Origin of the sequence: Aeromonas sp. SG16, assembly GCF_024436135.1 — a bacterium.
In the GTDB taxonomy this organism is placed as follows: domain Bacteria; phylum Pseudomonadota; class Gammaproteobacteria; order Enterobacterales; family Aeromonadaceae; genus Aeromonas; species Aeromonas jandaei.
In genome coordinates this window covers 1-115,343 of record NZ_JANFNW010000010.1, presented here as the reverse complement: position 1 = coordinate 115,343, position 115,343 = coordinate 1, and the positions used below count along the sequence as shown (strand labels likewise).

Annotated in this window: 102 protein-coding genes and 1 tRNA gene (1 of these 103 running past the window's edge); 48 read left to right on the top strand and 55 right to left on the bottom strand. The window is 59.9% G+C overall.

The window, feature by feature from the left end:
- The 3 genes from NOM67_RS18810 to NOM67_RS18800 all read right to left on the bottom strand — a co-directional run.
- A protein-coding gene (locus NOM67_RS18810) for a malic enzyme-like NAD(P)-binding protein (RefSeq protein ID WP_255939269.1) crosses the window boundary here: on the bottom strand, positions 1–687 show its 5' portion. 555 nt of this gene lie to the left of the window's left edge; the window shows 687 of its 1,242 coding nt (coding positions 1–687); its start codon is at positions 685–687; its stop codon lies off the left edge, out of view.
- 239 nt (positions 688–926) lie between these two features.
- Positions 927–2,153 (bottom strand): aromatic amino acid transporter, encoded by a 1,227-nt coding sequence (locus NOM67_RS18805; RefSeq protein ID WP_201913789.1) that lies wholly within the window; start codon positions 2,151–2,153, stop codon positions 927–929.
- Positions 2,154–2,302: 149 nt separating this feature from the next.
- Complete coding sequence (locus NOM67_RS18800; RefSeq protein WP_201931150.1) at positions 2,303–3,736, bottom strand: DUF2867 domain-containing protein; 1,434 nt, start codon at positions 3,734–3,736, stop codon at positions 2,303–2,305.
- 158 nt (positions 3,737–3,894) lie between these two features.
- Between NOM67_RS18800 and NOM67_RS18795 the strand changes: the two genes are divergently transcribed.
- A complete protein-coding gene (locus tag NOM67_RS18795; RefSeq protein WP_255939264.1) occupies positions 3,895–5,001 on the top strand; it encodes a hypothetical protein in 1,107 nt (368 codons plus the stop codon).
- 61 nt (positions 5,002–5,062) lie between these two features.
- Here NOM67_RS18795 and priA read toward each other — a convergent pair whose 3' ends face one another.
- Positions 5,063–7,270 (bottom strand): primosomal protein N', encoded by a 2,208-nt coding sequence (gene priA / locus NOM67_RS18790; RefSeq protein WP_255939262.1) that lies wholly within the window; start codon positions 7,268–7,270, stop codon positions 5,063–5,065.
- 148 nt (positions 7,271–7,418) lie between these two features.
- Between priA and rpmE the strand changes: the two genes are divergently transcribed.
- Positions 7,419–7,634, top strand: a complete 216-nt coding sequence (gene rpmE, locus NOM67_RS18785; protein WP_033115620.1) for a 50S ribosomal protein L31 — start codon at positions 7,419–7,421, stop codon at positions 7,632–7,634.
- 93 nt (positions 7,635–7,727) lie between these two features.
- Here the strand turns inward: rpmE and NOM67_RS18780 are convergent, their stop codons facing one another.
- Together NOM67_RS18780 and NOM67_RS18775 are read right to left on the bottom strand one after the other, a co-directional pair.
- On the bottom strand, positions 7,728–8,372 hold the full coding sequence (locus NOM67_RS18780) for a chromophore lyase CpcT/CpeT (RefSeq protein WP_041209735.1): 645 nt from the start codon (positions 8,370–8,372) through the stop codon (positions 7,728–7,730).
- Positions 8,373–8,494: 122 nt separating this feature from the next.
- Entirely contained in the window at positions 8,495–10,348 is a 1,854-nt protein-coding gene (locus NOM67_RS18775; RefSeq protein WP_255939250.1) for a methyl-accepting chemotaxis protein, read from the bottom strand.
- A 144-nt stretch (positions 10,349–10,492) separates the two neighbouring features.
- On the opposite strand from NOM67_RS18775, the gene rraA reads away from it, so the two are divergent.
- Entirely contained in the window at positions 10,493–10,978 is a 486-nt protein-coding gene (rraA, locus tag NOM67_RS18770; protein WP_021138460.1) for a ribonuclease E activity regulator RraA, read from the top strand.
- A 267-nt stretch (positions 10,979–11,245) separates the two neighbouring features.
- Here the strand turns inward: rraA and NOM67_RS18765 are convergent, their stop codons facing one another.
- The 3 genes from NOM67_RS18765 to NOM67_RS18755 all read right to left on the bottom strand — a co-directional run bounded on the left by NOM67_RS18765 (position 11,246) and on the right by NOM67_RS18755 (position 13,740).
- Positions 11,246–11,920, bottom strand: coding sequence for a 7-cyano-7-deazaguanine/7-aminomethyl-7-deazaguanine transporter (locus NOM67_RS18765; protein ID WP_071913989.1), 675 nt, complete (start codon positions 11,918–11,920; stop codon positions 11,246–11,248).
- Positions 11,921–12,014: 94 nt separating this feature from the next.
- Complete coding sequence (locus NOM67_RS18760) at positions 12,015–12,302, bottom strand: DUF3630 family protein (protein WP_255939243.1); 288 nt, start codon at positions 12,300–12,302, stop codon at positions 12,015–12,017.
- 10 nt (positions 12,303–12,312) lie between these two features.
- Positions 12,313–13,740: a YdiU family protein gene (locus NOM67_RS18755; RefSeq protein WP_255939241.1), complete on the bottom strand. Its 1,428-nt coding sequence runs from the start codon at positions 13,738–13,740 to the stop codon at positions 12,313–12,315.
- A gap of 106 nt (positions 13,741–13,846) precedes the next feature.
- Between NOM67_RS18755 and NOM67_RS18750 the strand changes: the two genes are divergently transcribed.
- A complete protein-coding gene (locus tag NOM67_RS18750) occupies positions 13,847–14,149 on the top strand; it encodes a cytochrome c (RefSeq protein ID WP_255939239.1) in 303 nt (100 codons plus the stop codon).
- A gap of 72 nt (positions 14,150–14,221) precedes the next feature.
- Here NOM67_RS18750 and recQ read toward each other — a convergent pair whose 3' ends face one another.
- Positions 14,222–16,057: an ATP-dependent DNA helicase RecQ gene (gene recQ, locus NOM67_RS18745; protein ID WP_041209739.1), complete on the bottom strand. Its 1,836-nt coding sequence runs from the start codon at positions 16,055–16,057 to the stop codon at positions 14,222–14,224.
- 133 nt (positions 16,058–16,190) lie between these two features.
- Here recQ and NOM67_RS18740 point away from each other — a divergent pair, with 133 nt between their 5' ends.
- Positions 16,191–16,655, top strand: a complete 465-nt coding sequence (locus NOM67_RS18740; protein ID WP_182926811.1) for a thioesterase family protein — start codon at positions 16,191–16,193, stop codon at positions 16,653–16,655.
- Between the two features lie 124 nt (positions 16,656–16,779).
- Positions 16,780–17,307 (top strand): hypothetical protein, encoded by a 528-nt coding sequence (locus NOM67_RS18735; RefSeq protein WP_033115627.1) that lies wholly within the window; start codon positions 16,780–16,782, stop codon positions 17,305–17,307.
- Between the two features lie 323 nt (positions 17,308–17,630).
- Here the strand turns inward: NOM67_RS18735 and NOM67_RS18730 are convergent.
- The 9 genes from NOM67_RS18730 to NOM67_RS18690 form a co-directional block, all read right to left on the bottom strand.
- A tRNA-Pro gene (locus NOM67_RS18730) sits at positions 17,631–17,707 on the bottom strand.
- Between the two features lie 156 nt (positions 17,708–17,863).
- Complete coding sequence (locus NOM67_RS18725; protein WP_255939235.1) at positions 17,864–18,568, bottom strand: MOSC domain-containing protein; 705 nt, start codon at positions 18,566–18,568, stop codon at positions 17,864–17,866.
- Between the two features lie 45 nt (positions 18,569–18,613).
- A complete protein-coding gene (locus tag NOM67_RS18720; protein WP_370689175.1) occupies positions 18,614–19,459 on the bottom strand; it encodes an ABC transporter permease subunit in 846 nt (281 codons plus the stop codon).
- Positions 19,456–20,361, bottom strand: coding sequence for an ABC transporter permease subunit (locus tag NOM67_RS18715; protein WP_042029512.1), 906 nt, complete (start codon positions 20,359–20,361; stop codon positions 19,456–19,458). The genes NOM67_RS18720 and NOM67_RS18715 overlap by 4 nt, the downstream gene beginning before the upstream one ends.
- Positions 20,358–21,512, bottom strand: coding sequence for a polyamine ABC transporter ATP-binding protein (gene potA, locus NOM67_RS18710; RefSeq protein WP_042029514.1), 1,155 nt, complete (start codon positions 21,510–21,512; stop codon positions 20,358–20,360). Before potA ends, NOM67_RS18715 begins: the two co-directional genes overlap by 4 nt.
- 78 nt (positions 21,513–21,590) lie before the next feature.
- Positions 21,591–22,676 (bottom strand): polyamine ABC transporter substrate-binding protein, encoded by a 1,086-nt coding sequence (locus NOM67_RS18705; protein WP_042029516.1) that lies wholly within the window; start codon positions 22,674–22,676, stop codon positions 21,591–21,593.
- A 120-nt stretch (positions 22,677–22,796) separates the two neighbouring features.
- Positions 22,797–23,894: a polyamine ABC transporter substrate-binding protein gene (locus NOM67_RS18700; protein ID WP_305121694.1), complete on the bottom strand. Its 1,098-nt coding sequence runs from the start codon at positions 23,892–23,894 to the stop codon at positions 22,797–22,799.
- Positions 23,895–23,948: 54 nt separating this feature from the next.
- On the bottom strand, positions 23,949–25,310 hold the full coding sequence (locus NOM67_RS18695; RefSeq protein WP_108571359.1) for an aspartate aminotransferase family protein: 1,362 nt from the start codon (positions 25,308–25,310) through the stop codon (positions 23,949–23,951).
- A gap of 299 nt (positions 25,311–25,609) precedes the next feature.
- Entirely contained in the window at positions 25,610–26,941 is a 1,332-nt protein-coding gene (locus NOM67_RS18690) for a glutamine synthetase family protein (protein WP_041209747.1), read from the bottom strand.
- Positions 26,942–27,408: 467 nt separating this feature from the next.
- Here NOM67_RS18690 and NOM67_RS18685 point away from each other — a divergent pair, with 467 nt between their 5' ends.
- The 9 genes from NOM67_RS18685 (at position 27,409) to malZ (ending at position 36,053) form a co-directional block, all read left to right on the top strand.
- Positions 27,409–27,795, top strand: a complete 387-nt coding sequence (locus NOM67_RS18685) for a TraR/DksA C4-type zinc finger protein (protein WP_033115635.1) — start codon at positions 27,409–27,411, stop codon at positions 27,793–27,795.
- Positions 27,796–27,945: 150 nt separating this feature from the next.
- A complete protein-coding gene (locus NOM67_RS18680) occupies positions 27,946–28,803 on the top strand; it encodes a hypothetical protein (protein WP_071913972.1) in 858 nt (285 codons plus the stop codon).
- A 431-nt stretch (positions 28,804–29,234) separates the two neighbouring features.
- Positions 29,235–29,681, top strand: coding sequence for a DUF962 domain-containing protein (locus tag NOM67_RS18675; RefSeq protein ID WP_203974279.1), 447 nt, complete (start codon positions 29,235–29,237; stop codon positions 29,679–29,681).
- A gap of 26 nt (positions 29,682–29,707) precedes the next feature.
- Positions 29,708–30,202, top strand: coding sequence for a CreA family protein (locus NOM67_RS18670; RefSeq protein ID WP_041209750.1), 495 nt, complete (start codon positions 29,708–29,710; stop codon positions 30,200–30,202).
- A gap of 74 nt (positions 30,203–30,276) precedes the next feature.
- Positions 30,277–31,266, top strand: a complete 990-nt coding sequence (locus tag NOM67_RS18665) for a 2-hydroxyacid dehydrogenase (protein ID WP_255939221.1) — start codon at positions 30,277–30,279, stop codon at positions 31,264–31,266.
- A 102-nt stretch (positions 31,267–31,368) separates the two neighbouring features.
- Positions 31,369–32,736 (top strand): molecular chaperone, encoded by a 1,368-nt coding sequence (gene yegD, locus NOM67_RS18660; RefSeq protein ID WP_255939219.1) that lies wholly within the window; start codon positions 31,369–31,371, stop codon positions 32,734–32,736.
- A 146-nt stretch (positions 32,737–32,882) separates the two neighbouring features.
- On the top strand, positions 32,883–33,299 hold the full coding sequence (locus tag NOM67_RS18655; protein WP_255939217.1) for an META domain-containing protein: 417 nt from the start codon (positions 32,883–32,885) through the stop codon (positions 33,297–33,299).
- Positions 33,300–33,369: 70 nt separating this feature from the next.
- Entirely contained in the window at positions 33,370–34,218 is an 849-nt protein-coding gene (locus NOM67_RS18650; protein WP_033115641.1) for an HDOD domain-containing protein, read from the top strand.
- Between the two features lie 5 nt (positions 34,219–34,223).
- Positions 34,224–36,053, top strand: coding sequence for a maltodextrin glucosidase (gene malZ, locus NOM67_RS18645; RefSeq protein ID WP_201909389.1), 1,830 nt, complete (start codon positions 34,224–34,226; stop codon positions 36,051–36,053).
- A 110-nt stretch (positions 36,054–36,163) separates the two neighbouring features.
- Here the strand turns inward: malZ and NOM67_RS18640 are convergent, their stop codons facing one another.
- Positions 36,164–36,697 carry an ATP--cob(I)alamin adenosyltransferase gene (locus tag NOM67_RS18640; RefSeq protein ID WP_255939212.1) on the bottom strand — a complete coding sequence of 178 codons (534 nt, stop codon included), beginning with the start codon at positions 36,695–36,697 and terminating at the stop codon, positions 36,164–36,166.
- A 94-nt stretch (positions 36,698–36,791) separates the two neighbouring features.
- The gene (locus NOM67_RS18635) at positions 36,792–37,940 is read right to left on the bottom strand and encodes a DUF5610 domain-containing protein (RefSeq protein WP_255939210.1); all 1,149 of its coding nucleotides are present in this window, start codon (positions 37,938–37,940) and stop codon (positions 36,792–36,794) included.
- A 170-nt stretch (positions 37,941–38,110) separates the two neighbouring features.
- Here NOM67_RS18635 and trmA point away from each other — a divergent pair, with 170 nt between their 5' ends.
- Positions 38,111–39,244, top strand: coding sequence for a tRNA (uridine(54)-C5)-methyltransferase TrmA (gene trmA, locus NOM67_RS18630; protein ID WP_185227949.1), 1,134 nt, complete (start codon positions 38,111–38,113; stop codon positions 39,242–39,244).
- 57 nt (positions 39,245–39,301) lie between these two features.
- Here the strand turns inward: trmA and NOM67_RS18625 are convergent, their stop codons facing one another.
- The 6 genes from NOM67_RS18625 to NOM67_RS18600 all read right to left on the bottom strand — a co-directional run bounded on the left by NOM67_RS18625 (position 39,302) and on the right by NOM67_RS18600 (position 49,168).
- Complete coding sequence (locus tag NOM67_RS18625) at positions 39,302–41,035, bottom strand: methyl-accepting chemotaxis protein (protein WP_156854350.1); 1,734 nt, start codon at positions 41,033–41,035, stop codon at positions 39,302–39,304.
- A 51-nt stretch (positions 41,036–41,086) separates the two neighbouring features.
- The gene (mglC, locus tag NOM67_RS18620; RefSeq protein ID WP_040069707.1) at positions 41,087–42,097 is read right to left on the bottom strand and encodes a galactose/methyl galactoside ABC transporter permease MglC; all 1,011 of its coding nucleotides are present in this window, start codon (positions 42,095–42,097) and stop codon (positions 41,087–41,089) included.
- 16 nt (positions 42,098–42,113) lie between these two features.
- Complete coding sequence (gene mglA, locus NOM67_RS18615) at positions 42,114–43,634, bottom strand: galactose/methyl galactoside ABC transporter ATP-binding protein MglA (protein ID WP_041209757.1); 1,521 nt, start codon at positions 43,632–43,634, stop codon at positions 42,114–42,116.
- Between the two features lie 53 nt (positions 43,635–43,687).
- Positions 43,688–44,677, bottom strand: coding sequence for a galactose/glucose ABC transporter substrate-binding protein MglB (gene mglB, locus NOM67_RS18610; RefSeq protein ID WP_041209758.1), 990 nt, complete (start codon positions 44,675–44,677; stop codon positions 43,688–43,690).
- A gap of 244 nt (positions 44,678–44,921) precedes the next feature.
- Complete coding sequence (locus NOM67_RS18605) at positions 44,922–47,981, bottom strand: beta-galactosidase (protein ID WP_255939199.1); 3,060 nt, start codon at positions 47,979–47,981, stop codon at positions 44,922–44,924.
- Positions 47,982–48,160: 179 nt separating this feature from the next.
- On the bottom strand, positions 48,161–49,168 hold the full coding sequence (locus NOM67_RS18600; RefSeq protein WP_255939196.1) for a substrate-binding domain-containing protein: 1,008 nt from the start codon (positions 49,166–49,168) through the stop codon (positions 48,161–48,163).
- Between the two features lie 203 nt (positions 49,169–49,371).
- Between NOM67_RS18600 and galE the strand changes: the two genes are divergently transcribed.
- From galE to bacA, 5 genes are all read left to right on the top strand, one after another.
- Positions 49,372–50,385: a UDP-glucose 4-epimerase GalE gene (galE, locus tag NOM67_RS18595; protein ID WP_255939193.1), complete on the top strand. Its 1,014-nt coding sequence runs from the start codon at positions 49,372–49,374 to the stop codon at positions 50,383–50,385.
- Between the two features lie 60 nt (positions 50,386–50,445).
- Positions 50,446–51,504, top strand: coding sequence for a UDP-glucose--hexose-1-phosphate uridylyltransferase (locus NOM67_RS18590; protein ID WP_255939190.1), 1,059 nt, complete (start codon positions 50,446–50,448; stop codon positions 51,502–51,504).
- Positions 51,501–52,649, top strand: a complete 1,149-nt coding sequence (galK, locus tag NOM67_RS18585) for a galactokinase (RefSeq protein WP_182926792.1) — start codon at positions 51,501–51,503, stop codon at positions 52,647–52,649. The genes NOM67_RS18590 and galK overlap by 4 nt, the downstream gene beginning before the upstream one ends.
- The gene (gene galM / locus NOM67_RS18580) at positions 52,646–53,635 is read left to right on the top strand and encodes a galactose-1-epimerase (RefSeq protein ID WP_255939187.1); all 990 of its coding nucleotides are present in this window, start codon (positions 52,646–52,648) and stop codon (positions 53,633–53,635) included. The genes galK and galM overlap by 4 nt, the downstream gene beginning before the upstream one ends.
- A gap of 112 nt (positions 53,636–53,747) precedes the next feature.
- The gene (gene bacA / locus NOM67_RS18575; protein WP_071913937.1) at positions 53,748–54,563 is read left to right on the top strand and encodes an undecaprenyl-diphosphate phosphatase; all 816 of its coding nucleotides are present in this window, start codon (positions 53,748–53,750) and stop codon (positions 54,561–54,563) included.
- 63 nt (positions 54,564–54,626) lie between these two features.
- Here bacA and NOM67_RS18570 read toward each other — a convergent pair whose 3' ends face one another.
- The 3 genes from NOM67_RS18570 to NOM67_RS18560 all read right to left on the bottom strand — a co-directional run bounded on the left by NOM67_RS18570 (position 54,627) and on the right by NOM67_RS18560 (position 56,586).
- A complete protein-coding gene (locus tag NOM67_RS18570; protein WP_255939184.1) occupies positions 54,627–55,316 on the bottom strand; it encodes a ChrR family anti-sigma-E factor in 690 nt (229 codons plus the stop codon).
- Positions 55,309–55,878 carry a sigma-70 family RNA polymerase sigma factor gene (locus tag NOM67_RS18565; RefSeq protein WP_041209767.1) on the bottom strand — a complete coding sequence of 190 codons (570 nt, stop codon included), beginning with the start codon at positions 55,876–55,878 and terminating at the stop codon, positions 55,309–55,311. Before NOM67_RS18565 ends, NOM67_RS18570 begins: the two co-directional genes overlap by 8 nt.
- A gap of 141 nt (positions 55,879–56,019) precedes the next feature.
- Positions 56,020–56,586: an LON peptidase substrate-binding domain-containing protein gene (locus NOM67_RS18560; protein ID WP_156854366.1), complete on the bottom strand. Its 567-nt coding sequence runs from the start codon at positions 56,584–56,586 to the stop codon at positions 56,020–56,022.
- A gap of 299 nt (positions 56,587–56,885) precedes the next feature.
- Between NOM67_RS18560 and argS the strand changes: the two genes are divergently transcribed.
- The 16 genes from argS to mgtE all read left to right on the top strand — a co-directional run bounded on the left by argS (position 56,886) and on the right by mgtE (position 76,193).
- On the top strand, positions 56,886–58,631 hold the full coding sequence (gene argS, locus NOM67_RS18555; protein ID WP_042029550.1) for an arginine--tRNA ligase: 1,746 nt from the start codon (positions 56,886–56,888) through the stop codon (positions 58,629–58,631).
- A gap of 3 nt (positions 58,632–58,634) precedes the next feature.
- Positions 58,635–59,483 (top strand): SPOR domain-containing protein, encoded by an 849-nt coding sequence (locus NOM67_RS18550; RefSeq protein WP_156854368.1) that lies wholly within the window; start codon positions 58,635–58,637, stop codon positions 59,481–59,483.
- 186 nt (positions 59,484–59,669) lie between these two features.
- A complete protein-coding gene (hslV, locus tag NOM67_RS18545; RefSeq protein WP_043850608.1) occupies positions 59,670–60,203 on the top strand; it encodes an ATP-dependent protease subunit HslV in 534 nt (177 codons plus the stop codon).
- Positions 60,204–60,271: 68 nt separating this feature from the next.
- Positions 60,272–61,600, top strand: coding sequence for an HslU--HslV peptidase ATPase subunit (gene hslU, locus NOM67_RS18540; protein ID WP_033115662.1), 1,329 nt, complete (start codon positions 60,272–60,274; stop codon positions 61,598–61,600).
- A 279-nt stretch (positions 61,601–61,879) separates the two neighbouring features.
- Positions 61,880–62,521: a TetR/AcrR family transcriptional regulator gene (locus NOM67_RS18535; protein WP_041209771.1), complete on the top strand. Its 642-nt coding sequence runs from the start codon at positions 61,880–61,882 to the stop codon at positions 62,519–62,521.
- Positions 62,518–63,486 carry a secretion protein HlyD gene (gene hlyD / locus NOM67_RS18530; RefSeq protein WP_255939177.1) on the top strand — a complete coding sequence of 323 codons (969 nt, stop codon included), beginning with the start codon at positions 62,518–62,520 and terminating at the stop codon, positions 63,484–63,486. The genes NOM67_RS18535 and hlyD overlap by 4 nt, the downstream gene beginning before the upstream one ends.
- Positions 63,483–65,252 (top strand): ATP-binding cassette domain-containing protein, encoded by a 1,770-nt coding sequence (locus NOM67_RS18525; protein WP_255939175.1) that lies wholly within the window; start codon positions 63,483–63,485, stop codon positions 65,250–65,252. The genes hlyD and NOM67_RS18525 overlap by 4 nt, the downstream gene beginning before the upstream one ends.
- Positions 65,249–66,358: an ABC transporter permease gene (locus NOM67_RS18520; RefSeq protein WP_255939173.1), complete on the top strand. Its 1,110-nt coding sequence runs from the start codon at positions 65,249–65,251 to the stop codon at positions 66,356–66,358. The genes NOM67_RS18525 and NOM67_RS18520 overlap by 4 nt, the downstream gene beginning before the upstream one ends.
- A 3-nt stretch (positions 66,359–66,361) precedes the next feature.
- A complete protein-coding gene (locus NOM67_RS18515; protein ID WP_255939170.1) occupies positions 66,362–67,450 on the top strand; it encodes an ABC transporter permease in 1,089 nt (362 codons plus the stop codon).
- Between the two features lie 296 nt (positions 67,451–67,746).
- Positions 67,747–70,293: a nitrite reductase large subunit NirB gene (gene nirB / locus NOM67_RS18510; RefSeq protein WP_255939168.1), complete on the top strand. Its 2,547-nt coding sequence runs from the start codon at positions 67,747–67,749 to the stop codon at positions 70,291–70,293.
- Entirely contained in the window at positions 70,293–70,610 is a 318-nt protein-coding gene (gene nirD / locus NOM67_RS18505; RefSeq protein ID WP_041202829.1) for a nitrite reductase small subunit NirD, read from the top strand. The genes nirB and nirD overlap by 1 nt, the downstream gene beginning before the upstream one ends.
- 57 nt (positions 70,611–70,667) lie before the next feature.
- Entirely contained in the window at positions 70,668–71,480 is an 813-nt protein-coding gene (gene nirC, locus NOM67_RS18500; protein WP_255939166.1) for a nitrite transporter NirC, read from the top strand.
- A gap of 12 nt (positions 71,481–71,492) precedes the next feature.
- Positions 71,493–72,893: a siroheme synthase CysG gene (cysG, locus tag NOM67_RS18495; protein WP_255939164.1), complete on the top strand. Its 1,401-nt coding sequence runs from the start codon at positions 71,493–71,495 to the stop codon at positions 72,891–72,893.
- 166 nt (positions 72,894–73,059) lie between these two features.
- Positions 73,060–74,022 carry a YopT-type cysteine protease domain-containing protein gene (locus tag NOM67_RS18490; RefSeq protein ID WP_041209796.1) on the top strand — a complete coding sequence of 321 codons (963 nt, stop codon included), beginning with the start codon at positions 73,060–73,062 and terminating at the stop codon, positions 74,020–74,022.
- The gene (locus NOM67_RS18485) at positions 74,019–74,414 is read left to right on the top strand and encodes a CesT family type III secretion system chaperone (RefSeq protein ID WP_041209779.1); all 396 of its coding nucleotides are present in this window, start codon (positions 74,019–74,021) and stop codon (positions 74,412–74,414) included. Before NOM67_RS18490 ends, NOM67_RS18485 begins: the two co-directional genes overlap by 4 nt.
- Positions 74,415–74,768: 354 nt before the next feature.
- Complete coding sequence (gene mgtE, locus NOM67_RS18480) at positions 74,769–76,193, top strand: magnesium transporter (protein WP_255939161.1); 1,425 nt, start codon at positions 74,769–74,771, stop codon at positions 76,191–76,193.
- Between the two features lie 420 nt (positions 76,194–76,613).
- Here the strand turns inward: mgtE and NOM67_RS18475 are convergent, their stop codons facing one another.
- From NOM67_RS18475 to NOM67_RS18460, 4 genes are all read right to left on the bottom strand, one after another.
- Entirely contained in the window at positions 76,614–77,579 is a 966-nt protein-coding gene (locus tag NOM67_RS18475; protein ID WP_203132434.1) for an ABC transporter permease, read from the bottom strand.
- A gap of 2 nt (positions 77,580–77,581) precedes the next feature.
- Positions 77,582–78,697 carry an ABC transporter permease gene (locus tag NOM67_RS18470; RefSeq protein WP_041209784.1) on the bottom strand — a complete coding sequence of 372 codons (1,116 nt, stop codon included), beginning with the start codon at positions 78,695–78,697 and terminating at the stop codon, positions 77,582–77,584.
- On the bottom strand, positions 78,697–80,262 hold the full coding sequence (locus NOM67_RS18465) for an ABC transporter ATP-binding protein (protein ID WP_071913910.1): 1,566 nt from the start codon (positions 80,260–80,262) through the stop codon (positions 78,697–78,699). The genes NOM67_RS18470 and NOM67_RS18465 overlap by 1 nt, the downstream gene beginning before the upstream one ends.
- A 91-nt stretch (positions 80,263–80,353) precedes the next feature.
- Positions 80,354–81,352 carry a BMP family protein gene (locus NOM67_RS18460; protein ID WP_033115676.1) on the bottom strand — a complete coding sequence of 333 codons (999 nt, stop codon included), beginning with the start codon at positions 81,350–81,352 and terminating at the stop codon, positions 80,354–80,356.
- A 508-nt stretch (positions 81,353–81,860) separates the two neighbouring features.
- Between NOM67_RS18460 and uvrD the strand changes: the two genes are divergently transcribed.
- On the top strand, positions 81,861–84,032 hold the full coding sequence (uvrD, locus tag NOM67_RS18455) for a DNA helicase II (RefSeq protein ID WP_255939153.1): 2,172 nt from the start codon (positions 81,861–81,863) through the stop codon (positions 84,030–84,032).
- Between the two features lie 102 nt (positions 84,033–84,134).
- Here uvrD and NOM67_RS18450 read toward each other — a convergent pair whose 3' ends face one another.
- The 4 genes from NOM67_RS18450 to ydfZ all read right to left on the bottom strand — a co-directional run bounded on the left by NOM67_RS18450 (position 84,135) and on the right by ydfZ (position 87,738).
- The gene (locus NOM67_RS18450) at positions 84,135–84,935 is read right to left on the bottom strand and encodes a hypothetical protein (RefSeq protein ID WP_255939150.1); all 801 of its coding nucleotides are present in this window, start codon (positions 84,933–84,935) and stop codon (positions 84,135–84,137) included.
- Positions 84,922–86,355: a deoxyguanosinetriphosphate triphosphohydrolase family protein gene (locus tag NOM67_RS18445; protein ID WP_255939147.1), complete on the bottom strand. Its 1,434-nt coding sequence runs from the start codon at positions 86,353–86,355 to the stop codon at positions 84,922–84,924. The genes NOM67_RS18450 and NOM67_RS18445 overlap by 14 nt, the downstream gene beginning before the upstream one ends.
- Before the next feature lie 153 nt (positions 86,356–86,508).
- On the bottom strand, positions 86,509–86,946 hold the full coding sequence (locus NOM67_RS18440) for a DUF2846 domain-containing protein (protein WP_370689174.1): 438 nt from the start codon (positions 86,944–86,946) through the stop codon (positions 86,509–86,511).
- A gap of 594 nt (positions 86,947–87,540) precedes the next feature.
- The gene (ydfZ, locus tag NOM67_RS18435; protein WP_005357022.1) at positions 87,541–87,738 is read right to left on the bottom strand and encodes a putative selenium delivery protein YdfZ; all 198 of its coding nucleotides are present in this window, start codon (positions 87,736–87,738) and stop codon (positions 87,541–87,543) included.
- Between the two features lie 249 nt (positions 87,739–87,987).
- Here ydfZ and NOM67_RS18430 point away from each other — a divergent pair, with 249 nt between their 5' ends.
- Positions 87,988–88,209, top strand: coding sequence for a hypothetical protein (locus tag NOM67_RS18430; RefSeq protein ID WP_043850594.1), 222 nt, complete (start codon positions 87,988–87,990; stop codon positions 88,207–88,209).
- A 157-nt stretch (positions 88,210–88,366) separates the two neighbouring features.
- Complete coding sequence (locus NOM67_RS18425; RefSeq protein ID WP_255939126.1) at positions 88,367–88,867, top strand: DUF1993 domain-containing protein; 501 nt, start codon at positions 88,367–88,369, stop codon at positions 88,865–88,867.
- Positions 88,868–88,966: 99 nt separating this feature from the next.
- On the opposite strand, the gene NOM67_RS18420 is transcribed toward NOM67_RS18425, so the two are convergent.
- The 7 genes from NOM67_RS18420 to NOM67_RS18390 form a co-directional block, all read right to left on the bottom strand.
- Positions 88,967–89,413 (bottom strand): SRPBCC family protein, encoded by a 447-nt coding sequence (locus NOM67_RS18420; protein WP_043850592.1) that lies wholly within the window; start codon positions 89,411–89,413, stop codon positions 88,967–88,969.
- Between the two features lie 79 nt (positions 89,414–89,492).
- The gene (locus NOM67_RS18415; protein ID WP_043850591.1) at positions 89,493–90,005 is read right to left on the bottom strand and encodes a cupin domain-containing protein; all 513 of its coding nucleotides are present in this window, start codon (positions 90,003–90,005) and stop codon (positions 89,493–89,495) included.
- A gap of 30 nt (positions 90,006–90,035) precedes the next feature.
- Positions 90,036–90,548: a cupin domain-containing protein gene (locus NOM67_RS18410; RefSeq protein ID WP_255939121.1), complete on the bottom strand. Its 513-nt coding sequence runs from the start codon at positions 90,546–90,548 to the stop codon at positions 90,036–90,038.
- Positions 90,549–90,789: 241 nt separating this feature from the next.
- Positions 90,790–91,455: a DUF3313 domain-containing protein gene (locus NOM67_RS18405; RefSeq protein ID WP_042029579.1), complete on the bottom strand. Its 666-nt coding sequence runs from the start codon at positions 91,453–91,455 to the stop codon at positions 90,790–90,792.
- Between the two features lie 229 nt (positions 91,456–91,684).
- On the bottom strand, positions 91,685–92,320 hold the full coding sequence (locus NOM67_RS18400) for a LysE family translocator (RefSeq protein WP_041209799.1): 636 nt from the start codon (positions 92,318–92,320) through the stop codon (positions 91,685–91,687).
- Between the two features lie 40 nt (positions 92,321–92,360).
- The gene (locus NOM67_RS18395; protein ID WP_071913899.1) at positions 92,361–93,182 is read right to left on the bottom strand and encodes an AraC family transcriptional regulator; all 822 of its coding nucleotides are present in this window, start codon (positions 93,180–93,182) and stop codon (positions 92,361–92,363) included.
- Between the two features lie 74 nt (positions 93,183–93,256).
- A complete protein-coding gene (locus NOM67_RS18390; RefSeq protein WP_240620066.1) occupies positions 93,257–93,970 on the bottom strand; it encodes an ABC transporter substrate-binding protein in 714 nt (237 codons plus the stop codon).
- A gap of 337 nt (positions 93,971–94,307) precedes the next feature.
- Here NOM67_RS18390 and NOM67_RS18385 point away from each other — a divergent pair, with 337 nt between their 5' ends.
- Positions 94,308–94,781, top strand: coding sequence for a hypothetical protein (locus NOM67_RS18385; protein ID WP_255939110.1), 474 nt, complete (start codon positions 94,308–94,310; stop codon positions 94,779–94,781).
- A gap of 45 nt (positions 94,782–94,826) precedes the next feature.
- Here the strand turns inward: NOM67_RS18385 and NOM67_RS18380 are convergent, their stop codons facing one another.
- The 8 genes from NOM67_RS18380 to rfaD all read right to left on the bottom strand — a co-directional run bounded on the left by NOM67_RS18380 (position 94,827) and on the right by rfaD (position 104,186).
- The gene (locus tag NOM67_RS18380) at positions 94,827–96,026 is read right to left on the bottom strand and encodes a 3-deoxy-D-manno-octulosonic acid transferase (RefSeq protein WP_201913881.1); all 1,200 of its coding nucleotides are present in this window, start codon (positions 96,024–96,026) and stop codon (positions 94,827–94,829) included.
- A gap of 135 nt (positions 96,027–96,161) precedes the next feature.
- The gene (locus tag NOM67_RS18375) at positions 96,162–97,259 is read right to left on the bottom strand and encodes a glycosyltransferase family 9 protein (RefSeq protein WP_156854408.1); all 1,098 of its coding nucleotides are present in this window, start codon (positions 97,257–97,259) and stop codon (positions 96,162–96,164) included.
- Positions 97,260–97,287: 28 nt separating this feature from the next.
- The gene (locus NOM67_RS18370; protein ID WP_232354424.1) at positions 97,288–98,304 is read right to left on the bottom strand and encodes a glycosyltransferase family 9 protein; all 1,017 of its coding nucleotides are present in this window, start codon (positions 98,302–98,304) and stop codon (positions 97,288–97,290) included.
- A 3-nt stretch (positions 98,305–98,307) separates the two neighbouring features.
- A complete protein-coding gene (locus NOM67_RS18365; RefSeq protein WP_232354425.1) occupies positions 98,308–99,021 on the bottom strand; it encodes a glycosyltransferase family 25 protein in 714 nt (237 codons plus the stop codon).
- 40 nt (positions 99,022–99,061) lie between these two features.
- Positions 99,062–100,153, bottom strand: a complete 1,092-nt coding sequence (locus NOM67_RS18360) for a glycosyltransferase (RefSeq protein WP_156854410.1) — start codon at positions 100,151–100,153, stop codon at positions 99,062–99,064.
- A complete protein-coding gene (locus NOM67_RS18355; RefSeq protein WP_198038030.1) occupies positions 100,150–101,358 on the bottom strand; it encodes an O-antigen ligase in 1,209 nt (402 codons plus the stop codon). Before NOM67_RS18355 ends, NOM67_RS18360 begins: the two co-directional genes overlap by 4 nt.
- Before the next feature lie 2 nt (positions 101,359–101,360).
- Positions 101,361–103,124 (bottom strand): polysaccharide deacetylase family protein, encoded by a 1,764-nt coding sequence (locus tag NOM67_RS18350; protein ID WP_156854414.1) that lies wholly within the window; start codon positions 103,122–103,124, stop codon positions 101,361–101,363.
- Between the two features lie 108 nt (positions 103,125–103,232).
- The gene (rfaD, locus tag NOM67_RS18345) at positions 103,233–104,186 is read right to left on the bottom strand and encodes an ADP-glyceromanno-heptose 6-epimerase (RefSeq protein WP_255939100.1); all 954 of its coding nucleotides are present in this window, start codon (positions 104,184–104,186) and stop codon (positions 103,233–103,235) included.
- 157 nt (positions 104,187–104,343) lie between these two features.
- On the opposite strand from rfaD, the gene NOM67_RS18340 reads away from it, so the two are divergent.
- The 5 genes from NOM67_RS18340 to NOM67_RS18320 all read left to right on the top strand — a co-directional run bounded on the left by NOM67_RS18340 (position 104,344) and on the right by NOM67_RS18320 (position 110,402).
- Positions 104,344–104,988 (top strand): TetR/AcrR family transcriptional regulator, encoded by a 645-nt coding sequence (locus tag NOM67_RS18340; RefSeq protein WP_043850581.1) that lies wholly within the window; start codon positions 104,344–104,346, stop codon positions 104,986–104,988.
- A gap of 115 nt (positions 104,989–105,103) precedes the next feature.
- Complete coding sequence (locus NOM67_RS18335; RefSeq protein WP_156854416.1) at positions 105,104–106,294, top strand: glycine C-acetyltransferase; 1,191 nt, start codon at positions 105,104–105,106, stop codon at positions 106,292–106,294.
- A 60-nt stretch (positions 106,295–106,354) separates the two neighbouring features.
- Positions 106,355–107,383, top strand: a complete 1,029-nt coding sequence (tdh, locus tag NOM67_RS18330; RefSeq protein WP_071913880.1) for an L-threonine 3-dehydrogenase — start codon at positions 106,355–106,357, stop codon at positions 107,381–107,383.
- A 196-nt stretch (positions 107,384–107,579) separates the two neighbouring features.
- Positions 107,580–108,035 (top strand): cytochrome c5 family protein, encoded by a 456-nt coding sequence (locus NOM67_RS18325; RefSeq protein WP_041209812.1) that lies wholly within the window; start codon positions 107,580–107,582, stop codon positions 108,033–108,035.
- A gap of 90 nt (positions 108,036–108,125) precedes the next feature.
- The gene (locus NOM67_RS18320) at positions 108,126–110,402 is read left to right on the top strand and encodes a bifunctional diguanylate cyclase/phosphodiesterase (protein ID WP_255939093.1); all 2,277 of its coding nucleotides are present in this window, start codon (positions 108,126–108,128) and stop codon (positions 110,400–110,402) included.
- A 2-nt stretch (positions 110,403–110,404) separates the two neighbouring features.
- Here NOM67_RS18320 and rep read toward each other — a convergent pair whose 3' ends face one another.
- Positions 110,405–112,417, bottom strand: coding sequence for a DNA helicase Rep (gene rep, locus NOM67_RS18315; RefSeq protein WP_041209814.1), 2,013 nt, complete (start codon positions 112,415–112,417; stop codon positions 110,405–110,407).
- Positions 112,418–112,598: 181 nt separating this feature from the next.
- Between rep and NOM67_RS18310 the strand changes: the two genes are divergently transcribed.
- Together NOM67_RS18310 and NOM67_RS18305 are read left to right on the top strand one after the other, a co-directional pair.
- Positions 112,599–113,819 carry an aminotransferase class V-fold PLP-dependent enzyme gene (locus NOM67_RS18310; RefSeq protein WP_255939088.1) on the top strand — a complete coding sequence of 407 codons (1,221 nt, stop codon included), beginning with the start codon at positions 112,599–112,601 and terminating at the stop codon, positions 113,817–113,819.
- Between the two features lie 13 nt (positions 113,820–113,832).
- Complete coding sequence (locus NOM67_RS18305; RefSeq protein WP_255939085.1) at positions 113,833–114,267, top strand: SufE family protein; 435 nt, start codon at positions 113,833–113,835, stop codon at positions 114,265–114,267.
- A 21-nt stretch (positions 114,268–114,288) separates the two neighbouring features.
- Here NOM67_RS18305 and tcdA read toward each other — a convergent pair whose 3' ends face one another.
- Complete coding sequence (tcdA, locus tag NOM67_RS18300) at positions 114,289–115,125, bottom strand: tRNA cyclic N6-threonylcarbamoyladenosine(37) synthase TcdA (protein WP_255939082.1); 837 nt, start codon at positions 115,123–115,125, stop codon at positions 114,289–114,291.
- Positions 115,126–115,343: the final 218 nt, after the last annotated feature.

The window sequence follows — 115,343 nt, the reverse complement described above, 5'->3', positions numbered from 1 at the left end:
GCTGCGGCCGGTGTGGATAACACCCTGACGATCCAGCATGAAGATGTTGTGCGCTCTGGCGCCACACTTGATCAGCAGGTCCATGCAGGCGGTGGCGGCAGCCCCCGCTCCCATGCAGACGATGCGGCTGTCGCTGATGAGCTTGCCCTGGATCTCCAGTGCATTGAGCAGACCGGCGGCGGTGACGATGGCGGTACCGTGCTGGTCATCATGGAACACCGGAATATCGCAGCGCTCGATCAGCGCCTGCTCGATCTCGAAGCACTCAGGTGCCTTGATATCTTCCAGATTGATGCCGCCGAAGGTATCGGCGATGGCCGCCACCGTGTCGATGAACTGTTGGCTGGTCTCGTGCTTCACCTCGATGTCGATGGCGTCGATGCCGGCGAAGCGCTTGAACAGCAGGGCCTTGCCTTCCATCACCGGCTTGGAAGCGAGCGGCCCCAGATTGCCCAGACCCAGAATGGCGGTGCCGTTGGAGATGACGGCCACCAGATTGCCCTTGCCGGTATAGCGGTAGGCATCGGCCGGGTTGGCGGCGATCTCGCGCACCGGCTCGGCAACACCCGGGCTGTAGGCCAGCGCCAGATCACGGGCGGTTTCGGCAGGCTTGGTCAGGGCGATGGCAATTTTGCCCGGTACGGGCTGGGCGTGGTAATCGAGTGCTTCTTGACGCAGATCGGACATGGGGGACCCCGATGTGGTTGGTGCAAATGAGGTGCCGGCAGGAGGCACGCAGAAGGGCGGGGATCATAAAAGAAAGCGGTGGGCATGCCCAGCAGATCATGCTGTCATTAGCCAGATCAGACCAGTTTGTTTAGCACCATCCCCCAGCCACAGATACCACTTTAGTTATAGATCCTGCATTGCAGGTGAAAAAATGGCGGCAAGTTGCCCTGCCGCCATCATTTGACCTTGCGTGCCGATTACTGACCCGAGTAGACCGGCAGCAGGTTCGCCATCGCGAGGAAGTGGAACAGTGCGGTCGCCAATCCGAACAGAATCAGCAGCCAGGCCACCAGCTTGCCACCCGGGGTGACGAAATGGGGGGCTGCACTGCCACCGGCTGCCCGGGCGCGGAACTTCAGCACCAGCAGCGCCGGAATGAGACAGGTCCACACAGTGGCCACCGCGCCGGCATAACCGATGGCCAGCAGGAAGCCGAACGGGAAGAGCAGCGAGAGCAGCAGCGGTGGCAGGAAGGTAACAGCCCAGCTCTTGCAGCGACCGGCACGGCTGTTGTCGAACTTGAACAGATCCGCCAGATAGTCGAACACCCCGAGCCCCACCCCGATAAAGGAGGAGAGAATGGCCGCCATGGAGAAGCCGTTGATAGCGCTGGCCACCTGCTCCGACTCAATGACGCCGGAGAGCGCCTTCAGCAGCACGTTCACATCGCCGCCCTGGGCAATCACGGGGGCGAACTCCTGACGGGGCAGGTTGCCGAAGATCCCCAGCAGCCAGAGCACATAGAGCGCCAGCGCGATCAGGGTTCCCCCCAGAATCGCCCACTTTGCCTGCCGCTCGTTCTGGTAGTAGGCGCGCAGGGAGGCGACCGAGTGGTGATAGCCAAACGAGGTGAGCGCCACCGGCAACATCGCCATGGCATAGGGGGCGTAGTGACTCTCGCCACCAGCCAGATCGAGCAGGGTCGGCAGCTTGATATGGCCGAGCAGACCGGTCACGCCGAGGGCGAAGCTGATGATCATGAAGGCGATCAGCACCACAGAGATGCGGTCAACGGCGCGGGTCGAGTGCCAGACCACCAGCGAAAACATCGCCACAAACAGCACGGAAGCGAGCTTGCTGTCGATCCCCAGAATCCCCTGCAGGATGGCGCCGGAGGAGGTGATGTAGGCGTAGAGCAGAATGCCGCCGACAAAGTAGACCGAGAGATTGTTGAAGAAGTTGAGCCGCTCCCCCAGCAGTTCGCGGGTCACGGTATTGAAGGAGACGCGCATGTCGTGGTGCTGGAAGGCTTCCAGCAGCATCCAGCCGGAGAGAGTCATCATAACCATGGTGACGGTCAGTGCCAGCACCGACCAGAGGGTCCAGGCCCCCGCCCCCGAACTCGGCAGACCGAGCATGCCAGCCCCCACGCAGACGCTGGCGATAATGCAGGCGCCCCCCAAAATTGATGGTTTTTTCTTCATAATCCCTTCTTTTTCTGACTGGTTATCTATCCGCGGTAAACAAGACCGCGGCATGATGCCAGCCTTTGCCCGGGGAAGCACCTCAATATGGGCCAAAGGGAAGCGCCTGACTGGCCACAGCCAGCGCCATCCGAGCGAAGAAAGGAGGCTCAATCCATTACGGGGATACCGGCTTTTGCCTCCGCCTCTCTGGCGATGGCCTCGGTCATCCCCTGAAAGATGAAGAGGTGGAACGGCAGCATGGCAAGCCAGTAGGCCAGCCCCCATGCGCCCTGCGGATGCCAGTGGGCTGTGACCCGGATGCGGGTCAACCCGGACTCCTCCGGCAGGATGTTAAACTCCAGCCGACCCACGCCCGGGGCCTTCATGTTGAACAGCAGATCGAGCCTGCGCCCCTCATCGACTCCGAGGATCTGCCAGGAGTCGAGCATGTCACCCTTCACGAAGCGATCGGGATTGCTGCGGCCACGGGTGCGTGCCGGACCGCCGATCAGGTGATCCATCCATTCGCGCACCACCCACAGCTGGTTCATGTAGAAGTAGCGCTTCTCGCCACCCAACTGTTGCAACACCTGCCACACCACCTCGGGAGAGGCGAGACAGATGGCATCGCCGCTGGCGGTACGGTCATAGAAGCCATATTCGGGATGGCGCCAGCGCAGGCCGAGCGGCGTCTCCTGCCCCTGCTGTTCGGCCCCCAGCTTCTGCTCCAGCGCCAGACTCTCGGCCAGTGCCTCGTCGAAGCTGAGCAGGGTCTGTGGCAGCAGGGCACGCAGCGGGCCGTCATCGGCCGGAATATCGTGCTTGAGACCGCCCACCAGCGCCTTGGCCACCGGCTGCGGCACCGAGGTGACAAACTGCAGCCACCAGGCGGAGAGACGCGGACTCAGAAACGGGATGGGAATGATAGGGCAACGCTTGCCGATATGGGCGGCGAACTTCTGCAACTGCTGTTGATAGCTGAGCAGTTCTGGGCCGACCGCATTGAAGATGCGACCATCCACCTCGTCGGCTTCCACCAGCCCACCCAGATAGTGCAGCAGGTTGGACAGCGCAATCGGCGGCGTGCGCGAGCGCACCCACTTTGGCGTCACCATCAGCGGCAGGTTGAACACCAGATCCCGCATCACCTCGAACGCCGCCGAGCCGGGCCCGACAATGATACCGGCACGCAGCTCCACCGTCGGTACGCCGGATTCACGAAACAGCTCGCCACAATGGCGGCGGGAGTTGAGATGGCGGCTGTTGCACAGCTCCGGCTGGATTGCCCCGAGATAGATGATGCGGCGCACCCCGGCGGCGCGGGCGGCGGCGGCAAAGTTCTTCACCCCCTGCTGCTCCAGCCGGTGAAAATCGGCCCCCGCCCCCATGGCGTGCACCAGATAGAAGACGGTATCTATGCCCGCCAGCGCAGGCAGCAAAGTGATGGGCTTGAGGCTGTCGGCGAGGCGAAACTCGACACCCTCAGGCAAGCGGCAGGGACGGCGCGCCCCGGCAATCACCCTGTAGCCCAGCGTTTGCAGGTGAGGCACCAGATAGGAGCCTATATAGCCCGCCGCCCCCATCACCAGACAGTTTCTCATCCTCTCTCCCCTTCCCTTGTCGTCCCGGCCACCGGGCTGGCAACCTGAATGCCCATCATCCAGCCTCACCGTCACTTTGCAACATGGAACTAACAATTCTGCCTGTTAGTCCGATTTGGTGTTAATCCCGGTTCATTCCCTGGTCGATAACTGACCAGATGTATAGCGCCGAGGGCGAAGATATGCGCATCGATCACTACGACCTCCAGGGGGAGGTGCAATACCGGCAGCAACAGGCGCAAGCCCGCAAGGTGCGCAGACTGGGGCCGGTCGCGCCGCAGGCCAATGGCGTGAGCGGAACGGCCGCCACACCGCCATCCGGCGAGCAGCGAACCACCCTGATGCAAGCCAGTGCCCTGACGCTGCAAGCCAGCAGCCGGAGCAATACCCAGACTCCCCCGCAGACAACAGCCGCGCCAGCCAAGGCAGAGGGGAGCAGAAATCAGGAGGAGAACGGCGTTCCCAACGACGGGCTCGACAACCACCAGCGGCTTATCAAGCTGATGATCGAGGCGATGCTGGGCCACGAGATAGAGCTGCCGGATCCGATCAAACCGACCGACCAGAGCGCGGAGGGGGTGAACTCCCCGACGGGCGACAGCAGTCAACCCGCCGCCGAGCCGGATCAACTGGTGGAAGTAACCGACAGCCTGCTGCAAAAGGAGCAGCTCAACGTAGTCGCCTCGGCCAGCATAGAGACTCAGGATGGCCAGAGCCTGCAACTTGATCTGGGTTTTGTGCTGGACTGGCGCCAGCTCGATATCAGCAAGCGCCGCACTACCCTCAATGCCCTCAAGGATCCGCTGGTGCTCAGTCTGGATGGAAAAATCGCCGGTCTGACCGACGCCCGGGTCAAGTTCGACATTGATCAGGATGGCAAAGAGGATAGCCTGCCGGGCTTGAGTGAAGGCAGCGGCTTTGTGGCGCTGGATCGCAACGGCAACGGCACCATAGATGACGGCGGCGAGCTGTTCGGGGCCCGCTCCGGCAACGGTTTTGGCGAGCTGGCGACCCTGGATGAGGATGGCAACGGGGTGCTGGACGAGCGGGATAGTCAGTTCTCGGCGCTGCAGTTCTGGCAGCCGGAGCAATCCCCCATCGCCCTGGTGGAGCTGGGGATCGGCGCCATCCTGCTCCATCCCCTAGACACCCCCTTCAACCATCTTGGGGAAAGCGGCAATCAGGGGGTGCTGCGCCAGTCCGGTCTCTATGTGACCGAGCAGGGCAAGGGCGGCTGGGTGCAGCAGATCGACCTGCGGGTCTGAAACCGGCACCCGCATGGCAAACCCGGTCGCTGACGAAGCGCGCCAGCGACCAGAACCTGACTCAGTTCAGCTCGGTGGGGTCGATGTCGAGACTCCAGCGTACCCGCTTGGTCTCGGGCCACCCCTCCAGCTCCTTCACCGCCCAATCGAGCAGCTGGGCCAGTGGCGCCCGGTTGGGCCCCTGCACCAGCAACTGCATGCGGAACTTGCCCGCCTTGCGCTCCATAAAGCCGCTGATGGGACCCAGCACCTGAACATGGGGATAGCGGGCGCTGCGCAGGGTATCGGCGAGACGGGCGAGGAACAGCTGCACCTCGTCACGGCCGTTGGCCTCGGCCCGAAACAGTCCCTGATAGCTGAACGGCGGCAGCCCCAGCAGGCGGCGCTCTTTCAGCGCCGTGTCGGCGAAGTGGCCATAGCCGTTCTGGGTCAGATCCTGCAGCAGGGCGTGCTCCGGATGGTGGCTCTGCAACACCACCAACCCGGGTTTGCTGGCGCGCCCGGCGCGGCCAGCCACCTGGGTGTAGAGCTGGGCCAGCTTCTCGGCGGCGCGAAAATCGGCGCTGAACAGGGCGCCATCCACATCCAGCAGCCCTACCAGGGTCACATCCGGGAAGTGGTGGCCCTTGGCCAGCATCTGGGTGCCGATCAGGATCTTGTACTTGCCTGCCTTGATGTCGCCGAGATGGGTCTCCAGCTCCCCCTTGCGACGGGTGTTGTCCCGATCGATGCGCACCACCGGATATTGCGGGAAAACAGTGCCGAGCAGCTGCTCCAGCTGCTCGGTGCCCACCCCGGAGCCGATGAGCTCGTTGCTGCCACACTCGGGGCAGTGGTGGGGTAGCGGGCGCACGCTGTCGCAGTGGTGGCAGTGCAGCCGTCGCCCGGCCTGATGCCAGGTGTACCAGGCATCGCAGCGCTCGCAGGCGGCGCTCCAGCCACACTGGTGGCAGATCAGGGCCGGGGCATAGCCACGGCGGTTGAGAAACAGCATCACCTGGTTGCCCGCTACCAGATGCTCCGCCATCAACTGCTCCAGCTGGGGAGATAGTCCGGCCTGCAGCCGCACGTTCTTGATATCCAGGATCACCTGACGGGCGGTCTGGGCATTGCCGGCACGGCGAGTAAGAGTGAGGTGGTGATACTTGCCAGTGCGAGCGTTGTGCAATGTCTCCAGCGACGGGGTGGCCGAACCAAGCAAGATGGGGATACCGGCACGGTGAGCCCGCATTACCGCCAGATCCCGCGCATGGTAGCGAAAACCGTCCTGCTGCTTGAAGGAGCCGTCGTGCTCCTCGTCGATGATGATGATGCCGAGGTTGTGAAACGGGGTGAACACCGCAGAGCGGGTGCCGATCAGGATGGCGGCGCCGCCGTCGCGGCAGGCGAGCCAGGCGTCGAGCCGCTCCCGATCGTTCATGGCCGAGTTCATTGCCACCACCGGCACGTTGAAGCGGCGGCGGAAACGGTTGATGGTCTGCGGAGTGAGGCCGATCTCGGGCACCATCACCAGCGCCTGCTTGCCCGCCTTGAGCAAGGGCTCGAGGATGCTCAGGTAAACCTCGGTCTTGCCGGAGCCGGTGATGCCGTCCAGCAGGAAGGCGCCGAACTTGTCGCTCTGGCTGGTAACGGCAGAGACGGCCAGCGCCTGCTCGCCGTTGAGGCGCAACCCCTCCCCCGGTTCAAAGCGGGCAGCCCAATCGCCATCGTGGCTCGGCTCCAGCGAACGCTTCTCCAGCAGCCCCTTCTTCTCCAGCGTGGTGAGTGCGGCGCTCTGGATCTCCTCCTGCTTGAGGGCTGATGGCGTTTGCGGCCCCTTGCGCAACAGGGCAAGCGCCTGCTGCTGCTTGGCGGCCCGCTTGAGTTCGTTGAGATCGATGGCCATACCGGCATCGGTCGCAAACCAGAACTCCAGCTCACGATAGGCGGCCGGCTCCCCCTTGCGCACCAACACCGGCAGGGCGTGCGGCAGCACCTCCCCCAGCGGGTGCTGGTAGTAGCTGGCGCTCCAGTTCATCAGCGCCAGAATATCGGGCCCCAGCACAGGCGTCCCATCGAGGACGCGCTTGATGGGTTTGAGCTTGTTGCGCGGCACCTGGCTGTCGGCCGGGTGATCCACCACCAACCCGACCAGGGTTTGCGGGCCGAAAGGGATCTCGACCCGACAACCTGGAGCAGGTAACGGCAGGGGGGAGAGATAGTCGAAATGACGGCGTAGCGGCACCGGGACAGCCACACGAACCAGATCCAGCGTTTGGGAAGAATTCACCAGAGGTTGCCTATTTTTTCTGCGAAGCCACTTGCCTGATCTCAGGCATTTCCTATATTATTCGCAGCCTTTGAAACTGTGTTCAACAATCGTGTGGTGTCCGACAAGAGATCGGATGGCGACACGGCCTATTACTTTGAGGTTGTCCATGAAAGCTGGTATCCATCCTGACTACGTAGCCATCACCGCCAAGTGCTCTTGCGGTAACGTCATCAACACTTTCTCTACCATCGGTAAAGATCTGAACCTGGACGTGTGCTCCGAGTGCCACCCGTTCTACACCGGCAAGCAGAAAGAAGTTTCTAGCGGCGGCCGCGTAGACAAGTTCAACAAGCGTTTCGGTGCGATGACTTCCAAGAAGTAATTCTACTTCTGACGAATTCTGAAAAAGACGCCTTATGGGCGTCTTTTTTGTTTCTGTGGTCTTCCAATCATTCACGTTTTTCGCCAGTCAGGCTCAGTGCCCACGCTCGCGCACCCTGCGCAGATAGACATATCCCTCCCCCGGACTCCCCCAGCGAGCCTTGCCCGCCAGATCATAAGCCCGATCCAGCAGTCTGACGCTGTTGGGGCCAATCCAGACATGCTGCACCAGCGTGCTGGCGCCACCGAAATCGGTAGCACAATGGCCAACCCGGGTATGGCCGGCATATTCACCGGATGGCGTGCGGCTCAACCAGATCTCGCAGCCACGGCGCAGAGAAAGTTGCTGGGGAGTGAGGCTATCGAGCAATTCCGGATTGTGCCAGGCGCCGGCAAAGTCGGTGGCCCGCGGCATGGTCAGCTCGGCCATCAGAATGCGTCCGTCAGGACTGGGGGAGAAACGATAGATCCGCTGGCGGAAGGGGCGAACTGCACGCAGGGTCAGGTACTGCTCGGCATAGACCCAGCGATAACCCTGATAGCCACGCCAGATCTCCACCAGACGCAGTTCAGCGCTGGTAAAGCGGTCGTCATATCGCGCCTGCTCCTGGCTCGAAAAATCTCCGCTGAACCAGCTGAGCAGCGGCTCCATGCCGGAAACAGTGGCCCGGGATGATACTCCTGCCGATACCAGACAGGAGCAAAATAGCCCGAATACGGCCACCAGCAACTTTGTCATCGAATCCTTCCGAATCATCATAGTGGCGGCGATTATATGAGCGAAGCTGTTCAATAACAGCCATTACGATCAAATCATTGCCACTCTGGTGAAAAAACCTCGCAAGGATGCCCGCCCGATCACTAAACCCGGTATTTCGCGACCGCCTGATTCAGCAGCTTGGCCTGCTCGTTCAGCCCCTGACTGGATCTGGCGTTCTCTGCCGCCATGGCGCTCGACTCCTGCGCAATGTCGCGGATGTTGTTGACGTTGCGGTTCACCTCGTTGGCGACCAGGCTCTGCTCCTCGATCGCTGCCGCAATCTGGGTGCTCATATCCATGATGTGGGTAACATCCTGGGTGATCTGCTCCAGCAGAGCCCCCGCCACGTTGGCCTGATCGGAACTGCGACTCCCCTGCTCGCGGCAGGTCGCCATCACCTCGACGATACTGCCGGTCTGCTTCTGCAGCGAGCTGATGATGCCGGCGATCTCCTGAGTCGATTTCTGGGTACGGATGGCAAGGCTGCGCACCTCGTCCGCCACCACCGCAAAACCGCGCCCCTGATCCCCCGCCCGTGCCGCCTCGATCGCCGCGTTGAGGGCCAACAGGTTGGTCTGCTCGGCAATGCCGCGGATCACGTCCAGCACCGAGCCGATGGTCTCGCTCTCTCTTTGCAACTGACCAACCTCGCGGGATGAGTGCTCGAGATTGTCAGCCAGCAGACGGATCTGGTCGACGGTGTTCTCCACCGCACTGCGCCCCTCCATCGCCTTGTTGTTGGTCGCCTGGGCATTGTTGGCGGCCTGTTCGGTATTGCGGGCGATCTCCTCTATGGTGGAACCCATCTCGGTCGAGGCGGTGGCCACCATGTCGGTCTCCTGCAGCTGGCGAGCAGCTCCCTCGCTGGTACGTTTAACGTTGTCCGAGAGGTGATCTGCCGCCTCCGTCAGGGTATGCACGCTCTGCTTCACATCGCCAATCAGGTTGCGGAAGCCGCCCAGCATCACATCGAGGTTACCCGCCAGTTGAGCCATTTCATCGGCCCCCTGCAGCTCGATCTTGAGGCGCAGGTCATTATCCTGGCGAATGCGATTGACGGTATCATTTACCCGACTAATGGGACGATCGATGCTGCGACCCAGCAGCACGCTCATGACTCCTATCAGTACGATGATCACCCCGCCACACATCAACATCAGGGTATTGAGGCGAGCAGTCTGCTGATCCAGCTCACCGGCGATATGCTGGTCGACGGCAGAGAACACCTGCTCGGTCTGATGAACCAGACCCCGCATCTGGTTGCGCAGCCCTTCATCCTCATTCAGCCCCAGCACCTGCATACCCTGCACCAATGCGACAAAGTCCTCCCGATACTGATTGCTGGCCTGCTCCAGCTTGCCGCGGTCGGCTTCCGGCAAGACGGCCAGACTCTGCTGAAAACTCTTGTGCAGAGTTTGGAAACGGTCGAGATACTGGACATCGGATCGCAGCATGAAGTCTTTCTCCGCCCGTCTCAGCTGCAGCATGGTGATGAGCAACCCCTGCTGATCCAGCTTTTTGAGGCCATCTTCCACTTCATGCACGGCAGTCCGCAGCTTGCCATAGAGCCCATCCTCCGGCCCCAGACCAATCTTCTGCTGCTGGGCAACCAGCTCCAGAAACGCCTTGCCGTAAGCCGCCATCTGCTGATCCAGCCTGGCCAGATCGGCATGCACCGCAGCCAGGTTGTCGTCACGGCCCAGGGTCTCGTCCAGCTGGTGGAACTGCGTCATGACCTCATTGAAATGGTTAACGAAGCTCAGATCCTTGCGCAGCAGGAAATCCTTCTCGGCCCGCCGCAAATTGAGCATGGCGATCTCCAGCCCGTCCACATTGCGCTGGGCTTGTGTCAGGCTGCGGGTGACCTGGCTCGAATAGATAAAGAGGCCGCTCAGTACCACCATGGCAATGGCAACCAGTACGGTATTCAGAATCAACTTATGACGGATCAGCACGATGCACCTCTCACCTGTACGGATGAACTGCATTGAGCTTATGCGGAAAACGTTATCCCTGTGGCTGTTCAAGGAATATTCATTGAAATGCCGGTCTCACTCCTTATACTGGATCCACCTGTTTCCAGCCGTGGATTTGACACTATGGAATACAACACTTCAGAACTGTGCGACATCTATCAGGACATGGTGGATGTACTCGAACCCATGCTTTGCTCCTTCGGCGGCCGTGCCTCTTTCGGCGGCGTCATCACCACCGTCAAGTGCTTCGAATCGAACGGTCTCATCCGTGAACTCGTCAAAGAGAACGGCGTTGGCCGGGTGCTGCTGATCGATGGCGGTGGCTCCATGCGCCGCGCCCTGATCGACAGCGAGATAGCCACCACTGCCGCTGAAAACGAGTGGGAAGGGATTGTCTGCTACGGCTGCGTCCGCGAAGTCGATATCCTCGAAGATCTCGACATCGGCATTCAGGCGCTGGCGGCCATTCCGGTCGGTGCCGATAGCAAGGATGTGGGGGAAACGGATCTGCCGGTCAATTTTGGCGGAGTCACCTTCCTGCCTGACGATCATCTCTACGCCGATACCACAGGGGTTATCCTCTCCCCCGAGGCACTCGACATCGAGTAAGCCAGCAGCATGATGACGGGAGCCTTGGCTCCCGTTTTTTATGTCTGTAACTTGCTGAAAAATGACAAAAAAAGAGGGCCAGATAAACTGGCCCTTAACTGGAAGCAATGTGAGCAATGTCGTGCCTTCACAAGAAGTCCATCACGTTGGAACAGATGAGGCCTTTCCCGGAAAACAAGTTAACGATAATCATTCTCATTTAATTGAGCAAGCTTTATTTGCCAATCAGGCAAAAAAATTGGCCACCGTTGAGGGTGGCCAATTTCATCAGGCTTGTCGGACTGCGGATTGCAACCCGGGCAATCCTGCCTCTCCAACCAGCTTGCGACTGAGATAGCGCAACAGCACGCCGTAGAGCGGCACGAACAAACCAAGGCTAATCAGCAGCTTGAACACATAGTCCACAGTCGCGATCTCGACCCAGTGCTCCGCCATGAAGGGGTCGCTCGTGCGCCAGAAGGCCACGCTGAAGAAGGCGATGGTATCGACCATGTTGCCAAACAGGGTGGAAGCAGCTGGCGCCACCCACCAGTGCTTGAGCAGGCGCAGGCGGTTGAATACCACCACGTCCATAAACTGACCCACCAGATAGGCCATAAAGCTGGCCAGCGCGATACGTGCCACAAACAGGTTGAATTCAGCCAGATGGCCAACCCCCTGGAAGCTCCCTTCAAAGAAGAGTACGGAGAGCGCATAGGAGATGGCCAGTGCCGGCAGCATCACAGTCTGGATAATCTTGCGCGCCAGACCGGCACCGAAGATCCGCACCGTCAGGTCGGTCGCCAGAAAGATAAACGGGAAGCTGAACGCACCCCAGGTGGTGTGAAAACCGAAGACGGTGATAGGCAGCTGAACCAGATAGTTGCTGCTGGCAATAACGAGGATATGGAACAACGACAGGCGAACGAGCGCCGTTTGGTACTGCTCAGGGGTCAGATTCATCTTGTGACCTTTTTGGTTAATGGGGTTAGGGAACCCATATCGCCACCATTGGCGATAAGCGAAGCGCGAGATTATACGCCCCACACGCGATAGTTCAATCTTTATGCTGTCTGGCAAGCCAGAGCAGCGCCTCCCGATCTTCAGGGCGCACCGCCTCCAACCAGCAGCCGCTGTAGTGCTCAAACTCCAGTCTGAACTGGCTCCCCTCGAAATCCAGCAACCAGCTATGGCGATCGGCACCGACATCCCGCTCCAGTGGACGCAGCTCCCACGCCTGCAGCAGCGTCCCGGCCAAGGCCGGAAAGGTGTCCCAATCAAGAGCGGGGCACGCCAGCATTACAACTCCGGCATCGCTATCTATCTGTTTGATCTGCCATCCCATTCCAAATCTCTCAACTGCTGCAGGATAGCTCGCCACCGCAATACCATGCCGGTTGCGGGGTAGCGAGATCCTCATATTCGGGTTGCTCATCATAGGGGCGTTGCAAAGCGGCAAACAAGCGCTCGAACGGCTGCATATCGCCCGCCTCGGCAGCATCGATCACCTGCTGGGCCAGCGCATTGCGCAGCACATATTTGGGATTGATGGCATCCATCCGCGCCTTGCGCACACTATCTTCGCTTCCTTCCCGCACCAGCCGCTCCCGGTAACGAGTCAACCACCCCTGCCACGCAGCGGGGTCGGCTAATAACACCAGCAAGGATGCCGGCCATGCCCCCTCTCCCGTCACCTCACCGAGCCGGCGCAGGAACAGGTGGTAATCCACCTTGTGGGCCGCCAGCAAACGGAACAACTCGCGGAACAGTGCCGGGTCATCCTCCTCCCACACCGCCAGCCCGAGCTTGGCCCGCATCAGCTCGGAGTAGTGCAGCATCAGCTGCTGTTCGTACTGGGCCAACGCCGCTGCCAGCGCATCACCATCGACATGCCCCGCCAGCGCCTGCGCCAGTTTTTGCAGATTCCAGTAGCCGACCGCCGGCTGCTGATCCAGCGCGTAACGACCCGCCGGATCCGAGTGATTGCAGACAAAGTCCGGCACATAGGCATCGATAAAGCCGTAGGGGCCGTAATCCAGCGTCAAGCCGAGCAGCGACATGTTGTCGGTGTTCATCACCCCGTGACAGAAGCCCGCCGCCTGCCATTTGGCAATCAGCCGCGCGGTGCGACGCACTACCTCGGCAAACAGTTCGGCGCCATTCTCCAGCTCGGGGAAGTGGTGGCGCAGCAGATAATCGATAACCAGCGGAATCTTCTCCCCCTGCCCGCTCCAGGCGAAATACTCGATATGACCGAAGCGCAAGTGGCTGGGGGCGGTGCGCAGCACGGTCGCCCCCGTCTCCACCTGTTCGCGGTAAACGGGCTCCTGGCTGCCCACCAGCACCAGCGCCCGGGTGGTCGGTATGCCGAGGGCATGGAGCGCCTCGGAGGCGAGATATTCGCGAATGCTCGAGCGCAGTACGGCGCGGCCGTCACCAAAACGGGAAAACGGCGTCTTTCCTGCCCCCTTCAGATGGAGATCCCAGCGCAAGCCATCGGGCGCCAGCTGCTCACCCAACAGCAGCGCCCGGCCATCGCCAAGCCGTGGGCTATAGCCGCCGAACTGATGGCCGGCATACACCTGCGCCACCGGCTGCATGCCGGGCAGCAATTTTCCCTCACCACAGCAGGCGATCCACTCAGACTCGCTGACGCCTCCCAACCCCAGCTCATCCAGCAAAGCGCGGTTGAGGTGAAGTAGCCGGGGTTGTTGTAGCGGCTGGGGCACCACAGGTTCACAGGCCCAGGGCAGTTCGCTCGCAAAAGTGTTGATCAGCTTCATGGTTGTGCCATTCATCCCTGAGTATGCTCGTGTCACTCTTTATACTGCCGTCAGCAGGCTGTCCGCCAACCGGCAATCCTCATTTGTTCAATTCAAGGAGAAGAATATGCAAAAGTGGCTATATGCCCTGCCCCTGCTGGCTCTGGCCTGGGTTCATCAGGCCAAGGCTGCCGATATTGAAGCCGGCAAAGCCAAGGCAGCGGTCTGTGCCGCCTGTCACGGCGTGGAAGGCAAGGCGATGATCCCCAACTATCCCCATCTGGCGGGTCAGAATGCCGCCTATCTGGTGAAACAGTTGAAAGCGTTCAAGGATGGCACTCGCAAAGAGCCCTTGATGGACCCCTTCATGGCGCCGCTGACCGATGCGGATATGGAGAATCTGGCGGCCTATTACGCCAGCCTCAAGTAATCTGCTGCGCCTGGCTGTCGGGCGCCTCCCCGTTGGCGAAGCATCCATTCGGCCGTGCTTCGCCAAGCTTTCTTACCGTCGGCAATAGTCGATGATCAGGTCCATAAAGGCTTCACCGAAACGCTCCAGCTTGCGGTGACCGACGCCGTTGACCGCCAGCATTTCTTCCTCGGTCATCGGCATCAACTGAGCCATCTCCACCAGGGTCGCATCGTTGAATACCACGTAGGGCGGAACCTCTTCATCCTCGGCAATCTGCTTGCGCAGAGCGCGCAGCTCCTTGAACAGCCGCTTGTCGTAGTTGGCATTGTCGAGCAGACCGTTGCGCTTCTCCTTGCGGCTGGAGATAGGCTGCAGGCGGGGTACCGCCAGCTCCAGCTTCACCTCGCCACGCAGCACGGGGCGGGCAGCCTCGGTCAGCTGCAGCACCAGATTACGGGTGATGTTCTGGGTCAGCAGCCCCTTGTGGATCAGCTGGCGGATCACGCTCATCCAGTATTCGTGGCTCTGATCCTTGCCGATGCCGTAGGTCGAGAGCTTGTCGTGGCCGTGATCCTTGATGCGCTGGTTGAGCGAACCGCGCAGCACCTCCACCACATAACCCACCCCGAAATTCTGCCCCACCCGCCAGACGCAGGAGAGCGCCTTCTGGGCATCTTCGGTGCCATCATAACTTTTGGGCGGATCGAGGCAGATATCACAGTTGCCGCACGGCTTGTCGTTGTACTCGCCGAAGTAGTTGAGCAACACCTGACGGCGGCAGGTCTGCGCCTCGGCAAAGGCTGCCATCACGTTGAGCTTGTACTGCTCCACCTGCAACTGCTGGGGATTCTCGATGTTGTCGAGCAGGCGGCGCACCCGACCGATATCGGCAGGATCGTAGAGCAGCAGCGCCTCGGCCGGGGTGCCATCGCGCCCGGCGCGGCCGGTCTCCTGATAGTAGGATTCGATGTTCTTCGGGATGTCGTAGTGCACCACGAAGCGCACATTGGGCTTGTCGATGCCCATACCGAACGCCACCGTCGCCACCACTATCTCGATATCATCCTTGAGGAAGGCCTCCTGAGTCTGCTGACGCAGCTCGAGCGGCAGACCGGCATGATAGGGCGCTGCCTTGCAGCCGTGGCGGGATAGCCGCTCGGCCACCTCCTCCACCCGGTTGCGGCTGGAGCAGTAGACGATGCCGCAGTTGCCCTTCTGGCTCTGCACGTAGCGCAGCAACTGCTCGGCCGCCTTGAACTTCTCCACCAGGCTGTAGCGGATATTGGGGCGATCGAAGCTGGCAGTGTGGATAAAGGGATCGCTCAGTTCCAACCGGTGCAACATATCGCTGCGGGTCGCCTCATCGGCGGTGGCGGTCAACGCCACTACCGGCACCTGCGGGAACCACTGCTTGAGCCGGCCCAGCGCCGCATATTCCGGTCGGAAGTCATGGCCCCACTGGGAGACGCAGTGCGCCTCGTCGATGGCGAACAGCCCGAGCGGCAGCTCGGCCAGCCGGTCCATAAATTCGTGCTGCAGCAGTCGCTCGGGGGAGACATAGACCAGCTTGATCTCGCCGCGACGCATGGCAGCGAAGTTCTGGATCATCTCCTCCCGACTCAGGGCCGAGTTGATGTAGACCGCGGCCACGCCGTTGGCTCGCAGGCTGTCGACCTGATCCTTCATCAGTGAAATGAGGGGAGAGACCACCACCCCGAGCCCGGGTCGCAACAGTGCCGGGATCTGGTAACAGAGCGACTTGCCACCGCCGGTGGGCTTGAGCACCAGCGCATCGCGCCCCGCCACGATCTGCTCGATAATCTCGAGCTGACCCGGCCGGAACTGCTGATAGCCGAAGACCGCCTGCAGCAGGGCAAGCGGACTCTCTGGCTGAGGATCTGGCAGGGTTTCGGCAATCGCGGTCATGGGCTCTCCTTTGGGGTCGCCATTCTAAAGCAGCCGCCGCCCACAATAAACCTGCCATTGCGACTGTTAAAGAACTGTTGCAGACTGGCTGGAGCTTTTACTCTGCTTTGCAAACAGGAATCGGATTCAAGGAATGAAACAGATGCTCAAGAAGATGGCGCTCAGTGGCATTGCCAACCTGTTCGCCGAAAAGATGCCCTTCAACAAACTGATCGGCATGCAGGTGACCCACTACGACTTCGACCGGGTGGAGCTGCGCATCAAGATGGAGGAGAAGCTGATCGGCAACCCCTTCCACAACATCCTGCACGGTGGCGTCACAGCAGCTCTGCTCGACGTGGCGGGCGGCATGATAGTCGCGGCCTCCTGCATCGACGATCTGGAGGATTTCTCCCCCAGTTATCTCAAGGAACGCTTCTCCCGCCTCGGCACCATAGATCTGCGGGTGGACTATCTGCGGCCGGGGCGCGGCAACGAGTTTATTGCCACCGCCCACATCATCCGGGCCGGCAGCAAGGTCGCGGTAGCCCGGATGGAGCTGCACAACGAAGAGGGCACCCATATCGCCTTTGGGACCGGCACCTATCTGGTGGGCTAAACGCCATTAATGCATAAAAAGCACTCTGCTAATCCACTTTTAATCATTAGATTCCCTACCCCCTCTGGCTAAAGCAGGTCCATACTCATAGTCGGGATTGTGTGCAGAGGGAGGATTGCAGGTGATGAGTGCGAAACTGGCCATCAAACCATCCAGAGCCTTGTTGACACAGCTCGAGTCCATGCTCGACGAGGTGCAGACACCCGAGTGTCGCCACTGGTTGGAACAGGAGCTTGAGGGGTATTCTCTCTCCTCACCCCTGCCTTGGTATCGCATCGTCCCCTGTCGGCAACGCGGTCACTTTCTGGACCTGAAGACGGGAAAATATTTGACCTGTCACATCAACAGTCAAACGCTAAGCCAACGCGATCTGGCCCAAATTCAGTTCATTTATGCCCGTGAACCCGCCGCCCACTATTTGCTGCAACGCAATTCCGGTATTGAGCCTTGGCCAGAACAACTGCTGGAAGATTATCAGGAGCAGTTGATCCCCGGCCACCTATGCCTGCAAGCCTGGCATGAGCCCGTGATTTCATTACGTGAACAACTGATGGAGGGAATCGAACATTTTATTTGTGAGTACCCCAAACACGCGGCCTTGCTGCCCCAACACAGTTTAAAGGCTTTGCGGCATCAGCACTGGCATATCTGAACAAGCGCCTGGCGCGCAAGGAGGGCACCATAGACAAGAACCATAACGAGATTGCCACAATCTAGAGTGCCGGAGTCAGAATAGACTCCACCAATGGGCCACCAAGCGGTGGCCCTTTTAATATCCGTGGTTTTGCTTCGGCCTCGCATACAGCAATTACGATCGCTTATTCAAGTGGCAGGTCGGCAGGTCGGCAGGTCGGCAGGTCGGCAGGTCGGCAGGTCGGCAGGTCGGCAGGTCGGCAGGTCGGCAGGTAAAGTGAATCGAGAAAGCAGGAAAGCGAAATGCAAAAAGGCCGCTCTATTGAGCGGCCTTTTCAAATTTGGTCGGTGTGAGAGGATTCGAACCTCCGACCCCTTCGTCCCGAACGAAGTGCGCTACCAAGCTGCGCTACACACCGATGTCTGCGGGACGGGAATTTACCGAAAGGGCCGACCCGACACAAGCCTTTTTTGCATTTAAAGGGAAAAAAAAGTGCCGTTCGCTCAACTATTCAGCACTCTTCGTCCCCGTTTACCGAAATGCAGCCGGATGGTGACATTCCACTAACTCTGCCTCAAGGCAAGCGCTGCGACTCGGGGCCCAGCAGACGACGTTGCCAGTCAGCGACGGTGCCGTGCTCCAGCCAATCCGCCGCATGCTGACGCCAGTTGGGCGAGAGGGCCTGATTCTCCAGCAGCAACAACAGATCCGCTTCGTTACGTACCTGATTGAACAGGATATCGGCAGTACGCTTTACCGTCAGCTCCGGGTAAGGCCTGTCTACCAGCTCCATGGTCGCCTCAGGCGACACCATCCCCTCCTCCAGCACCCGCAGCAGCCAGCCACAACGGCCATTCAGCTGCATCACCTGCGACATCTGACCATAGCCGAAACGCTGATTGAGCTTGAAACAGGGCGATCTTGGCTGACTTATCTGGATGAGTGCCTCACCGAGTCGATAGACATCGCCAATGCAGGCCTGCGTCTCGGTCAGTCCGAGGCCAGAGAGGTTCTCACCAAAGGCGGCGGGTTGCCAGGGAGTGCGGGGAGCAGGAAGACCCAGCGCAGTTTGCCAGGTCTGCCACCAGGGGTAATGGTCAGCAGGATAGTAGTGGAGCGCCCGATCCGGGCCGCCGTGATGACGCTGATCGCTCTGCTCATCCTCTTCCAGACCGGCAAAAGTGCAACGAACCGGCACAGTCACCGCCTGCTTGTGGATGGCAGAGACAAGGCCGGGCACCAGCTCGGTGCCGCGGCCGCTAAAAAGGGAGATCCGCATTCTCATCCTCCGGGTTGACGAGAGAGTGCGGATCTTAACACGAGGTCAGGCAACCGCCTGCATCTGGGTGGTCATGGCGATCTCGGCACGGCGGCGTTTCTCCGCCTTGGCCATCAGATACCAGCTGCCAAAGGTAAACAGCGATACCGACAGCAGGATCAGGCTGGCAACCGCGTTGATCTCCGGTTTCACCCCTAGCCGCACCGCCGAGAAAACCTCCATCGGCAAGGTGGTCGAGCCCGGGCCGGAGACAAAGCTGGCCAGCACCAGATCATCGAGCGACAGAGCAAACGACATCATGCCACCCGCAGCCAGCGAGGGGGCGATCATCGGGATGGTGATCAGGAAGAACACCTTCCACGGCTTGGCCCCCAGATCCATCGCGGCCTCCTCGATGGAGAGATCCAGCTCGCGCAGGCGGGCCGACACCACGATCGCCACATAGGCGGTACAGAAGGTGGTGTGGGCGATCCAGATGGTCAGCATGCCGCGCTCGGCAGGCCAACCCACCAGCTGGGCCATCGCAACGAACAGCAGCAGCAGCGACAGACCGGTAATCACCTCGGGCATCACCAGCGGCGCCGTCACCATGCCGCCGAACAGGGTGCGGCCACGGAAGTGCGGGATCCGGGTCAGCACAAAAGCCGCCACCGTCCCCAGCGCCACTGCCGCAATCGCGGTATAGAAGGCGATCTCCAGCGAGCGCAGCACCGAGCCAATCAACTGCTTGTTGTCGAGCAGGCCAAAGTACCACTTGAGCGACCAGCCCCCCCATACCGTCACCAGCTTGGAGGCGTTGAAGGAGTAGATCACCATGATGACCATGGGCAGATAGATAAACAGCAGCCCCAGCCAGAGCATCAGCTTGGCAAAACCAAAACGTCTCATCATGCCTTGCCCTCCAGCTCTTTGGCCTGGTTACGGTTGAACAGGATAATGGGGATGATCAGCACCGCCAGCATCACCACCGCCAACGCAGAGGCCACCGGCCAGTCGCGGTTGTTGAAGAACTCCTGCCACAGCACCTTACCGATCATCAGTGTCTCCGGGCCGCCCAGCAGTTCCGGGATAACAAACTCCCCCACCACCGGAATGAACACCAGCATGCAGCCGGCGATGATGCCGTTCTTGGAGAGCGGCACCGTGATCTGCCAGAAGCGGGTCAGGTTGCGGGCGCCCAGATCGGATGCGGCCTCCAGCAGGCTCTGGTCATGCTTGACCAGATTGGCGTAGAGCGGCAGCACCATGAATGGCAGGTAGGAGTAAACGATGCCGATATAGACCGCCAGGTTGGTGTTGAGGATCTGCAGCGGCTCGTGGATCAGACCGATGCTCAACAAGAAGCTGTTGAGCAAGCCGTTGTTGCTGAGAATGCCCATCCAGGCGTAGACCCGGATCAAAATCGCGGTCCAGGTCGGCATCATGATGAGCAGCAGCAGAACGGTTTGGGTCTCCTTGTTGGCCCGGGCGATGGAGTAGGCCATCGGATAGCCGATCAGCAGACAAAGAATGGTGCTGATAAAGGCCATCTTGAGCGAACCGAGATAGGCGGCGATATAGAGCTCATCCTCCTGCAACATCAGGTAGTTGCCCATGTTGAGCAGGATAGTGAGCTGGTTGTCGGCCCAGCTCACCACGTCGGTGTAGGGCGGGATCGCCACATCCGCTTCGGCAAAGCTGATCTTCAGCACGATGATGAAGGGCAGCAGGAAGAAGAGGAACAGCCAGAAGAAGGGGATGCCGATCACCAGCTGGCGACCCCACACATGCTTCAGTCGTCTCAATGCCTTCATGATTGCAGCACCACGCCGCTGTCATCTTCCCAGTAGAGGAACACCTGGTCATCCCAGGTTGGCCGTTTGCCGTGGCGTTCGGCATTGGCGATGAAAGCCTGAACGATTTTGCCCGAGGGCAGTTCGATGTGATAAACCGAGTGGCCGCCCAGATAGGCGATGTCGTAGACCTTGCCCTTGGTCCAGTTGAAATCCGGATGCTCGATCTCCGCCGGTTTTTGCAGGCTCATCAGCAGCTTCTCCGGGCGCAGGGCGTAGGTCACCTTCTTGTTTTCGGCACGGGAGCTGATGCCGTGGCCCACATAGATGGGCTGCTCCAGATCGGCGCAGGCGATAATGGCGTGGTCCTGCTCATCCTCCACCAGCAGACCGTCGAACAGGTTGACGTTGCCGATGAACTCGCACACCAGCCGGCTGGCCGGGGTTTCGTAGATATCCATCGGGCTGCCGATCTGCTCGATGCAGCCGAGGTGCATGATGGCGATCCGCTCGGCCATGGTCATCGCCTCTTCCTGATCGTGGGTCACCATGACGCAGGTAACCCCGACCCGTTCGATGATCTCGACCAGCTCCAGCTGCATCTGGGAGCGCAGCTTCTTGTCGAGCGCCCCCATGGGTTCATCCAGCAGCAGCAGCTTGGGGCGTTTGGCCAGCGAGCGGGCCAGTGCCACCCGCTGGCGCTGGCCGCCGGAGAGCTGGTGCGGCTTGCGGCGGGCATACTGGGTCATCTGCACCAGCTTGAGCATCTCCTCCACCCGGGCATCTATCTCCGCCTTGGGCAGGCCATCCTGCTTGAGGCCGAAGGCGATGTTTTGCGCCACCGTCATATGGGGGAACAGGGCGTAGGACTGGAACATCATGTTGATGGGACGCTCGTAGGGCGGCATATCGGTGATATCGACACCATCGAGATAGAGCCGCCCCTCGGTCGGACGTTCAAAACCGGCCAGCATCCGCAACAGGGTCGACTTGCCGGAGCCGGAGCCACCGAGCAGGGCGAAGATCTCCCCCTTGTTGATGTTGAGCGATACGTTATCGACAGCCAGCGTTTCATCGAACTGCTTGCTTACCCGATCAATCTTGACCAGCACTTCTTTACGCTGCTGGCTGCCCTCGAGGGCTTTCTTGTAGGCACTGGAGGCTATCGCCATTACCAAACTCCCCAACGTGATATCGACCTCGCGGCCGATCCATAAAAGCAATTTGGCGCCCCCGAACGGGCACCAAGGTTAGGTTCCGGACTTGACCTTGCTCCAACTCCGGGTCATCAGCCGCTGGATTGCACGAGGATGTTCCTGAGAGACATAGAGTCGTGCCAGCACCGGCTGAGGTGGATAAACAGATTGATCATCGCGCACCTTCTCATCCATGAACGCCGCCGCCCTGGCATTGGGATTCGCATAGCCCACATAGTTGCTGACCTTGGCGATCACCTCGGGCTGGAGGACGTAGTTGATGAGGGCGTGCGCCTCTTTGACATTGGTGGCATCGGCCGGGATCGCCATCATGTCGAACCAGAGATTGCCCCCCTCCTTCGGGATGCTGTAGGCAATCTTCACCCCCTTGCCGGCCTCGTTGGCCCGCGCGGCGGCCTGCAGAATGTCGCCGGAAAAACCCGCCGCCACGCAGATATCGCCGTTGGCGAGATCACCGATGTACTTGGAGGAGTGGAAGTAGGCGACATAGGGGCGCACCTTGAGCAGCTGCTCTTCGGCCCGCTTGATGTCCGCCGGCTCATGGCTGTTGGGGTCGAGCCCCAGATAGTTGAGGGCGGCAGGGATCATCTCGTCGGCGGAGTCGAGGAAGGCGACGCCACAACGGGAGAGCTTCTCCATGTTTTCCGGTTCGAAAATAACCGCCCAGGAGTCGATCTTGTCGACCCCCAGCACAGCCTTGATCTTGTCGACGTTGTAGCCGATGCCGTTGGTACCCCACAGATAGGGCACGGCGTATTGATGGCCCGGATCCACCTTGTCGAGCTGGCTGAGCAGCACCGGATCCAGGTTGGCCATATTGGGCAGCAGGGATTTGTCCAGCTTCTGGAACGCTCCCGCCTTGATCTGTTTGGCCAGAAAGTTGTTGGAGGGCACCACCAGATCATAACCGGTACGCCCCGTCAGCAACTTCCCCTCCAGGGTCTCGTTGGAGTCGAACACGTCATAGACGGTCTTGATCCCGGTCGCCTGCTGGAAATCGCTGAGGGTGGTCTCGCCGATATAATCAGACCAGTTGTAGAAATGGAGTTCAGTTGCGGCCTGAACGCCACTTGCCAACCCCATGGTCAGGGCAATGGTTGCCAATCTGGTTGTATGCACGGTTTCAGTTCTCCTGTGTTTAGTGGTTGACCGTCTGCGCATCCTCTCGCGCGGCCCATCCCGAAAGATGGCATCACTACCCTCCCGGCCGAACTGCGGACCGGGAGGGGCACTCGTCACTTACTTGCCGGACTTGATCTTGGTCCAACTGCGCGTCATCACACGCTGCACCTTGGCCGGCAGATCCGGGAAGGTGTAAATCTTCTGCATGGTCTCTTCGCTCGGATAGATACCCGGGTCGTTGCGGATCTCCGCATTGACCAGCGGGGTCGCCGCCTTGTTGCCGTTCGGGAATTTCACCATGTTGGTGATGTTGGCGATCACCTCGGGCTTCATCAGATAGTTGATAAAGACGTGGGCGGAGTCGACGTTCTGGGCATCGGCCGGGATGGCGATCATGTCAAAGAAGCTGCCTGCCCCCTCTTTCGGGATGGTGTAGGTCAGCGACACGCCGTTGTTGGCCTCTGCCGCCCGCGCCTTCGACTGCTGCAAGTCACCGGAGTAACCGACCGCCACGCAGAGGTTGCCGTTGGCCAGATCCGAGATGTACTTGGAGGAGTGGAAATAGGCGGTATAGGGACGGATGGAGAGGAACAGCGCCTCGGCCTTCTTCAGCTCGTCCGGCTTCTGGCTATCCGGTTTGAAGCCCAGATATTGCAGGGCGGCCGGCAGCATTTCGGTCGGCGAATCGAGGAAGGAGACACCGCACTCCTTCAGCTTGGCCATGTTCTCCGGCTTGAACACCAGATCCCAGGAGTTGACCGGCGCATCGGCCCCCAGCACCGCCTTCACCTTCTCGGGGTTGTAGGCATAGCCGATGGTGCCCCACATGTAGGGGATGGAGTACTGGTTGCCCGGGTCACTCGGTTCGAGCGCCTTGAGCAGGGCCGGGTCCATGTTTTGCCAGTTGGGAAGCTTGGACTTGTCCAGTTTCTGGAACACGCCCGCCTTGATCTGCTTGGCCAGGAAGGGGTTGGACGGCACGACGATGTCATAGCCCGATTTGCCGGCCAGCAACTTGGCCTCCAGCACCTCGTTGCTGTCGAACACGTCATACACCACCTTGATGCCCGTCTCTTTCTGGAAGTTATCCAGGGTATCCGGCGCGATGTAGTCGCTCCAGTTGTAGACGTGCAGCACCTTCTCGTCGGCCATTGCTCCGGCACTTGCCATGACCAGAGCCACAGAGGCAGCGATCACTCCCGTTTTGAAAGACATCATCCTTGTCTCCTAAGCAAATTGTATGCGCATGCCAACCTGCCCGGCCGCACCTCAACCCTTCAGCTTGGCGGCTGTCAGATCCAGACTGAGCCTGGCGAGCTTGACCAATTCATCAACCTGTTCCTCGGTGATGACCAAGGGGGGCGATATGATCATGGTATCGCCTACCGCCCTCATCACCAAGCCATTGTTAAAGCAGAACTCCCGGCAGGTCATCCCCGCATTTGCGTGCGCCGGGAAACGCTGGTTGGTCTGTTTGTCCTGCACTATTTCCAGTGCGGCAACCAGTCCGCGGCCACGGGTTTCCCCTACCAGCGGATGGTCGGCCAGCTCCGCCCAGCGGCGCTGCAAATAGGGGCCGATGGTATCATGGACGCGCTTAACTATGCTCTCCTTTTGCATAAGCTGGATATTGGCAACCGCCACAGCGCAGGAGACCGGGTGACCCGAATAGGTGAAGCCGTGGTTGAACTCGCCCCCCTCCTCCACCAGCACCCTGGCGACCCGATCGCTCACCATGACGGCGCCGAGCGGCAGGTAACCCGAGGTGATCCCCTTGGCCAGACACATCAGATCCGGCTTGATGCCAAACCCTTCGCTGGCAAACCAGTGACCGGTGCGGCCAAAGCCGCAGATCACCTCGTCGGCGATGAGCAGGATGCCGTAGTGATCGCAGATGCGCTGGATCTCGGGCCAGTAGCTGTCGGGCGGAATGATGACGCCGCCCGCTCCCTGGATCGGCTCGCCGATAAAGGCCGCTACCTTGTCCACCCCCAGCTCCAGAATCTTCTGCTCCAGCTGGCGAGCACGCTCCAGTCCGAATTCGTGGGCACTCATCCCCTGCCCTTCACCGAAGTGATAGGGCTGGTCGATATGGACTATGCCGGGAATGGGCAGATTGCCCTGCTGATGCATCCCCTTCATGCCGCCCAGACTGGCCCCCGCCACGGTCGAGCCGTGATAGGCGTTGTGGCGGCTGATGATCACCTGCTTCTCCGGCTGCCCCTTGCTGGCCCAGTAGTGGCGCACCATCCGCAGCACAGTGTCGTTGCACTCGGAACCGGAGCCGGTAAAGAAGACATGGTTGAGATGGGACGGCGTCACTTCGGCCAGCAGGGTCGCCAGCTCGATCACCGGCGGGTGCGCGGTCTGGAAAAAGAGGTTGTAGTAGGGGAGCTGCTCCATCTGTCTGGTCGCGGCATCCACCAGCTCCTGCCGGCCATAACCCATGTTGACGCACCAGAGTCCCGCCATGCCGTCCAGAATGCGCTTGCCTTCGGAGTCTTCCAGATAGACGCCACTGGCCTTGGTGATGATACGGCTGCCCTTCTTGTTCAGGGCCTGAAAGTCGGTAAAGGGGTGCAGGTGGTGGCTGGCATCCTGTTGCTGCCACTCACGGGTAGTCTGTTGCATTGTTAGCTCCTCGGTTCCTTCGATTTAGCTGGTTCTGTTCGTCAATCATCAGGAGGGCTGCCACTCCCGCAGTCACGGTCACTTTCGGGCGACCTGCAGCTGCGGCGCGGCTTGCTCCTCGCGTTCTTAATTCGAGCCAAAAACTGTTATCAACCATGCAACCAGAGCAGTGGCGAGCCACTTTTCGCTCACAACCATCCGCAGGCGGAGGCACTCCTCCATCCCGTATTACCGGTTACAGGCAGGGGAGGCAGCCTGCCTCCCCGATTCGGACGATGCGTGGCCGGCACGCATCCGGGTCAGACGTTCAGCAGCAGGAACTCGCGCTCCCAGCGGCTGATCACCCCGAAGTAGGTCTCGTACTCTTTGCGTTTGACCGCCACAAAGGCACGGGTAAAGCGCTCGCCCAGCATCTCCTTGATGGGGTCGCACTGCTCCAGATGGCTGAGGGCCTCCTCCAGCGAACGGGGCAGGCTGTAGGGCAGCTCGTAGGCGCTCGATTTCATCTCCGGCAGCGGCTCCAGCTTCTCCATCATGCCGAGATAGCCGCACGCCAGAGTGGCTGCCAGCGCCAGATAGGGGTTGGCATCGGCACCGGCAAAGCGGTTCTCCACCCGGCGGGCACTGGGGTCGGAGAAGGGCACGCGCAGGCCGCAGGTACGGTTTTCCACCCCCCACTGGACGTTGCGCGGCGCGCTCTCGCCGAAGGTGAGGCGGCGGTAGGAGTTGACGTTGGGAGCCAGCAGGGCGGTCACCGCGGGGGTGTACTTCTGCAGACCGGCGATGAAGTGCATGAACAGCTCGGAGTTGCCGCCATCCGGAGTACCGAACAGGTTGCGGCCGTTCATATCCTCCAGACTCTGGTGGATGTGCATGGCGGAGCCCGGCTCGTTGCTCATCGGCTTGGCCATGAAGGTGGCATAGATGCCGTGGCGATGGGCCGCTTCCCGCATGGTGCGCTTGAACAGGAACACCTGATCGGCCAGATCGATGGCATCCCCGTGCAGGAAGTTGATCTCCATCTGGGCGGCGCCTGATTCATGGATCAGGGTATCCACCTCCAGCTCCTGCGCCTCGCAGTAGTCATACATATCTTCAAAGATGGGGTCGAATTCGTTGACCGCATCAATACTGAACGACTGGCGGGCGGTCTCCGGGCGACCGTTGCGGCCGACCGGCGGCATCAGCGGATAGTCGGGGTCTTCATTGCGGGTGACCAGATAGAACTCCAGCTCGGGCGCCACCACCGGTTTCCACCCCTGCTTCTCGTAAAATGACAGAACGCGACGCAGTACGGAGCGCGGCGCGATATCGATCAGCTTGCCGTTGACGTCGAAACAGTCGTGGATCACCTGGGCAGTCGGCTCCAGCGCCCAGGGGACAAAGCGGATGGTATTGGGGTCGGGGTAGAGCTGCATGTCCCGCTCCAGCGGGTCGATCATGCTGTCGTCATCCGGATACTCACCTGTCACTGTCTGGGTGAAGATCACCTCGGGCAGTCGCATGCCCCCTTCGCGCAAAAACTTGTTGGCTGGAATGATCTTGCCCCGGGCGTTGCCGGTGAAATCCGGGAACAGACACTCCACTTCCGTGATGCGATTGCTCTCCATCCAGCCCTTGATACTGTCCATGTTAAACCCCGACTCTACGGTTGCCATTGGCAAGGGTGTCTAATATATGGAACACCCTTGTTATAAAATTGTAATCAACACCACCATAAAAGCCCGCCATGAAGGGCAATGTCAAGGGTGTGTGTTTAAAAAACTATAAATAACGGCGCATATAATGACCAATGCGGCACCAAATACTAAACACTCGTGGCCTCGCCTCTCGCCAGTGCAAAGCCGGTGCCAACCGGCCAGAACCAGATGTCAGATCCCGTCAGATCAGCCGCTAAAGAGGCCATTTTTTTGCAAAGGCGCACAATCCGTATCCTATTTGCTTTGCTTGGCTGCTTTTTTTTGGTACAAGGCCCGCCCTGATTTGCACTCTCTTGCATGAAAACGGTGCAAATCGGGATACAAGGGCTTGGTCTGCAGGCAGACAGCCCCCATAAACAGGGATAATTGGGTTAGTAAACTGACTGGTAGTAAATCGTATGTGTGATTTCATGACTGAAGACCAACTGGCCTTTTACAAGGGACAGATCGAGCGCCAGATCCTCGAACTCGAAGATCGCCTCAACTCCCAGGCCAGCCAGGCCATCGCCACCGACACCAACGAGATGGCCGATGAAATTGACCGTGCCAGCATCGAGGAAGCCCGCCGTCTGGAGCTGAACCGCATCGAGCACGACAAGCTGCACCTGCGCAAACTGCGCGGCGCGCTGAAGCGCATCAGCGAAGGGGATTTCGGTTACTGCGAATCTTGCGGCGACGAGATCTCTCTCAAGCGTCTGCATGCCCGTCCGGAGTCCCGTTTCTGCGTCGAGTGCCAGAGCACCAAGGAATTCAACGATACCCACGTGTTCCGCCGCGTCGCCTGATCCCTCTCCGGGAAATCACTCTCCTCTGGCAGCAATAGGCGATCGACAAGCGAGGGCCAACGCCCGAATCTTGCACACCGCGCCGCAGCAAGAGGGTGAAAAGTTCTGTTAGACTCCGGGCACGTCCCGGACTCTACAGGAGAACAGAGAGTGAAATGGCTCATCAAACTGTGTTTGTGCCTGCCGCTGCTGGCACAAGCACAGGTTCTGACGGTCAAGGTGCCCAGTCGCCCCGTCAACAATCTCGATCAGGAGTACCAGTACAAGCTGCTGGAACTGGCCCTGACCCACTCCGGTACCCCCTTTCGCATCCAGCCCGTCGAGCTCGATCTCAACCAGTTCACCCTCCAGCAGCAGCTGAGCAAGGGCAAGACCATCAATGTTTTCTGGATGGGCACCTCCAGCGCGCTCGAATCCTCCCTGCTGGCCGTCCCCATTCCGCTGTTTCGCGGGCTGGAAGGGCTGCGCCTCTCCTTCATTCACGCTGATGCCCAGGAGAAGTTCAACCAGATCAATACCCTGGCCGATTTGAGGCAGATGAAAGCGGCGCAAGGAGTCGGTTGGGCCGACAACAAGATTCTGGAAAGCGCCGGCATCCCGACCTACTCCGGTCGCTTCAGCACCCTGTTTCGCCTCATCAACGACGGCGACAAGGTCGATTTCTTTCCGCGCGCCATGGTGGAGATCTTCGCCGAGCGCAGCGAGCTGGTGGCGCAATACCCCAACCTCGCCATCGAGCAGCATCTGCTGATCCGCTACCCCTTCGCCCAGTTCTTCTTCGTCAGCCCCGAGTACCCCGAGCTGGCCAAAGCGATCCAGACCGGCCTTGAGCGAGCCTATGCCGACGGCAGCTTCATGCAGTTCTTCCGTGAAAACCCGAAGATCCGCGAAGCGCTGGCCAGCGCCAATCTCGACCAGCGGGTCACCATCCAGCTGCCCAACCCCGATATGACGCCGTTGCTCAAGAGCATTCCGGCACAATATTGGGAATACCCTCCGCAGGGATAAGCTGCCAGCCGCCCCGTCAGGGGCGGTGCTGTTTTTACCCCTATCAATGCTGATGCAGCCGGACTCCCCGCTTGGGATCGGGCAAGCACTTGTGACAGCCGCTGACGGGCGCAGAGCTGCGCCTATGGCGGGATCTGGCTCGCTATAAGTTAAAATTGGGCCATAAAGGGAAAACCCATAAATTAAATTTATAGCGATACCAAAGCCTCTCAAACAAACGGTCAGCACGGGTCACAGGCCCGCCAGAGCCATCGCCCGATCCAAACCATTTCTCTTGCATCACCCCTTGCCGCTATCTGATCAGGACGCGGCATGGGCCGGCGTTGCCATCTGGCATTGGTCGCGCGCTTCCGCCATCATGCTTGCGATGCCGCGCCCGTTTACCGGGGGCGGCCAGAGCAGCAAACCAGAGCGTGCGCCAGGGAGGTGTCATGAAGGGAATCGAAGAGTGGTTTGAGGAGTACGGCCAGAGCCATCGCCATCCGGTCAACGTCGCCATCCACAAGCTGGCGGTGCCGGGCATCTATCTCTGCTCGCTGGGGCTGCTCTGGAGCCTGCCCGCCGGGCCACTGCCTGCGGGGCTCAACTGGGCGGCGGTGGCCGCCATTCCGGTGCTGGCCTTCTACCTGCAGCTGTCGTTTGCCCTGTTCGTCGGGATGGCGGGGCTGACCGCGCTCGGGCTGGCCTGCTGCCACCAGTGGCAGGGGCCGCTGCTGTGGCCCGCGCTGTCTATCTTCGTGCTGCTCTGGATAGCCCAGTTTGTCGGCCACAGGATCGAGGGGAAACGCCCCTCCTTCCTTGCCGACCTGCAATTTCTGCTGATAGGCCCCGCCTGGGTGCTTGCCAGCCTCTATCGTCGCCTGGGCATTCCCTATTGAGGGAGGCCGGGCCAACAGGAGAGACCATGTCATACCGCCACACTCTTAATTCACCTCTGCGCCGCGCCCTGCCCCTGCTGCTGGGCGCCCTGTTTGCCGGCCCGGCGCTGGCCGACAAGGCTGATACCGTCGGCGAGGTGAGCACCGCCTTCAAGCTGTTCGGCCCCAACCACAAGATCCTGGTGGAGGCGTTCGACGATCCCCGCATCGACGGTGTCGCCTGCTATCTGGCGCGCCCCAAGACCGGCGGCGTCAAGGGAGGGCTCGGGCTGGCGGAAGATCCCTCCCACGCCTCCCTCTCGTGCCACCAGATCGGCCCCATCACCCTGCCCGCGAAACTGAAAGCGGGGGAAGAGGTGTTCGACGTCAGCACCTCGCTGGTGTTCAAGGAGCAGAAGGTGGTGCGCTTTTACGACCAGAAGCGCAATGCGCTGGTTTACCTGACCTACAGCACCAAGCTGGTGGATGGTTCGTACAAGAGTGCAGTCAGCGCCGTCCCCATCATGCCGTGGGGGCAATAACCAGCTGGTTTGTCCGGTGATAGTTGACTCGCTTTGTTGTAATTTAACTACAAATCATCTGCGGAGAGCACACCATGAAAGTCGCCGTATTCAGCACCAAGAGCTATGACAAAGAGCATTTCACCCAGGCCAACAGCCGCTTCGGCTTTGAACTGGAGTTCTTCGATGTGCGGCTGGAGGCCAAGACGGCCCGACTGGCCCACGGCTTCCCGGTGGTGTGCCTGTTCGTTAATGACGACGCCGACCGCGAGGTGCTGACCGAGCTGGCGGCCAACGGCACCAGGGTGATCGCCCTGCGCTGTGCCGGTTACAACAATGTGGATCTGGCCGCCGCCAGGGAGCTGGGCATGAAGGTGGTGCGAGTGCCCGCCTACTCCCCCGAGGCAGTGGCCGAGCACGCGGTCGGCATGATGATGTGCCTCAACCGCCGCATCCACAAAGCCTATCAGCGCACCCGCGACGCCAACTTCTCGCTGGAGGGGCTGGTCGGCTTCAACATGCACGGCCGCACCGCCGGCATCATCGGCACCGGCAAGATCGGCATCGCCACCCTGCGTATCCTCAAGGGATTCGGCATGCGCCTGCTGGTGAACGACCCTTACCCGAATCCGGCTGCCATCGAGCTGGGGGCCGAGTATGTGGATCTCGACACCCTGTTCCGCCAGTCCGACGTCATCAGCCTGCACTGCCCGCTGTTCAAAGAGAACTACCACCTGCTCAATCAGGAGGCGTTCGCCAAGATGAAGGACGGGGTGATGATCATCAACACCAGCCGCGGCGGCCTGCTCGACTCCAACGCCGCCATCGAGGCACTCAAGACTTCCCGCATCGGCGCGCTGGGGCTGGACGTCTACGAAGAGGAAGAGGATCTCTTCTTCTCCGACAAGTCCAACGAGGTGATCACCGATGACGTGTTCCGCCGCCTGTCAGCCTGCCACAACGTGCTGTTCACCGGTCATCAGGCCTTCCTGACCCGCGAGGCGCTGCACGCCATCGCCGACACCACCCTCGGCAACATTCAAGCTATCGAGAGCCAGGGCCACAGCGACAACGAGGTCGAGTAACCCCCGCGCGCTATTGCAGCGCCTCATCTCTGCACGCCGGGTTGTGAGACCCGGCGCCATCGGGTAGGCTAGCTCCCCTTTTTTCCTAGGAGCTGACTGCCCATGTTTATCGGATTTGATTACGGTACCTCCAACTGTGCCGTGGCCGTGATGGAACAGGGCAGCCCGCGGCTGCTCAATCTCGGCCCCTCCCGCTACCTCCCCTCCACCCTGCACGCGCCGCACCGGGATGCCATCGCCGGCCTGCTGGCCGAAGGGCTGGCCGACAGCCAGCAGGCGGCCTATCTCAAGCTGCGCGGCCCCGTGGTGACACGGGCCCAGGCGGTGCGACGCCAGATGCGCGAAGAGGGGCTGATCGACGAGCTGAGCTTTGGCTCCGCCGCGCTGGAGCGCTATCTGGAGGAGCCGGATGAGGGCTACTACATCAAGTCGCCGAAATCCTTCCTCGGCGCCTACGGCCTCAAGGCCCCCCAGATCGCCCTGTTCGAAGATATCGTCTGCGCCATGATGCTCCACGTCCGCCAGCAGGCGGAGCAGCAGCTCGGCGCCCCGATCCGTCAGGCGGTGATCGGCCGTCCGGTCAACTTTCAGGGCTTGGCTGGCGAAGAGAGCAACCGTCAGGCCATCGCCATTCTGAGCGAAGCGGCCCGCATCGCCGGCTTCGAGCAGGTGGAGTTTCTCTACGAACCGGTGGCGGCCGGTTTTGAATTCGAGGCCCGCCTCACCGAAGACGCCGTGGTGCTGGTGGTGGATATCGGCGGCGGTACCACCGACTGCTCCATGCTGCGGATGGGCCCGAGCTACCGCGACCGGCTCGATCGCAGCGACGATCTGCTCGGCCACTGCGGCCAGCGGATCGGCGGCAACGACTTCGACATCCGCCTGACGGTAGAGGGGATGATGCCGCTGCTCGGGATGCACGAGGTGCTCAAAACCGGCAAGCCGCTGCCCCACCCGCTGTTCTGGGATGCAGCCGCCATCAACGACGTCAGCGCCCAGAGCCGTTTCTACAGTCTCGATACCGCCCGCCAGCTGCAGGATCTGCAGCTCGACAGCCAGCCCGGCAGCAAGCTGGGGCGCCTTGCCAACCTGCGGGCCCACAAGCTGAGCCATCAGCTGGTCTGGCGCGCCGAGCAGGGCAAGATCGCTCTCTCTGAGCAGGAGAGCAGCCGCCACTCCCTGAGCGAGCTGGAAAAAGGGCTGGAGGCAGAGCTGACCCGCGAGCAGCTGGCCGGCGCCTCCGCCCTGCTGCTGGAGAAGATTGGCGAGCTGATGGATGAGGCGATCGCCGCCGCCGGCGTGCAGCCCGATCGCATCTTCGTCACCGGCGGTAGCGCCCGCTCGCCGCTGATCGCCAGCTTTATCCGCCAGAAGCTGCCGACCATCCCGCTCGAGGGTGGCGATGACTTCGGCTCGGTGGCCGCCGGTCTGGCCCGTTATGCCGAGCGGATCTTCGCAGCCAAGCCCTGAATGGGGCTAAATCGCCAGAGTGTTGCCATTTAACGACACTCTGGCGGCAAAGGGGCGACAGAAGCGGTCGGTCGCCCCAGCTTCCGCCCTGCTACGGGGCAAGCAAACAGGCTATGCTTGCGGCTCCCATCAACCGGAGCCCCGCCATGTCCAGATTGTCACTCCTGCTCATCCCCCTCTTCCTGCTCGCCGGCTGCAGTTCAGCCACCTTTGTCCGGCAGGATCTGCAACATCACCACTGGGTATTGAGCAAGCTGGATGGCGAACCGGTTGCCGCCTTGCGCGACAATCCGCCCGACTTCGAGATCGGCGAGCACTTCACCGTCAACGGCATCGCCGGCTGCAACCGCTACTTCGGTCAGGGCCATATGAAAGGGGACAAGTTCTGGGTCACCAGTCTGGGCAGCACCGAGATGGCCTGCATGCCCCCGCTCGACACCATAGAGCAGGCTGTGTTGACCACCCTGACCGAGGGGGCGACCCTGAGCGGCTCCAGCCAAAACCTGGTTCTGCAGGGCAAACAGCACCGTTTGGAATACACACTGCGCGACTGGGTGCTCTAGGGCTCACAAACCGGCATTACAAACAGGAACATGTTGCCCGGCTGTGGCACAATATGAGGCAGTGTTCGCAATGGAGGCTGCCTCAGCCATGTCGATGGATCGTCTGTTTGACAAGATCAAACAACTCCCCACCATTCCCAAGCTGCTGCACGAGTTGATGCAGAGCTTCAACGACGAGAATGCCCGCATCGACGAGATTGCGGCCAAGATCGCCATGGATCAGGTGATCAGCGTCAAGGTGCTGCGGATGGCCAACTCGGCAGCCCTGCGCCGTGGCAACGAAGTGACCTCCATCGATCAGGCGGTGATCCGCCTCGGCTTCAACCGGTTGCGCTCCATCGTGGTCGCCTCCGGCATCATCGGCAGCTTCAAGGCGCCCCCCAGCTTCGACAAGAACAAGTTCTGGACCGAGACCTTTCAGGTCGCCACCATCGCCAAGACGCTGGCGCAGGAGGCCAAGGTGCTCGACCCCGAGACCGCCTTTACCTGCGCCCTCATCCACAACATCGGCGAGCTGCTGATCCAGAGCACCTTGCCGGAAGAGGCGGAGCTCATCAATCTGGCGATCCAGAAGGGGAGCAGCCGGGTCGAGGCCCAGCGCGAGATGCTGGGCTATGACTATGCCCAGCTCGGTGCCGAGCTGGCGCGGCGCTGGAACCTGTCGGAGAGCTTCGTTGACGCCATCTCCCAGCAGCTGGATCCCCTCTCCCACGATCCGGTCAGCAAGGAGGCGGTACTGATCCGTCTGGCGGTCTTCATCTCCTTCGCCTGGAACGCCGGGGTGCCTGCCCAGGCCATCATAGCCCGCTTCCCCAAACCGCTCGCCGACCAGTTGGGACTGGATCCCAAATCGCTGGCCGGCCAGCTCGAAACACTGCATGAACAGGGTAATGCCCTCGCCGATCTTCTGACTCAATAAGCATCATGACCCATCCGTTTCTGTTTCATCCCCAGGTGGCGCCCTGGTTCAAAGAGAGCGCCGATGCCCTGCAACTGACCCTGTTCAGCGAGCTGGATGCCCCCATCCGCGAGGTGTGGCTACGCCACGAGCCTGACAACGAGGAGTACCTGATCCCGATGACGGCGATCTCGACCCGCGACCGATTGCAGGTATGGCAGGTGAACCTGCCGCTTGGCAAGGGGCAGGATATCCACCTCTACTGCTTCAAGTGCCTCACCGACGAGGAGCAGTGGTGGCTGCACGGCGCTGGCGTCAGCGCCGCCATGCCGCCGCGCGAGCAGCATTTTCGCTTCAACAGCCTGCACCAGCCACCGGCCTGGGTGCAGGATCAGGTGTTCTACCAGATCTTCCCCGACCGCTTCTGCAACGGCGATCCGTCCCTCAGCGTCAAGCATCACGAGTACGAGTACCGCGGCAAGGCAGTCATCAGCAAGGCGTGGGGCGAGCCGGTCAGTCGCCACGAAGAGGGGCACGGTGCCTGCGAATTCTATGGCGGCGATCTGGCGGGCATCGATGCCAAGCTGCACTATCTGCAATCCCTCGGGGTGACGGCGCTCTACCTCAACCCCATCTTCGATTCGCCGAGCAACCACAAGTACGACACCCAGGACTACTTCAAGGTGGATGCCCACCTCGGCAGCAACGAGCAGTTCGCCGAGCTGACCCGCAACCTGCATCAGCGCGGCATGAAGATCATTCTGGATGCAGTGGTCAACCACACCTCGACCCAGCACCCCTGGTTCTGCCCGCCGCTCGGCGCCCAGAGCAACCCGGATTCGCCGTGGCGCAGCTTCTACACCTTTGACAACGAAGGGGATTACGTCAGCTGGAAGGGCATTCGCAGCCTGCCCAAGCTCGACTTCTCCTGCGAGAAGGTGCAGGACGCAGTTTATCGGGCTGACGATGCCATCCTGCGCTACTGGATGCGCGCCCCCTACCAGATCGACGGCTGGCGCTTCGACGTCATCCACATGCTGGGGGAACGCGGCACCGCCGAGGGCAACAGCGGTCACGTGCGCGCCATTCGCGGCGCGGTGAAGCAGGAGAACCCGGACGCCTACGTGCTGGGCGAGCACTTCTTCGAGGCGAGCCAGTGGCTGCAGGGGGATCAGGAGGACGGCGCCATGAACTACTACGGCTTCGCCCATCCGATCCGCGCCTTCCTGGCCGGCAAGGATATCGCCTACCACCCCATCAAGATCAGCGCCGAAGAGCTGGATCGCTGGCTCAAACTGGCGCGGGCCCACATCCCGTTCAAGAACCAGCTGGCCCAGTTCAATCTGCTGGACAGCCACGATACCGCCCGCTTCCTCCACCTGCTGGGCGAGGACAAGCAGCGGATGCGCCTCGCGGCCACCCTGCTGCTCACCTATATCGGCGTGCCCTCCATCTACTACGGCGACGAGGTGGGGCTCTCCGGCGGCAACGACCCGGACTGCCGCCGCTGCTTCCCGTGGGAGACAACTGACTGGGATCACGTGCTGCACGACCACTACCGCCGGCTGATCCAGATCCGCCGTCAGCGCCCCTCCCTGCGCCGCGGTGATATCCAGACCCTCTATGCCGGCCCCCACAGCTATGTGTTTGCCCGCACCCTGCAGAGCGATCAGGTGGTAGTGGCCTGCAACCGCCACCCGAGCGAGCCGCGCACCATCAGCCTGCCCCTGTGGCAGACCGCGAGCCCCGCCAGCCGCTTCACCGACGCCTTCAACGGCGAGAAGTTCGAGGTGGTGCAGGGAGAGCTGCAGCTGACCATTCCGGCCAACTCGGCCCGGGTGCTGCTCTCCAGTTGAGGGGCGTTATCTCGCCAATAAAAAACCGGAGCCTGTGGGCTCCGGTTTTTTATATTCCATAACTGGCCGGCAGTAGCCTTGTGCAGGCCACCAGCGAGCCGGGCTGAGCATCAGTAGTTGATGCTGACGTAGGGCACTTCCGGCACCTGCCACAGCTGCTTGAGATAGACGGTGAGCACGAAGAAGAAGTTGGCCAGCAGGTTGGCGAAGCGGTAGAGGATGGGGTCGAAGCTGACGCCACTCTCCTCGAGGCGCACCAGCAGTCGCACCACCTTCTTGCTGCCACAGCGGCACAGATGAAGGGTCGGGATCGGCTGCGGCCCTTGCGGCAGCACAAAACCGGTGACCCGGCCCCGGCTCGCCTCGTTGTAGTGGTCGTAACGGGCCTTGAGCCACTCAAGGTCTGCCTCGAAGATCCCCAGCTTGCCGCGCACCGAACCGTTGAGGTTATAGATAAGGCGCTGCAACGCCGCGAGATCCGCCAGCATGGGCGCAATATCGGCATCCAGCGAGAGGTGTGACAGCACGGCACCGACCTGGCAGCAGAGCTCGTCGGTGGCGATCTCGAAGTCACACTTGAGCGAGGTTTCGAAGATGAAGGGGTAGCAAAGCTCGCGCTTGTCTCGGGGCTTTTTCGGGTTCATTGGCTGGTCGCATCGGGAAAAAGGCCAGTTTGCCAGCCCCCGCAGGAGCTGGCAAACGGCCGGTCAGGAGTTAATCAATCCCGATGGCAAGCACTCAGGCACTCTTGCCGCTGCTTGCAGGGTCGGTCGCGGGCTGGAACTGGCTCAGCATCCGCAATGCCTGCAGCATGCGTTCGTTGAAGCTGGTGAAGCTGCTGACCTGCGCCGGATCAGTCTGACCACGCGCAGCCAGCACGGCCGGGGTCAGCGCCTGCTGCTGGGACTCCGGCAGCACGGCGTCGGCCTGCTTCTGTACCTCGTCCAGCTTGGGCAGATAGTCGGCAAACGGCTTGAGCAGATCCTGCAGGGAGCTGGCTCCCTGATAGGTCTGGCTCAGCTTGACGCTCTGCTTGAGCTTGAGCGAGTAAGAGGCCAGCTGGGTGTCATCCAGCTTCAGGTCGCCCGCCTTCTTCAGCACATCATCCAGATTGCCGGAGAAGAAGTCGCCGGCCAGACCGTCGATCCCCTTGACCAGCTTGCCGATGGAGTCCATCTCCTCCTTGCTGAGATCACCCTCCAGCGAAAAGCTGAAGCTCTGGCTCGATTTGAGACTGAACTGGCTGCCGCTGTCACTCTTCTGGGATCGGGTCTGCCAGCTGTCGTTGAAGCGCAGCACCACCTTGTCACCATCCTTGGTCTGGATCTCCAGCGAACCCTGCTGGCGACTGGCCATCTCGGCCTGCCCCATATCGGTCGTGGAGACCTTGCCAAAGAACTCCTTCTCGAACTCGTCGAGCCCCTTCTGGATCAGCTTGTAACTCTGATCCATGCCGGTCTTGATATCGCCGTTGTCAGCCCAGTCACCCAGCTGCTTGCGGGCGTCACCAAAGCCCTTGTCCACCCCTTTGCGAGCCTGCTCCATCATGCCGGTCAGGGCATCATCCGACTTGCCGTCGGCGCGGGCCGCACCCAGCCGTCCGGTGATAAACTGCAGCACGTTGTCCGCCACCGACTGGAAGTCGAACAGGGTATCCGGGGTGACCTCTTCCGGTTGGTCCTGGGTCTTGGGCGCCTGATAGCTCTGCCCGTTTATTTCCAGCGCAAACTGCAGTGCCTGCTGGATCAGCACCTGAGCCCACTTCGGGGGCTTGTGCAAGGAGACCTCATCCTCGCTGTTGAGCTGTTTTGACTCCGCCTGTTGCGGCGATTTGGGAGAAACACCCACTCCCTTGGGTTGGGCTGCGCCCACGCCGTCGATCTGCATAATGTGTCCTCCCACCATGCCTGTAGATCCGGTATCGGCCTGACTGAACACTTCTTGACCACAAAATGCTGGACAATCTGCGGCTGGCTTTTAAAATCGGGCCCCTTTGGGTGGCCTGTTGCCATCCCGCGATTTCGACCCGGCCCGGCCGGTGTGCACATGAGGTATCTATGACCCAGTCCCAACAGCCTTCTGCGGATGCTCCGGCGCCAAGAACCCCGGCCGACTATCAGGCCCAGCTCGATGAGAAGAGCGCGCGCCTCACCGGGCTGTTTGCCAGCTTCAACCCTCCCGCGTTGGAGGTGCACAGCTCACCGGCGGAGTACTACCGGATGCGCGCCGAATTTCGCATCTGGCACGAGGGGGACGATCTCTTCCACTGCATGTATGCCCCGGCGACCAAAGAGATTATCCGGGTCGATCACTTCCCCACTGCCAGCCGCCTCATCAACCAGCTGATGCCGGTACTGCTGGAGGGGCTGCGTCCCCATCAGGTGCTGCGTCGCAAGCTGTTCCAGATCGACTACCTCTCCACCCAGTCCGGCCAGATCATCGTCAGCCTGCTCTACCATCGCAAGCTGGAGAACGAGTGGCAGCAGGCCGCCGAGGCGCTGCAGGCCGATCTGCGCGCCAAAGGTTTCGAGCTGCAGCTGATTGGCCGCGCCCACAAGCAGAAGATTTGTCTGGGCGATGACTTTGTCATCGAGCAGCTCAACGTGGCCGGTCGCCAGCTCATCTACAAGCAGGTGGAGAACAGCTTCACCCAGCCCAACGCCGCCATCAACGAGCAGATGCTGGGCTGGGCGCTGGAAGTCACCAAGGGGAGCGAAGGGGATCTGCTAGAGCTCTACTGCGGCAATGGCAACTTCTCCATTGCGCTGGCGCAGAACTTCCGCAAGGTGCTGGCCACCGAGATCGCCAAGCCGAGCGTCGACTCCGCCCAGTTCAACATCGCCGCCAACGGCGTCGACAACCTGATCATCCTGCGCATGTCGGCCGAGGAGTTCACCATGGCGATGCGTGGCGAGCGGGAGTTCAACCGCCTCAAGGGGGTCGATCTCGGCGCTTACCAGTGCAACACCATCTTCGTCGACCCGCCCCGCGCCGGTCTCGACGATGCCACCGTCAAGCTGGTGCAGGAGTACGACAACATCCTCTACATCTCCTGCAACCCCGAGACTCTGCAAGCCAACATGGCGGTGCTGGGGGAAACCCACGAGATCGCCCGCTTCGCCCTGTTCGACCAGTTCCCTTGGACCCACCACATGGAGGCCGGGGTCTACCTGCGCCGCAAGGCGGGTTGATTCCAAGGGATAAAAAACAGGGCCGCTTGGCCCTGTTTTTTATGGCGCATCCGGCCATTACCGCAGCCGGAAGTGGCTCACTATCTCCCTGAGCCGGTCGTAGGTCTGCTGCATCGAACCGGCGCTGGCGACCGTCGCCTCCCCGTTGTGGGTCAGCTGGCGGATCACCTCGGCAATGGCGCTCATGTTGCGGTTGATCTCCTCCGCCACTGCGCTCTGCTGTTCGGCCGCCGTAGCGATGTGGCTGATGAGATCGTTGATCTCCACCACCTCTCCCGCCATCAGATCCAGCGATTCGTTGACCCTGGTAGTGTTCTCGGCCGCCCCCTGACAGCTCTGCTTGGTGTTCTCCATCGCCTCCACCACGGTGCGGCTACCCCGTTGCAGGCTGGCCAGCATGGTCTGGATCTCCGCCGTGCTCTGCTGGGTACGGGCGGCAAGGGAGCGTACCTCGTCGGCCACCACCGCAAATCCACGCCCCTGCTCGCCGGCACGAGCCGCCTCTATTGCTGCGTTGAGGGCCAGCAGGTTGGTCTGCTCGGCAATGCTGCCGATCACTCCCAGCACGGAGCCAATCTGCTGCACATCCTGCTGCATCGCCTCGATGGAGCGGGCAGTCTCCTCCACCTCGTCCACCAGCGCCATCACGCTGGCCATCGCCTGATCGACCACCTGCCGGGACTGGCTCGCCAGCTGCTGGCTCTGGCCGGTGAGCCGGGCGGTGCTGGCTGCACTCTCGGAGACAGAGACCGCGGTGCGGCTCATCTCGTTGATGGCAGTCACCACCTGTTCGGTCTCGCGCACATGATCCGCCAGCAGGGACTGGGCTGCGCCAGTCTGGCTGGCCAATCCGGCAATGCCGCTGTTGAGCTGACCGCTCGCCTCCTGCACCTCCCCCATCATCTCCTGCAGCCGCTCGATAAAGCGGTTGATGCCGGCAGAGATCTGGCCCAGATCATCGGTACTGGTCACCGCCAGCCGGCGGGTGAGATCGCCACTGCCGCGAGAGAGTTCCAGCACCAGACCCCGCAGCGAGAGGATGGGGCGATAAGCCACGTTGAGCGCCAGTATGGCAAGCACCATAACCACCACGGCGACGCCGAGCAGCGCCATGATGATCTGGCCGTTGAGTGCCCGGGTCATCGCCTGGATGTAGTCGAGGTCGATGTAGCCGGTCAGGGTCCAGCTGTTGCCGCGAATATCCAGCTGATTGGGGCGCGCTTCGCTCTCCCCCTGCGGTTTGCTGCTGTAGAGCTCATTGCCCTGGCCGTCGGCCAGCGAGAAGTAGCGCCCCTCGCCGCTCATCTTCTCCAGCAGGCTCTTGAACTCGCTCATGTCGAGGTAGTAGAGATAGGCCGAATCGGCACCGCGCGGCACCAGTATGGTGACAACCGGCTTGCCATCCACCTGTTGCAGCGGGCTGACGGTGATCTGGTTGTTGGCGGCGGGGATCAGCTTGCGCAGCGCATCGACCTTGGCCGTATCGTTGATGACACCGCTCACATCGAACGCCATGTCGCCGATCACCTTGACGATGTTGTGAAAGCCGGTCTCTTGCAGGGTCTTCTGGACGTTGGTCACCCCGAAGTTGAGGTTGGCGGCCAGCAGGATTTTCTGATTGATGTCGCTGGCCAGCTTCTCTTTGACCAGAGTGATCTGTTCGTTGATGTTCTTGGTCGCCTGGGTGCGGATGTAGGCGCTGATGAAGTGATTGACGCTGAACCAGGCGGTACCGATGGTGACCAGAATGGCCAGCAGCAACAGGACGTAAATCTTGACCTTGAATGGCATGGGATCCCTCCAGAAGAGAGGGCTGGCACTGCCAACCCTCCCTGCCAATCGTTATTTCTTCTTGGCGTACTTCATGGAGTCCAATGCCACCGCCAGAATGATGATGCCGCCCTTGATGATGAACTGCCAGTAAGGGCTGACGCCGATATAGGTCAAACCATAGTTGATCAGGGTGAAGATAAGTACGCCGGTGATCACACCTGCGACAGTTCCCACCCCGCCGGCAAACGACACCCCGCCCACCACGCAGGCTGCGATGGCATCGAGCTCGTACATGAAGCCGAGGTTGTTGGTGGCACTACCGATCCGGCCCGCTTCCAGCATACCGCCGAAGGCGTAGAAGACCCCAGCCAGCGCATAGATCATCACCAGATTGACCGCCACGTTGACGCCGGAGACCTTGGCCGCTTCCGGGTTGCCGCCGATGGCGAAGATGTTCTTGCCAAAGCGGGTCTTGTTCCACAGCACCCAGACAAAGACGCTGGCGATGGCCGCGTAGAAGGTGAGGTACGAGAGCTTGAAGCCACCGATCCGGATAAAGCCCTGGGCGAAGCTGGAGAAGCGGGGGTCAAAACCGGCCACCGGCGAGGCGCCCACCGAGTCGAAGTAGAGGGAGTTGATACCGTAGACGATGATCATGGTCCCCAAGGTGGTGATAAAGGGGGTCACGTTCAGATAGGCGACGATAAGGCCGTTGACCAGACCTATAAGAGCCCCCACCACGCAGACCAGCAGGATCACCGCAGGAATGGGCACCTCCCCCAGCGTCGGGAACACCTTGTTGACGTTGGTCAGCGCCTGCAGCATGGTCGCCGCAATCAGTGCCGCCAGACCGACCTGACGACCGGCCGAGAGATCCGTACCCTGGGTGATGATGATACCTGCCACCCCCAGCGCGATGATGACCCGCACCGAGGACTGGGTCAGGATGTTGCTGAAGTTGGTGAGACTCAGGAAGGAGGGTTCCTTGATCACGATGATCATGAGCAGCACCAGCAGCACCACGTAGATGCCGTTCTCCTTGAGCGCCCGCATCAGATTGAAATTTTTAGCCGACTCCATAAATGTCTTCCTGTCTCTAGAGGTACAGAGATGCCAGGCGCAGTATCTCGCTCTGGTCAGTTTCTTTGGTATTGACGATCCCGGCGACCCGGCCATTGCTCATGACCATGATGCGATCGGTGATGCCGAGCAGTTCGGGCATTTCGGAGGAGATGATGATGATCCCCTTCTCCTTCTTCGCCAGCTCCAGAATGAGCTGATAGATCTCGAACTTGGCCCCCACGTCGATGCCGCGGGTCGGTTCGTCCAGCATCAGGATCTCCGGCTGGGTCAGCAGCCAGCGGCCGATGATCACCTTCTGCTGGTTGCCCCCGGAGAGGGAGCCGATCTGGGTCTGCTGGGTCGGCGTCTTGACCCGCATGGAGTCGATGACCCACTGGGTATCGCTCTTCATCTTGTTGTCGCTGAGCAGCCCCATGGAGCCCTTGTAGTTGTCCATGTTGGCGATCAGGGAGTTGAAGGCGATATCGAGCCGGGAGTAGATACCGGTGGAGCGGCGCTCTTCGGTCACCAGCGCGAAGCCGTTGCGTATCGCTTCGTGGGCGTTGTGGTTGGCCACCTCTTTGCCGTGCAGCTTGATACTGCCCTGGCTGCGATCGCGAATGCCAAACAGGGTCTCGACGATGTCGGTGCGCTTGGCCCCGACCAACCCGGCGACACCGAGGATCTCCCCCTTGTGCAGGTTGAAGGTCACATCCTGAATGGAGGGCTGGTTCTTCGCCGTCAGATGTTCGACCTCGAGGATCACCTCTTTTGGCTGGTTGGTTTTTTCCGGGAAGCGCTGGGTGAGCTCGCGGCCGACCATCATGCCGATGATCTGATCCATGGTCATCCCCTTGAGCGGCTGGGTTGCCACCCACTGGCCATCCCGCAATATGGTGATCTCGTCACAGAGCTGGAAGATCTCCTCCATCTTGTGAGAGATGTAGACGATGCCGCACCCCTTATCCTTCAGCTTGTTGATGATCTTGAAGAGGTGACTCACCTCTTTCTCGGTCAGCGAGGAGGTGGGTTCATCCATGATGACGATCTTGGCATCGTAGGAGAACGCCTTGGCGATCTCGATCATCTGCATCTGGGAGACGGAGAGGGTCGCCACCTTGACCCGCGGGTCGATGTCGATATCCAGCTCCTCGAAGATGCGTTTGGTATCTTCGTACATCTTGCCGTGGTCGATAAACCACCCTTTGGTCGGGTAGCGACCGAGCCACATGTTGTCCATCACGGAGCGCTGCAGCACCAGGTTGAGCTCCTGATGCACCATGGAAACGCCATTCTCCAGCGCCTCTTTGGAGGAGGTGAAGTTGATCTCCTGCCCCTTGAAGAAGATCTTGCCCTGATCCTTCTCGTAGATGCCGAACAGGCACTTGAGCAGTGTCGATTTTCCCGCCCCGTTCTCGCCCATCAACGCATGCACAGAATGAGGACGGACCCGTAAATTGACATTATCGAGTGCCTTGACGCCAGGAAAGCTCTTACTGACGTCAATCATCTCCAACAGCCATTCTGATTGTTGCTGTGTTGTCATATCAGCCATCACATCTGGTTGAAAAAAGGGCAAGGGGATCTCCCTTGCCCTGGAGGAGGGAATTATTCGAATTGGGACAGGTTGTCTTTATCTACGCCGACGTAGGGAACACGCACGACCTTGTTGACGATGTTCCACTTGGTGCCTTCACCGGCCGCTTTACCTTCAGCCAGGTTCTTGGTCAGCTCGTAGGTCGCCTTGGCCTGGTTGGCCGCATCGTTCAGCACGGTACCGGCCATGGCACCGCTCTTCACCAGCGCCAGCGCTTCAGGCAGCGCATCGACACCGAATACAGGAATGGCAGTCTTGCCCTGCGCTTTCAGCGACTCGACAGCGCCCATCGCCATGCCGTCGTTGTTGGCGATGACCACTTCGATCTTGTTGGCGTTGGGGCCGGAGATCCAGGCGTCCATCTTGTCCTTGGCCATGGCGGTATCCCACATACCGGTATCCATGTGCAGCTGCTGGGTCTTGATGCCACCATCATTCAGGGTCTTGATGACGTAAGTGGTGCGCGCTTCGGCATCCGGGTGGCCCGGCTCCCCTTTCAGCAGCACGTACTGAATAACGCCATCCTTGTTCAGATCCCAGGCCGGATTGGCTTTCCAGTGTTTGGCAATCAGGTGACCCTGGATGATGCCTGACTCCTTGGAGTCGGTACCTACGTAGTAGGCCTTGTCGTAGCTGGCCAGATCGGCAGCACTCGGCTCCTTGTTGTAGAAGACCACGGGGATATCTTCGCCACGAGCCTTCTCAATCACCACCGGTGCCGCCGCTGGGTCAACCAGGTTGATGGCCAGCGCCTTCACGCCCTTGGCCAGCAGCACGTCGATCTGGTCGTTTTGCTTGGACTGGTCGTTCTGGGAGTCGTTCATCAGCAGCTCAACCCCGGGGTTGGCAGCCGCTTCCTTCTCGATCGCCTTGCGTACCACCGCCATGAAGTTGTCGTCATATTTGTAGACGGTCACCCCGATGCGGGTTTCAGCGTGGGCAGCAGTGGCACCGGCCATCAGGCCCAGCAGCAGGGCAGCAACGGTCGTCATTTTTTTCATTGTGTGTGCTCCGATGTATCTATCCATGAGTTGTAGGGTGGCGAGCTATTGAGCAATCGCCATTCAATGTAATCAATTTGTTGTCATTTCTTCTGTGATCATGACGACAAAATGAAAACGATTACACTCTGTTACATTGAATCTTTTTCTTATTTTTCAGTAACATAAATTTAAGTGTTAATTTTTGGACTCAATCTGTTCCGCAGCATTGAGGCTAGTCGCTAACGGGCTGTTGTCAAAAAGCTCAGCCAAGGGTGCAGTGCCAGCGATAGCGACGGGCAGTCAGCTGATACTCGGGGCGCACACTCTGGCTCCAGGAGTCATCGCCGCCCACTCCCATGTGAGCACCATCGAGGCAGACCCACAGCCCCTCCTCTGCCACCAGATCGCTCTGGTGGCGGGCAGTGGCCAGCTGCTGCTGGCTGAAGCGACTGACGCTGAAATGGAAAGCGCCACTCACACGCAGTCCACCCAGCTGCAGCTCGCGGGTATCGCAGCGCAAGCCGTTGTCGGTCGGGAAGACGTAAGGGGTGTGCATGGCCTCCAACGGCAAGCTCCAGCGACCCAGATCGGCGCCCAGCAGGCGATCCGGATAGTTTTCGTGGGGGCCACGTCCCAGCCACTGCACCTGCTCAACCGGGTCAGCCAGATGGATCAGCAGACCGATCCGCGGCAGCGAAGGCAGCGCCTGCGCCAGCTCGCACTCGATGTCGAGACTCATGGAGCCATCGTCAGCAAAACGGTGGCGCCAATGGCTCAGCAGTTGCAACTGCTCCTGATGGAAATAGCCGTGAGTCACCCGCAGCTCACTACCGCCAACCACCACGCCCAGATAGCGGTGCTGCCACTGCTCGAGGCCACACGCCTGCCAGCGGGCAATCCAGGAGTTGGGGTCGGCGTGATCCGCTTCGCTGGTGCCGATGTCGTTGTCGAGCGGCGCGCGGTAGAAGTGATCCATGATCGGCGTCAGCAACTGCTCCAGCCCCGATTTCAGCCAGCTGGTGATGCGGCCGCTCTGCTTGTCGAGCCGCCACTGGCTGTTTGCGGTGGTGACCAGCCAGCAGTCGGTCTGCTCAACCATCACCGCAGGGTTGATTGGTGCAGGTAGCGCCAGCGGTGACGGCAGCATGAATTGCTGGCGCGCCACCTCGTGCCCGGCCGCAGACCAGGGGGTGGCATCCGGCTGGAAGATGGCCAGATCGAGCCAGGCCAGCGAGCCCGCCGCAAAAGCGGGTAGCGTCCCGCTCAGGGTCAACTCGACCGCCTCTTGCGCTGCCAGCGCCAGAGACACCTCCCCCTCCAGCACCACTTGGCCGTTTTCACTCAGCTGCCAGCAAAGCCGCTCGTTGTCAGTGGTACGGAACAGATATTCGCTCTCGATCCGCACTCGCAGCGGGGAGTGCCCAAGCAGAGTGAAGCGGAACGGCTGCTGGGCGCGCTTTGCCTCGAACAGAGCGGGATGGGGAGTGCGATCCGGGAACAGCAGGCCGTTGCAGCAGAACTGGCGATCGTTTTGCACATCGCCGAAGTCGCCGCCATAGCCCCAATAGTGGCGGCCATCGGCGGTGTATTTGTCGAGCCCCTGATCGACCCAATCCCAGACGAACCCGCCCTGCAGGCGTGGATGGTCGCGAAACGCCTGCCAGTAGTGGGCGTAGCCTCCCAGACTGTTGCCCATGGCGTGGGCATATTCGCAGAGGATCAGCGGCCGGGTCTCTTCCGGCAGGCCAATCCACTTGGCCAGCGCCCACTTGGGCACCGCCGGGAAGGGTTGATCCTGATGGGTTCTGGCATACATGGGACAGATGACGTCGGTCGCCGGGGTATCGGCACCGCCCCCCTCATACTGCACCGGACGACTCGGGTCGCTGCGCTTGATCCAGCCATACATGGCATCGTGGGCCGGGCCATAACCCGACTCGTTGCCCAGCGACCAGATGATGATCGAGGGGTGATTGAAGTCCCGTGCCACCATCCGGGTCGCCCGCTCCAGAAAGGCGTTGCTCCAGGCGGGATCCCGCGCCAGCCGCCCCATGGGGGTCATGCCGTGGGTCTCCAGATTCGCCTCATCCACCACATAGAGGCCGAGCCGATCGCAGAGGCGATAGAAATCGGAGTGGTTGGGATAGTGGGAGCAGCGCACCGCATTGAAGTTGTGCCTCTTCATCAACAGCAGATCCCGCTCCATGGTGGCGCGATCGATGGCATAGCCCCTGGCGGGGTGGTGTTCATGACGATTGGCACCACGGATCAGCAGCGGCTGACCGTTGACCCGCAGCAGGCCGCCACGGATCTCCACTGTCCGAAAGCCCACATCATAGGCTTCGCTCTCGATAGGCTCGCCCTGTTCGTCCAGCAGGGTCAGGGTCAGGCGATAGAGATAGGGCGTCTCGGCGCTCCACTTGCGTGGCGCAGCCACGTCGAGCCACAGCTCGGCACGATCGTCGTAAGCCCCTTTCTCATCAATAGCTTGGGTACCGATCGGCTGGCACAGGGTCGCAACCCGCTCGCCACCGTCATAGAGATTGGCCTCCACCGAGAGGCCAACTGCATTGGCCGCCCGCAGTGCAATCTTGAGGCGGCCATCCCGATAACAGGCGTCCAGCTCGGGGGTGACCCGAATATCCATCAGATGACGGGCCGGTTTGTGCAACAGGCTGACGGAGCGGAAGATCCCAGACAGCCACCACATATCCTGATCTTCCAGATAGGAGCCGTCGGACCAGCGCAACACCAGCACCGCCAGCCGGTTGTGACCGCTCTGCAGATATGGGGTCAGATCGAATTCGGCAGGCAGGCGACTGTCCTGAGAGTAACCGACCCAGCGACCGTTGCAGAACAGGTGGAAGGCGCTGCTCACCCCGTCGAAGATGATCCGGCTCTGGCCGCTGGCCAGCCAGCCGGCAGGAAGTTCGAACTCACGGGAGTAGCAACCGGTGGGGTTCTCTGCTGGCACCCGAGGTGGATCGCAGGGAAAGGGGTACTTGATGTTGGTGTAGATGGGGCCATCAGTAAGTGGCCGTGCTGCCGGATAGGCGGCATCCAGCTGCCAGTTGCCCGGCACGGTAATGGGACAGGCATCCGCCAGATCCTGCGCCAGCCAGCTCTCGGGCACCAGCTCGGGAGCGGCAAAGAAGGAGAAGCGCCATTCGCCATCCAGTGAACGGCGTGAGGGTGAAAGGAGATCGTCTCTGGCATCCGCTTCGCTACGCCAGCTGAACATGGGGGTATGGGCAGCCAGACGGTTTACCGAAGTAATCGCCTGAGTCTGCCAATCCTGACGCGCCACTATCTCCCTGAGCATTCCCCTTCTCCCTGATGACTGGAAAACGTATTCCAGTCTAGAGAAGTGTGGCCAGGGGATCGGCGATCTCGCTCACACAGATGTAAACGATTACACTAATTTTGTTAAGTAAAGCGGAGTAAAAACCATTAAAAATAGGTAAAACAATAAAAGCTCGAGAAATGAGCTGCAAACGGCCCCTATCCAGCGCGAACCGGCGCGACCGAGTGACGATTGATCAAGGTCGGGGTATAGATGCGGTTCTGCTGTGCCTCGCTCTCCCCTGCCGCCAGCTGCAACGCCAGCTTGGCTGCCTGACTCGCCATCAACTCGATGGGGTACCGCATGGTGGAGAGCTTGGGCCTCAGGTATCTGGCGTAGATGATGTCATCGAAGCCCACCACCGAAACCTCCTCCGGCACCCGCAGCCCGTTGTCCGCCAGCACCGAGATAGCTCCGGCCGCCATGGCATCGTTATAGGCCACCACAGCGGTCACCTTGAGCCCCTTGGCCAACAGGTTGAGCATGGCGCGCTCGCCCCCCTCCTCGTTCGGCGTGCCGCTCTCGATAAGCTCGGGATCCGCCGCCAGACCAGCCTCTGCCAACCCGTCCTGATACCCCTGCAGCCGCAAGGTGGCATCTTCGATGGCGTGATCCGAGCTTATAAAAGCGATGTGGCGGTGACCCAGCTCGATCAGATGACGGGTTGCCGTGGCGGCCCCCAGCCGGTTGTTGAGGGCGATGCAGCGCCCCTTGATGGCAGGAATATCGCGATTGATAAGCACCATGCCGGGCACCCGCATGGCGTAGTCGCAGAGCTCTTCGTCGCTCAGCGCCTTGCTGTGCACCACCAGCGCCTCGCAGCGCTTGCCGATCAGCAGCTCGATCGCCTCGCGCTCCTGGCGCGCCTTGTGAAAACCGTTACCCATCAACAGGTGAAGATTCTGCTCTACGGCCACGCCGGAGACCCCCTTCAACAGAGCCCCGAAGAAGGGATCGGCCACGTCTCCCACCACGACACCCATGGTATCGCAGGTCTGGCTGACCAGCGCCCGCGCGTTGGCGTTGGGGGTATAGCCCAACTCCGCCATCGCCTTCTGGACGGCGGCGCGGGAGGCAGCACTGGCCTTGGGCGAGTTGTTCATCACCCGTGAAACCGTTGCCACCGACACATTGGCCAAACGGGCGACATCCTTGATGGTACTCATGCTGTTTTCACTTATTTCACTCTGCGACAGATTGACCATTATACCCACCAACCCCATTGAAAACAGGGGATAACGCACGATCTGCCAGAGAAGCGATCACAAAAACAGTGTAATCGTTTACACTGTTTTGCAAGCAAGTTCACAGTTTGCAGGCCAACCCCTCGGCTAGACTGCTTGCAGCGTCATTTTCAGTGGAGAGCAAGATGAAGGTTCTGGTCACCGGCGGCTGCGGATATATCGGCAGCCACACCTCTCTGGCCCTGCAAGCGGCAGGCATGACCCCGGTCGTGGTGGACAACCTCTGCAACAGCAAGCGCAGCGTGTTGACTCGAGTCGCGGCTATCAGCGGCCAGCAACCCGTGTTCTATCAAGGGGATATTCGCGATGCCACCCTGCTGGACCGGATCTTCGCCGAGCAGCAGATCGATGCTGTGATCCACTTTGCCGCCCTCAAGGCGGTCGGCGAGTCGACCCGCATTCCACTGGATTACTACGAGAACAACCTGAGCGGCACCCTCACCCTGCTACAGGCGATGAAGCGGGCTGGCGTGCACAATCTGGTGTTCAGCTCCTCGGCGACCGTCTACGGCGATCCCGCCACTCTGCCGATCCGCGAGGATTTCCCCCGCAGCGCTACCAACCCCTACGGTCGCTCCAAGCTGATCATCGAGGAGATCCTCGAGGATCTGCAGCTGGCCGAGCCCCACTGGAGCATGACCCTGCTGCGCTACTTCAATCCGGTCGGCGCCCACGAGTCGGGCACCATGGGGGAAGATCCCCAAGGCATTCCCAACAATCTGATGCCCTATATCACTCAGGTCGCCATCGGCCGTCGCGACTGCCTCTCTGTCTTTGGAAACGATTACCCAACTGTGGATGGCACCGGCGTACGCGACTATATCCACGTGATGGATCTCGCCGAGGGGCACGTCAAGGCGCTGCAACACTGCGCCGGCAAGGGTGGCGTACACACCTACAACCTGGGCACCGGCCAGGGCCAGAGCGTGTTGCAGCTGGTCGCCGCCTTCTCCAATGCCTGCGGCAAGCCGCTGCCATTTCGCATCGAACCGCGTCGCCCGGGCGATATCGCCGCCTGCTGGGCCGATCCGGCCAAGGCCGAGCGCGAGCTGGGCTGGCAGGCAACCCGGGACATAGACGCTATGTGCGCCGACAGCTGGCGCTGGCAGTCCGCCAACCCGAACGGTTACGAGGAGTAGGCCTGCCTGCTCCCTGTTAATAGACGACCTTATTTTTCAATACCTTATTCAGGAGAGATGATGTTCAACCCCGTCGATCATCCCCATCGCCGCTTCAACCCGCTGACCGGCCAGTATGTGCTGGTCTCCCCCCACCGGGCCAAACGCCCTTGGCAGGGACAGGTGGAGAAGGTGAGTCAGGCCCCCAAACAGGCCCACGATCCCGACTGCTTCCTCTGCGCGGGCAACCCCCGGGTCACTGGCGACATCAACCCCGACTACAAGGGCACCTTCGTCTTTACCAACGACTTCGCCGCTCTGATGCAGGATACCCCGGCCGCCGATAGCGCCAGCGATCCCCTGCTGAGACTGGAGGCCGCCCGCGGCACCAGCCGGGTCATCTGCTTCTCGCCGGATCATGGCAAGACCCTGCCCGAGCTGCCGCTGCCCGCCATCGAAGGGGTGATCACCACCTGGATGGATCAGGTCGCCGAGTTGTCGGCCCAGTGGGAGTGGGTGCAGGTATTTGAAAACAAAGGCGCCGTCATGGGCTGCTCCAACCCGCACCCCCACGGCCAGATCTGGGGCAGCGACTTCCTGCCCAACGAGATCGCTCGCGAAGAGCTGCACCAGTGCGACTGGCTGGCCAAGCATGGCCGTCCCATGCTGCTGGAGTATGTGGAGCGGGAGCTGGCGGATCGCTCGCGCATCGTGGTGGAGACCGAGCACTGGCTCGCCGTGGTCCCCTTCTGGGCCGCCTGGCCGTTCGAAACCCTGCTGCTGCCCAAGGCGCACGTCCCCTCCATGCTCAACCTGACCCAGGCCCAGCAACAGGATCTGGCGGTGGCGCTCAAGGAGCTCACCAGCCGCTACGACAACCTGTTCGAGTGCAGCTTCCCCTACTCCATGGGCTGGCACTTTGCACCGCCCAAATCGGATTGCCCCGAGGCGTGGCAGTTGCACGCCCACTTCTATCCGCCGCTGCTGCGCTCCGCCACCGTGCGCAAATTCATGGTCGGCTTCGAGATGCTGGCCGAAACCCAGCGCGACCTGACTCCGGAGCAGGCCGCCGAGCGGCTGCGCGCGCTGAGCCCCATTCACTACAACCAGACCAATCAAACCAATGAGGAGGCCCTATGACCCCGAGCCAACGCGTCAGCACCGTTTTTGCCGAGCAATTTGCCAAAGCGCCCGATCTGCTGGTGCGCGCCCCCGGCCGCGTCAACCTCATCGGTGAACATACCGACTACAACGACGGCTTCGTGCTGCCTTGCGCCATCGACTACGAGACCTGCGTTGCCATCGGCCTGCGCGATGACCGGCAAGTGCAGGTGATCGCCGCCGACTACGACAACCAGCGCGACCAGTTCGACCTCGACCAGCCCATCGAGCATCACCCCAGCCAGCGCTGGAGCGACTACATCCGCGGCGTGGTGAAATATCTGCAGGAGCGTGGTTATGCCCTGCGCGGCCTCGATCTGGTGGTCTCCGGCAACGTGCCGCAGGGGGCTGGGCTCTCCTCCTCCGCCTCACTGGAAGTGGCCATCGGTCAGGCCTTCAAGGAGGCACTGGGGCTCGCCATCACTCAGGCGGAGATCGCCCTCAACGGTCAGCAGGCGGAGAACAAGTTCGTCGGCTGCAACTGCGGCATCATGGATCAGATGATCTCCGCCAGCGGCAAAACCGACCACGCCCTGCTGCTCGACTGCCGCTCGCTGGAGACTCGCCTCATCCCCATGCCCACCGATCTGGCGGTGCTGATCGTCAACTCCAATGTGCGCCGCGGTCTGGTGGATAGCGAATACAACACCCGCCGCCAGCAGTGCGAAGCGGCCGCCCGCCACTACGGAGTCAAGGCACTGCGCGATCTCGATCTGGCGGCTCTCGAAGCAGGCAAGGCCGGACTGGATGAGGTCTGCTACCGCCGTGCGCGCCACGTGGTAGGCGACAATACCCGCACCCTGGCCGCCGCCGATGCGCTGGCGCAAGGGGATCTGGTTCGTCTCGGCGAGCTGATGGCCGATTCACACGCCGCCATGCGCGATGACTTCGAAATCACAGTGCCCGCCATCGACGGTCTGGTGGAGATCATCAAGGCCAGGATCGGCACCGAAGGTGGCGTGCGGATGACTGGCGGCGGCTTCGGCGGCTGCGTGGTCGCCCTGCTGCGCCCCGAGAAGGTGGCTGAGGTGATCGCCGCGGTTGAGGCCGAGTATCCGACCCGCTTCGGCCTCAAGGCTGACTGCTACGTCTGCTCTGCCAGCGCCGGTGCAGGCAAGCTATGAGCAGCGCCATGACGCCATTCGAACTGGAAAACGAGGAGGGGCTGCGCCTGCGCGGCCTCGACTTTGGCGCCACCCTCACCTCCCTCACCCTGCCGGTGGCGGGCAAACGGCGCGAAGTGCTGCTGGGTTGTGCCGACGACGCCTATCCCGCCCAACAGGTGTGGCTGGGCGCGGTGGCGGGACGTTTTGCCAACCGCATCGGCGGCGCCGAGCTGCTGCGTGATGGCCAGCGCTGGTCGCTGGATGCCAATCAGGCACCCAACTGCCTGCATGGCGGGCAGGCGGGCTTTCATCGCCAGCGGTGGCAAATCAAGGAGCTGGAAGCGGATCGGGTCAAGCTGGCGCTGCTCTCCCGAGCGGGGGATCAGGGCTTTCCCGGCAATCTGCGGGTAACCCTGGAGTACCGGCTGGAGCAGAGCGATCTGGTGGTGGATTTCATCGCCAGCACGGATGCCGCGACGCCGGTCAGCCTCACCAGCCACGCCTACTTCAATCTCGATGACAACCCCGACGGCGGCGATGTGCGTGACCACCTCATCAGGATCAATGCCGACCACTTCCTGCCGACCGACCCGAGCGGTTTGCCGATCGCCATCACCCCGGTGGAGGGGCCATTCGATCTGCGCCAAGAGCGCCTTGTCGGGCTGGATTGGCTGAGCCATCCCCAGCAGCAACAGACCAAGGGATACGACCACGCCTTTGTGCTCAACGGCCCGGCGCAGGAGTGGGCTGCTCGCGTGGTATCGGGTGACAGACAGCTGGCGATGGAGGTCTACACCAACCAGCCCTCGCTGCAGTTCTACAGCGGCAACTGGCTGGCCAATACCCCGAATCGCCAAGGTCTGGCGCACCGGGATCACGACGGCTTCTGTCTGGAGGCGCAGCAACTGCCCGACAGTCCGAACCGGCCCGAGCTGGGCGACCCCTGGCTGGTGCCGGGCGAGCGCTATCACCACCAGACTCGCTACCGCTTTATCCGCGACTGACTTAAAGGTTTCACAATTTTTCCGTAGCAGCGCTAGCCACATTCCAGCAAGATAAGCCGCCCCGAGACCCTTCCGGGGCGTTTTTGCATCAACGTAGCAAGGATTCTGTTCGATGACTGACACCTATAGCCTGCTGGTCGCCTTTATTCTGGGCGTCGTCGAGGGGCTGACCGAGTTCCTCCCCGTCTCCTCCACCGGCCACATGATCATCGTCGGCCATCTGCTGGGCTTTGAAGGGCCCAAGGCTGCCACCTTCGAAGTGGTGATCCAGCTTGGCTCGATTCTCGCGGTGGTTGCCGTCTTCTGGCGCCGCCTGTTTGGTCTGATTGGCATCCACTTCGGCCAGAAGCCGGAACCGGGCCACGCCACCCTGTCGCTGATCCACGTCATCCTTGGCATGATGCCCGCCATCGTGGTCGGTCTGGCCATCCACAGCTGGATCAAAGCCAACCTGTTTGGCCCGCAGACCGTGATGTATGCGCTGGTTGCGGGTGGTATCCTGCTGATCATCGCCGAGAAGTTCCGCCCGGCAGTTCGCTCCGAAACCCTGGATGACATCAGTTACAAACAGGCATTTGGCATCGGCCTGTTCCAGTGTCTGGCACTGTGGCCCGGCTTCTCACGCTCCGGCGCCACCATCAGCGGCGGCATGCTGATGGGGATCAGCCGTCATGCAGCGGCCGAGTTCTCCTTCATCATGGCGGTGCCCATGATGATGGCGGCCAGTACGCTGGATCTCTACAAGAGCCGCGACTTCCTCTCTATGGCCGACTTCCCGATGTTTGCAGTGGGCTTTATCACCGCCTTCGTGGTCGCCATGATCGCCATCAAGAGCTTCCTGGCGCTGATCCGCCGCCTCGACTTCATCCCGTTCGCTATCTACCGCTTTATCGTGGCATTCGCCGTCTACCTACTGTTTGTCGCCTGACCCTCAGCCAGCAGTCAAATGACAAAAGGGACCGCAAGGTCCCTTTTTTATTGTCCAAGCCCCTCAGTAGAGGTGCTGACTGATGCCATTGAGCAGCCGCGACAACCCCTTGGTGAACTGCACCGGCGCATCCTGCACCGTATAGCAGAGGCAGCCATCCGGAGTATGCGGGCTGTGGGCATGGCTGGCATCGCGCCAGATAAAATCCCCGGCCTGATAGAGGGTATCGCCATCCTGAATATTGCCCGCCAGCAGCAGGGTCAGCTCGTAACCCTGATGGGTGTGCTCGGGGATACGGCCACCCGCATCGATATGGAGCAGACTGGCGCGTGCCCCCATCTCATCCAGCGGCAAACTCTGCTGACGAATGGCCCCGATATGGCGCCACTTGGGCGAGCGGTAGCGGGCCAGCACCCGCGGCAAGCGGTAGGCGTGACCGGCCACTTCGAGCTCGGCCGGCTGGGCTCGGGGCAGATCGGTAACGGGTGCGGCAACCGGTTCGGGCTGCGCCAGAATATCCGCCAGCATGGCGTCAAACCCGACGTCCAGCGCCACTTCATCGCGGGAGGCCAGCTCGGGCTCTGCTGGCGAGGCAAGATATTGCTGCGCCAGCTCCTCCTCAAATGCTTTCAATCGGGCAGCGCAATCGGGGCAGAGCTCGCAGTGGGCGGAGAGCCCGACCGCCAGCGGCAGAGTGAGCTCGTCGGCGGCGAAGGCGCGCAGCATAGGGTCGGTTGGATGGGCTTTAATCATGGCCTTGCTCCACTTGCTCTTTCAGTTTCTGTAGCGCCAGTCTGAGGCGGGACTTGATGGTACCGAGCGGCACGCCGAGGCGCTCCGCCAGCTCCTGCTGGGAAAACTCCTGCAGATAGATGCCGCGCACCACCTGCTGTTGCGGCTCAGGCAGGGTGCCCAGATAGTGGGCCATCTGGCGGGTCAGCACGGCATCCTCGCCCCCGCTCAGATGCTCCTCTTCGGCTTGAAACTCCAGCACCGGCCACAGCTCTTCTGCGCAGAGATCCTCCTTGCTGGCACGGCGTCGGCGCAGCAGATCGAAGCACTGGTTGCGCATCACTGTGTAGATCCAGGTGGTCGGCGCCCCCTTCTCGGGGTGATAGAGGCGCGCTTTCTGCCACACCAGCAGCATGGTCTCCTGCACCAGCTCCATGGCGTTGGCCTCGCTGCCGAGATGGCGCAGCCCGTAGCTGCGAATGCGCGGCGCAAAGTGTTGGAACAGGCGGGCAAAAGCAGCCTTGTCAGCCTGCTCTGCCACCCTGATCAGCAGAGATTTGAGGTCGCCATCCGGGTTATCCATCACGGGCGAAGTCCTGCGTATGGTCGAGTGTGGTTGGCCAGTATATGCCATTGCGCCATCCCTTTGGTGTGCTGTCGAACATGCTGTGGTAATGACTGATACGGCCCTGCGGCGCTGGCAGATCAGCAGTTCATGAAAAAATCAGTGGCTGGCCACCAGCACACCTTTGAGCAGGGCGATGGCAGGCTGATTGTCGGCAGCGGCCAGCAGCTGCTGTTTCTGCTCGGGGGGGATCGGCAGCACCTCCAGCCAGCGCTGTGCCACCCAGTTGCCATCGTCCCAGCGGGGCGCGGGATAGAGGGCGGCATAGTCGGGATAGTCGGCAAACACCTCCCGCAGCGCATCGGCCAGTGGCAGCTGATCGGGATGGAGCCGCCGGGGCGGCCATGCCGGCAGCGAGGTTACCTCGCCGATGCGCAGGCCATCCTGCTCCTGCCACATATCCTCTATCTGCACCCGCTCCATACCCTGCACCGTGATCCCCAGCATGCCGTCCGGCAGCCGGTCGAAGTCGATGACATTGACCCGGGTGGCGATGGGCAGCATGTTGCGCAGGGCATCGGGCTGGCGCGGATCCACCATGCAAAGGGCAAAGCCCGCCTCCCCCGCTTCGGCCACCATCCGCAGGTATCTCGGTTCGAAGATCCGCAGCGGCATGATGCCGCCGGGCAGCAGGTGGGCTGATAGGGGAAACAGTGCCAGTCGCATCACAAACTCCTTGCTGGGTTACGACTCTAGGTACGTGCAACAGCCAGCAGGAGATCAGTGTCGGGAAAAACCCTTAACAATCAGGGGAAATAGCCTGGACAAGGCGCTTCGATATGCAGTAGAAATGGATAAGCACCGTAATTTCCGTCCAATATTCTGGAATATGGCGCCAAACGCAGTGAAATATCCGCCCGACAGCGAGCGGCGGGTCATCCCTATAGTTTTCTCGAGCCGATGCGGGTAAAATTCACGCCCTTATATATCAGTCATTTTTCGACGCGCAACCTTGGTGGTCAGTTATGAAAGAGCATATTCATCATCTACTTGAACAAACGGTAGCCAATCTCAAGTCAGCAGGCGTCCTGCCGGCGGACCTGGAAGCCCGCGTGCAAGTAGACCGATGCAAGGAAAAAGCTCACGGTGACCTGGCCACCAACCTGGCCATGCTGCTGGCCAAGCCGGCCCGCAAGAATCCCCGTGAGCTGGCGGCGGCCATCATCGAGCACCTGCCTGCCTCCGACCTGATCGCCAAGGTCGAGATCGCCGGCCCCGGCTTCATCAACTTCTTCTTCGACCAGCGCTGGCTGGCCGGTCAAGTCGAGGCCATGGTGACCTCGGCCAACGCCAACGTGAAGTTGCCGACCCCGCAGACCGTGGTGGTGGACTACTCCGCCCCCAACGTGGCCAAAGAGATGGCGGTGCACCACATCCGTTCCACCGTACTCGGTGACGTAGCCGCTCGTGCGCTGGAGTTCCTCGGCCACAAGGTGGTGCGAGCCAACCACATCGGTGACTGGGGTACCCAGTTCGGCATGCTGATCGCCTATCTGGAGAAGATGGCCAACGAGAACGCCTCCGACATGGAGCTGCGCGATCTGGAAGCCTTCTACACCCAGGCCAAGCGTTGCTACGACGAAGACGAAGCCTTCGCCGAGCGCGCCCGTAACTACGTGGTGAAACTGCAGGGTGGCGACGAGTACTGCCGTACCATGTGGAAGAAGCTGGTCGACATGACCATGGAGCAGAACCAGCGCAACTACGACCGCCTGAATGTCTCCCTGACCAACAAGGACATCATGGGCGAGTCCATGTACAACGACATGCTGCCGGAGATCGTTGCCGACCTGAAAGCCAAGGGGCTGGCGGTCGAGAGCGAAGGCGCCACCGTTGTCTTCCTGGACGAATTCAAGAACAAGGATGGCGAGGCCATGGGCGTCATCATCCAGAAGAGCGATGGCGGTTTCCTCTACACCACCACCGACATCGCCTGTGCCAAATACCGTTATGAAACCCTGGGCGCCGACCGTGTCATGTACTTCATCGACTCCCGTCAGCACCAGCACCTGATGCAGGCCTGGACCATCACCCGCAAAGCGGGCTATGTGCCGGAATCCGTGCCGCTCGAGCACCACGCCTTCGGCATGATGCTGGGCAAGGATGGTCGTCCCTACAAGACCCGCTCCGGTGGCACCGTCAAGCTGGTCGACCTGCTGAACGAAGCGGAAGAGCGCGCCGCCGCCCTGCTGGAGAGCCGCAACAGCGACCTCTCCGCCGAAGAGAAGGCCGAAGTGGTGCACGCCATCGCCATGGGTGCGGTCAAGTATGCGGATCTCTCCAAGAACCGCACTACCGACTACATCTTCGACTGGGATCTGATGCTCTCCTTTGAAGGCAACACAGCGCCTTACCTGCAATACGCCTACACCCGTATTCAGTCCATCTTCCGCAAGGCCGGCGTCGATGCCGCTACCCTGACCGGCAATGTGACTCTGAACGAGGAAGCGGAAGAGACCCTGGCCCAGAAGCTGATCCAGTTCTCCGACGCGGTCAACGGCGTGGCGGACAAGGGGATGCCGCACCTGCTCTGTACCTATCTGTACGAGCTCTCCGGCAACTTCATGACCTTCTACGAAGCCTGCCCGATCAACAAGGATGGCGTGGACGAAGCGACCCGTCAGAGCCGTCTGCTGCTGTGTGCTGCCACCGCCAAGGTGCTCAAGCTGGGCCTCGGCGTACTGGGTATCTACACCCTGGAGCGCATGTAATAGATGGCGACCCGGGATTATGTCGGCAACCGTCCGCGACGTCGCGCGGGCGGTCGCAACACCAAGAAAGCGGCTCCGCGCCGCTTTCCTGTTATCCCGGCCCTGCTGGCCGGGGCGCTGCTGGCTGGCTTTGGCGGCTTCCTCTACATGATCAATGGCAAGGGCCACGATGCCCCGACCATCGAAGAGCAGGTCAAAGCCAACAAGCCAAAACCGCAGAACAACGGGTTGCCTCAGGAGAAGTGGAGCTACATCGAACGGCTTGAGAACAAGCAGGTCGATATCATAGAGCCGCCGACCCAGCCGGGCGTTCTGCCGCCGCCTCCTGCCGATACCATGACCCTGCAACCGGAGAAGCTGCCGCAGCCGGTACCGACCGACATTCCCCAGCCGGGAACACCGATCGGCCAGCCCAAGCCCTATCAGCCCAATCCGGCGACCACCCCCTCCACCTCCGGTGCGCCGGTTGCCAGCGCCCAGGAGCAGGTGATCGACCGCAAGGCCGAGCGTGAGCGGATGGAGCGGGAGATCCGTGCCGAGCTGGAGCGTGAGCGAGCCGCTGCCGCCAAAGCCCAACCGGCAGCCCAACAGCCTGCCCAGACCGCAGCTGCCGACAGCGGCCGCTATATGATGCAGTGTGCCGCCTTGCGCTCGCAGGATTCGGCGGAGTCGCTCAAGGCACGCATCGCCTTCACCGCCGGCCTCTCCTCCAGCCTGCAGGTGATCAATGGCACCAACGGCACCGTCTACAAGGTGATGGTCGGCCCCTTCAACGGCAAGGCCGCCGCCGACGCGGCCAACCGCAAGCTGCAGAGCTCAGGCATCAGCGGCTGCATTCCCAAGAAAGGGTAAGTGCCCGTTTTACCATGAGGGGCCGGGTGGCAACACCCGGCCCCTCTTCTTTGGGCTCCCTTCGCACCCATAGCCCCATCTCGCGCTTATCCCGACCGATTGCAGGCTTGAAAAGCCGTTTTGCCATCCCCATCTTTTCTCCCATGCACAGTCAGGCCGTCATTCGGCTCAAGCGAGGTAAGTAAAGTGACTACCATAGTTTCAGTTCGCCGCAACGGTCAGGTCGTCATCGGTGGCGATGGCCAGGTTTCTCTTGGCAACACCGTCATGAAGGGCAACGCCCGCAAGGTTCATCGCCTCTACAACGGCAAAGTGCTGGCAGGTTTTGCCGGTGGTACTGCCGACGCCTTCACCCTGCTCGAACGCTTCGAAGCAAAACTGCAGGCCCATCAGGGTAATCTGGAGCGCGCCGCCGTGGCGCTGGCCAAAGATTGGCGCACCGATCGCGCCCTGCGCCGCCTCGAAGCACTGCTGGCCGTCGCCGACGAACAAAAATCCTTCATCATCACCGGCAACGGTGACGTGGTGCAGCCGGAGCACGATCTCATCGCCATCGGCAGCGGCGGCAACTTCGCCCAGTCCGCGGCCATCGCCCTGCTGGAAAACACCGATCTGGATGCCAGGAGCATCGTCGAGAAGGCGCTCAAGATCGCTGGCGACATCTGCGTCTTCACCAACCAGCACCACACCGTCGAAGTGCTGGACTATTCGGCCAAATAAGCCGGCTACAATAGCAACCAATTCTCCAAGGGGTGGGCACTGCCCGCCCCTGATACAGGAACTCCATCATGTCCGAGATGACCCCGAGAGAAATCGTCCACGAACTGGATCGTCACATCATTGGTCAGGCCGATGCCAAGCGCGCGGTGGCCGTCGCCCTGCGCAACCGCTGGCGCCGGATGCAGCTCAACGAAGAGATGCGCCATGAAGTGACCCCGAAGAACATCCTGATGATCGGCCCGACCGGTGTCGGCAAAACCGAGATCGCCCGTCGTCTGGCCAAGCTGGCCAACGCCCCCTTCATCAAGGTGGAAGCGACCAAGTTCACCGAAGTGGGCTATGTCGGCAAGGAAGTGGACAGCATCATTCGCGATCTGACCGATGTCGCCATCAAGCTGGTGCGCGAGACCGAGATGGAGAAGATGAAATACCGCGCCGAGGAAGCCGCCGAAGAGCGCATTCTCGATGCGCTGCTGCCCAACCCGCGCAACACCTGGGGTGAGGAAGAGAAAGCCGACAACTCCAACACCCGCCAGATCTTCCGCAAGAAACTGCGCGAAGGTCAGCTGGATGACAAGGAGATCGAGCTGGATCTGGCAGCCTCCCCGATGGGCGTCGAAATCATGACCCCGCCGGGCATGGAAGAGATGGCCAACCAGCTGCAGGGGCTGTTCCAGAACCTGGGCCAGAACCAGAAGAAGAAGCGCAAGATCAAGGTCAAAGAGGCCATGAAGGCGCTGATCGAAGAGGAAGCGGCCAAGCTGGTCAACCCGGAAGAGCTGAAGCAGAAAGCCATCGCTGCGGTCGAGAACAACGGCATCGTCTTCCTCGACGAGATCGACAAGATCTGCAAGCGCGGCGAGAGCTCGGGCCCGGATGTTTCCCGTGAAGGGGTTCAGCGCGACCTGCTGCCGCTGGTCGAGGGCTGCACCGTCAACACCAAGCACGGCATGGTCAAGACCGACCATATCCTGTTTGTCGCCTCCGGCGCCTTCCAGATCGCCAAGCCGTCCGACCTCATCCCCGAGCTGCAGGGCCGTCTGCCGATCCGGGTCGAGCTGACCGCGCTGACCACTGAAGATTTCGAGCGGATCCTGACCGAGCCGAACGCCTCCCTGACCGATCAGTACAAGGCGCTGATGGCCACCGAAGGGGTCAACATCGAGTTCACCCAGGATGGTATCCGCCGTCTGGCCGAAGCGGCCTGGCAGGTCAACGAGCGTACCGAGAACATCGGTGCCCGCCGTCTGCACACAGTGATGGAACGCCTGATGGAAGATATCTCCTACGACGCCTCCGAGAAGTCCGGCGAGACCTTCGTCATCAACACCGACTACGTCAACGCCCACCTCGGCAAGCTGATTGAAGACGAGGATCTGAGCCGCTTTATTCTGTAAGCATTCTGTAAGCGCGATTGATCTGAAAACGCCTCCCTTCGCGGAGGCGTTTTTATTTCCACGTCACCTCGTTCATTTCACATCCCATCGTCCGTATTCAGGCCCACACCTGCGGCAACCCGTTCAATCCCAAGCCGTTTCCAAACCTCTCCTTGTCAACGCCCGCCGTTTTTTCATCCCCGCTGAAATCTGCTCAAAAAAAGATCTTTCCTATTCTCGGCGGCTGATTTATACATACGTATAAATCAGATCGAAATCTGTGCAGCAGGAACCAGAAAGATGAATCCAACCCGGCAGAAACTGCTCGATACCGGCCTCGCCATCGCCACCGAGAAGGGGCTGCGCGGCCTGACGGTGCGCGAGCTGGCGGCGGCGGCCGAGGTGAACCTCGGCTCCTTCGTCTACCACTTCGGCAACCGCGACGCCTTTATCGACGAGCTGGTCGAGCTCTGGTACGCCCCCCTCTATGACGAGCTCAAGGCGGTGGCAGCCAAAGGCTCCTACCCCTCCGCCATCGCCATGTTCGAGGCCACCATGGAGGCGCTGATCGGACTGGTGGCGCGCCAGCGCGGCTTTATCAACCACCTGTTTGGCGATGCGCTGGCGGGGGAAGGGGCGGCCCAGCGCTTTCTGCTCAGCCTGCCTCGCCGCCACCCCCTGCTACTGATCGAGCAGGTACGGATGGCACAGGCGGAAGGGTCGCTGGTCGCAGGTCACCCGCTCCAGCTGATGATCTTCATCATGGGGTCGGTCGGCCTGCCGCTGGTGATCGCCGGCAGCGGTCGTCAGCTCGGCTGGCTGCCCGAACAGGCCGCCCCCTTTCTCAGCCAGATAGACAGCCCCGAGGCCGCCAGACAGCGGCTGGTATGGGCCCTGCGCGGCCTGCGCCCCACTGACATGAAAGAAGGAGAAGCGGCATGAAACAACGCATTGCAATCGTGGCCCTGCTGCTAACCGTTATCGGCGGCTACCTCTGGTGGCAGGGGCGCCCGGCCGACGGCTCCATCCTCTACGGCAACGTCGATATTCGCGACGTCAATCTGGCCTTTCGGGTCGGCGGCCGCGTCGATCAGGTGCTGGTCGATGAGGGGGATAGCGTAAAAGCCGGTCAACTGCTGGCCCGCCTCGATCCGGTTCCCCTCACCCACAGCCGCGACAGCGCCCGCGCCAATCTGGCTGCGCTCACTGCCGCCAACGCCTTGATCCACAAAGGCTATCGCAGCGAAGAGACCGACCGCGCCCGGGCCGCACTGGCTGCCGCCGAAGCCGCTGCGCTGGAGGCCGACCAGCAGTGGCGCCGCCAGAGCGCATTGGCAGCCACCGGCGCCATCTCCCGCGGTCAGCTCGATACCGCCCGCTCCCAGCGAGATCAGACCCAGGCGCAGGTGCGCTCGGCCCGCGAACAGCTCGCCCAGCTCGAAACCGGCTACCGCCCGGAAGAGATTGCCCAGTCCGATGCACAGCTGGAAGGGGCCAAAGCGGCGCTCGCCAGTGCCGAACTGGCGCTGGCGGATGCCAGCCTGACCGCCCCCAGCGACGGCATCATCATCAGCCGCGCCATCGAGAACGGCAGCATGGTGCAGAGCGGAACGACCGCCTTCAATCTCTCCCTGACCGCGCCGGTCTGGGTGCGCGCCTATGTGGAGGAGCCCTGGCTCGGCCACTTCCCGAGCGGCGCCAAGGTGACCCTCACCACCGACTCGCGGCCTGATCAGCCCTATCACGGGGTGGTGGGCTTTGTCTCGCCGAACGCCGAGTTCACCCCGAAATCGGTGGAGACGCCGGACCTGCGCACTCACCTCGTCTACCGGCTGCGCATCGTGGTGCAGGATCCCGACCCGGCCCTGCGCCAAGGGATGCCGGTCACCGTCAGGCTGGCTCCATGAACAGCGCCATCTCCCTTGAGGGGCTCACCAAACGCTTTGGCGAGCGGGTCGCCCTCAACGCCATCTCGGCCACCATTCCGACCGGTGGCATCACCGGGCTGGTCGGCCCCGACGGCGCGGGCAAGAGCACTTTGCTGCGCCTGCTGGCCGGTCTGCTGATCCCCGAAGCGGGCACCATCCGGGTGCTGGGGCTGGACCCGGTGAGCGAGGGGGATCAGCTGCGCCAGCGCCTCGGCTACATGCCCCAGCAGTTCGGCCTCTACGAGGATCTCAGCGTGCTGGAGAACCTCACCCTCTACGCTGACTTGCGCGGCGTACTGGAGCCCGAACGCACGCCCACCTTCGCGCGGCTGCTCGCCTTCACCGATCTTGCCCGCTTCACCGCAAGGCCGGCAGGCAAGCTCTCTGGCGGGATGAAGCAGAAGCTCGGGCTGGCCTGCGCCCTGCTCGGCACCCCGGATGTGCTGCTGCTGGACGAACCTGGGGTCGGGGTCGATCCCATCTCCCGCCGCGCCCTCTGGCAGATGGTGCGCGAGCTGGCCAAGGGGGGGATGACGGTGCTCTGGAGTACCGCCTATCTCGATGAGGCGGAGCTGTGCGACCACGTGCTGCTGATGGCGGATGGCGAGGTGCGCACCAGCGGCACGCCGGCCGATCTGATGGGGGCCATGGCCAGCCGCTGCTGGCTGCTGGAGGCGGGGCAACTGGATGGCCGCGAGCGACGCGCCCTGCTGCGCCGGGCGCTGGCTCACCCGGCGGTGATGGATGGCGCGGTGGCAGGGGAGCGGGTTCGCCTGCTGCTGCACCCGGGCATGACGCCCCCACCGCTGGCGGAGCTGCATCTCGCCAACGGCGCCTTTCAACCGGCCCAGCCCCGGCTGGAAGATGCCTTTATCGACCTGCTCGGCGGCGGCCCCGGCGGAGAGTCGAGTCTGGCGGCCGGGATGCGGGAAGCCGAACTGCCGCAGGGGGTCTCCCCCGAGGCGGTGATCGAGGCGCGCCACCTCACCAAGCGCTTCGGCGATTTCGCCGCCACCGATGATGTCAGCTTTGCGGTGCGCCGCGGCGAGATCTTCGGCCTGCTCGGCCCCAACGGGGCGGGCAAGTCCACCACCTTCAAGATGGAGTGCGGCCTGCTGCGCCCGAGCGAGGGGCAGGCGCTGGTGACCGGCATCGATCTGGCCCACAGCCCCTCGGCGGCACGCCAGCGCCTCGGCTACATGGCGCAGAAGTTCTCCCTCTACAAGCAGCTCACCGTGGCGCAGAACCTCTCCTTCTTCGCCGGTATCTACGGTTTGTTCGGCCGCCACCAGCAGACGCGGATCGATGCCATGGTGACTGCCTTTGCCCTCGCCCCCTGGCTCGATCAGAAGGCGGAATCCCTGCCGCTCGGCCTGCGCCAGCGCTTATCGCTGGCCTGCGCCCTGCTGCACGAGCCGCCGCTGCTGTTTCTCGACGAGCCCACCTCCGGGGTCGATCCGGTAACCCGGCGCGAGTTCTGGTCGCACATCAACGCGCTGGCCGACCACGGCGTCACCGTGCTGGTCACCACCCACTTTATGGATGAGGCGGAGTATTGCGACCGCATCGCCCTTATCTATCGCGGCAAGCTGCTGGCGCTCGGCACCCCGGACGATCTCAAGGGGCTGGCCGCCAAAGAGGCGGCGACCTCTTTGCCAACCGGCTCCTTGCCGACCTGTTCTTTGCCAACAATGGAAGAGGCCTTTATCACTCTGGTCGAGCGGGCCAGCGAGGAGGACGCATGAGCATCAACCGTCGGCGACTGCTGGCCCTCTGCCGCAAGGAGACGCTGCAAATCGTCCGCGATCCGAGCAGCATCCTCATCGCCTTCATCATGCCGGTGGTGCTGCTGGTGGTAATGGGTTACGCCATCAATCTGGATGTGGACCATCTGCGCCTCGGCATCTGGCGTACCGACAGCGGCGCTCCGGCGGTGCGGCTGGAGCAGGCCCTGCGCGGCTCTACCGCGCTGGAGATCCACAGCGGGCCGAGCAAAGAGTCCCTGCTCGCCAGTCTGGCCCGTGGCGAGATCCGCGGCCTGCTGGTGATCGATGACGGCTTCTCCCGCGCCATGGCCGGTCAGGGCAATGGTACGCCGCAGGCGCTGCTGCTGACCGATGGCTCCGAGCCCAACACCGCCAACTTCGTCACCAACTATGTGCAGGGGATCTGGCAGGGGTGGCTCGCTGGCGAGGGGGTCGTCATGCCGGTGTCGATAGAGAGCCGCGCCTGGTTCAACCCTGCGCTGGTGAGCCGCAACTTTCTGGTGCCGGGCTCCATTGCGGTGGTGATGACCATCATAGGTGCCCTGCTCACCTCGCTGGTGGTGGCGCGGGAGTGGGAGCGCGGCACCATGGAGGCGCTGCTCGCCACCCCGGTCACCAAGGGGGAGCTGCTGCTCTCCAAGCTGCTGCCCTACTATGGCCTCGGCATCATCGCCATGCTGCTCTGCCTGCTCTTCTCGGTGGCAGTGATGGGCGTGCCGTGGCGCGGCTCCCTGCTGCTGCTCTTTCTGGTCACCAGCGTCTTTCTCGGTAGCGCCCTCGGGCTCGGGTTGTTCCTCTCCACCGTGATGCGCAGCCAGTTCAACGCCGCGCAGGCAGCGCTGATCGCTGCGTTTCTGCCCGCGGTGATGCTGTCGGGCTTCGTGTTCGAGATCGCCAGTATGCCACCGCTGCTGCGGGCCATCACTCACCTCATTCCGGCCCGCTACTTCGCGAGCTCCCTGCAGACCCTCTATCAGGCGGGCAGCGTCTTCTCGATCCTGCTGGTCAACGGTTTCTGTCTGCTGCTGCTGGCCGGTTTCTGGCTGGCCCTGACCGCCCGCAAGACGCGGCGCACTCTGGAGTAACCCATGCTGATCCGACTCTGGTGGCTGATCCGAAAAGAGCTGCAGGCCCTGATGGGCAATACTCAGGGGCGCTTTCTGCTCATCATGCCGGTGCTGCTGCAAACCGCCCTCTTCCCGTTCGCCGCCACTCTGGAGGTGACCGGCAACACGCTGGCCATCTACAACCAGGATGGCGGTGCCCAGAGCCGCGAGCTGCTGGAGCGCCTCACCCATATGCCCGCCTTTACCACCATCATCCCGGTGCAGGGCGAGGCGGGCATGACCGAGGCCATCACCGGGCAGCAGGCACTGCTCGGGCTGATTATTCCGGGGGATTTCTCGCGCCGGCTGGCGCGCGGCGAACCGGCCAAGGTGCAGCTGATCATCGACGGGCGCCGCTCCAACGGTGGTCAGGTGGCGGCGGGCTACATCAGTCAGGTGATCGCCCGCTGGCAAAGTGAGGGCAAGGGGCAACCCGAGCTGGCGGTACGCAACCTCTACAACCCCAACGTCGAGTTCCACTGGCATATCCTGCCAGCGCTGGTGGCCATCATCACCACCACCGGCTGTCTTATCGTTACCGCCCTCTCGGTCGCGCGGGAGCGGGAGGAGGGCACCTTCGATCAGCTGCTGGTCTCCCCCCTCACCGCAGGCTGGATCATGGCGGGCAAGGCGGTGCCCGGCATCATGGTGGCGGTGGGACAAGGGTGCATAGTCGCGCTGGCCGCCCGTTTTGTCTTTCACCTCCCCTTTGCCGGCAGCCTCAGCCTGTTGATGGCGGGCATGGTCTGCTACGGGCTGGCGCTGGCCGGGATCGGGCTCTTCATCTCGTCGTTCTGCTCGACCCAGCAGCAGGCCTTTCTCGGGGTCTTCTCCTTCACCGTACCGGCGGTGATCCTCTCGGGTTACATCTCGCCGGTGGAGAACATGCCGCAGGTGTTCCAGTCGCTGGCGGCCATCGACCCCCTCACCCACTTCATCGTGCTGCTCAAGGGGGTCTTCCTCAAGGGGTTTGACTGGTCGGCCGCCTGGCCCCTGCTCTGGCCGCTGCTCGCCATCGCCGGCGTCACCCTGTCGCTGGCGCTCGCCATGTTCCGCCGCCATATCGCCTGACCCGCAGCCTAGCTCGGCTGATGCCGGTCTCGCCCAGCGCGAGGCCGGCCTTTTTCCGCCAGAAGTTTTCACTCCCCGGCTTTTGCTAAAGCGCTCTTGCTCTCAGCCACCCCTCACCCCGAGCCACCCCAGAAATCATCAACTGGTATACCTATTTTTGTATATCTTTGAATTTTATCGAATTACCCCTGACGAGATATATAAATAGACACTTGATTTGCATCAATTGACCGCCCCGACTGACTGGGTAGCCTAGCCCCAGAATGATGTTTTATTACTCCAAACTAGAGGCAATCATGAGCAAAGTCAGACTGGTCGTTGTGGGCAACGGCATGGTGGGGCACCGCTTCATCGAAGAGTTGATCGAGCGGGCCGACCCGGGCCGCTACGAGATCACCGTCTTCGGTGCAGAACCCCGTCCCGCCTACGATCGCGTCCATCTCTCCTCCTACTTCTCCCATCACACCAGCGAAGATCTCTCCCTCGTCAAACCCGGCTTCTACGACAAGCACGGCATCCGCCTGCTGCTCGGCGAAGCGGTGAAAAAAATCGACAGGGCCAACCGCGAAGTGCACTCCAACAAGGGCACCGTGGTCGGGTACGACAAGCTGGTGCTGGCCACCGGTTCCTACCCATGGGTGCCGCCCATCCAGGGCAGTCAGCACCACGAGTGCTTCGTCTATCGCACCATCGAGGATCTGAAAGCCATCCGCAGCGCCGCCAAGAGTGGCAAGAGCGGGGTGGTGATCGGTGGCGGCCTGCTTGGCCTCGAAGCCGCCGGCGCCCTCAAGGCACTGGGTCTCGAAACCCATGTGGTGGAATTTGCTCCGGTACTGATGGCCGAGCAGCTCGACGGTCAGGGCGGCCAGCTGCTGCGCCGCAAGATTGAATCCATGGGGGTGCAGGTACACACCAGCAAGAGCACCAGCGAGATCCTGATGCATGGCGGCGAACAGGCGAAGCACCGCCTCGCCTTCGCTGACGGCAGCCAGCTTGAAGTGGACGTGGTGGTCTTCTCCACCGGCATTCGCCCGCAAGATACCCTGGGCCGTTACGGTGATCTCGCCATCGCCGAGCGCGGTGGCATCGTCATCGACGATCACTGCCTCACCTCAGACCCCGACATCTACGCCATCGGCGAGTGCGCCGCCTGGCAGGGCCGCTTCTTCGGACTGGTGGCGCCGGGCTACAAGATGGCCCAGATCACCGTCGACCATCTGCTCGGCGGCGACAGCCGCTTCGAAGGGGCTGACATGAGTGCCAAGCTCAAGCTGCTCGGCGTCTCCGTCGGCTCCATCGGTGATGCCCATGGTCGCACCCCGGGCAGCCACAGCTATGTATTTCAGGACGATCAGGCTGGCGTCTACAAGAAGATCGTGGTGAGCGAGGACAACAGCCGCCTGCTCGGCGCCGTGCTGGTGGGTGACGTGGAAGATTACGGCAACCTGCTGCAGATGATGCTCAACGCCCTGCCGCTGCCGAGCCACCCGGACACCCTGATCCTGCCCGCCTACGCCGGTGCCAAGCCGACGCTGGGGGTGGATGCCCTGCCGGAGAGCGCCCAGATCTGCTCCTGCTTCGACGTCTCCAAGGGCGACATCGCCAAGGCGGTGGCCGATGGGCACACCACCCTTGCCGCCATCAAGCAGCACACCAAGGCCGGTACCGGCTGCGGCGGCTGCGTGCCGCTCATCAGTCAGGTGCTCAACGCCGAGCTGGTGAAGCAGGGCATCGAGGTCAACAACCACCTCTGCGCCCACTTCCCCCACTCCCGTCAGGAGCTGTTCCATCTGGTCAAGGTGGAGGGGATCAAGAGCTTCGACGAGCTGCTGGCCAAGCATGGCCAAGGCTATGGCTGCGAGGTGTGCAAACCGACCGTCGGCTCCATCCTCGCCTCCTGCTGGAATGAGCATGTGCTGAGCCCGCGCAATATCCCGCTGCAGGACACCAACGACATCTTCCTCGGCAACATGCAGAAGGACGGCAGCTACTCCGTCATCCCGCGCATGGCCGGTGGCGAAGTGACTCCGGAAGGGCTGCTGGCGGTGGCCGAAGTGGCCCGCGACTACAAGCTCTACACCAAGATCACCGGCGCCCAGCGCATCGGCCTGTTCGGGGCCCAGAAGGATGATCTGCCCGCCATCTGGCGCAAACTGCTGGCAGCCGGATTCGAGACCGGTCAGGCCTACGCCAAGGCGCTGCGCATGGCCAAGACCTGCGTCGGCAGCACCTGGTGCCGCTTCGGCGTGCAGGACAGCGTCGGCCTCGGGGTCTTCCTCGAGAACCGCTACAAGGGCATTCGCACCCCGCACAAGATGAAGTTCGGCGTCTCCGGCTGTACCCGCGAATGTGCGGAAGCGCAGGGCAAGGATGTCGGCATCATCGCCACCGACGCGGGCTGGAACCTCTATGTGGGCGGCAACGGCGGCATGAAACCGCGCCACGCCGACCTGCTGGCTTCTGACCTTGATAGAGAGACCCTCATCAAGCTGATCGACCGCTTTATGATGTTCTACGTCACCAGCGCCGACAAACTGCAGCGCACCTCGGTCTGGCTCGGCAATCTGGAAGGGGGCGTCGACTACCTGCGCGAGGTGATCGTCGACGACAAGCTGGGACTGGCCGAGACGCTGGAGCGCGATATCCAGACCCTGATCGACAGCTACGAGTGCGAATGGTCGCGCACCCTCAACGAAGAGGAGGCGCTCAAGCGATTCAGCCACTTCATCAACAGCGACAAGCGCGACCCGGACGTTCAGTTCGTCAGCGAACGCGACCAGCACCGACCGGCGACCCCGGCCGAGCGCATCCCCGTCTACCAGATCGAGGTGGAGACCAAATGATGAAACTTGCCTGCCAACTCAACGACATCCTGCCGGGAACCGGTGTCTGCGCACTCATTGAAGGTCGCCAGATCGCCCTGTTCCGCCCGAGCGCGGCCGCCGAGGTGTTCGCCATCGACAACCGGGATCCCTTCTTCGCCGCCAACGTGCTGTCGCGGGGCCTGATCTGCGAACACGACGGCGAGCTCTGGGTCGCCAGCCCGCTCAAGAAGCAGCGCTTTCGCCTGAGCGATGGCCACTGTTTCGACAATCCCGCCATGTCGGTGCAGAGCTACCCCGTTGAAGTGCGCGATCAGCAGGTCTGGGTCGCCGTCTAAAGCCAAATTCACTCTCTTTCGGGCTGCCAGAGGGCAGCCCTTTCAAGGACTCACAAGATGTACACGGAAACCATCAACAAGTGCGCCGCCAACGCGGCCCGCATCAACCGCTTCGAGCGCAGCGACAAACTCGGCTTCTGGCTAAGCTCCGCCATGGCGGGGGCCTATGTGGGCCTCGGCATCATCCTCATCTTCACCCTCGGCAATCTGGTGGATCCCGCCATCCGGCCGCTGGTGATGGGGGCCACCTTCGGCATCGCCCTGACGCTGGTCATCATCGCCGGCTCCGAGCTGTTTACCGGCCACACCATGTTCCTCACCTTCGGGGTGAAGACGGGCAAGATCACCATGGCCGACCTGCTGCGCATCCTGCCGCAGACCTGGGCCGGCAATCTGATTGGCTCCGTTGTGGTGGCGCTCATCTACTCCTACGGCGGCAGCCTGCTGCCGGACGCAGGCAGTCTGGCCCACAAGGTGGCACTGGCCAAAACCCAGGCCCCGGCCCTGACCCTGTTTATGAAGGGGATCCTCTGCAACTGGCTGGTCTGCCTCGCCATCTGGATGGCGCTGCGCACCGAAGGAGCCGCCCGCTTCATCGCCATCTGGTGGTGCCTGCTGGCCTTTATCGCCTCCGGCTATGAGCACTCCATCGCCAACATGACCCTGTTCGCCCTCTCCTGGTTCGGCGCCCACTCGGATGCCTACACCCTGAGCGGCATCGGCCACAACCTGCTGTGGGTGACCCTGGGCAACACCGTCTCCGGCGCCCTCTTTATGGGCCTCGGCTACTGGTATGCCACCCCCAAGGCTGAGCGCCCGGTCGCGGTAAGCGAAACCACCAGCACCGCCAGCCAGACCCGAACCGCCTGATCCGGAGGCCCCATGGACTACTTGCCCATCTTTTGCCGACTCGACAACAAACCCGTGCTGCTGGTCGGCGGCGGCGAAGTGGCAGAGCGCAAGGCGCGCCTGCTGCTGGATGCCGGTGCCCACCTCACAGTGGTCGCCCCCGAGCTCGACCCTGAGCTGGCGGAACTGGCTGCCAACGGCAGCATCGAGTGGCTGGCCGGTGAATTTGTGCCGGAACAACTGGCGGGCAAGTGGCTGGTGGTGGCCGCTACCGATCGGCGCGAGGTGAATGCACTGGTTTACCAAAGCGCCAACCGGGCGCGGATCTTCGCCAACGTGGTGGATGATCCGAAACGCTCCAGCTTCATCATGCCGTCGATCATCGATCGCTCGCCGCTGATGGTGGCCATCTCCTCCGGTGGCAAGGCGCCGGTGCTGGCCCGCCTGCTGCGGGAAAAACTCGAAGCCCTGCTACCGCAACATCTGGGTGCCGTAGCGGCCTTTGCCGGCAACCTGCGGGAGCGAGTCAAGGCCCGCTTCGCCACCATGGGTGCGCGGCGCCGCTTCTGGGAGCGGCTGCTCGGGGCGGATCGGCTCGGGCAGGCGCTGTCACGGGGCGATCACGCTTCGGCCAACCAACTGGCCGACAGCCTGTTTGCCGACGAGAGCAAGAGCGCTGGCGAGGTGGTGCTGGTGGGTGCCGGCCCCGGCGATCCGGGCCTGCTCACCCTGCACGCCCTGCGCCAGATGCAGCAGGCTGACGTAGTGGTCTATGACCGACTGGTCTCCGACGAGGTGATGGCGCTGGTGCGCCGCGACGCCAAGCGCATCTTCGTCGGCAAGCAGGCTGGCAACCACTGCGTACCGCAGGAGGGGATCAACCAGCTGTTGCTGGAGGAGGCGCAGAAGGGGCAGCGGGTGGTACGGCTGAAGGGGGGCGACCCCTTTATCTTCGGCCGTGGCGGTGAAGAGCTGGAGACGCTGGTTGGTACTGGGATTGGCTTTCAGGTGGTGCCCGGCATCACCGCGGCCAGCGGCTGCGCCGCCTACGCCGGTATTCCGCTCACCCACCGCGACCACGCCCAGAGCGTCCGATTCGTCACCGCCCACGGCAAGGGGGGCGCCCGAGATCTCGACTGGCCGCTGCTGGCCAAGGACAAGCAGACGCTGGTGTTCTACATGGGGCTCTCATCCTGCGCCACCATCCGCGAGCAATTGCTGGCCCACGGCAAGGGGGGCGACACCCCGGTGGCGCTGGTCGAGCGCGGTACCCAGCCCTGCCAGCGGGTCATTCGCGGCACTCTCGATGAGCTACCCGCGCTGGCGGTGGGGGTCGAGAGTCCAGCCCTCATCATGGTGGGCTCGGTGGTGACGCTGGCCGACCGGCTCGCCTGGTTTGGTGAGGCACCACAGGCTCAGCGAGCCCTCGCCTGAACCCTGCCAACGCCTCTCTTAAGAGGCGTTTTCTCTGCCCCGCAACCTGACCCGACAATGCGCCCAATAGTGTTAAAATCAGGCTGAATTCCTGACAGCCCGCTGCACTGGACAACCTCTATCATCAAGCCCCCATGTAAAGAGCAAACATCCACGGGTAATGATGATGACAATCACCTCCATCAGCCAATCGCAGCATACCAGCGGCACCTCAATATCAGCCCCCATCAGCCCAACAAACGTCCCCAAGCACGATGGTCCATTAGCCAAACGTGACCTGCAATCCATAACCGAACGCCCCGGGCTGCTGGCCCGCTTCTCCGCCGCCGTGCAGCACAACCTGCCAGGTCGATCTCTGCTGGACCGCCAGCTGACCAGCGACGGCAAACCCAACCCGACCAGCGCCTTCCGCTTCAGCATGATCAAAGATCGCCTGATACACCTCGGCGTTCGCCTATTCCTCGGCACAGTCCGTGACTCGGTACCCCAGCATGGCGGCAGCGTCACCTTCAAGTTCGCTCAGACCAAGGGGGCCTTCCTCGGTGAGATCATGAAACACGGGGACACTTCGGGCGGCGTGTGCGAGTCGATCTCCGCCCACTGGATCAGTAGCCACGCCAAGGGTGATAGCCTGTTCAACCAGCTCTATACCGGCGGCCAGAAAGGTCAGTTTCAAATTGACACACTGGTCTCCATCAAGCAGTTGCAGATGGACGGCATGCAAGAACACGTCGATCAGGCTCAGGTCACCAGCAACTGGCTCACCGACCACAACCTCGTACCGCGAATGAGCAAATCCGGTTATCCAATGCCCCCTGTTTCTGGCCAGACAGGTTCACAAGGCCCGGAGCAGCTGGTTGCAGCGATTCTGGATACCCGAGGTGAAAGTGCCGAGTACAAGAAGATCAGTTTCTCGGGCAAGATGGCCGGCCACACAGTGGCAGCCCATGTGGATGAACAACAGGGAGTTACCTTCTTCGATCCCAACTTTGGCGAGTTCCATTTCCCTGACAAGGAACAGTTCAAAAACTGGTTTACCAACGCCTTCTGGCCAGGCTCCAAATACAATCTTGAGATCGGACTTGGGCAGGAGTTCGAGGTTTACAACTTCAAGGGGGCTGACGCATGAGCCATTCCACCTATCGTGAACTGGTAGAGGGGCTGTTCAACCGGCTGGGGATAACTCCTCTTCCCTCCGAAGAGGGGGTTTATACCCTGCTGGTCGACGAGCGCCTGCGGGTGATGATCGGCTGCTATCAGGAACAATGGCTGCAACTCTACTGTGAACTGGGCCCCCTCCAGCCCCCCAGCGACAACCTGTTCGGTGCCCAGTGGCCAGCCCATGTACAGGGTACGCTGGATGGGCAGACGATCCTCTGGTCCCAATATCCTCTGGCACTGCTGGATCAGACGAGTCTTGAAGCTTGGCTAGAACGATTTATCGACGATGCCGAGGCCCGGCTTGCCCCGCCAGATTGCCACGGCTCGTTGCGAGCAAGCCCCCACCTGCTGAGAATTTGAACCGCCTCGGCCCGGGGTCGCCCCCCGTCACCCGATCCCGGCTGAATAACCCTCTCACCGGGATCGGGCGATGGCCATGGCTGGCAATCTGTGAGCATTGAAACGGGCTGAAGGGATCAACCCACTCGCTATAAGTTAAAGTTGGGCCATTCAGGTAAAACCCATAAATTAAATTTATACCGAGCCATTTCCACCCCCAAACCGTCCTCCTCCTGCCATTGCGCCTGCGCCAAGCCCTCCCCCGATCTCTGCCGGATAAATCTCTGCACCACTGCGCGCCGTCATAACCTGTTGTTTTAAGTCTGGTATCCTATGGCTATTCGGCCCTATGGCCACCAGCTCAGGAACCTCTTCATGTCTCTTCCCATCAAAAACAGCGCCAGGCAGCGTGCGGAAGACAGATCCCGCATTCTCACCCTGCTGCTGCGCGATGACGCACTCACCGACAGCCTGCTCGATCCGCAGGCGGTGCAGGATGCCGAACAGCGCGACCAGACCAGCGAGCTGACCCGGCTGGTCAACAGCCTGCCCGCCGCCGACGTCGCCGATGCGCTGGAGTCGCTGCCGCCGGATGAGCGCCACGTGTTGTGGGCGCTGGTGAGTGAAGAGAAGCGCGGTCAGACTCTGGTCGAAGCGTCGGAGACGGTGTGGGACAGCCTTATCAGCGGCATGAGCGACAAAGAGCTGCTCGATGCCCTGCGCACCCTCGATATCGACGATCAGATCTATCTGGGCCAATACCTGCCCCGCAACCTGATGGGGCGGCTGCTCACCTACATGGCCCCCTCCGACCGGGATCGGGTGCGCGAGGTGATCCGCTACGGCAAGCACACCGTCGGCGCCATGATGGATTTCGAGATCATCACCATCCGCCCCGAGGTGACGCTCGCCACCGTGCAGCGCTATCTGCGCCTGCGCGGCAAGATCCCCGCCAACACCGACAAGCTGTTCGTCATAGACCGGCGCAACCACCTGCTGGGGGAGCTGCCGCTCACCACAGTGCTGCTGCACAAACCGGACACCCGGGTGAATGCGGTGATGGAGCAGGACCCGGTCACCTTCGATCCGGAGGATAACGACGAAGCGGCCGCCCGCACCTTCGAGCGGGATGACCTGCTCTCCGCCGCCGTGGTGGATGGCAAGGGCAAGCTGATGGGCCGCCTCACCGTCGAAGAGGTGGTGGATCTGGTCTATGAAGAGAGCGACACCGACCTGCGCCGGATGGGGGGTATCAGTGAAGAGGAGGATGTGTTCGCGCCCGTCTCCAAGGCGGTCAAGACCCGCTGGGCCTGGCTTGCCATCAACCTCTGCACCGCCTTTGTCGCCTCGCGGGTGATCGGCCTGTTCGAGCACACCATCTCCCAGTTGGTGGCGCTGGCGGCGCTGATGCCCATCGTCGCCGGGATCGGCGGCAACACCGGCAACCAGACCATCACCATGATAGTCCGGGCGCTGGCGCTGCAGCACATTCAGGCGGGCAACCTCTCCTTCCTGCTGCTGCGCGAACTCGGGGTGGCGCTGATCAACGGGCTGGTGTGGGGCGGCACCATGGGGGTAGCCACCTTCCTGCTCTATCAGGATGCGGCGCTGGGCGCCGTGATGACGCTTGCCATGGTGCTCAACCTGCTGGTGGCGGCGCTGATGGGGGTCATTATCCCCATGACCATGAACCGGCTCGGCCGCGATCCGGCCGTTGGCGCCAGCGTGATGATCACCGCCATCACCGACACCGGCGGCTTCTTTATCTTCCTCGGCCTCGCCACCCTGTTCCTGCTCTAAACCCGCGCAAGAAAATCCCCTCCTCTCCATACAAAAAGCCCCGGCATAGCCGGGGTGAAAACGGAGAGGAAAACATGTGGAAGTCATTACGGCTGCTTGTCAGCCACCAATCACTGCATACCTGCTGTTCAGGCTGACAGCATGCAGCGATCCTCGTCCTCAGCATTACAGTTCCTTGCCAACAGGTAATATCGAGAGCCGCAATGAATCACCGTTTAATTTAATGGAGAGGTCACACAGCCGTCGAATGGAGATCTGTAACCAACCATTACAGGCGAGCGAAACAGGCCACCCCAAAGGCCACTGCCCCCACCCGGCAAGGCGGCCGCACTATCCACGCAGCAGTAGCCATAAAAAAACAGGCCCACCGAAGTGGACCTGTTGTGATCTGTGTGGTCGGGAATATCGCGCTTAAGAGCGCTACTCCCGCTCCTTCACATAGGGTGTACCAAGTGCCTTCGGCGCCACCGCGCGGCCGATAAAGCCGGCCAGCAGGAACACGGTCAGGATGTAGGGCAGCGCCTCGATGGCCTGTACCGGGATCGGGAAGTCGCCGATGGTCACCCCTTGCAGACGGATGGCGACCGCATCGAGGAAGCCGAACAGCAGGCAGGCTGCCATGGCATTCCAGGGGCGCCACTTGCCGAACACCAGTGCCGCCAGCGCCATAAAGCCCTTGCCCGCACTCATGTTGGGGATGAACTGGGCCGTCTGGGCGACCGCCAGATAGGTGCCACCGATACCGGCCAGCAGGCCGCCGATGAGGAGCGCGGTGTAGCGCATCCGCACCACAGAGATACCGGCGGTATCGACCGCTGCCGGAGCCTCACCCACCGCCCGCAGACGCAAACCGAAGCGGGTACGGAACATCACCCACCAGGCCAGCGGTACGCAGGCGAATGCCACGTACTCCAGCAGGGAGTGGCCGCTCAAGAGCTCGCTGTAGAGCTGGCCAATCACCGGCACATCGTAAAGCTCCTTGGCATAGGGGAAATCGATGGGAGCAAAGCGGGCATCGCCGGAGAGCGCCGGCGTCTGGCCACCCTGATCGAACCAGTAACGGCCCAGCGTCACGGTCAGACCGGCCGCCAGAATGTTGATGGCCATCCCGCTCACCACCTGATCACCGCGGTGGGTGATGGTGGCAAAGCCGTGCATCAGGGCAAACAGCACCGAGATGGCAATCCCTGCACCCAGTCCCACCCAGGCGGAACCGGAGACCGCTGCCGCCGCACCACTGGCGAACGCCGCTGCCAACAGTTTGCCTTCCAGCGCAATGTTGACCACCCCGGAGCGCTCGCAGAACATGCCGGCCATGGCGGCCAGAATGAGGGGCGGCGCGGTACGGATGGTGGCATCCAGCATCAGGATCAGAATTTCAAACATGATCAGGCCCCCTTGACTTGCGCAGAGCGGTTGGCAAACGCCAGATAGAGCTGCTCGATGCGCGGACGCATCATGTGCTCAAGGGCGCCACAGAACAGGATCACCAGACCCTGCAACACCACGACGATGTTGCGGTCGACACCGAACTCGAAGCTGAGCTCGGCGCCCCCCTGATAGAGGAAACCGAACAGCAGGCTGGCGATGATGACGCCGACCGGGTGGTTGCGCCCCATCAGCGCCACCGCGATACCGGTGAAGCCGAACCCTTCCACGAAGTTGAGCTTGATCTGGTGCAGCTCACCCTGCAGCACGTTGAGGGCGAAGAAGCCCGACAGCATGCCGGAGATGACCATGGCCAGGATCACCACCTTGGGATAGGAGATACCGGCGTAGGCGGAGGCACTCTGGCTGGCGCCGACCGAGCGGATCTCGTAGCCCCAGCGGGTGTGCCAGATAAAGACCCACACCAGCGCCGCACAGATCAGCGCCCAGAAGAAGCTGATGTTGAGCGGGCTGTTCGGCATCTCGACGCCAAACAGGCTCGCCAGCCCGGTCATCTTGGGCAGCCAGCTCGCTTCGGCGAAGACCCGGCTCTCGGTTGCCATCGAACCGGGCGGCTTGAACACCTCCACCAGCAGATAGGCCATCAGCGAGGCGGCGATGAAGTTGAACATGATGGTGGTGATAACGATGTGGCTGCCGCGCTTGGCTTGCAGCCAGGCCGGAATAAAGGCCCAGGCCGCACCGAACAGACCACCGGCAACGATGGAGAGCGGCAACAGCAGGGAGAACGGCAGCACATCGCCGAGGGTCAGACAGACCAGCCCCACCCCCAGACCACCGATATAAGCCTGACCTTCACCGCCGATGTTGAACAGACCAGCGTGGAAGGCGACCGCTACCGACAGACCGGTGAAGATAAAGCCGGTTGCGTAGTAGAGGGTAAAGCCAAACCCTTCACCGGTGCCGAACGCGCCGTACCACATAATCTTGGCGGCATCGACCGGGTTGATCTCGAGGTAGTAGAACAGGATGGCCGACACCAGGAAGGCCAGCAGGATGTTGACCGCAGACACGACGCCCACGGAGACCCAGGCAGGAATACGTACTTGGCTCATTAGTGGGCCTCCTTGGCAACTTCATCCGGCACTATGTTCGCCATCATCAGACCGATAGTGCGCTCGTCCGCTTTGGCGGCATCCAGCTCGCCGACGATGCGACCGTCGGCAATAACCAGAATGCGGTCAGAGAGACTCATGATCTCGTCCAGCTCCACCGAGACCAGCAGCACCGCCTTGCCCTTGTCGCGCATGGCGATGATCTGCTGGTGGATATACTCGATGGCGCCGATGTCGACCCCGCGGGTCGGCTGGCCAATCAACAGCACATCCGGGTCCTGCTCCACTTCACGGGCGATCACCAGCTTCTGCTGGTTGCCACCGGAGAAGTTGGCGGTCTTGTGATCGGGATGAGGCGGGCGCACGTCCCACTTCTCCATCTTGGCCTGGCAATCCTGCTGGATCGCCTCCTTGTTCTGCAGCCACCCCTTGTTGTACTGCGGACGGCGGTGATAACCGAGGATAAAGGCCTCTTTCGCCTCGAAGCGGTTGATGAGACCCATCTTGTGGCGATCTTCCGGCACATGGCCGAGGCCGAAGTTGCGTACCATCTCGGGATCGGCTGCCTGCTCGGCGCTCACCTTGTGCACGCCGCTGCGGCTGCTGATGGTAAAGCCGCCCTTGCTCGGTTTGATGATGCCGCCAAGCAGACTGAGCAGCTCGGACTGGCCGTTGCCGGAGACCCCGGCAATGCCCACCACTTCACCGGCGCGCACCTCGAAGCTGACCGATTTGACCCGCTCCACCTTGCTGGCGTCGAAGTAGCTGAGCCCCTCGACCTTCAGCTTGGCTTCGCCCGGCTGGGTCGGCCCCTTGTCGACCTTGAGGCGCACCTTGCGGCCCACCATCAGTTCGGCCAGCTGCTCCTTGTCGGTATCTTTGGTGGCAACGTGCGCCACCATCTCGCCGCGGCGCATGATGGAGACCTGATCCGTGATGGCCAGGATCTCGCGCAGCTTGTGAGTGATGAGGATGATGGTCGCCCCCTGATCCCGCAGCTTCTCCAGCACCTTGAACAGGTGATCCGCCTCTTGCGGGGTGAGAACCCCGGTCGGCTCGTCGAGGATCAGGATGCGGGCACCGCGATAGAGCGCCTTGAGAATTTCGACCCGCTGTTGCAGGCCCACCGGCAGATCTTCCACCTTCTCGTGCAACGGCACCTCGAGACCATAGTCCCGCGCCAGCTCGCCGAGCAGCTTCTCTGCCGACGCCACGCTCTGCTGAAGGTGCCAGCCATTTTCAGCGCCGAGGATGACGTTTTCCAAAACCGTAAAGTTGTTCACCAGCATGAAGTGCTGGTGCACCATGCCCACGCCTGCGGCAATCGCATCTTGTGAACCGTGGGGTTTGAAAGGATTCCCGTCGATGAACATCTCGCCTTTATCGGCATGGTAGAAGCCGTAAATGATGCTCATCAGGGTGGATTTACCGGCGCCGTTTTCGCCAACGATGCCGTGAATACTGCCTTTCCGAACCTTAAGGTCGATCAGCTTGTTGGCGTACACTTCGCCGAACCGCTTATCGATACCTCTTAATTCGATGGCATAGCGATCTGTCTGGTCCATGATGCAGCCCTGCGTTTCATGAAATAAGACTGTAAAAACCGGCCCGTGCGGGCCGGTCGGTGCGTTGAGAGTCGTAGCAGCAACTATCTAATTAGTATTTGCAGGTATTGTCGCTCATGTAGTCATGAACCTTGACCTTGCCTGAAATAATTTCGGCCTTGATGGCATCCACCTTGGCTTTCATCTCCGGGGTGATCAGCTTCTCGTTGTCCTTGTCGAGCGCCCAATCCACACCGCCTTCGGCCAGACCCAGGTTCTTGATCCCCGGTTTCCACTGGCCTTTGGCCGCGTCATCCCAGGTTTGGTAGGCAGCCAGACCCACAGACTTGACCATGGAGGTCAGCATGGTGCCCGGTTGCAGGTGGTTCTGGTTGGAGTCTACGCCGATGGCAAACTTGCCGCTGTCCTTGGCTGCCTGATAGACACCGATACCGGTACCGCCGGCTGCGGCGTAAACCACGTCAGCGCCCTTGGCGAACTGGGACTTGGCCAGCTCGGCACCTTTGGCCGGGTCAGCAAACGCGGCCGGGGTGGAGCCCGCCATGTTCTGGAACACTTCGATCTTCGGATTGACGTACTTGGCGCCCTGCTCGTAGCCGCACTCGAACTTGCGGATCAGCGGGATGTCCATGCCGCCCACGAAACCGACCTTGCCGGTTTTGGAGGCGATGGCTGCCAGTGCGCCCACCAGGAAGGAACCTTCATGCTCCTTGAAGATGACGGACTGGACGTTCGGCTTGTCGACCACCATATCGATGATGGTGAACTGGGTTTTCGGGAATTCGGTCGCAACCTTCTCTACCGCAGAACCCATGTTGAAGCCGACCGCTACGATCGGGCCGTTGCCACGGCTGGCCAGACGACGCAGACCCTGCTCGCGCTGGGCTTCGTTCTGGGGCTCAAACTCTTTGACCTTTACCCCTTTGTCCTTGTTGTAAAGCTCGACGCCGTTACGGAACACGGCTTCGTTGAATGATTTGTCGTACTTGCCCGCGGTGTCATAGATCACGGCCGGCTCGGAAGCAGCCTGAGCAGAGAGAGCAGCGAGAGTGAGGGAGGCCACGGTGGCCAGTTTGAGCACTTTAGTCACGATCGTATCCTTGATTGTTATTAAGTGAGGGAACTTGCTTGCCCGCCGAAGCGGGTCATCTAGCACGCAGGGTTACTCTAAGTCAGCCCCGGTGCGGGTCAAGCAAATGATAAGGGAAAAACGTTTGCGTTAACGGTTTGAATTATAAGCAAATAACCTTATAAGCAGTTGTTTTTTAGCTACTTTTCAGTTGTTTATGCTGACAACACAGAGACCCAAACGACATTTCTCTTATTGTTCAATTGGTTACTCTAAACCGTTTTCTCCGGTTGGGCATCCGCCCCACCCATCGCCCCGTGATCCGGCTCGCAAAATAACCGCGCGGCGGACCATCCGGCCGCTGGCTACAGCTGGAAACCATCCCCTCTCCGCAACCATTTTGCCAACCAGAAACCGCCGCAGCCGCCCTGCCCGACTCCCCTCACCTGCCCGTCGTGCGGAGTTTGCAGTTGGTCTGACGGGGGGATGGCCGTATAATCGCCGCCTGTATAAATAAACAGGAGTGGTGATGGACGTTTCAACCCTGCTCGACGGGCTCAACGACAAGCAAAGAGATGCCGTTGCGGCGCCCCGCAGCAACCTGCTGGTGCTGGCCGGTGCCGGTTCGGGCAAGACCCGGGTACTGGTGCACCGTATCGCCTGGCTGATGCAGGTGGAACGCTGTTCACCCTTCTCCATCATCGCGGTCACCTTTACCAACAAGGCGGCGGCCGAGATGCGCGGTCGGGTCGAAAAAGTGATCGGCGACGGCGTGCGCGGCATGTGGATCGGCACCTTCCACGGTATCGCCCACCGCCTGCTGCGGGCCCACCATCTGGATGCGGGCTTGCCGCAGGATTTCCAGATCCTCGACTCCGACGACCAGTACCGCCTTATTCGCCGGGTGCTCAAGGCACTCAACCTCGACGAGAAGCACTGGGCCCCCCGCGCCGTGATGGGCTACATCAACGGCAAGAAGGATGAGGGCTTGCGCCCCGGCGACATCGACCTCTACGGCGACCCCGTCACCCGCACCTATCAGCAGATCTACAAGACCTATCAGGAGACCTGCGATCGCTCCGGTCTGGTGGACTTTGCCGAGCTGCTGCTGCGCGCCCACGAGCTGTGGCTCAACAAGCCGCACATCCTCGAGCACTACCGCGACCGCTTCCAGAACATCCTGGTGGACGAGTTTCAGGATACCAACGGCATCCAGTATGCCTGGCTGCGGATGCTGGCGGGCAACAGCGGCAAGGTGATGATCGTCGGCGACGATGACCAGTCCATCTACGGCTGGCGCGGCGCCAAGATCGAGAACATCCAGCGCTTCCTGACCGACTATCAGGGGGCCGAGACCATCCGCCTCGAACAGAACTACCGCTCCACCGCCAATATCCTCAAAGCCGCCAACAGCGTCATCGCCAACAACGCCGAGCGCCTTGGCAAGGAGCTGTGGACCGAAGGGGCCGAGGGCGAGCCGATTTCGCTCTACGCCGCCTTCAACGAGGTGGACGAAGCGCGCTTCGTGGTCGGCCGCCTCAAAGATTGGAAGGAAAAAGGGGGCCTGTTGGCCGACTGCGCCATCCTCTATCGCTCCAACGCCCAGTCGCGGGTGCTGGAAGAGGCGCTGATGCAGGACGCCATGCCCTACCGCATCTACGGCGGCCTGCGCTTCTTCGAGCGGCAGGAAATTAAAGACGCCATGGCCTACCTGCGTCTTATCAACAACCGTGGCGATGACGCCAGCTTCGAGCGGGTGGTCAACACCCCGACCCGCGGCATCGGCGATCGCACCCTCGAGATCCTGCGCGGCAACGCCCGCGATCAGGGGCTCAACCTGTGGCAATCGGCCAAGGCCCTGCTCAACGACAAGGTGCTGACCGGTCGCGCCGGCAATGCGGTGCGCGGCTTTGTCGAGCTGATCGACGCGCTGGAGGAGCAGGTCTCCCTGCTGCCGCTGCACCAGCAGGCGGATATCGCCATCCAGAACTCCGGCCTCAAGGCGATGTATCTGGCGGAAAAAGGCGAGAAATCCCAGGCGCGGGTAGAGAACCTGGACGAGCTGGTCACCGCCTGCCGCCAGTACCAGCGCCCGGACGAGCTGGAAGATATGAGCGATCTCTCCGCCTTCCTCGCCCACGCAGCGCTGGAATCCGGCGAGAATCAGGCCGACGAATATGCCGACGCGGTGCAGCTGATGACATTGCACAGCGCCAAAGGGCTGGAGTTCCCGCTGGTGCTGCTGGTCGGCGTCGAAGAGGGCATGTTCCCCAGCCAGCAATCCACCGAGGAGTCGGGCCGGCTGGAAGAGGAGCGCCGCCTCTGTTACGTCGGCATGACCCGCGCCATGGAGAAGCTCTACATCTGTTATGCCGAGAGCCGCCGCATCTACGGCCGCGAGATGTTCCACAAGCCGAGCCGCTTTATCCGCGAGATGCCCGCCGAATGTCTGGAAGAGATCCGGCTGCGCACTCAGGTCAGCCGCCCCACCCAGTACGGCCGCTTTAGCCAGAACGAGGTGCAGCAGAGCTTCGACGCCAGTGGCATCAAGCTCGGCCAGCGGGTGCTTCATCCGAAATTCGGGGAGGGGATCGTCCTTAACTTCGAAGGGGTCGGCCAGCAGAGCCGGGTGCAGATCCAGTTCGACGACGTCGGCGCCAAGTGGCTGGTAACGGCGTATGCCAGACTGGAAGCACTCTGATTTTTCCCGCCTTTTGATACAACCAACCCGGCTTAGGCCGGGTTGATATTGTCCGAATACACTTCCGCTAATCTACAGTTTTAAAAAATAAAAGATGTACGATCAGGCTCTAGGCTCCCACAACCACATCTGATTTTCCTGTTCCGTCATATCTCCGATGAAACAGTCATTATTAAATGACCGTTCTCCATAAAGTATTTTGTAAGTACATGCATCTATTTTTTCTGATGTTATAAACTTCTTTCTGAAACTAATTGTTTCATACATGATAATTTCATCTTTTGATAGTTTATTATAAGACTCTAAAATGTATTTGCATGCTTTAGGGCCAAGGTAAGTAGCCCCCTTCCAAAAAATAGCCCTATATACTCTAACAATTGACCCTAAATAATTAGGGTTTGTATCTAAAATCAATTCTAGACGATTCTTTGATAGATCAGAAAAGTACTCATCGCGACAGATTACTCTACCATTTTTTACATCATATAAAATTGCATCCCATGACATCAATGTAGTATCCAACACACTACTTATATCAGTGTACTCTACGACTTTATTCTTGAAAGCCCAAGTATCTCTAACTGACCATATATCAATATCAAAGATTTGAATTCTAAACCTAAATCCACCAAATTTATTCTTGACTAGGTGACCCACATGATAAGACTCTAACAAATCTTGAAGATCTTTTTGGTTGGCATCAACAACAATGTCAATATCCGAGTCGAATTTGGCCAACCCAAAAAGTGCAATGTCTCTTATCATCCCCCCAAAGATAAACGTTGGATAAGCACTGGCAATATATTTAATGAAAGTAGTCACAACGTGACGGCCGCTCATATCCGAAGAAAAGAATCGGCCTACACGTTTTTCTAATGCCTTTTTATCTTTAACAGGCTTCATTGCCAATCAAATCAGAAAGTTCATTATGGAGTGATATCAGATAGGTATCAGTCATACCTGATATAGCATCAGTTAAGAGTTGAGCCTCTTTATACCATATAGGCAGGGTATTTCCCTTGTCTTCAAATATTCTTCTATAATTCTCAGAAATTCTCCCATAGACATATTTACCGAATGGTGTTTGCGATCTGAATCTATCCTCATCAGGCGCACTCAATGCACCGTGAATCCCAATCCAAAGCATATCCATAAGCTTATGTATATAGTTATAACCCTGCAGCTCAAGCTTAAGTACAGACTTATGCCTGTAACCTAACTTGTAATCGAAGTCTTTTAAAACACTACATAATAAAGCACCATCGCTGTGACTCATCAAATCTTTCCCTGTAAAGCCAAGCGGAGATTTTTTAAATTCGTTCACAACTGCTTCCACAAGGAAGGAAATAGAATACACCCTGAACATTTGCATACTTATGTCGTTCAGCTCTGCAGGTGATATATTCTGGCTTTTAAATTCTTCATTTTTCCCTAAGCTAAGCTCGATGACTTTTCCAAGTAACTTAGTTTTATCATCTTCTTTATTACTTTTTTTATATTCCTCCTGCAAAGATCCAATTAAATCATAAAAAGATGCCAATCCTTTTTTGACTATATCCTCAGCATCCAATACCGAATATGCAATGTCATCACAAGCCTCCATCAAATACGTTAGAGGGTGACGACGCCCATCACACAATCCTGTCTCCGCCCATATTTCATTTACAATTTCTTGTTCAGAAGAAAAGAATCCGTGCTTTTTCCATATCGGATTTTTATGTGATGAACCTTGTGGGTATTTTATGAGAGCGGCTAAGGTAGCATACGTTAAATTAATACCAAAACTATCATTTAATATTTGTAATCGTGTCACTAATCTAAAGGTTTGTGAATTACCATCAAATTTCAAAAAATCGTTAAAACGGTCATCATCCTCCCCTTCATTGAGGAAATGCGTTTTATTTTTTCCGAACCATTCTTGTATTGCAACTTCACCTTTATGCCCAAATGGCGGGTTTCCAAGATCATGAGCCAAACCTATTGCAGCTAGCAAAGAGGGTATATCTCTTTCTAGACCTGGTCGAGCAGCCATCTCCCCAAAGACAGCATCTTTCAGCTCAAATACTAAGCGATTCCCAATACCTCTAGCTAAGTTAGATACTTCATATGAGTGGGTAAGCCTCGTTCTTACACTATCATTGGTATCTAGTGGGAAAACTTGTGTTTTATCCGCCAATCTTCTAGTGGGAGTGCAGAATAATATTCGATCGAAGTCTCTCTCTAACTCAGCACGACCAAATGAAGTGCTTACTGAACTATGTTTTTCACCAGATTTAGTTTTCCGTCGTGAGCTATTTAATAATGATTCCCAATTCAAATTCATAGTGACCTCAGATCAAATTGCATGTTAAACATTCTACCGCTAACCCCCCTGAATAGGGAGCCAAGATTTTTTGCTCATAGTGTCTGCCCCCCACCTTTTTGATAGCGGCGTAACTGGTGAAGCTACGTCGTGTTTGTTAGGTGAAGTATCTGGTCACTTAACCAACTTGCTCTCCATTACCCCTTGCTTGCCTTCCTCTTCACTGACCTGACTCAGCTTGGAGCGGGCCATTAGCAGGCCCATTTTGACCTCCTGCCAGACGTAGTAGTTTTTACCCGCCTCGGTGCTGAGGGTCAGGGTGGCATCGTTCTCCGACTTGGAGGTGATGGTGTGGCTGCCCGGCGTCACCTGCTTGAGGATATAGCTGTGTGCCACGGTGTCGCCTACGGCAGAACCATCCACCAGCACCGGCATCTTCACGGCCGTGCCGAAGGTCTCGTTGCGATAGATATAGAGGTTGGCCGCCTCCTTGGGCGCCACAAACTGCTTGGCCTGCGCGTCTGCGGTGGCATCGGCCATGGGTACGGAAGCACAACCGGAAAGCAGAGCCGCCGACAGCAGGGCGGCACTCATTATTATTTGCCTGAACATAGTCGTTATTTTTTAGTGGGTTAACGGGGTTTAAAGGTTCGCATGAGCCTGCGCTGGCTGACAATCGCTCAAATCGAACAGGGTGTGACCCGGTTCAATTTTTCAGCATTTGGATGGCTAACTCTGCCGCTATCATCCCTCTCGCCAAATCGGCCATTGCCCTCCAGCGCCCTGCTGGCAGCCAAACGGGAGCTTGTGGCCCGCCGCCTGCCTGCATAAGACAAAACGATGGCATTTTCGCAAAACCTATAAATTAAATTTATATCAACCGTTTTGGCTGCCACTCAGGCTCGGGGCAGCCATCACATGCGCCAACAAGGGGTTGGCCGATTTACAGGGTGGTGAGATGGGATGGGTTAACGGGTGGATGATATTGGCGGCCAGCTCGTGACAGCTGCTCCCCTCACCCCGACCCTCTCCCGCAGAACGAGGGAGCGATACAGGCAAGCGACAGACGGGCGGCATGCGGTGCGCAGCGGCTGACAGGGGTCTGGCCAAACGGGATTGCGGCAATAGAGGAAGGGAGATCAGAAACCCGGCCGTCAGGCGCGGCGGCCGGGTGAATTGTAAAGAGTAGGGTGACAGGGAAAGGGATCAGCCTAGTCTAATCAACTCGATGGGGGCGTAGCGCTCCCCGGAGTTTGCCAGCAACACGCACTTCTCGTGCTCCGCCTGATAGGGAGTCATGTTGTCGGTATGAGCCTCTTTCAGGAAATCGACAGCGCCGGTGGCGGCAATCATGACGCGCTGACCCTGGTTCAGCACATTTCGGTTCCGGTCATAGATCTTCATTACACTCTCCTTTTCTTGTACCCGGGTGGGTGCTCCGGGCAGCGGGATCAGCCTACGCCTCTGAAAAAAGGTGATTCATGTCACAGATCAAAAAAGGGGCAGAGAGGGACTCACAGGGCGAAAAAGTCAGCGTTGCTGCGGCCATACCCTGCGTTGGCCCGGCTGGCTACCACTCGCGCAGATATCGCCCGCCACCCCGTCGTGCCAAGCTGAGGGGAACTGGGTGTGACGGCGCCACCGGAGGGGATGATGTCACCGCTGCAACTGCTCGACGACCTGCTCGACCTTGTCGATTTCATTACCGACTTCCCGCGCTTCTGGCGGGTCTATGTGGGGCTTCTCTGCACCCTTGGCGCCTGCGCGCTGGTTGCCCGCACCCGGGATTCACCCGACGGGCTGGAGTTCGTGTTCGGCGTCATTGTGGTGCTTGGCATCGGCCTGACCCTGCTCTGGCAGCGCGCCGCCCGCTGATCGCCACCTCCTGTCGTATCACAGACACCTGCCCCGCTTTTTGTGCGCGCCGGGCTCGAACCCGGCAGCGGTTGGGGTATATTGATGGCCGATTAGCCAGTCTCATTCACCGTGGCCGCGCACGCGGGCCGCTGTTTCAACAAGATGGAGAGTGCTCATGAATCGCGATATCACCGCCCAGTTCATCAAGATGCTGACCAATCTGGATCACTGTCTGGCCAAGGCCGAGGCCCACGCCGCGGCGAAGCAGTTCAACGTGGACAACTTCTTCGGCGATCGGCTGATTGTCGATATGCTGCCCTTCAGCAAGCAGGTGCTGATCTGCTGCGATTCGGCCCGTACCGTGGTCGCCACCGCCAGCCACAGCGAGCTGCCGGCCATGGGCGATGAGCCCAAGACCATCGCGGATCTGCGCGCCCATATCGGCAAGACCATCATCTATCTGCAGGGCAAGCTGGACGCGGACTACAGCCAGTATGCCAGCGGCCGTTACGTACCCCACTGGGCGGGCGGCAAGGGGATGGATGGCCATACCTGCGTCCATGAGTACGGCATTCCCAACTTCTACTTCCACCTCACCATGGCCTACGCCCTGCTGCGCCGCGCCGGGGTCGATCTCGGCAAGCGCGACTATCTGGGCGGGCTCGATATGCAATAAGGTCGCCCCGACCAGAATGACGAGAGCCTGCCATCTGGCAGGCTCTTTTTATTGCAAGCGGCTGGCGAGCGGAGTGAATGCCCGGCCCGCCACCGGCCATTAAGCGGGAATATCGGGCTCCACCAGCGCCACCAGCTGGGTCAGCGACTCCTGCCAGCCGAGATAGCACATCTCCAGCGGGATGGCGGCGGGGATCCCCTCCTGCACCACCGCCAGCTCGGTGCCGCAACTCACCGCGGTCAGGATGATGGAGACATGGATTACCCCGGCGAGGCCGGGCTCATCGAAGCGATCGGTGTAGCGAATCCGCTCGCCCGGCACCAGTTCAAGGTATTCGCCGCCGAAGGTCTGGCTATGGCCGCTGGCAAAGTTGGTGAAGGACATCCGAAACGAGCCGCCAACCCGGGCATCCAGATGCTCCACCTGACAGGTAAAACCGTGGGGCGGCAGCCATTTGGCCAGCGCCTGTGCCTCGGTAAAGGCCCGATAGACCCGCATCGGCGGCGCCTTGATGACGCGATGAAGTCGCACTGTTCCTGTTGTCATGTTCACCTCCTTGCTGGATTGAGTCCCAAAGGATAGTCGCCAGCGCGGGAAACGCCCCATCGGGCGGCCCTCCCCTGCGCTAGAAGGGGCCGTTGCTCTCGCGCAGCTTGTCGGGCAGGCCGTCGTGATCGCCCAGCTCGCGCGCGGGCACGTCGTCCCAGTGCAGCTTGCCGAGGGTGATGTTGCGCTCGGGGTGGACGGCGTAGTGGATGCGGTTGTCCTCCCGATCGGTATCGCCGATGCAGAGCAGGCGGACAATCTCGTCGGTGTTGTTGATAAAGGCGTGGGCCAGCCCGTCACCGGCCTTGAAGCCGACCGAGTCGCCCGGTTGCAGCCGATAGAGCACGCCGTCGAGCCAGACATCGGGGGTGCCTTCCAGCACGTGGACGAACTCGTCCTCGGTCTTTTCGGCGTGGGGCCAGCTGGTGCGATGGCCGGGCTCGACGATCTCGTGGTGGATGCCGATGCGGCTGAAGCCAAAGTGCTTGCCGAGGGCGCAACCGCGCGACAGGGGCTCCTGACTGCCGGAGTAGTAGCGCGGCTCCTGCTCTTGCAGCTCGCTCCAGTGTTTGATGCAGGGGTGGCGGTTCATAGTGGTTCCTTATGATGCTATGAGGGGCAGTTAGAAAGGGCCGTTGCGCTCGCGCAGCCGGTCAGGCAGCCCATCGTGAGCACCCAGCTCCCGCTCGGGCACGTCATCCCAATGGCGTGCACCAATCTGGCGGTTGTACTCGGGGTGCAGGGCATAGTGGATGCGGTTGTCGGCGCGATCCCGATCACCTACGCAGAGCAATCGCACCGGCTCATCGGTATTGTTGATAAAGGTGTGGGCCAGCCCGTCACCGGCCTTGAAGCCGACCGAGTCGCCCGGTTGCAGCCGATAGAGCACGCCGTCGAGCCAGACATCGGGGGTGCCTTCCAGCACGTGGACGAACTCGTCCTCGGTCTTTTCGGCGTGGGGCCAGCTGGTGCGGTGGCCGGGCGCCACCAGCTCGTGGTGAATACCGATGCGGCTAAAGCCAAAGTGCCTGCCCAGTGCGCTGCCGAGGGACATCCGCTCCTCGCTGCCGGGGTACGATCCCGGCTCCGGCTCTTGCAGCTCGCGCCAGTGTTTGATGTTGGGGTGACGGGTCATAGCGATTCCTTTTCTATGAGGGGGTGGTCACGGAAGGGTCATCCTAACTGCCAAAATGCGGGGGAGAAAAGCAGAAATCAGTCGGCCAGTTGCACAGCGGATGGTGCGGCGGCGGACTCGGCAACGGACTGATCGCCCTGCTGACAAGGGCTGCGAGCCATGGCGGCAGCCCGCCAGCGGGCCAAAAAAAGAGGGAGCCGCGGGCTCCCCTCTCGATGATGTCGGCGCTTACTTGCCGAGCTTACTTGCCAAGATTGTCGGCCAGCTGTTTGGCACGATTGGCAGCCCACTGGTCGATCATCTTCTCCATCTCCTCGGCGGTGATGGGCGAATCCTTGTGGGTGGTATCCGGGGTCTCGCGGGCATCCATCACCCGTACCAGCAGCTTGCCGCTCTGGGAGTCGAGCAGCTGGGCCATACTGCCTACCTTGAGCAGGTAGGGCTCCTTGCCGATCACTTCGCGGGTAACATTGATGGCGATCTTGGCCGGCATCAGGTCACGCAGTTTCGGGTCGGGGCGGGTCAGGTCGAAGTTGGTGACGGCAGCCTGGATCCGCATCACTTTCGGGCCGGGGGCGGTGGCAATCTTGACGCCGTGCTTGATCAGTTCGCTCTGGAACTTGTCGTGGTAGTAGCGGCCAATCTGGTTCTGTTCGTTGGCGGTCAGCAGATACCACTGGCCATTCTCCTGCCGGATAAACTGCAGCGGATCGAGCAGCACTTCATTGTATTGGCGCAGATCAACGCCCGGCTCCTTGTAGACCCGCTGGTTGGGGTTGCTCTCGTTCGGTTGGAAGGCGCTGAAGGGGACAGTTTGCAGCGACTGCAAGCTGTAGGAGACCTGATTTTTAACGGCGCAGCCGCCCAGAAGGGCCGCCGCCATGGCAACCATCACGACCTTTTTCATATTTGCTCCTGCATTGACCGATTGTTTTTGCTGTGGATTTTGCTCCACACGGCGGGCGATCCCGTGCTGGTTGCCTCCGATTCACCCAGAGAAATACCCTATTTCCCCCTTCTCTCACAAGCGCCATCTGCCGAATGTTCAGGCGCCATCCAAGTTGTCATACGGAAATGGGAAAAATGTCCGCAATCGGTGCAGGGAGATGGGGGACGAATCCCCCACCTCCTCTCTGTCAGGCGATAAGCTCGACGCCCATGCTGGCCAGAATGGAGAGGCTCACCGTCGCAAACAACACGCCGGTGACCAGATTGAGTGGCCGCTGCACCCGTTGCAGCAACTGCTGGGCGCGGGAGGTGGAGAGGCTCCAGGCCAGCATGCCGAACCAGCAGACCGAGATGATAAAGAGCTCGACCACCAGCAGGCTGCGGGTCACTCCATCCACCTCTGGTGACACCATGGCCGCCAGCATGCCGATAAAGAACACCAGCGCCTTGGGGTTGAGCAGGTTGGTGGCGATACCGGCGCGCACGCCCTTACCCCAACCGGATAGCTCGCTGGCGGCGCTCTGCATCACGGTACTGCTCTGCTGGCGGGCTGCCATCAGGGCGCCCCAGCCCAGCCAGCCCAGATAGAGGGCGCCACCGCACTTGATCACCATAAACAGCATGGGGTTGTTGGCGATCAGCATGCTGATGCCGGTCAGGCTGAGGGTGGCATGCACCATGATAGCCAGCGAGATGCCAAGCGCCGCGCCAAGGGCGGTCGGCCGGTGCAGGCTGGTGCGCAGGATCAGGGCAAAATCGGGGCCGGGGCTGGCCAGCCCGATCAGGTGCATAAGGCCAAGGGTTAAGAAAAGACTGGTCAGCATAGCAACTCTCAAAAAAGTGATATGCCGCCAGCATGGCGGATCAGCGGGGAGTCCGGCTTGTAAAAGATTGCATCTGGGCACGAAATTCGGCGGGAGTCAGGCCAAAAGCCTGGCGAAAACCGTGGTGGAAGTGGCTCTGGTCGAAGAAACCGACCGCCAGCGCCACCTCGCTCACCGCCATGCCGCTCGCCAGCAGCCGCTTGCCCTGCTCCAGCCGCAGCCGCTTGAGCCAGGCGTAGGGCGTCATGCCGCTGCGCTTCTTGAACTGGCGCAAAAAGGCGAAGCGATCGAGACCGACCAGCCCCGCCAGCTCCTCCAGCGAGTGAGGCTCGTCGAGCCTGGCCAGCAGATAGTCGCGCAGATAGCGCAGCTGGGGATCGGCCAGCTGGTGCACTTCGGGCGCCAGTTGCAACAATTCCCCGAGCAGGGCGAGCAGCTGCCCCTCGATCAGCAGGCCATCAGCCTGCGGGTTGTCGAGGTAGCTGTGCAGCTGGGCAAAGCCCTGATAGAGGTCGGGCCGGCTCTGCAACCCCTTGTCGAAGAAGGGCTCCGGCTGATCGGGCAGCCAGAGGGAGAGCTGCTTGGGATCGATGGCAAAGACCCGTACCTCGTACCCTTCTGGCAAAAGACTGAGGCCGTCGTGCACTTCGTCCGGGTTGACGGTCGACAGCTCGCCGCGCACCAGGGTGTGGCTGTTTCCCTTGTGAATAAACTTCTGGCCACCCCGCTGCACCAGCCCGATATGGTAGTCGAGATGGACATGGCGACCGTAGCTGAACGCCCGATGATGGGAGTGTGACAGCTCGACCCCCGGCAGGTGCGGGGATTGCCAGTAGCGGATAAGGGAATCAGTAGTACTCATGGGCTATAGATACACCGCAAGCAAGCTGGAGAGCTTGTAGATTATTGCATTCCGGCCGCGCGGTTGCAGCTGGCTCAACGACCACCCAAACGAGCCGGCGGATCCACCAGCGAGACGAGGGGGTGCTGTTCGAACACATGTTGCAACGCCTGCGCCAACGCGGGCTGCTGCGCCGCCAACGTTTTGGCCAGCGCCATGTGAACTTCCAGCGGGGTAACCGGCAGATAGATGAGGCGGGTCGCCACCGACTGCTGGGCCCGGAAGTAGTTGGCCGAGATATCGTTGGAAAAGAGTGCGGCATCGATCCGCCCACGCACCAGCTTCTGCATGTTGCCATGCTCCCAGTTACGCTGGGAGAGAGCATCAATCCGGATCTGAGGATGCTGCAACAGTGGCGGCACGATCGCCTGACTCGACCAGCCAATCGCGGCGCCGTAGAGATCCTCCTGCCGCTCGACCGACCGCAACCGTGATGGCGCCAGCACCACCAGCACTGGCCGCAGCAACAACAGATAAGGCTCGACATAGTGGATATGCTTTGCCCGCTCGGGGGTATAGCTCAACAACGGCGTCAGTTCGCACTCACCACTTTCTAGATTACTGAGCAAGCGCGCGACATTGAGACCCTGCCATGCGATCGGCCGCCCCAGCACGGGCTCTACATGAAGTCTGAAATAGTCGATCACCGGCCCGGAGACCTTGCCCTGCGGATCGATGGAAACCAGTGGAGCCAGCTGGAAAACACATCCCCGCAGGGGCGCACTGGCCGCGACAGATGGGTTGAACATGATAGAGGGAAGAACAAGTGCCGAGAGCACTGACAGCAAACGCATACCTGAAAGAGAAATGCCCATAAGTGCCGACCCAATACCCTGATAGCCATCAGCATGGCACAAGGCAGTAGGGCGGGCTATCTCCCCCCTTGCCCCCAACTTGCCGCCGGATATCACCAGCCGGTTCTATTGCGATAAAAATCAATAAACCCTTTGTTTTGATAGACTTTTTATCATTGCGTATAGTGCCTTCAAAATTCACACCCATCTCTTAAGTGGTACTTTTATGAGACTCTTACTGATTGCCTTATCCTTTTTCGCTGCAACTGCAAGCGCCAGTGAGCAACTGTCCGTGCCTTACTATGACTGGGGTGGCTGCCCCTTTGAAGGATGTACCTATCAGCAGTGGACAACCAAACAGGAAGTGATTGCCAGAGCCGAGCCCTCTTTGACCGCCAAAACCCTGTTCAAGGTACCGCGTGGTAAAAAGGTCGAGGGACTGACCGGCGTGGTCATCGTCGAAAAGCCCGGGACAGTCAAGATTCTGAAACCGGTCAAGCTCGGCTATAACGACAAGGGTGAGGGCCCGTTGCTTAGCCTGAAAGCGGGTGAGCAGCTCTATACCCTGGTCAGCCTGGGGGAAGGGGCGATGCGGTTCTGGTACAAGGGCAAGACCTATACGCTGGACTATGACTACGAGCGCCCCCAGATCAAATATGGCGCCACACCGAAAAGCCAATGGTGGGTAAAAATTCGTGACCAGCAAGGACGTGAGGGCTGGGTTGCCGAAGCCAAAAACTTCGCCCATATGGATCGTTTCGAGTAATAACGGCAGCCTGCCCCAAGCTCGGGGGCAGGCTGTTGACGAGAGTTACAGCCCGGGTTGCAGCTTCATCTCCTGCAAATACTCCTGCACCTGCTGCTTGTAGTCCGCCTGATAGGAGAACTTGGTGCTGTCGCTCGCCGCAATCAGGTTGACTGCGGTGCAGAACAGGGTGGCCGCCAGCAGCCCCTTGCCAACCCACTGCGGATAACGACGGCTCCAGCGCACCAGCAGCAGCAGGATCGGGAACAATGCGTAGGGGAAGATCAGCATCAGGTGCCAGTAGTTGAAGATGATGGGCGACAGCGCCGCACTCACCAGCACCGCCAGCACCGCCGCCAGTGCATAGAGGCCGAGCCAGCTCTCGCCATCTACTGGCGCACGGTCGCTGCGCAGCAGACGCGGCTTGAGTTCCCGCCACAGCTGCCAGTTGGCCTTGGCCGCCAGCAACACAGTTGCGGAACCCACGCCGTAAATCACGATCCGCCACAGCCAGATCGCTGCCATCTGCAGGTATTCGTGCCCCGCCAGCCAGATAAACTGGGTGTCGTTGACCAGCTTGCTGGCAAACAGCCAGGAGCCATAGCGCAGCCAGTAGAGCACTGATTTCAGCACCGGATAGACATGCACCAGCCCCCAGCCGATATAGCGCTGCCGCGCCTCGGGATCGACGTTCTGGGTGATGTGGCTGTTGCTCATCACTTCCATCGCGTAAGGGATCAGGGAAGCACCGATCAGCAGGGCAGCCACCACCACCCCGCTCCAGCTCACCTTGAGAATGCGGCGCCAGAAGAGATAGGTGGACATCACCGCCAGCAGCGGCCAGGAGTAGTGCAGCTGCATCGCCATGCCGATGGCCAGCAGGTGGACGATCATGTGCCAGAAGGAGGCTCGCTCGCGCATATGCCAGGCCGACCAGCAGTGCATGGCCGAGAAGAGGAACAGATAGGAGGGGTTGTAGAGCAGACTCTCGTACTGGAACCAGGGGTTGAGCCAGCAGAGCACCAGAAACAGCAGGCGCACCCTGTCATCAAACACCTGACGGATCACAGCATCAAACAGCAGGAACCCGACCAGCCGCATCGCCAGCAGCAGCACCATGGGGGCATAGGGAGAGTCCCACAGCAGCAGCGGCCCACCGATCAGCCAGGCCGACAAGCTGCCCGGCACATTGCCCACCGCACTCGCCGCATTGCCATAGCTGAGCCAGACCCCCTCATAGGCCCCAAGGTAACCCTTGTAGAGCATCTGGGTCTGATCGCCGGTGAGGAGTTGCAACTGGAAGAAAATCAGGGAGATCAACAGCCCCCCACCAAGGCCCAGATAAAACAACCCGTTAAATCCGCTCCTCTTTTGTAATTCGTTCAATCCCTGTGGCTCCTGTTATGTAGGGTTCTTGCAATTCATCGAGGCAATCCATCTGACGAAGGTCTGCTCGAACTCGTTCATATCCAGCGAATTGATATCCTGACTGGTCAGCGATTTGGAAAACAGCGTCATCGCATCACGGGTATTGGGGTGCCACTCAGCGTAGTTTTCACCTCCCCCGCCCAGATCCGGGTTATAGAGCCCCAGGATCGGCAAGTTCAGCCCCGCAGCAATATGCACGGTGGAGGTATCCACCGACACCAGACCAACCGAGTGACGCAGCTGGGTAAAGAGCCCGCCGAGCGATGGTGCCTCTGGCGACAGCAGGATCCGTGCTGGCTCGCTGGCTTTATCGCGCAATGTGGCGACCTCCTGCTCCATCCCTGGCGGGAAAAGCAGGCAGAGGGTTTGCTGGCAATGGGCCAGCATCAGCTCCAGCATGCGGGCAATCATCTCCGGTCGCAGACGGCGGGCGCCACCGCTGCCATACGGGTTGAAAGCGATCACCTGTTGCGCGGCAGGCCACCATGCTGCCAGATTTTGCTCCCACTCGGGACTATGGGGGATCACATATCGGGTATCGGGATCGCGAATCCCCATGCTGTCCAGCAGCGCTGCGAACTTGTCGGCAAAGTGGCGTCCGGCCGTGCGTTCGCCAAGCTTGATATCAATGGAAGCCAGCGCATCATCCATGCCCGCAATGTGGCAGGCATCGACCTGATTCAAAAAGTAGATATCTTTCATCTTCAGCGACTTACCAAGATGGACCAGATATCCGACCCGCCCCAGAGAGTGCGCCAGCGCTTTCAGCTCGCCATAAGCCGGACGCTTGGGTACCTCGATGACTCGATCTGCTCCCAGATGATCGCGAAATAGCGGGGCCATGGCATGAGTCGTCACGACCCACACTTCCCGCTCTGGCTGGGCCCGGCGGATTTCCCGTGCAACCCAGGAGGAGACGATGGCATCACCCAGCTTGGCATCCCAACGAAGCAGCACCACCTTGCCACTGCCATCGTCAGCCGGGCGACTGCGCGCCCGGTCAAACAACCAGCGACCCAACCGGCGACGCAATACATCGCGCGCCAGTTGCAGCTCATTAATCAGTCCCATGGAGACCTCGGAATGCAAACAAAGGGGATCAGGATACCAGCATGCTGTTGAGGGCGGCACTCACTTCGGCCACCTTCAGGGTCGCGAGGCTCTCTCCCGGGGCTCTCACCAGCTGATGGGAACCATAAAGGGGAATAAAAGCATCGCGCCACGGCTCGCTGTTCATCAGGATCAGGGTAGGAACCTCGTAGGAGGCCGCAATGTGGATGATCGAGGTATCGGTGGATAACACGGCGCACGCATCGCGGATCAGCGTCGCTGAATCCAGAATCGAATCCGGATAGATGGTAGTGAGATCCGGCCGGGCAACAGCCAGTGGTTCGCGACTAAACAGCAGATAGCGAAGATTGTCATGAGCAGGCAAAGCCCGCAGCAACTCACCTTGCAGCTCACTGCCAATGGTATTGCCACGCTGGCTGCCAGCCAGATTGACGATCACATAGCGCCCAAAACTGCGGGTCTCATAATCGGGATTACAGGGGCAGGGAATATTGGTTGCTGAGGTTTCACCCTCAGCAATAGCCAGCATCCGGTTGACGAAGTGAGGCTCGCGAGCGGGTGCAACTTCACGAGCTCGCAGCCGGAAATCGGGCAGCAATCTCTGCTGATTGTCGCTTTTGCGTCGCAGCGGCAAAGAGACCAGACGACCATTGGCAACAAACAGCATCTTGGCCATCGCCAGTTCGTCCGGCTCATCGAAGAGATTGATCACCAGATCAAACTGTCGTGCCTTCAATGCTCGTAGCTGACGCCAACCGTCTGCATCCCACAGACGATCGTTCAGCGTAACGGGATGGCAGGCCACCACTCCGTCTACGGTACGAGCCAAGGTTGCATTGCGCGGACTGCACAGCAGCTCAACGGCGGCCTCTGGATAACGCCGTTTCAGGGCATCCAGTGCTGGCAGTGACAACACAAAGTCACCGATGGCATCGAAACAGATAACGAGCAGAGAGCGGACTGGCTCTTCAATCTTCTTCGCCGCAGGCTGGGCACAAAGCAGTTGGCGAGCAAACCGGAACTTGGCAAATTTCTTCAGATTCATGCTTTATTCGCCCGACACTGACTGCTTGTCGTCGACGCCCTGCTCGAGATAGTGACCATAAGCACGATCGTCAATCGTGGTGGCAAACAGATCGACATCAAGGCAGCAAGGTTCAACACCGGAAGCGCTCACGCCAGTCAATTGCAGGAGCCCCGTCAGATAGTCCGCCGGCATCCGTACCGGATAGGCCCTGGCCAATAACTTCTTGGCCCCCTCCTGCGTCAATATGTAACCGGCAGCAGACAGCACCGCTCGTCTGGAACCTTTGCTGGGCGTCCTGTATTTGGCAAGCCTGTAACCCTCTGGCAGGGCTCGCAAAAGAGGCCATTTTTTAGCCTTGCCATGGTGCAGGAAGACAATGTCGGAGCGATTGCAGGAGGCTATCTTTTCAACGATTTTCTTGAAGTGCATATGCAGGTAAGCGTCATCTTCAAGAATGACACAACGCTCGATACCCTTTGCGACCATCATCTCGTAAAGCTTGATATGACTAAGTGCGCACCCTATCTCGCCAGGGCTCAGTTCATGTCCGGAAAAAGCCTTGGCTTCAACCATATCAACCAGTCCGACATCTCCTTCCGTCAAGTTACGGCCATCAATGGCATCAAAAAAGCTGAATTCAATGCCTAAATGCTTCATCTGCTTGCACGCCATCTCTCGGCGTTCGGCACTACGTGAAAGACTGATGACAAAAACTGGGATCATGTTATCTACCATCCGAACCCCCTCATTCATCGAGCAAGGGGGATGAAATTGTTTATAAAAGCTCGCGCAACATATTATCAAATTCTCTCAAGACACTCTCACTTGAATATTTGGCAAGGTCAATATTTGATAATTTCGGGGGAGGGTTGAGCAATGCATCAGTCAATGCAGGCACATCCCCCATAGGTACCAAGGTACCCAGCCGCCCACGCTCAAGAACCTCACTGGGGCCAACAGGGCAATCGGTAGAAATAACCCGGCCACATAGCAATAATGCCTCTACCAACACCAACCCGAATCCCTCTCCCCGTGAACTCAGAACGAAGGTATCAGCATGCTTCATCCATACATAGGGGTTGGCTTTAAGACCGATAAAATGAACGCGGTCATGCAAATTCAAGTTAGCGGCTACCGATTGCAGATAGTCCCTATCGGGACCGTCACCAATAATAACTAAGTCTTTATCAAACTCATGATCCAAGGCTTTAGCATAAGCCAGTATTAAGCCTTCAATATCCTTGGTCTGTTCGTCCAGACGAGAAACACTTAAGACATATTTACCTTGTAGCAAGACTCTTTCTACAGGTGAATTCTCTTCATATTTATCAGCATATTTTTCTATATGAGAAAAATCAAAAGGGTTATAAACAACTCGAGTTTTTGCCAACCAATCCATTTTCTCATGCAGAAGCTCAGCAAGCATATCCTGACAAATCAAAACCACTCTGTCGTATTTATCGCACCTTTTCCTCATATGTCTTTTTCGCAACTCAAGATTATAAAAGCTTGAATGCAACCACATCACCTTTGGCTTGGAGCAGCGTTTCAAATACTTGAAAAAATCGCCGTCAAGGAAATCAACCACCAAGTCACTACTTTCAACAAGCTTATTTATTTTTTGTCTTTTCCTTATTGAATAAATAAATTTTGAAAAGAAAGGGGAGTCAACATTAAAATCGACATTTACAACTGTTGCTATTTTGGCGATGTCTTTAGCTACAACATATTCTCTGCTATCCTCGTTTGTAGCAATAGTAATATGGTAGCCATAATTATCCACCAATCCCTTTACATAAGTGAGGAGAACTTTTTCTGCCCCCCCCATACCTAGCGAATGAATAAAAAACAGAAGGCGTTTAGTCATGAGGTAACCTTGTCATTGAATCTGCCTTCGTTTTTGAAGCATATAAAAAACAAAGAAATCAAATATATATAGAGAGTGTTTTGGTGTTCTATTGGAACATCAGTAAGAGCACAAACGAATGTGCCCAATGTTATTATAAAGCCTACAGAGACAAGTTTTGATTGGCGCCAAAAAAATCTCATTGGATAAACTAACATGGCCAATGCTGCTAGCAGTCCCATAACACCTCTGATGACCATATTTTGCATAAACTGGTTATGCGCATGATACATGCCATAACTAACATAGAAGTCATTTACTAGGCCATCTAAGAGTTGTTGTTGCTGCATAGTTTTAAAACCATCTAACCCTACACCTAGCAATGGGCTACCCACAAACCCTGCCCAGGCGCTCTTCCATGCCATTAGCCTCAATCCCCACGATGATGTGTAATTGTTACTTTCCATCATATTAACTTCAGAAATACTTTCATGAATACGTGCTCTTAACATATCACTCTCATAGAAAGTTATTGCCAGTACACAAGATAGTATTAAAAACCACGACAAATATTTTATTGGTTCTTTTATTGCTTTAGCAATAAGTACAAAAGCAACTACGACAATCAGTGCCAGCCATACACCTCGACTTTGAGATAAATATATAGCCGAAATTGCAAGTATCGCGCTAACAATATAACTATATCTGGTTAAAACAGTGGATGACTCTTGTGCGAAAAAGCTGTTCAAAATTGCTAAAATCAGAGCCCCTTGAGCAAACAGGATAGCATTGGTAAACCCCTCAACCCGAAACATTCCATTATGATATTGCCACATAGCAAGCAAACCAATAGCAATCCCACCAACAAGGGAACCCAACTTGAATGCATTAACCAAAACTGGCTCTCTTGGCATTAACAAGAAGAATGCCAAAATATATAACAGGTTTCTAATCAACCAGCTTTCATCATCGTGGACTAATCGGCTGATACCAATTGCTATAATATAAATAAGAACACACCAATAAATATTCCTTGCTGATACCCCAACCAGCGCTTTATTTCCAACAAAGTAATTTATCACCCCTACTACGGATGAAAAAACCAGCAAATTGGTCAGATAATGCGGGCCTAATGGAACAATGAATAGCCCACACAATGTGAAAAATAACGTTAATGAACAGAGTACAATACTAAGTCGATAACAGTATTTTGCAGCTAGCGTCATGGTCATGCCTTTCTAAAAACATAATTCCCGCGGATCTTGCGCCATAGCCCGAATACATCAGTTCGAGGGAAAATGGCGATCCGGCGGATCTGGTAGGGGTCCTGGTGCATCGCTTTGGGGCCGCTGTTGGTGGCAACGGCAAAACGATACCCTGCAACGATAGCCTGCTCCTTGGCACTCTCGTTGATATCTCCGTAAGGATAGGCAAACGAGAGCAACGGCTGTCCAAGCAAGGCCTCAAGCTGGCGTTTGTTTTCCTGAATTTCATGGGCTTGCTGCTCTGGTGGGAGCTTGCTCAGGCGAGGATGAGTCAGAGTGTGACCACCAATCTCCACATGACCACTCGCCGCCAATACCTTGACCTGCTCGCCATTCATCAGGGAAACAGATGTATCTGGATTGGTCGGATGCTCCACATCCCAACGGTTATAACCTTCGCCAGTCACCACGTACACCACGGCTTTGTAACCATATTTTTCCAGCAGGGGCAGCATGCGGGTCAGATTGTCCTGATAGCCGTCATCGGCGGTGATCATCAGGTACTTCTTGCCGTATTGCAGACGGTGGATAAAGCCTTTGTCCGCCAGATCGCGGAAAGTCAGGGTCTCGTAGCCGAGCCACTTCATCAGGCGTAGGTGCTTTTCGAACATGGTGATCGGCATCCAGGTACCGTGCACCCCTTTCTCGCTCTCGTGTTCGATAAAACGGTGGTACATGATGACCGGCATCTCGCGGCGCAGGGTTTCAACCACTGCATCCTGATAGATGGTTTCGAGGCCGGATACTACCCCCTGCAAGCCGTACTCACACTGAATCCGCTGGCGAATGGCTTCCGGCACCACCTTGCAGGCCAGAGCGGATTTGATTTCGCCCTTCAGCGCAGCAAAATCGATAGCCAGATCCTTGGGACCGATATCGCCGAAGTTGCTGGCCAGAGCATCATCCAGATTCTGTTCGGTCACCAGACCGATGGCCTTGGCTTCGCCGATAGCGAAGGCGGGCCGACCGCACAGCAGCGCTTCCATGGCTACCCGACCGGCACCAATTACCAGGTCGCAACCCGCCAGCAGAGCTGGCACATCATCGACATAACCGACAAACTCGGCACGATCCTGAAAACGGGCAAAACACTCGGGCACGCGGGTACCGCTGACAATCCGCACCTTGCAGGCATCCAGATCGAGTACTTCGTCGAGCAGGCGGTAGCACAGCTCCCCTTTGGGGCCACTCAAACGGCCAATGATAGCGATCATCGGCTTGTCATTATCCGGCGCCGGCACGGGCTGGAACTTGTCGGTCTCGATACCGTTGCGCAGCACCTGCACGATAGCGGGATCCACGCCAAGGTTGTCGATGATCTGCCGGGCGATATCCTCGCAAACGGCGACCGCCCTGAACCCAAGGGCATGGAAGGCTTTGCGGGATGCGTGTACCGGCTGGCGGCCATGTACCGTGGTGATCATCGGGGTGCCAGTCAGTTTGCAGGCAACATAGCTGCTCCAGCCGGAGGCACGGGAGTGAGCATGTACCAACTGGATATGGTGCTTCTTGATGAGATAGATAAGGTAAAAGACGTGCCAGAAACGGCGCAGGATACTGCGCTTGTTGAATCGAAGCTTGAAGACTGGACCAAGGGTTGGCTTGGTCAGCGTATCCGACACATAAAAGACGTTGTGACCACGCCGGGTCAGTTCGTTGCCGACCGTGGTGGCATAAACCTCGGCGCCCGTCACTTCGAGCTGGGAGAGTGCCATCAATATGTTCATTGCGTGGTTACCCGGTAGAAACTGAGAAAAACAGTGACAAACAACAGAGCCGGAAACAGGTATGGCCTGCTTCCGGCTTGTCTACATAGGCAGTGTAAAACTCACCCGTTAGCGGTTGAGCCACGCCATGTAATCTGCAACCCCTTCGGCCACAGTCTTGAACTCGGCGTCATAACCTGCGTTGCGCAGCTTGGTCATGTCGGCCTGGGTAAAGCTCTGGTAGCGACCCTTGAGGTGATCCGGGAAGGGGATGTATTCGATAGAACCCTTCTGATGATGCTTGATCACCGCTTCGGCCACGTTCTGGAACGGCTCGGCACGACCGGTACCACAGTTGAAGATGCCGGAGTGCTGCGGGTTCTGCCAGAACCAGAGGTTTACCTTGCAGACGTCGTCGATATAGATGAAGTCACGCATCTGGCCACCGTTGGGGAAACCATCGCAACCTTCGAACAGCTTGGGATTCTCGCCCTTCTTCACCTGGGTGTTGAGGTGGAAGGCAACGGAGGCCATGGAGCCTTTATGCTGCTCGCGCGGGCCGTAGACGTTGAAGTACTTGAGGCCAACGACCTGTGAGTTGATCTCCGGCATCCAGCGGCGCACGTACTGGTCGAACAGCTGCTTGGAGTAGCCATAGACGTTGAGCGGCTCTTCGAACTTGGGATCTTCGATGAAGTTGTCGTTGCGACCGCCGTAGGTGGCGGCAGAAGAGGCATAAATGAAGGGAATTTCACGCTCGATGCAGTAGTGGAACAGGTCCTTGGAGTACTCGTAGTTGACCTCCATGATGAACTTGCCGTTCCACTCGGTCGTCGCCGAGCAGGCACCTTCGTGGAAGATAACCTCAATGCCGTCCCACTCTTCGAATTCGTCGCCGGAAACGATACGCGCCTGGAACTCGTCTTTGTCCATGTAGTCAGCGATGGTCAGATCGACCAGGTTGACGAACTTGGTGCCGTCGGTCAGGTCATCAATGACCACGATATCGGTCCGTCCTTGAGCGTTCAGCTGCTTGACCAGATTGCTGCCGATAAAGCCAGCACCGCCAGTTACTACGATCATGGAGTTTGCCTCTCGTACGTTGATGGCTACATGTGACTGCTTGTTAAAGCTGTGTATAGTGAGCCAATTTGAAATTGCCGAAAAGTTTATCACGGGCAGTCTGGGGATTCGACCTTGTTCCATTTGCCCCGGACGGAACCCGTTGGAGGAATGAGTGATGAAGACCAGAGACAGGATCATTCACAGCGCCACCGAGCTGTTCAACGATCAGGGTGAGCGCAACATCACCACCAACCATATTGCGGCGCACATGGGCATCAGTCCGGGCAACCTCTATTACCACTTCCGTAATAAAGAGGACATCATCCACTCCATCTTCGATCAATATGCCCGCCACCTGAGCGAAAGCTTTATCCCGACCCGCAACCGTGAAATCACTCTGCAGGATTTGATGGGTTATCTGGATGCCATCTTCTATCTGATGTGGCAGTTCCGCTTCTTCTACGCCAACCTGCCGGACATCCTGAGCCGGGACGAGCCACTGCAGCAGAAATACCTCAAGGCGCAGGAGCAGATGAGATCCTCGGTCGTGACCCTGCTCAAGAGCCTGCGCGAAGGGGGCATCATAGATGTGACTGACGCGGATCTGCCGGATCTCGGCCAGACCATCAAGATGGTGGTCACCTGCTGGATCCCGTTCCAGATTGCCCAAGCACCCAATACCCGCATCACCAAGCCACTGCTCTATCAGGGAGTACTAAAGGTGCTGTTTCTACTGCGCCCCTACGTGCAACCGCAAGTCGCCGAACAGATCCGGCAGCTGGAGCAGCACTACCGCCAACTGGCCCAACCAGCCGGGTGAGATCTGTTTCACAATTGTTTAATTGCAGAACAATAATTTGAATTAACCGCAACAAACTGAAGTAAAATGTGGCCCTCTGTTGATACTCAGCTGAAATAGCCAATAAGGATCGAGGATGTCTAACGGATTCTATCGTCACCTGACCGAGCAACTGCATCAGGTTCAAGCTGAAGGGTTGTACAAGCAGGAACGCATCATCACCTCCGCCCAGCAGGCAAGCATCGCCGTGGGTGGGGAGCAGGTACTGAACTTCTGTGCCAACAACTATCTGGGATTGGCCAACCACCCGGATCTGATCGCCGCAGCCCATCAGGGCCTCAACAGCCACGGCTTCGGTATGGCCTCGGTACGCTTTATCTGCGGCACCCAGGATCAGCACAAGGAGCTGGAGCAGAAGATGTCTGCCTTCCTGGGCACTGAAGACACCATCCTCTACTCCTCCTGCTTCGATGCCAACGGAGGTCTGTTCGAGACCCTGTTCGGCGCCGAAGACGCCATCATATCCGATGCACTCAACCACGCCTCTATCATCGATGGCGTGCGTCTGTGCAAGGCCAAGCGTTATCGCTACGCCAACAACGACATGGCCGAGCTGGAAGCCCAGCTGAAACAGGCTGACGCCGATGGCGCCCGCTTCAAGCTGATCGCCACCGATGGCGTCTTCTCCATGGATGGCGTTATCGCCGACCTCAAATCTATCTGCGATCTGGCCGACAAATACGATGCGCTGGTGATGGTGGATGACTCCCACGCCGTCGGTTTCATCGGTGAAAACGGTCGTGGCACCCACGAATATTGCGGTGTGATGGATCGGGTCGATATCATCACAGGCACTCTGGGCAAGGCGCTCGGTGGCGCCTCCGGCGGTTATACCTCCGGCAAGAAAGAGGTGATCGACTGGCTGCGCCAGCGCTCCCGCCCCTACCTCTTCTCCAACTCGCTGGCCCCCTCCATCGTTGCAGCCACCATCAAGGTGATCGACATGCTGGCCGAAGGTCACGACCTGCGCGCCCGCCTGCAGGAGAACAGCCGCTACTTCCGCGAGCGCATGAGCGCCGCAGGCTTTACCCTGGCTGGCGCCGATCACGCCATCATTCCGGTGATGCTGGGCGATGCCAAGCTGGCTGCCGAGATGGCCAGCCGCATGCTGGCGGCTGGTATCTACGTGGTAGGTTTCTCCTTCCCGGTAGTGCCGAAAGGTCAGGCGCGCATTCGTACCCAGATGTCCGCCGCCCACACCCGCGAGCAACTGGACAAGGCGATCGATGCCTTCATCCGAATTGGCCGCGAGCTCGCCATCATCTGATTTGCATCGAGGGGCCCTGTGCCCCTCCCTTCTTTCCGCATTCATAGCAAAGGATCCGCCATGAAAGCCCTGTCCAAACTCAAGCCCGAGATCGGCATCTGGATGACCGACGTTCCCACACCGGAGCTGGGCCACAACGACCTGCTGATCAAAATTCGCAAAACCGCCATCTGCGGTACCGACATCCATATCTACAACTGGGATGAGTGGTCGCAGAAGACCATTCCGGTCCCCATGGTGGTAGGCCACGAATATGTCGGCGAAGTCGTCGCTATCGGCCAGGAGGTGCGCGGCTTCGCCATCGGCGATCGCGTCTCCGGTGAAGGCCACATCACCTGCGGCCACTGCCGCAACTGCCGTGCCGGTCGCACCCACCTCTGTCGCAACACCACGGGGGTGGGCGTCAACCGGCCGGGGGCCTTCGCCGAATATCTGGTGATCCCTGCCTTCAATGCCTTCAAGCTACCGGACAACATCCCGGATGAGCTGGCCGCCATTTTCGACCCGTTTGGCAATGCTGTGCATACCGCCCTCTCCTTCGATCTGGTGGGTGAAGATGTACTCATCACCGGCGCTGGCCCCATCGGCATCATGGCTGCCGCCGTCTGCCGCCATGTCGGTGCCCGCCACGTGGTGATCACCGACGTCAACGAATACCGGCTGGAACTGGCCCGCAAGATGGGCGCCACCCGTACCGTCAACATCGGCAAGGAGAAGCTAGCCGACGTGATGAGCGAGCTGGGAATGACGGAAGGGTTTGACGTGGGGCTGGAGATGTCCGGCGTACCGAGCGCCTTCCAGGAGATGCTCGACAAGATGAACCATGGCGGCAAGATTGCCATGCTCGGCATTCCACCCTCGACCATGGCCATCGACTGGAACAAGGTGATCTTCAAGGGGCTGTTTATCAAAGGGATCTATGGCCGCGAGATGTTCGAAACCTGGTACAAGATGGCCAGCCTGATCCAGTCAGGACTGGATCTCTCCCCCATCATCACCCACCGCTTCCACATCGACGAATTCCAGCAAGGCTTTGATGCCATGCGCTCCGGCCACTCCGGCAAGGTGATTCTGAGCTGGGATAAATAACCTGTTGCCCTTAACTTGTTAAAACCCGGCATCCGCCGGGTTTCTTTTTCAGAAGCACATCGTCAGGCAGCGTGATACGGGCCAAAAGTTTACTCGCAGAGTGTTTAACACTTCACACACAAGCGTTTAAATGGCTGTAACTATTCGGTTATAATCCGTCCGGTTCACAGGGATAATAAGAGAGTGCTGGGAGTATATGAGCGTGCTGAAAAAACTGAGCTATCTGCTGGCTGTCGGTATGACCGCTGTCAGCCTGTCCGGAGCAGCATTTGCTGCTGACGATATGTCACCGGATGCCATTGCCGAACGGATCAAACCGGTCGGTCAGGTCTATACCGCCAAGGATCTGGAAGGTATTGCCGGTGCGGGCGCAGCGCCTGCGGCAGCCGCTTCTTCCGGCCCGCGCGATGGCGAAACCGTGTTCAAGGGCGCCTGCTTCGCCTGTCACGACACCGGTGCAGCCGGCGCGCCCAAACGTGGCGACAAAGCGGCTTGGGAGCCCCGTATCGCCCAGGGCATTGAAACGCTCAAGAAGCATGCCATCGGTGGCTTTACCGGCAAATCCGGCATGATGCCTCCGCGCGGCACCTGCGCAACTTGTAGTGACGAAGAGATTGAGAACGCCATCCACTACATGATCGACAAGCTCTAAGTATTTGAAAGGGCCGCATATGCGGCCCTTTCAATCTATCGCCTTCCAGCTACTCTTGTATGGTAGACATACTCGGGAGTTGCTCATCTTATGTCGTCCCAATCCATTGAATCCCACTATTCAACTCCTCTGCTGGCGTTGGTCTCGGCCATTATGGACTTTCCCGCGCCACACACAGCAACGACCGACAACTACGACGCCCTGATCCAGCAGATTGATCAACTCTGCCCTCTGCAACATTTTGGCATGCTTGGCCTCTCCGATACCGGATTGAACTGGGTCTATGCCCACAAGATCAGTGACTCGTTCAAACAGCAGCTGGGACGGGAGCAGTCCCGAATCACCGATCAACTGACCCAGCTGGATGAAGCCGATGGCTGGTGCGTTTTTCCTATCGAACATGGCCAGGTACAGTGGTTGCTGGCACGCAGCACACCAACAGATCTCCCGACCCTGCGCCTTCTGCTCGAATGTCTGGCCAAACGGCTGACCGAAACCCAGGCAGGCTCCCATCTGGCAGAGCCCCCCTCTCCACTGATCCGCAAAGACCCCAACTGGCAGAAGAAAATCGAGAGCATCAGCCGCATCATGCGACTGGCCAATACCCTTCCCGGTCAAGCGCTCTTCTCCCAGCTGGAAGCTGTGCTGCGCCAGATGCTGGCTATTGAGGACATGCTGCTGGTTAGGCTCAATACTCACAAGCTGGAAAAGGTCTACCCAGCGACCCCGCATCAGAGCGATGAATTCATCAGCGGTCTGTGTCATAGCACCAGCAATATCGAGGTCAGCAAAGAGTCGCTGTTCTGGCACAGCATGCCGCTGCGCCTGCAACAACAGTATTTCGCTCACTTCATCATCAGCACGTCCACCCCATTGGAGGCAGATGACAAACTCTTCCTCGACTTTTTGCGTGGCCAGCTCACGCTGCTGCTTGAGCTGAAGCGGATCCGTCAGCAGCTTAACGACATCAATACCGAAGACTCCATCAACCAGCGCCTCCAGCAGCTGCGCCAGACCAACCTCAGATTGCAAAAGCAGCTCAAACAGCATCAGGAGCTGGAACGCAGACTGCAATTTGACGCCCTGCACGACCCTCTAACCCAGCTGCCCAACCGGGCTTTGCTGATGAATCACCTCAACCACGCAATGACCCACTACAACCGCTACAAATCGCCCGGGTTTGCCGTGATTTTTATCGATGTGGATCACTTCAAGCAGATCAACGATACCCTGGGCCACAGCGCTGGGGATCAGTTGCTGAAAGAGGTAAGCCGCCGCCTGCAAACCTGCATTCGGCAAAATGACTTGGTGGCAAGGCTGGGAGGGGACGAGTTCGTCATCTATCTGGACAGTAGCAAGAACGATGACGACATCAGCCCGGTTTTGAACCGGATCATCAGCCGGCTCTCCTACCCTTTCAGGCTGCTCGGCAACGAGCTGAGCATCACCGTCAGCCTGGGCGTCTCTATCGCATCCGAACAAACAACGGACATCAGCCAGTTGCTTCATCAGGCCGATCTCGCCATGTATCAGGCCAAGCGCAATGGCCGCAGCCGCATCGTCAGCTACTCGGAGGATTGCATCAACCAGAACTGGAACTCGCCGGAAGAGATGCTGGCCAGAGCACTGCGCGAAGGGCGTATCGTCCCCTACTTCCAGCCAGTGATCCGGCTGCAAGACAGCCGGCTGACCGGCCTTGAGGTGATGGCTCGCTGGCTGACGGAAGAAGGTGTGCTGAAAGATGCCTTTGATTTCATCCCGCTGGCGGAACAGTGCGGCCTTATTCTCGAGCTGGATTACCAGATCCTGCGCCACACCTGCCAGCAGCTGAAAAACTGGTTGCCACTGTCGGGACAGAGCAAATTCAAGGTGGCTATCAATCTCTCCGGCAAGCATCTGGTCAACCACGACCATATCATGCGGCTGATAACCATTCTGGAAGAGGAGGGGGTCTCCCCCAGCTACCTGATATTTGAATTTAACGAGCGGGAGCTGTCGCGGCAGGATTCCGATGCGCTGGCCTCGCTGCACGAGCTGCGCGCCAAGGGCATCCAGATCAGCCTCGACGATTTTGGGACCGGCTTCTCCTCCCTCAACGCTCTGTTCCACTTCCCGGTGGACTACATCAAGGTGGATGACAGCTTTACCCAGCGCATGTTGCAGTCCCCCAAAGACCTCGCACTAATCCGCGCCATGCGCGACATCTGTCAGGATCTGGATTACACCCTGGTAGTGGAAGGCATAGAGAACCAGCAGCAATTGCAAAAACTGATCGATATTGGCTGCCGGATGGGACAGGGTCGTTATATCTCACCGCCCATGCCAGGCACCGACATAGTCCCGCTGCTTACCCCGGCCAGCCTTTAGGGTCAATCCTTCTTGAACATGGCACGCAGATTGGCCACCGCCATCTGCCCCTTCTGCTGGCGCTCCTCGGCTGTCACCTTCTTCTGGTTTTCCCATTCAAGGTCATCCTGCGGCAGCTCCAGCAGGAAGCGGCTCGGCTCCGGACGCACAGACTCGCCGTACTGACGCCGCTCCTTGCAAAGAGTAAAGGTCAGCTCGGTCTGGGCGCGGGTGATGCCCACATAGGCGAGGCGCCGCTCCTCCTCCACGTTGTCCTCGTCGATGCTGGTCTGGTGGGGCAGCAAACCCTCTTCCATGCCCACCATGTAGACATAGGGAAACTCCAACCCCTTGGAGGCATGCAACGTCATCAACTGCACCTGATCCGCGTCGTCCTCCCCCTCGTTGCGCTCCATCATGTCGCGCAGAGTGAGGCGAGTAACCACCTGAGCCAGCGTCATCGACTCCTCCAGCTCATCCCCCTCCAGCATCTCGGTGATCCAGCGATAGAGGGTAGAGACGTTCTGCATCCGCATCTCGGCTGCTTTCGGGCTGGGCGAGGTCTCGTAGAGCCACTCTTCGTAGTGGATCTCCTTGATCATGTCCCGCACCGCCTCCACCGGATTGCCACGCAACGCCTCATCGCCAAGGCGTACCAACCAGTTGGTGAATGCCTGCAGGGCCACGAGGCCCCGCCCGGAGAGGTGCTGCTCCAGCCCCAGCTCAAAGCTGGCGGCAAACAGGCTCTTGCCCCGCTGGTTGGCGTACTGGCCCAGCTTCTCCAGCGTAGTGGGGCCAATCTCGCGGCGCGGCAAGTTGACCACCCGCAGGAAGGCAGTGTCCTCGTCCGGATTCACCAGCAACTTGAGGTAGGCCATGATGTCCTTGATCTCGGTGCGGGAGAAAAACGAGGTGCCGCCGGAGATGCGATAGGGAATCCGGTTGGTCATCAGCGCCTTCTCGAAGATGCGCGACTGATGGTTGCCTCGATAGAGGATGGCGTAATCCTTGAACCGGGTGCGGTTCATGAACTTGTGGCCCATCATCTCGGCGGCGATGCGCTCCGCCTCGTGCTCCTCATTCTTGGCAAACAGCACCTTGACCGGCACCCCGTAATCGAGCTCGGAGAAGAGCGCCTTGTCGAACACATGTGGATTGTTGGCGATCAGGATGTTGGCGCACTTGAGGATGCGCCCCTTGGAACGGTAGTTCTGCTCCAGTTTGATGAGCCGCAGATTCGGAAAGTCTTCGTTCAGCAGCACCAGGTTCTGCGGCTTGGCGCCGCGCCAGGAGTAGATGGACTGGTCATCGTCCCCCACCACGGTGAAGCGGGCGCGCTCGCCGACGATCTGCTTCACCAGCTCGTACTGGCTGGTGTTGGTGTCCTGATACTCGTCGACCAGCAGGTAGCGGATCTTGTTCTGCCAGCGGGTGCGCACCTCCTCGTTGCTCTTGAGCAGCAGGGTCGGCATCACGATGAGGTCGTCAAAATCCAGCGCGTTATAGGCCACCATCTGGCGGTGATAACGCTCGTAGAGCTGGGCCATCAGCACCTCTTCCGGGCCACGGGCGATACGCATGGCGCGGGCAGGCAGAATAAGGTCGTTCTTCCAGTTGGAGATCTGGGTAATGAGGGCCGAGAGCTTGTCCTTGTCGTTGTCGAGCTCGTCTTCAGTCAATTCTTTCAGCAGAGCCAGCTGATCGGTATCGTCGAACAGGGAGAAGTTCGCCTTGAGATTCAGGCTCTTGTGCTCCCGGCGGATGATCTCGAGCCCCAGAGTATGGAAGGTGGAGACCATCAGCCCCCGCGCTTCCTTGCGGCCCAAAGTCTGGCCGACCCGCTCCTTCATCTCCCGTGCCGCCTTGTTGGTGAAAGTGACGGCGGCAATGTTGCGCGCGTTGTAGCCGCACTGCTGTACCAGATAGGCAATCTTGTTGGTGATGACGCGGGTCTTGCCCGATCCGGCACCCGCCAGCACCAGGCAAGGGCCGGAAACATACTTGACCGCTTCGTTCTGATTGGGGTTGAGCTTCATGGGCCGGATCTCTTGGCTTATGATGAGGGGCGGCATTGTACCAGAAATCACCCGACGAGCCGTACCTGCTGCACGGCAGGCAACCGCCAATCGGGCTTATCGCGCCTTGTGTTCGGGCGCTATTTTCAGGATCATGGCCGACCTTTCGAGATGATGACTTTTTCCGGATGATGAGGGGAGCATGAATCAGCAACAGCATGACCAGCTGCGCAGCCAGTTTCCGGCCTTGGCGCAGGTGGTAAACGGCCATCCTCTGGTCTATCTGGACAACGCCGCCACCACCCAGAAACCGCAAGCGGTACTGGATGCCATCGCTCACTACTATCGGGCCGACAACGCCAACGTGCACCGTGCTGCTCACGCCCTGAGCGGCCGCGCGACCCGCGCCTTCGAAGATGCCCGCAAGACGGTCGCCCGCTTTATCAATGCGCCCCGCAGCCACGAAGTTATCTGGACCCGTGGTACCACAGAAGCGATCAATCTGGTAGCCCAGAGCTGGGGGATGAGCGAGCTCAAGGCGGGGGACGAAATAATCCTCAGCACGCTGGAGCATCACGCCAATATCGTCCCGTGGCAACTGGTCGCCCAGCGTACCGGAGCGGTGATCCGGGTTATCCCGCTCGATGAGCGGGGCGATCTCGATCTGGCCGCCTATCACGCCATGCTGGGGCCACGGACCCGACTGGTAAGCGTGGCCCACGTCTCCAATGCCCTTGGCACCGTCAATCCAGTCAAAGATATGGTGGCAGCGGCCAAGGCAGTCGGCGCTCTGACCCTGCTCGACGGAGCCCAGGCGGTGGCTCATCTCGAGGTGGATGTGCAGGCCATCGGTTGCGACTTCTACGCCTTCTCCGGTCACAAGCTCTATGGCCCGACCGGCATCGGTGTGTTGTGGGGCCGCACCGAACTACTGGAGCGGATGCCGCCCTGGCAAGCCGGTGGCGAGATGATCGATCGGGTCAGTTTCAGCGGCACAACCTTCAATACCCTGCCCTTCAAGTTCGAGGCGGGCACCCCCCATATTGCTGGCGCTATCGGCCTCGCCGCAACCATCGACTTTATGATGGCGCAAGACCGGAGCTCATTAGCCAAGCATGAAGAGGCGCTGACCAGCTATCTGGTCGCAGGCCTGCAACAGGTGCCGGGGCTGCGCCTGATCGGCGAACCCGACCAGCGCGCCGGTGCGGTCTCTTTCTTGCTCGAGGATATCCACCCGCAAGATGCCGCTACCCTGCTCGACATGCAGGGGATCGCCCTGCGAGTCGGCCATCACTGCGCCATGCCGCTGATGGAATCGCTCGGGATCGGCGGCACCATGCGCGCCTCATTGGCCTGCTACAACAATCAGGACGATGTCGACGCCCTGCTGGCCGCCCTGCACAAACTCAGTGACTTCTTCTAAGGCAGATAACCGAATGAGTGACCTCGCAAGCTATACCCAGATTGGCCTTGAGCCCAACGCCGACACCATCCGCCAGCAGTTTGCCGCAGCCCACGGCTGGGAGAACCAGTACCGGCTCATCATCCAGCTCGGCAAGCTGTTACCCGCGCTACCGGGCGAGTGGCAGCAGGAGGCATTCCGCCTCAAGGGGTGTGAAAGCCTGGCCTGGCTGAAGGGAGAACAAAGCGAAGATGGTTGCTGGCACTTTGCCTGTGATTCCGATGCCCGCATCGTGCGGGGCCTTATCGTCATCGTGCTGGCTGCGCTCAACCACCAATCGTCTGTGGCGATCCAAGCGTTTGATATGGATGGGTATTTTACCGAACTGGGGCTTGAGAAACACTTGAGCCCATCACGAGGTAACGGGCTCAGAGCGATCGTACTGGCGATCCGGGAACAAGCCGTCTAACCCGCCTTGTTCAGTGGTCGATCAGGCTTCGCCAATCGACCCTGTGTCTTCATTGCCGGCCTCTTTCTCGGCGCGGGCACCCCGTTCGGCAATCTTCTTCAATACCCGGGAGGCGGCGACCAAGCCAAAGGTGGCCGTCACCGGCGTCACGGCACCGAAGCCGGAGGCGCAATCCATCTTCATGTTGCCATCGCTGGCCGCCTTGACCTGACAGGTGCCACCATTGCCATCCGGATAGCTCAGCTGCTCGGTTGAGAAGACACACTCCACCCCGAATTTGCGCGCCGGATTCTTGCTGAAGTTGTGCAATCGGCGCAAATCGGAGCGCACCTTGGCGGCCAACGGATCTTGAATAGTCTTGGCCAGATCGGCCACGGTAATTTGGGTCGGGTCCATCTGCCCGCCAGCACCACCCGCCACAATCACCGGGATCTTGTTGCGCTTGCAGAAGGCAATCAGCGCCACCTTGGCCTTGACCGAGTCGATGGCGTCCACCACATAGTCAAATTCCCGTTTGATATGCTCGGTCAGATTGTCGGCAGTAACGAAATCGTCCACCTCGATCACTTCGCAATCCGGATTGATGGCGCGAATACGCTCGGCCATCACCTCGGTCTTGAGGCGACCAACCGTGCCCTGCATGGCGTGGATCTGGCGATTGGTGTTGGTGATACAGATATCGTCCATGTCGATCAGGGTGATCTGGTTGATGCCGGCGCGGGCCAGCGCCTCGGCAGCCCAGGAGCCAACGCCGCCAATCCCCACAACACAGACTTTCGCCTGGCTAAAGGAACGCAGGGCGTTCTGACCATAAAGACGGGCAATGCCCCCGAATCGCTGTAGATATTCTGCTTTCATACCACCACCTTGCTTGAGGGCGGCCATTATAGCGACAACCACCGCCAGCGGCGATGGCAGTTGCGGAGAAAATTGAGGAGTGAAAACAGACTAAACAGCAAAAGAAGAGGTAATAAAAGGTCAATAATCAGACGATTTTCTGATTTTCAGGCAATAAAAAACCCCGCTCGATGAGCGGGGTTTCTTGTATTGGGTGCCTGGCAGTGTCCTACTCTCGC

What these genes read in the sequence shown, in the direction of transcription:
- NOM67_RS18805 (WP_201913789.1), bottom strand. Translation starts at nt 2,153, where the DNA reads ATGAAGAAAAAACCATCAATTTTGGGGGGCGCCTGCATTATCGCCAGC.
- NOM67_RS18800 (WP_201931150.1), bottom strand. Translation starts at nt 3,736, where the DNA reads ATGAGAAACTGTCTGGTGATGGGGGCGGCGGGCTATATAGGCTCCTAT.
- NOM67_RS18795 (WP_255939264.1), top strand. Translation starts at nt 3,895, where the DNA reads ATGTATAGCGCCGAGGGCGAAGATATGCGCATCGATCACTACGACCTC.
- rpmE (WP_033115620.1), top strand. Translation starts at nt 7,419, where the DNA reads ATGAAAGCTGGTATCCATCCTGACTACGTAGCCATCACCGCCAAGTGC.
- NOM67_RS18780 (WP_041209735.1), bottom strand. Translation starts at nt 8,372, where the DNA reads ATGACAAAGTTGCTGGTGGCCGTATTCGGGCTATTTTGCTCCTGTCTG.
- rraA (WP_021138460.1), top strand. Translation starts at nt 10,493, where the DNA reads ATGGAATACAACACTTCAGAACTGTGCGACATCTATCAGGACATGGTG.
- NOM67_RS18765 (WP_071913989.1), bottom strand. Translation starts at nt 11,920, where the DNA reads ATGAATCTGACCCCTGAGCAGTACCAAACGGCGCTCGTTCGCCTGTCG.
- NOM67_RS18760 (WP_255939243.1), bottom strand. Translation starts at nt 12,302, where the DNA reads ATGGGATGGCAGATCAAACAGATAGATAGCGATGCCGGAGTTGTAATG.
- NOM67_RS18755 (WP_255939241.1), bottom strand. Translation starts at nt 13,740, where the DNA reads ATGAAGCTGATCAACACTTTTGCGAGCGAACTGCCCTGGGCCTGTGAA.
- NOM67_RS18750 (WP_255939239.1), top strand. Translation starts at nt 13,847, where the DNA reads ATGCAAAAGTGGCTATATGCCCTGCCCCTGCTGGCTCTGGCCTGGGTT.
- recQ (WP_041209739.1), bottom strand. Translation starts at nt 16,057, where the DNA reads ATGACCGCGATTGCCGAAACCCTGCCAGATCCTCAGCCAGAGAGTCCG.
- NOM67_RS18740 (WP_182926811.1), top strand. Translation starts at nt 16,191, where the DNA reads ATGAAACAGATGCTCAAGAAGATGGCGCTCAGTGGCATTGCCAACCTG.
- NOM67_RS18735 (WP_033115627.1), top strand. Translation starts at nt 16,780, where the DNA reads ATGAGTGCGAAACTGGCCATCAAACCATCCAGAGCCTTGTTGACACAG.
- NOM67_RS18725 (WP_255939235.1), bottom strand. Translation starts at nt 18,568, where the DNA reads ATGCGGATCTCCCTTTTTAGCGGCCGCGGCACCGAGCTGGTGCCCGGC.
- NOM67_RS18720 (WP_370689175.1), bottom strand. Translation starts at nt 19,459, where the DNA reads ATGATGAGACGTTTTGGTTTTGCCAAGCTGATGCTCTGGCTGGGGCTG.
- NOM67_RS18715 (WP_042029512.1), bottom strand. Translation starts at nt 20,361, where the DNA reads ATGAAGGCATTGAGACGACTGAAGCATGTGTGGGGTCGCCAGCTGGTG.
- potA (WP_042029514.1), bottom strand. Translation starts at nt 21,512, where the DNA reads ATGGCGATAGCCTCCAGTGCCTACAAGAAAGCCCTCGAGGGCAGCCAG.
- NOM67_RS18700 (WP_305121694.1), bottom strand. Translation starts at nt 23,894, where the DNA reads ATGTCTTTCAAAACGGGAGTGATCGCTGCCTCTGTGGCTCTGGTCATG.
- NOM67_RS18695 (WP_108571359.1), bottom strand. Translation starts at nt 25,310, where the DNA reads ATGCAACAGACTACCCGTGAGTGGCAGCAACAGGATGCCAGCCACCAC.
- NOM67_RS18690 (WP_041209747.1), bottom strand. Translation starts at nt 26,941, where the DNA reads ATGGACAGTATCAAGGGCTGGATGGAGAGCAATCGCATCACGGAAGTG.
- NOM67_RS18685 (WP_033115635.1), top strand. Translation starts at nt 27,409, where the DNA reads ATGTGTGATTTCATGACTGAAGACCAACTGGCCTTTTACAAGGGACAG.
- NOM67_RS18675 (WP_203974279.1), top strand. Translation starts at nt 29,235, where the DNA reads ATGAAGGGAATCGAAGAGTGGTTTGAGGAGTACGGCCAGAGCCATCGC.
- NOM67_RS18670 (WP_041209750.1), top strand. Translation starts at nt 29,708, where the DNA reads ATGTCATACCGCCACACTCTTAATTCACCTCTGCGCCGCGCCCTGCCC.
- NOM67_RS18665 (WP_255939221.1), top strand. Translation starts at nt 30,277, where the DNA reads ATGAAAGTCGCCGTATTCAGCACCAAGAGCTATGACAAAGAGCATTTC.
- yegD (WP_255939219.1), top strand. Translation starts at nt 31,369, where the DNA reads ATGTTTATCGGATTTGATTACGGTACCTCCAACTGTGCCGTGGCCGTG.
- NOM67_RS18655 (WP_255939217.1), top strand. Translation starts at nt 32,883, where the DNA reads ATGTCCAGATTGTCACTCCTGCTCATCCCCCTCTTCCTGCTCGCCGGC.
- NOM67_RS18650 (WP_033115641.1), top strand. Translation starts at nt 33,370, where the DNA reads ATGGAGGCTGCCTCAGCCATGTCGATGGATCGTCTGTTTGACAAGATC.
- malZ (WP_201909389.1), top strand. Translation starts at nt 34,224, where the DNA reads ATGACCCATCCGTTTCTGTTTCATCCCCAGGTGGCGCCCTGGTTCAAA.
- NOM67_RS18640 (WP_255939212.1), bottom strand. Translation starts at nt 36,697, where the DNA reads ATGAACCCGAAAAAGCCCCGAGACAAGCGCGAGCTTTGCTACCCCTTC.
- NOM67_RS18635 (WP_255939210.1), bottom strand. Translation starts at nt 37,940, where the DNA reads ATGCAGATCGACGGCGTGGGCGCAGCCCAACCCAAGGGAGTGGGTGTT.
- trmA (WP_185227949.1), top strand. Translation starts at nt 38,111, where the DNA reads ATGACCCAGTCCCAACAGCCTTCTGCGGATGCTCCGGCGCCAAGAACC.
- NOM67_RS18625 (WP_156854350.1), bottom strand. Translation starts at nt 41,035, where the DNA reads ATGCCATTCAAGGTCAAGATTTACGTCCTGTTGCTGCTGGCCATTCTG.
- mglC (WP_040069707.1), bottom strand. Translation starts at nt 42,097, where the DNA reads ATGGAGTCGGCTAAAAATTTCAATCTGATGCGGGCGCTCAAGGAGAAC.
- mglA (WP_041209757.1), bottom strand. Translation starts at nt 43,634, where the DNA reads ATGGCTGATATGACAACACAGCAACAATCAGAATGGCTGTTGGAGATG.
- mglB (WP_041209758.1), bottom strand. Translation starts at nt 44,677, where the DNA reads ATGAAAAAAATGACGACCGTTGCTGCCCTGCTGCTGGGCCTGATGGCC.
- NOM67_RS18605 (WP_255939199.1), bottom strand. Translation starts at nt 47,981, where the DNA reads ATGCTCAGGGAGATAGTGGCGCGTCAGGATTGGCAGACTCAGGCGATT.
- NOM67_RS18600 (WP_255939196.1), bottom strand. Translation starts at nt 49,168, where the DNA reads ATGAGTACCATCAAGGATGTCGCCCGTTTGGCCAATGTGTCGGTGGCA.
- galE (WP_255939193.1), top strand. Translation starts at nt 49,372, where the DNA reads ATGAAGGTTCTGGTCACCGGCGGCTGCGGATATATCGGCAGCCACACC.
- NOM67_RS18590 (WP_255939190.1), top strand. Translation starts at nt 50,446, where the DNA reads ATGTTCAACCCCGTCGATCATCCCCATCGCCGCTTCAACCCGCTGACC.
- galK (WP_182926792.1), top strand. Translation starts at nt 51,501, where the DNA reads ATGACCCCGAGCCAACGCGTCAGCACCGTTTTTGCCGAGCAATTTGCC.
- galM (WP_255939187.1), top strand. Translation starts at nt 52,646, where the DNA reads ATGAGCAGCGCCATGACGCCATTCGAACTGGAAAACGAGGAGGGGCTG.
- bacA (WP_071913937.1), top strand. Translation starts at nt 53,748, where the DNA reads ATGACTGACACCTATAGCCTGCTGGTCGCCTTTATTCTGGGCGTCGTC.
- NOM67_RS18570 (WP_255939184.1), bottom strand. Translation starts at nt 55,316, where the DNA reads ATGATTAAAGCCCATCCAACCGACCCTATGCTGCGCGCCTTCGCCGCC.
- NOM67_RS18565 (WP_041209767.1), bottom strand. Translation starts at nt 55,878, where the DNA reads ATGGATAACCCGGATGGCGACCTCAAATCTCTGCTGATCAGGGTGGCA.
- NOM67_RS18560 (WP_156854366.1), bottom strand. Translation starts at nt 56,586, where the DNA reads ATGCGACTGGCACTGTTTCCCCTATCAGCCCACCTGCTGCCCGGCGGC.
- argS (WP_042029550.1), top strand. Translation starts at nt 56,886, where the DNA reads ATGAAAGAGCATATTCATCATCTACTTGAACAAACGGTAGCCAATCTC.
- NOM67_RS18550 (WP_156854368.1), top strand. Translation starts at nt 58,635, where the DNA reads ATGGCGACCCGGGATTATGTCGGCAACCGTCCGCGACGTCGCGCGGGC.
- hslU (WP_033115662.1), top strand. Translation starts at nt 60,272, where the DNA reads ATGTCCGAGATGACCCCGAGAGAAATCGTCCACGAACTGGATCGTCAC.
- NOM67_RS18535 (WP_041209771.1), top strand. Translation starts at nt 61,880, where the DNA reads ATGAATCCAACCCGGCAGAAACTGCTCGATACCGGCCTCGCCATCGCC.
- hlyD (WP_255939177.1), top strand. Translation starts at nt 62,518, where the DNA reads ATGAAACAACGCATTGCAATCGTGGCCCTGCTGCTAACCGTTATCGGC.
- NOM67_RS18525 (WP_255939175.1), top strand. Translation starts at nt 63,483, where the DNA reads ATGAACAGCGCCATCTCCCTTGAGGGGCTCACCAAACGCTTTGGCGAG.
- NOM67_RS18520 (WP_255939173.1), top strand. Translation starts at nt 65,249, where the DNA reads ATGAGCATCAACCGTCGGCGACTGCTGGCCCTCTGCCGCAAGGAGACG.
- NOM67_RS18515 (WP_255939170.1), top strand. Translation starts at nt 66,362, where the DNA reads ATGCTGATCCGACTCTGGTGGCTGATCCGAAAAGAGCTGCAGGCCCTG.
- nirB (WP_255939168.1), top strand. Translation starts at nt 67,747, where the DNA reads ATGAGCAAAGTCAGACTGGTCGTTGTGGGCAACGGCATGGTGGGGCAC.
- nirD (WP_041202829.1), top strand. Translation starts at nt 70,293, where the DNA reads ATGAAACTTGCCTGCCAACTCAACGACATCCTGCCGGGAACCGGTGTC.
- nirC (WP_255939166.1), top strand. Translation starts at nt 70,668, where the DNA reads ATGTACACGGAAACCATCAACAAGTGCGCCGCCAACGCGGCCCGCATC.
- cysG (WP_255939164.1), top strand. Translation starts at nt 71,493, where the DNA reads ATGGACTACTTGCCCATCTTTTGCCGACTCGACAACAAACCCGTGCTG.
- NOM67_RS18490 (WP_041209796.1), top strand. Translation starts at nt 73,060, where the DNA reads ATGACAATCACCTCCATCAGCCAATCGCAGCATACCAGCGGCACCTCA.
- NOM67_RS18485 (WP_041209779.1), top strand. Translation starts at nt 74,019, where the DNA reads ATGAGCCATTCCACCTATCGTGAACTGGTAGAGGGGCTGTTCAACCGG.
- mgtE (WP_255939161.1), top strand. Translation starts at nt 74,769, where the DNA reads ATGTCTCTTCCCATCAAAAACAGCGCCAGGCAGCGTGCGGAAGACAGA.
- NOM67_RS18475 (WP_203132434.1), bottom strand. Translation starts at nt 77,579, where the DNA reads ATGTTTGAAATTCTGATCCTGATGCTGGATGCCACCATCCGTACCGCG.
- NOM67_RS18470 (WP_041209784.1), bottom strand. Translation starts at nt 78,697, where the DNA reads ATGAGCCAAGTACGTATTCCTGCCTGGGTCTCCGTGGGCGTCGTGTCT.
- NOM67_RS18465 (WP_071913910.1), bottom strand. Translation starts at nt 80,262, where the DNA reads ATGGACCAGACAGATCGCTATGCCATCGAATTAAGAGGTATCGATAAG.
- uvrD (WP_255939153.1), top strand. Translation starts at nt 81,861, where the DNA reads ATGGACGTTTCAACCCTGCTCGACGGGCTCAACGACAAGCAAAGAGAT.
- NOM67_RS18450 (WP_255939150.1), bottom strand. Translation starts at nt 84,935, where the DNA reads ATGAAGCCTGTTAAAGATAAAAAGGCATTAGAAAAACGTGTAGGCCGA.
- NOM67_RS18445 (WP_255939147.1), bottom strand. Translation starts at nt 86,355, where the DNA reads ATGAATTTGAATTGGGAATCATTATTAAATAGCTCACGACGGAAAACT.
- NOM67_RS18440 (WP_370689174.1), bottom strand. Translation starts at nt 86,946, where the DNA reads ATGTTCAGGCAAATAATAATGAGTGCCGCCCTGCTGTCGGCGGCTCTG.
- ydfZ (WP_005357022.1), bottom strand. Translation starts at nt 87,738, where the DNA reads ATGAAGATCTATGACCGGAACCGAAATGTGCTGAACCAGGGTCAGCGC.
- NOM67_RS18430 (WP_043850594.1), top strand. Translation starts at nt 87,988, where the DNA reads ATGTCACCGCTGCAACTGCTCGACGACCTGCTCGACCTTGTCGATTTC.
- NOM67_RS18425 (WP_255939126.1), top strand. Translation starts at nt 88,367, where the DNA reads ATGAATCGCGATATCACCGCCCAGTTCATCAAGATGCTGACCAATCTG.
- NOM67_RS18420 (WP_043850592.1), bottom strand. Translation starts at nt 89,413, where the DNA reads ATGACAACAGGAACAGTGCGACTTCATCGCGTCATCAAGGCGCCGCCG.
- NOM67_RS18415 (WP_043850591.1), bottom strand. Translation starts at nt 90,005, where the DNA reads ATGAACCGCCACCCCTGCATCAAACACTGGAGCGAGCTGCAAGAGCAG.
- NOM67_RS18410 (WP_255939121.1), bottom strand. Translation starts at nt 90,548, where the DNA reads ATGACCCGTCACCCCAACATCAAACACTGGCGCGAGCTGCAAGAGCCG.
- NOM67_RS18405 (WP_042029579.1), bottom strand. Translation starts at nt 91,455, where the DNA reads ATGAAAAAGGTCGTGATGGTTGCCATGGCGGCGGCCCTTCTGGGCGGC.
- NOM67_RS18400 (WP_041209799.1), bottom strand. Translation starts at nt 92,320, where the DNA reads ATGCTGACCAGTCTTTTCTTAACCCTTGGCCTTATGCACCTGATCGGG.
- NOM67_RS18395 (WP_071913899.1), bottom strand. Translation starts at nt 93,182, where the DNA reads ATGAGTACTACTGATTCCCTTATCCGCTACTGGCAATCCCCGCACCTG.
- NOM67_RS18390 (WP_240620066.1), bottom strand. Translation starts at nt 93,970, where the DNA reads ATGTTCAACCCATCTGTCGCGGCCAGTGCGCCCCTGCGGGGATGTGTT.
- NOM67_RS18380 (WP_201913881.1), bottom strand. Translation starts at nt 96,026, where the DNA reads ATGCTCTACAAGGGTTACCTTGGGGCCTATGAGGGGGTCTGGCTCAGC.
- NOM67_RS18375 (WP_156854408.1), bottom strand. Translation starts at nt 97,259, where the DNA reads ATGGGACTGATTAATGAGCTGCAACTGGCGCGCGATGTATTGCGTCGC.
- NOM67_RS18370 (WP_232354424.1), bottom strand. Translation starts at nt 98,304, where the DNA reads ATGAATCTGAAGAAATTTGCCAAGTTCCGGTTTGCTCGCCAACTGCTT.
- NOM67_RS18365 (WP_232354425.1), bottom strand. Translation starts at nt 99,021, where the DNA reads ATGGTAGATAACATGATCCCAGTTTTTGTCATCAGTCTTTCACGTAGT.
- NOM67_RS18360 (WP_156854410.1), bottom strand. Translation starts at nt 100,153, where the DNA reads ATGACTAAACGCCTTCTGTTTTTTATTCATTCGCTAGGTATGGGGGGG.
- NOM67_RS18355 (WP_198038030.1), bottom strand. Translation starts at nt 101,358, where the DNA reads ATGACGCTAGCTGCAAAATACTGTTATCGACTTAGTATTGTACTCTGT.
- NOM67_RS18350 (WP_156854414.1), bottom strand. Translation starts at nt 103,124, where the DNA reads ATGAACATATTGATGGCACTCTCCCAGCTCGAAGTGACGGGCGCCGAG.
- rfaD (WP_255939100.1), bottom strand. Translation starts at nt 104,186, where the DNA reads ATGATCGTAGTAACTGGCGGTGCTGGCTTTATCGGCAGCAATCTGGTC.
- NOM67_RS18340 (WP_043850581.1), top strand. Translation starts at nt 104,344, where the DNA reads ATGAAGACCAGAGACAGGATCATTCACAGCGCCACCGAGCTGTTCAAC.
- NOM67_RS18335 (WP_156854416.1), top strand. Translation starts at nt 105,104, where the DNA reads ATGTCTAACGGATTCTATCGTCACCTGACCGAGCAACTGCATCAGGTT.
- tdh (WP_071913880.1), top strand. Translation starts at nt 106,355, where the DNA reads ATGAAAGCCCTGTCCAAACTCAAGCCCGAGATCGGCATCTGGATGACC.
- NOM67_RS18325 (WP_041209812.1), top strand. Translation starts at nt 107,580, where the DNA reads ATGAGCGTGCTGAAAAAACTGAGCTATCTGCTGGCTGTCGGTATGACC.
- NOM67_RS18320 (WP_255939093.1), top strand. Translation starts at nt 108,126, where the DNA reads ATGTCGTCCCAATCCATTGAATCCCACTATTCAACTCCTCTGCTGGCG.
- rep (WP_041209814.1), bottom strand. Translation starts at nt 112,417, where the DNA reads ATGAAGCTCAACCCCAATCAGAACGAAGCGGTCAAGTATGTTTCCGGC.
- NOM67_RS18310 (WP_255939088.1), top strand. Translation starts at nt 112,599, where the DNA reads ATGAATCAGCAACAGCATGACCAGCTGCGCAGCCAGTTTCCGGCCTTG.
- NOM67_RS18305 (WP_255939085.1), top strand. Translation starts at nt 113,833, where the DNA reads ATGAGTGACCTCGCAAGCTATACCCAGATTGGCCTTGAGCCCAACGCC.
- tcdA (WP_255939082.1), bottom strand. Translation starts at nt 115,125, where the DNA reads ATGAAAGCAGAATATCTACAGCGATTCGGGGGCATTGCCCGTCTTTAT.